General features: G+C 70.4%; 98 protein-coding genes and 1 pseudogene (1 of these 99 running past the window's edge). 45 read left to right on the forward strand and 54 right to left on the reverse strand.

What is annotated here, in order from left to right:
* From H4W80_RS47070 to H4W80_RS47080, 3 genes are all read left to right on the forward strand, one after another.
* Positions 1-165: the final stretch of a GNAT family N-acetyltransferase gene (locus H4W80_RS47070; protein ID WP_192790996.1), read on the forward strand. The gene continues 279 nt to the left of window position 1, outside the view; the window shows 165 of its 444 coding nt (coding positions 280-444); its start codon lies off the left edge, out of view; its stop codon occupies positions 163-165.
* 844 nt (positions 166-1,009) lie between these two features.
* On the forward strand, positions 1,010-1,927 hold the full coding sequence (dapA, locus tag H4W80_RS47075; protein ID WP_192790997.1) for a 4-hydroxy-tetrahydrodipicolinate synthase: 918 nt from the start codon (positions 1,010-1,012) through the stop codon (positions 1,925-1,927).
* A gap of 54 nt (positions 1,928-1,981) precedes the next feature.
* Positions 1,982-3,667 (forward strand): ribonuclease J, encoded by a 1,686-nt coding sequence (locus tag H4W80_RS47080; protein WP_192790998.1) that lies wholly within the window; start codon positions 1,982-1,984, stop codon positions 3,665-3,667.
* Between the two features lie 1,402 nt (positions 3,668-5,069).
* Here the strand turns inward: H4W80_RS47080 and H4W80_RS47085 are convergent.
* The 3 genes and pseudogenes from H4W80_RS47085 to H4W80_RS47095 all read right to left on the reverse strand — a co-directional run.
* Complete coding sequence (locus H4W80_RS47085) at positions 5,070-5,846, reverse strand: ABC transporter permease subunit (RefSeq protein WP_192790999.1); 777 nt, start codon at positions 5,844-5,846, stop codon at positions 5,070-5,072.
* 726 nt (positions 5,847-6,572) lie between these two features.
* Entirely contained in the window at positions 6,573-7,337 is a 765-nt protein-coding gene (locus tag H4W80_RS47090) for an ABC transporter permease subunit (protein ID WP_192791000.1), read from the reverse strand.
* A 62-nt stretch (positions 7,338-7,399) separates the two neighbouring features.
* Positions 7,400-8,053 (reverse strand): annotated as a pseudogene (locus H4W80_RS47095) (ABC transporter ATP-binding protein); the annotation flags it as partial.
* 113 nt (positions 8,054-8,166) lie between these two features.
* Between H4W80_RS47095 and H4W80_RS64040 the strand changes: the two are divergent.
* Positions 8,167-9,363: a sensor histidine kinase gene (locus H4W80_RS64040; protein WP_318787383.1), complete on the forward strand. Its 1,197-nt coding sequence runs from the start codon at positions 8,167-8,169 to the stop codon at positions 9,361-9,363.
* Positions 9,360-10,001: a response regulator gene (locus H4W80_RS47105; RefSeq protein WP_192791002.1), complete on the forward strand. Its 642-nt coding sequence runs from the start codon at positions 9,360-9,362 to the stop codon at positions 9,999-10,001. Before H4W80_RS64040 ends, H4W80_RS47105 begins: the two co-directional genes overlap by 4 nt.
* A gap of 125 nt (positions 10,002-10,126) precedes the next feature.
* On the opposite strand, the gene H4W80_RS47110 is transcribed toward H4W80_RS47105, so the two are convergent.
* From H4W80_RS47110 to H4W80_RS47120, 3 genes are all read right to left on the reverse strand, one after another.
* Positions 10,127-10,624: a DUF402 domain-containing protein gene (locus H4W80_RS47110; RefSeq protein WP_192791003.1), complete on the reverse strand. Its 498-nt coding sequence runs from the start codon at positions 10,622-10,624 to the stop codon at positions 10,127-10,129.
* A gap of 115 nt (positions 10,625-10,739) precedes the next feature.
* Entirely contained in the window at positions 10,740-12,098 is a 1,359-nt protein-coding gene (locus H4W80_RS47115) for a glycoside hydrolase family protein (RefSeq protein WP_192791004.1), read from the reverse strand.
* On the reverse strand, positions 12,095-13,327 hold the full coding sequence (locus tag H4W80_RS47120; RefSeq protein WP_225964050.1) for a glucarate dehydratase family protein: 1,233 nt from the start codon (positions 13,325-13,327) through the stop codon (positions 12,095-12,097). The genes H4W80_RS47115 and H4W80_RS47120 overlap by 4 nt, the downstream gene beginning before the upstream one ends.
* Before the next feature lie 128 nt (positions 13,328-13,455).
* Here H4W80_RS47120 and H4W80_RS47125 point away from each other — a divergent pair, with 128 nt between their 5' ends.
* Positions 13,456-14,925, forward strand: coding sequence for an aldehyde dehydrogenase (NADP(+)) (locus H4W80_RS47125; protein ID WP_192791006.1), 1,470 nt, complete (start codon positions 13,456-13,458; stop codon positions 14,923-14,925).
* A gap of 806 nt (positions 14,926-15,731) precedes the next feature.
* Here H4W80_RS47125 and H4W80_RS47130 read toward each other — a convergent pair.
* The 5 genes from H4W80_RS47130 to H4W80_RS47150 form a co-directional block, all read right to left on the reverse strand.
* Complete coding sequence (locus H4W80_RS47130; RefSeq protein ID WP_192791007.1) at positions 15,732-16,637, reverse strand: 5-dehydro-4-deoxyglucarate dehydratase; 906 nt, start codon at positions 16,635-16,637, stop codon at positions 15,732-15,734.
* Between the two features lie 12 nt (positions 16,638-16,649).
* The gene (locus tag H4W80_RS47135) at positions 16,650-17,411 is read right to left on the reverse strand and encodes an IclR family transcriptional regulator (protein WP_192791008.1); all 762 of its coding nucleotides are present in this window, start codon (positions 17,409-17,411) and stop codon (positions 16,650-16,652) included.
* A 66-nt stretch (positions 17,412-17,477) separates the two neighbouring features.
* Positions 17,478-18,338, reverse strand: a complete 861-nt coding sequence (locus tag H4W80_RS47140) for a carbohydrate ABC transporter permease (RefSeq protein ID WP_192791009.1) — start codon at positions 18,336-18,338, stop codon at positions 17,478-17,480.
* On the reverse strand, positions 18,335-19,264 hold the full coding sequence (locus H4W80_RS47145; protein WP_192791010.1) for a carbohydrate ABC transporter permease: 930 nt from the start codon (positions 19,262-19,264) through the stop codon (positions 18,335-18,337). The genes H4W80_RS47140 and H4W80_RS47145 overlap by 4 nt, the downstream gene beginning before the upstream one ends.
* Complete coding sequence (locus tag H4W80_RS47150) at positions 19,261-20,568, reverse strand: sugar ABC transporter substrate-binding protein (protein ID WP_192791011.1); 1,308 nt, start codon at positions 20,566-20,568, stop codon at positions 19,261-19,263. The genes H4W80_RS47145 and H4W80_RS47150 overlap by 4 nt, the downstream gene beginning before the upstream one ends.
* A 135-nt stretch (positions 20,569-20,703) precedes the next feature.
* Between H4W80_RS47150 and H4W80_RS47155 the strand changes: the two genes are divergently transcribed.
* The 3 genes from H4W80_RS47155 (at position 20,704) to H4W80_RS47165 (ending at position 23,790) form a co-directional block, all read left to right on the forward strand.
* Positions 20,704-21,498 carry an NAD-dependent epimerase/dehydratase family protein gene (locus H4W80_RS47155; protein WP_225964051.1) on the forward strand — a complete coding sequence of 265 codons (795 nt, stop codon included), beginning with the start codon at positions 20,704-20,706 and terminating at the stop codon, positions 21,496-21,498.
* A 394-nt stretch (positions 21,499-21,892) separates the two neighbouring features.
* Positions 21,893-22,855 carry a LacI family DNA-binding transcriptional regulator gene (locus H4W80_RS47160; RefSeq protein ID WP_192791012.1) on the forward strand — a complete coding sequence of 321 codons (963 nt, stop codon included), beginning with the start codon at positions 21,893-21,895 and terminating at the stop codon, positions 22,853-22,855.
* Complete coding sequence (locus H4W80_RS47165) at positions 22,852-23,790, forward strand: aldose epimerase family protein (RefSeq protein WP_192791013.1); 939 nt, start codon at positions 22,852-22,854, stop codon at positions 23,788-23,790. The genes H4W80_RS47160 and H4W80_RS47165 overlap by 4 nt, the downstream gene beginning before the upstream one ends.
* Here the strand turns inward: H4W80_RS47165 and H4W80_RS47170 are convergent.
* Together H4W80_RS47170 and H4W80_RS47175 are read right to left on the reverse strand one after the other, a co-directional pair.
* On the reverse strand, positions 23,780-26,212 hold the full coding sequence (locus tag H4W80_RS47170) for a SpoIIE family protein phosphatase (protein ID WP_192791014.1): 2,433 nt from the start codon (positions 26,210-26,212) through the stop codon (positions 23,780-23,782). The genes H4W80_RS47165 and H4W80_RS47170 overlap by 11 nt on opposite strands.
* Positions 26,213-26,320: 108 nt before the next feature.
* Positions 26,321-26,857, reverse strand: a complete 537-nt coding sequence (locus H4W80_RS47175; RefSeq protein WP_192791015.1) for a tyrosine-protein phosphatase — start codon at positions 26,855-26,857, stop codon at positions 26,321-26,323.
* 146 nt (positions 26,858-27,003) lie between these two features.
* Between H4W80_RS47175 and H4W80_RS47180 the strand changes: the two genes are divergently transcribed.
* The 6 genes from H4W80_RS47180 to H4W80_RS47205 all read left to right on the forward strand — a co-directional run bounded on the left by H4W80_RS47180 (position 27,004) and on the right by H4W80_RS47205 (position 33,519).
* Positions 27,004-29,505 carry an FtsK/SpoIIIE family DNA translocase gene (locus H4W80_RS47180; RefSeq protein ID WP_192791016.1) on the forward strand — a complete coding sequence of 834 codons (2,502 nt, stop codon included), beginning with the start codon at positions 27,004-27,006 and terminating at the stop codon, positions 29,503-29,505.
* 75 nt (positions 29,506-29,580) lie between these two features.
* A complete protein-coding gene (locus H4W80_RS47185; protein WP_192791017.1) occupies positions 29,581-30,354 on the forward strand; it encodes a helix-turn-helix domain-containing protein in 774 nt (257 codons plus the stop codon).
* Between the two features lie 60 nt (positions 30,355-30,414).
* Positions 30,415-31,824 (forward strand): 30S ribosomal protein S12 methylthiotransferase RimO, encoded by a 1,410-nt coding sequence (rimO, locus tag H4W80_RS47190; RefSeq protein ID WP_192791018.1) that lies wholly within the window; start codon positions 30,415-30,417, stop codon positions 31,822-31,824.
* Positions 31,821-32,393 carry a CDP-diacylglycerol--glycerol-3-phosphate 3-phosphatidyltransferase gene (pgsA, locus tag H4W80_RS47195; RefSeq protein WP_192791019.1) on the forward strand — a complete coding sequence of 191 codons (573 nt, stop codon included), beginning with the start codon at positions 31,821-31,823 and terminating at the stop codon, positions 32,391-32,393. The genes rimO and pgsA overlap by 4 nt, the downstream gene beginning before the upstream one ends.
* A 3-nt stretch (positions 32,394-32,396) precedes the next feature.
* The gene (locus H4W80_RS47200; protein WP_192791020.1) at positions 32,397-32,888 is read left to right on the forward strand and encodes a CinA family protein; all 492 of its coding nucleotides are present in this window, start codon (positions 32,397-32,399) and stop codon (positions 32,886-32,888) included.
* Positions 32,889-33,162: 274 nt separating this feature from the next.
* A complete protein-coding gene (locus H4W80_RS47205) occupies positions 33,163-33,519 on the forward strand; it encodes a helix-turn-helix domain-containing protein (RefSeq protein ID WP_185071833.1) in 357 nt (118 codons plus the stop codon).
* Here the strand turns inward: H4W80_RS47205 and H4W80_RS47210 are convergent.
* Together H4W80_RS47210 and H4W80_RS47215 are read right to left on the reverse strand one after the other, a co-directional pair.
* Positions 33,516-34,295 carry a DNA-formamidopyrimidine glycosylase family protein gene (locus tag H4W80_RS47210; RefSeq protein WP_192791021.1) on the reverse strand — a complete coding sequence of 260 codons (780 nt, stop codon included), beginning with the start codon at positions 34,293-34,295 and terminating at the stop codon, positions 33,516-33,518. The two genes, H4W80_RS47205 and H4W80_RS47210, sit on opposite strands and share 4 nt — an antisense overlap.
* A 9-nt stretch (positions 34,296-34,304) precedes the next feature.
* On the reverse strand, positions 34,305-34,901 hold the full coding sequence (locus tag H4W80_RS47215) for a TetR/AcrR family transcriptional regulator (RefSeq protein ID WP_192791022.1): 597 nt from the start codon (positions 34,899-34,901) through the stop codon (positions 34,305-34,307).
* 83 nt (positions 34,902-34,984) lie between these two features.
* On the opposite strand from H4W80_RS47215, the gene H4W80_RS47220 reads away from it, so the two are divergent.
* Positions 34,985-36,172 (forward strand): MFS transporter, encoded by a 1,188-nt coding sequence (locus H4W80_RS47220; RefSeq protein WP_192791023.1) that lies wholly within the window; start codon positions 34,985-34,987, stop codon positions 36,170-36,172.
* A gap of 3 nt (positions 36,173-36,175) precedes the next feature.
* On the opposite strand, the gene H4W80_RS47225 is transcribed toward H4W80_RS47220, so the two are convergent.
* Complete coding sequence (locus H4W80_RS47225) at positions 36,176-36,625, reverse strand: RrF2 family transcriptional regulator (protein ID WP_192791024.1); 450 nt, start codon at positions 36,623-36,625, stop codon at positions 36,176-36,178.
* Between the two features lie 375 nt (positions 36,626-37,000).
* On the opposite strand from H4W80_RS47225, the gene H4W80_RS47230 reads away from it, so the two are divergent.
* Positions 37,001-38,182: an ROK family transcriptional regulator gene (locus H4W80_RS47230; RefSeq protein WP_192791025.1), complete on the forward strand. Its 1,182-nt coding sequence runs from the start codon at positions 37,001-37,003 to the stop codon at positions 38,180-38,182.
* A gap of 23 nt (positions 38,183-38,205) precedes the next feature.
* Here H4W80_RS47230 and H4W80_RS47235 read toward each other — a convergent pair whose 3' ends face one another.
* From H4W80_RS47235 to H4W80_RS47250, 4 genes are all read right to left on the reverse strand, one after another.
* Positions 38,206-39,645, reverse strand: coding sequence for a glycoside hydrolase family 3 protein (locus H4W80_RS47235; RefSeq protein ID WP_192791026.1), 1,440 nt, complete (start codon positions 39,643-39,645; stop codon positions 38,206-38,208).
* 65 nt (positions 39,646-39,710) lie between these two features.
* Positions 39,711-40,565 carry a carbohydrate ABC transporter permease gene (locus tag H4W80_RS47240; RefSeq protein WP_318787384.1) on the reverse strand — a complete coding sequence of 285 codons (855 nt, stop codon included), beginning with the start codon at positions 40,563-40,565 and terminating at the stop codon, positions 39,711-39,713.
* Positions 40,562-41,569 carry a carbohydrate ABC transporter permease gene (locus H4W80_RS47245; protein ID WP_192791027.1) on the reverse strand — a complete coding sequence of 336 codons (1,008 nt, stop codon included), beginning with the start codon at positions 41,567-41,569 and terminating at the stop codon, positions 40,562-40,564. Before H4W80_RS47245 ends, H4W80_RS47240 begins: the two co-directional genes overlap by 4 nt.
* 5 nt (positions 41,570-41,574) lie before the next feature.
* Positions 41,575-42,900: an extracellular solute-binding protein gene (locus H4W80_RS47250; protein WP_192791028.1), complete on the reverse strand. Its 1,326-nt coding sequence runs from the start codon at positions 42,898-42,900 to the stop codon at positions 41,575-41,577.
* A gap of 137 nt (positions 42,901-43,037) precedes the next feature.
* On the opposite strand from H4W80_RS47250, the gene H4W80_RS47255 reads away from it, so the two are divergent.
* From H4W80_RS47255 to H4W80_RS47265, 3 genes are all read left to right on the forward strand, one after another.
* Positions 43,038-44,186 (forward strand): ROK family transcriptional regulator, encoded by a 1,149-nt coding sequence (locus tag H4W80_RS47255; protein ID WP_192791029.1) that lies wholly within the window; start codon positions 43,038-43,040, stop codon positions 44,184-44,186.
* Positions 44,187-44,198: 12 nt separating this feature from the next.
* Positions 44,199-44,849: a M15 family metallopeptidase gene (locus tag H4W80_RS47260; protein WP_192791030.1), complete on the forward strand. Its 651-nt coding sequence runs from the start codon at positions 44,199-44,201 to the stop codon at positions 44,847-44,849.
* Positions 44,850-44,936: 87 nt separating this feature from the next.
* A complete protein-coding gene (locus H4W80_RS47265; protein WP_192791031.1) occupies positions 44,937-46,022 on the forward strand; it encodes a carboxylate-amine ligase in 1,086 nt (361 codons plus the stop codon).
* 21 nt (positions 46,023-46,043) lie between these two features.
* Here H4W80_RS47265 and H4W80_RS47270 read toward each other — a convergent pair whose 3' ends face one another.
* The 10 genes from H4W80_RS47270 to H4W80_RS47315 all read right to left on the reverse strand — a co-directional run bounded on the left by H4W80_RS47270 (position 46,044) and on the right by H4W80_RS47315 (position 61,155).
* Entirely contained in the window at positions 46,044-46,784 is a 741-nt protein-coding gene (locus tag H4W80_RS47270; protein ID WP_192791032.1) for a sulfite exporter TauE/SafE family protein, read from the reverse strand.
* Complete coding sequence (locus tag H4W80_RS47275) at positions 46,781-48,535, reverse strand: gamma-glutamyltransferase family protein (protein WP_192794150.1); 1,755 nt, start codon at positions 48,533-48,535, stop codon at positions 46,781-46,783. The genes H4W80_RS47270 and H4W80_RS47275 overlap by 4 nt, the downstream gene beginning before the upstream one ends.
* A 50-nt stretch (positions 48,536-48,585) precedes the next feature.
* On the reverse strand, positions 48,586-49,554 hold the full coding sequence (locus tag H4W80_RS47280) for an ABC transporter ATP-binding protein (protein ID WP_318787386.1): 969 nt from the start codon (positions 49,552-49,554) through the stop codon (positions 48,586-48,588).
* Positions 49,551-50,516, reverse strand: coding sequence for an ABC transporter ATP-binding protein (locus H4W80_RS47285; protein WP_192791033.1), 966 nt, complete (start codon positions 50,514-50,516; stop codon positions 49,551-49,553). The genes H4W80_RS47280 and H4W80_RS47285 overlap by 4 nt, the downstream gene beginning before the upstream one ends.
* The gene (locus H4W80_RS47290; protein WP_192791034.1) at positions 50,513-51,340 is read right to left on the reverse strand and encodes an ABC transporter permease; all 828 of its coding nucleotides are present in this window, start codon (positions 51,338-51,340) and stop codon (positions 50,513-50,515) included. The genes H4W80_RS47285 and H4W80_RS47290 overlap by 4 nt, the downstream gene beginning before the upstream one ends.
* Positions 51,333-52,292 (reverse strand): ABC transporter permease, encoded by a 960-nt coding sequence (locus tag H4W80_RS47295; RefSeq protein WP_192791035.1) that lies wholly within the window; start codon positions 52,290-52,292, stop codon positions 51,333-51,335. The genes H4W80_RS47290 and H4W80_RS47295 overlap by 8 nt, the downstream gene beginning before the upstream one ends.
* Entirely contained in the window at positions 52,292-53,908 is a 1,617-nt protein-coding gene (locus H4W80_RS47300; protein WP_192791036.1) for an ABC transporter substrate-binding protein, read from the reverse strand. The genes H4W80_RS47295 and H4W80_RS47300 overlap by 1 nt, the downstream gene beginning before the upstream one ends.
* A gap of 90 nt (positions 53,909-53,998) precedes the next feature.
* Positions 53,999-54,685, reverse strand: a complete 687-nt coding sequence (locus H4W80_RS47305) for a GntR family transcriptional regulator (RefSeq protein ID WP_192791037.1) — start codon at positions 54,683-54,685, stop codon at positions 53,999-54,001.
* A 254-nt stretch (positions 54,686-54,939) separates the two neighbouring features.
* Positions 54,940-56,112: an alpha/beta hydrolase gene (locus H4W80_RS47310; protein ID WP_192791038.1), complete on the reverse strand. Its 1,173-nt coding sequence runs from the start codon at positions 56,110-56,112 to the stop codon at positions 54,940-54,942.
* A gap of 219 nt (positions 56,113-56,331) precedes the next feature.
* The gene (locus H4W80_RS47315) at positions 56,332-61,155 is read right to left on the reverse strand and encodes an ATP-dependent helicase (RefSeq protein WP_378525763.1); all 4,824 of its coding nucleotides are present in this window, start codon (positions 61,153-61,155) and stop codon (positions 56,332-56,334) included.
* Positions 61,156-61,239: 84 nt separating this feature from the next.
* Here H4W80_RS47315 and H4W80_RS47320 point away from each other — a divergent pair, with 84 nt between their 5' ends.
* Both H4W80_RS47320 and H4W80_RS47325 read left to right on the forward strand, forming a co-directional pair.
* The gene (locus H4W80_RS47320; protein WP_192791040.1) at positions 61,240-61,728 is read left to right on the forward strand and encodes a VOC family protein; all 489 of its coding nucleotides are present in this window, start codon (positions 61,240-61,242) and stop codon (positions 61,726-61,728) included.
* Positions 61,729-61,980: 252 nt separating this feature from the next.
* The gene (locus H4W80_RS47325) at positions 61,981-62,175 is read left to right on the forward strand and encodes a DUF3046 domain-containing protein (protein ID WP_185071854.1); all 195 of its coding nucleotides are present in this window, start codon (positions 61,981-61,983) and stop codon (positions 62,173-62,175) included.
* 11 nt (positions 62,176-62,186) lie between these two features.
* Here H4W80_RS47325 and H4W80_RS47330 read toward each other — a convergent pair whose 3' ends face one another.
* On the reverse strand, positions 62,187-62,459 hold the full coding sequence (locus H4W80_RS47330) for a hypothetical protein (protein WP_192791041.1): 273 nt from the start codon (positions 62,457-62,459) through the stop codon (positions 62,187-62,189).
* 333 nt (positions 62,460-62,792) lie between these two features.
* Here H4W80_RS47330 and H4W80_RS47335 point away from each other — a divergent pair, with 333 nt between their 5' ends.
* From H4W80_RS47335 to rny, 4 genes are all read left to right on the forward strand, one after another.
* On the forward strand, positions 62,793-63,293 hold the full coding sequence (locus H4W80_RS47335) for a hypothetical protein (protein WP_192791042.1): 501 nt from the start codon (positions 62,793-62,795) through the stop codon (positions 63,291-63,293).
* A 542-nt stretch (positions 63,294-63,835) separates the two neighbouring features.
* Complete coding sequence (recA, locus tag H4W80_RS47340; RefSeq protein ID WP_192791043.1) at positions 63,836-64,927, forward strand: recombinase RecA; 1,092 nt, start codon at positions 63,836-63,838, stop codon at positions 64,925-64,927.
* A gap of 573 nt (positions 64,928-65,500) precedes the next feature.
* The gene (gene recX, locus H4W80_RS47345) at positions 65,501-67,288 is read left to right on the forward strand and encodes a recombination regulator RecX (protein ID WP_192794152.1); all 1,788 of its coding nucleotides are present in this window, start codon (positions 65,501-65,503) and stop codon (positions 67,286-67,288) included.
* A gap of 790 nt (positions 67,289-68,078) precedes the next feature.
* Positions 68,079-69,695 (forward strand): ribonuclease Y, encoded by a 1,617-nt coding sequence (rny, locus tag H4W80_RS47350; protein WP_192791044.1) that lies wholly within the window; start codon positions 68,079-68,081, stop codon positions 69,693-69,695.
* 511 nt (positions 69,696-70,206) lie between these two features.
* Here rny and H4W80_RS47355 read toward each other — a convergent pair.
* From H4W80_RS47355 to H4W80_RS47405, 11 genes are all read right to left on the reverse strand, one after another.
* Positions 70,207-71,169, reverse strand: coding sequence for an ABC transporter permease (locus H4W80_RS47355; protein WP_192791045.1), 963 nt, complete (start codon positions 71,167-71,169; stop codon positions 70,207-70,209).
* A complete protein-coding gene (locus tag H4W80_RS47360) occupies positions 71,169-72,122 on the reverse strand; it encodes an ABC transporter permease (protein WP_192791046.1) in 954 nt (317 codons plus the stop codon). Before H4W80_RS47360 ends, H4W80_RS47355 begins: the two co-directional genes overlap by 1 nt.
* Positions 72,119-73,180: an ABC transporter ATP-binding protein gene (locus tag H4W80_RS47365; RefSeq protein ID WP_192791047.1), complete on the reverse strand. Its 1,062-nt coding sequence runs from the start codon at positions 73,178-73,180 to the stop codon at positions 72,119-72,121. The genes H4W80_RS47360 and H4W80_RS47365 overlap by 4 nt, the downstream gene beginning before the upstream one ends.
* The gene (locus tag H4W80_RS47370; protein WP_192791048.1) at positions 73,180-74,220 is read right to left on the reverse strand and encodes an ABC transporter ATP-binding protein; all 1,041 of its coding nucleotides are present in this window, start codon (positions 74,218-74,220) and stop codon (positions 73,180-73,182) included. Before H4W80_RS47370 ends, H4W80_RS47365 begins: the two co-directional genes overlap by 1 nt.
* Positions 74,220-76,046, reverse strand: a complete 1,827-nt coding sequence (locus H4W80_RS47375) for an ABC transporter substrate-binding protein (protein ID WP_225964052.1) — start codon at positions 76,044-76,046, stop codon at positions 74,220-74,222. Before H4W80_RS47375 ends, H4W80_RS47370 begins: the two co-directional genes overlap by 1 nt.
* A gap of 197 nt (positions 76,047-76,243) precedes the next feature.
* Positions 76,244-78,052, reverse strand: coding sequence for a S9 family peptidase (locus tag H4W80_RS47380; RefSeq protein WP_192791049.1), 1,809 nt, complete (start codon positions 78,050-78,052; stop codon positions 76,244-76,246).
* A 50-nt stretch (positions 78,053-78,102) separates the two neighbouring features.
* Positions 78,103-78,948, reverse strand: coding sequence for a glutamate ABC transporter substrate-binding protein (locus H4W80_RS47385; RefSeq protein ID WP_192791050.1), 846 nt, complete (start codon positions 78,946-78,948; stop codon positions 78,103-78,105).
* 119 nt (positions 78,949-79,067) lie between these two features.
* Entirely contained in the window at positions 79,068-79,985 is a 918-nt protein-coding gene (locus tag H4W80_RS47390; RefSeq protein WP_192791051.1) for an amino acid ABC transporter permease, read from the reverse strand.
* Positions 79,982-80,650 (reverse strand): amino acid ABC transporter permease, encoded by a 669-nt coding sequence (locus H4W80_RS47395; RefSeq protein WP_192791052.1) that lies wholly within the window; start codon positions 80,648-80,650, stop codon positions 79,982-79,984. The genes H4W80_RS47390 and H4W80_RS47395 overlap by 4 nt, the downstream gene beginning before the upstream one ends.
* A gap of 58 nt (positions 80,651-80,708) precedes the next feature.
* Positions 80,709-81,569 (reverse strand): glutamate ABC transporter substrate-binding protein, encoded by an 861-nt coding sequence (locus tag H4W80_RS47400; protein WP_192791053.1) that lies wholly within the window; start codon positions 81,567-81,569, stop codon positions 80,709-80,711.
* Positions 81,570-81,587: 18 nt separating this feature from the next.
* Positions 81,588-82,343, reverse strand: a complete 756-nt coding sequence (locus H4W80_RS47405) for an amino acid ABC transporter ATP-binding protein (protein ID WP_192791054.1) — start codon at positions 82,341-82,343, stop codon at positions 81,588-81,590.
* Between the two features lie 138 nt (positions 82,344-82,481).
* Between H4W80_RS47405 and miaB the strand changes: the two genes are divergently transcribed.
* A complete protein-coding gene (miaB, locus tag H4W80_RS47410; RefSeq protein ID WP_225964053.1) occupies positions 82,482-83,978 on the forward strand; it encodes a tRNA (N6-isopentenyl adenosine(37)-C2)-methylthiotransferase MiaB in 1,497 nt (498 codons plus the stop codon).
* 2 nt (positions 83,979-83,980) lie between these two features.
* Here miaB and H4W80_RS47415 read toward each other — a convergent pair whose 3' ends face one another.
* Positions 83,981-84,343 (reverse strand): hypothetical protein, encoded by a 363-nt coding sequence (locus H4W80_RS47415; protein ID WP_225966533.1) that lies wholly within the window; start codon positions 84,341-84,343, stop codon positions 83,981-83,983.
* Positions 84,344-84,755: 412 nt separating this feature from the next.
* Between H4W80_RS47415 and H4W80_RS47420 the strand changes: the two genes are divergently transcribed.
* The 3 genes from H4W80_RS47420 to H4W80_RS47430 all read left to right on the forward strand — a co-directional run bounded on the left by H4W80_RS47420 (position 84,756) and on the right by H4W80_RS47430 (position 86,791).
* Entirely contained in the window at positions 84,756-85,283 is a 528-nt protein-coding gene (locus tag H4W80_RS47420) for a hypothetical protein (protein ID WP_192791057.1), read from the forward strand.
* An 82-nt stretch (positions 85,284-85,365) separates the two neighbouring features.
* Entirely contained in the window at positions 85,366-86,115 is a 750-nt protein-coding gene (locus H4W80_RS47425; RefSeq protein ID WP_192791058.1) for an isocitrate lyase/PEP mutase family protein, read from the forward strand.
* A gap of 25 nt (positions 86,116-86,140) precedes the next feature.
* Positions 86,141-86,791, forward strand: coding sequence for a class III extradiol ring-cleavage dioxygenase family protein (locus H4W80_RS47430; RefSeq protein WP_192791059.1), 651 nt, complete (start codon positions 86,141-86,143; stop codon positions 86,789-86,791).
* On the opposite strand, the gene H4W80_RS47435 is transcribed toward H4W80_RS47430, so the two are convergent.
* Positions 86,767-87,681, reverse strand: coding sequence for a ribonuclease Z (locus H4W80_RS47435; RefSeq protein WP_192791060.1), 915 nt, complete (start codon positions 87,679-87,681; stop codon positions 86,767-86,769). The genes H4W80_RS47430 and H4W80_RS47435 overlap by 25 nt on opposite strands.
* Here H4W80_RS47435 and H4W80_RS47440 point away from each other — a divergent pair.
* The 6 genes from H4W80_RS47440 to H4W80_RS47465 all read left to right on the forward strand — a co-directional run bounded on the left by H4W80_RS47440 (position 87,680) and on the right by H4W80_RS47465 (position 94,030).
* Entirely contained in the window at positions 87,680-88,192 is a 513-nt protein-coding gene (locus H4W80_RS47440; RefSeq protein WP_192791061.1) for a methylated-DNA--[protein]-cysteine S-methyltransferase, read from the forward strand. The genes H4W80_RS47435 and H4W80_RS47440 overlap by 2 nt on opposite strands.
* A 13-nt stretch (positions 88,193-88,205) precedes the next feature.
* Positions 88,206-89,111, forward strand: a complete 906-nt coding sequence (gene miaA, locus H4W80_RS47445; RefSeq protein WP_192791062.1) for a tRNA (adenosine(37)-N6)-dimethylallyltransferase MiaA — start codon at positions 88,206-88,208, stop codon at positions 89,109-89,111.
* 9 nt (positions 89,112-89,120) lie between these two features.
* Positions 89,121-89,933 (forward strand): diaminopimelate epimerase, encoded by an 813-nt coding sequence (gene dapF / locus H4W80_RS47450; RefSeq protein ID WP_192791063.1) that lies wholly within the window; start codon positions 89,121-89,123, stop codon positions 89,931-89,933.
* A gap of 49 nt (positions 89,934-89,982) precedes the next feature.
* Positions 89,983-90,738 carry an SCO6745 family protein gene (locus H4W80_RS47455; RefSeq protein WP_225964054.1) on the forward strand — a complete coding sequence of 252 codons (756 nt, stop codon included), beginning with the start codon at positions 89,983-89,985 and terminating at the stop codon, positions 90,736-90,738.
* A 19-nt stretch (positions 90,739-90,757) separates the two neighbouring features.
* Positions 90,758-93,034, forward strand: a complete 2,277-nt coding sequence (locus H4W80_RS47460; protein WP_192791064.1) for a tetratricopeptide repeat protein — start codon at positions 90,758-90,760, stop codon at positions 93,032-93,034.
* A gap of 147 nt (positions 93,035-93,181) precedes the next feature.
* Positions 93,182-94,030 (forward strand): SDR family NAD(P)-dependent oxidoreductase, encoded by an 849-nt coding sequence (locus tag H4W80_RS47465; protein ID WP_225964055.1) that lies wholly within the window; start codon positions 93,182-93,184, stop codon positions 94,028-94,030.
* Positions 94,031-94,039: 9 nt separating this feature from the next.
* Here the strand turns inward: H4W80_RS47465 and H4W80_RS63095 are convergent, their stop codons facing one another.
* Entirely contained in the window at positions 94,040-94,483 is a 444-nt protein-coding gene (locus tag H4W80_RS63095; protein WP_192791065.1) for a hypothetical protein, read from the reverse strand.
* Between the two features lie 94 nt (positions 94,484-94,577).
* Here H4W80_RS63095 and H4W80_RS47475 point away from each other — a divergent pair, with 94 nt between their 5' ends.
* Genes H4W80_RS47475 through H4W80_RS47485 form a run of 3 tightly spaced genes read left to right on the forward strand, consistent with a single transcriptional unit; the run spans position 94,578 to position 96,935 of the window.
* Positions 94,578-95,258, forward strand: a complete 681-nt coding sequence (locus H4W80_RS47475; RefSeq protein ID WP_185071881.1) for a response regulator transcription factor — start codon at positions 94,578-94,580, stop codon at positions 95,256-95,258.
* Between the two features lie 40 nt (positions 95,259-95,298).
* Positions 95,299-96,537, forward strand: coding sequence for a sensor histidine kinase (locus H4W80_RS47480; RefSeq protein WP_192791066.1), 1,239 nt, complete (start codon positions 95,299-95,301; stop codon positions 96,535-96,537).
* A gap of 35 nt (positions 96,538-96,572) precedes the next feature.
* Positions 96,573-96,935 carry a PepSY domain-containing protein gene (locus tag H4W80_RS47485; RefSeq protein WP_192791067.1) on the forward strand — a complete coding sequence of 121 codons (363 nt, stop codon included), beginning with the start codon at positions 96,573-96,575 and terminating at the stop codon, positions 96,933-96,935.
* Between the two features lie 52 nt (positions 96,936-96,987).
* On the opposite strand, the gene H4W80_RS47490 is transcribed toward H4W80_RS47485, so the two are convergent.
* Complete coding sequence (locus H4W80_RS47490; protein WP_192791068.1) at positions 96,988-97,776, reverse strand: endonuclease/exonuclease/phosphatase family protein; 789 nt, start codon at positions 97,774-97,776, stop codon at positions 96,988-96,990.
* 42 nt (positions 97,777-97,818) lie between these two features.
* A complete protein-coding gene (locus H4W80_RS47495; protein WP_318787388.1) occupies positions 97,819-98,499 on the reverse strand; it encodes an HNH endonuclease family protein in 681 nt (226 codons plus the stop codon).
* 153 nt (positions 98,500-98,652) lie between these two features.
* Between H4W80_RS47495 and H4W80_RS47500 the strand changes: the two genes are divergently transcribed.
* Entirely contained in the window at positions 98,653-99,639 is a 987-nt protein-coding gene (locus H4W80_RS47500) for a helix-turn-helix transcriptional regulator (protein WP_192791069.1), read from the forward strand.
* Positions 99,640-99,643: 4 nt separating this feature from the next.
* Here the strand turns inward: H4W80_RS47500 and H4W80_RS47505 are convergent, their stop codons facing one another.
* The 7 genes from H4W80_RS47505 to aceB are packed head-to-tail and all read right to left on the reverse strand — an operon-like array spanning position 99,644 to position 108,004.
* Entirely contained in the window at positions 99,644-101,545 is a 1,902-nt protein-coding gene (locus H4W80_RS47505; protein WP_192791070.1) for a hypothetical protein, read from the reverse strand.
* 58 nt (positions 101,546-101,603) lie between these two features.
* On the reverse strand, positions 101,604-101,816 hold the full coding sequence (locus tag H4W80_RS47510; protein ID WP_192791071.1) for a DUF2277 domain-containing protein: 213 nt from the start codon (positions 101,814-101,816) through the stop codon (positions 101,604-101,606).
* A gap of 19 nt (positions 101,817-101,835) precedes the next feature.
* Positions 101,836-102,588, reverse strand: coding sequence for an IclR family transcriptional regulator (locus H4W80_RS47515; RefSeq protein WP_192791072.1), 753 nt, complete (start codon positions 102,586-102,588; stop codon positions 101,836-101,838).
* Positions 102,585-103,787 (reverse strand): (Fe-S)-binding protein, encoded by a 1,203-nt coding sequence (locus H4W80_RS47520; RefSeq protein ID WP_192791073.1) that lies wholly within the window; start codon positions 103,785-103,787, stop codon positions 102,585-102,587. The genes H4W80_RS47515 and H4W80_RS47520 overlap by 4 nt, the downstream gene beginning before the upstream one ends.
* Positions 103,788-104,963: an FAD-binding oxidoreductase gene (locus H4W80_RS47525; protein ID WP_192791074.1), complete on the reverse strand. Its 1,176-nt coding sequence runs from the start codon at positions 104,961-104,963 to the stop codon at positions 103,788-103,790.
* Positions 104,963-106,399 (reverse strand): FAD-linked oxidase C-terminal domain-containing protein, encoded by a 1,437-nt coding sequence (locus tag H4W80_RS47530; protein WP_192794157.1) that lies wholly within the window; start codon positions 106,397-106,399, stop codon positions 104,963-104,965. Before H4W80_RS47530 ends, H4W80_RS47525 begins: the two co-directional genes overlap by 1 nt.
* Positions 106,400-106,426: 27 nt before the next feature.
* Entirely contained in the window at positions 106,427-108,004 is a 1,578-nt protein-coding gene (gene aceB, locus H4W80_RS47535) for a malate synthase A (protein ID WP_192791075.1), read from the reverse strand.
* A gap of 153 nt (positions 108,005-108,157) precedes the next feature.
* On the opposite strand from aceB, the gene H4W80_RS47540 reads away from it, so the two are divergent.
* The 5 genes from H4W80_RS47540 to H4W80_RS64045 all read left to right on the forward strand — a co-directional run bounded on the left by H4W80_RS47540 (position 108,158) and on the right by H4W80_RS64045 (position 114,462).
* Positions 108,158-108,850, forward strand: a complete 693-nt coding sequence (locus tag H4W80_RS47540; RefSeq protein WP_192791076.1) for a DUF4097 family beta strand repeat-containing protein — start codon at positions 108,158-108,160, stop codon at positions 108,848-108,850.
* 84 nt (positions 108,851-108,934) lie between these two features.
* Positions 108,935-110,353 carry a GTPase HflX gene (gene hflX, locus H4W80_RS47545; RefSeq protein ID WP_192794158.1) on the forward strand — a complete coding sequence of 473 codons (1,419 nt, stop codon included), beginning with the start codon at positions 108,935-108,937 and terminating at the stop codon, positions 110,351-110,353.
* Positions 110,354-110,884: 531 nt separating this feature from the next.
* Complete coding sequence (gene hutI / locus H4W80_RS47550) at positions 110,885-112,093, forward strand: imidazolonepropionase (RefSeq protein ID WP_192791077.1); 1,209 nt, start codon at positions 110,885-110,887, stop codon at positions 112,091-112,093.
* A 14-nt stretch (positions 112,094-112,107) separates the two neighbouring features.
* Positions 112,108-112,920 carry a DegV family protein gene (locus tag H4W80_RS47555; RefSeq protein ID WP_192791078.1) on the forward strand — a complete coding sequence of 271 codons (813 nt, stop codon included), beginning with the start codon at positions 112,108-112,110 and terminating at the stop codon, positions 112,918-112,920.
* 1,128 nt (positions 112,921-114,048) lie between these two features.
* Entirely contained in the window at positions 114,049-114,462 is a 414-nt protein-coding gene (locus H4W80_RS64045) for a ComEA family DNA-binding protein (RefSeq protein ID WP_318787389.1), read from the forward strand.
* The last annotated feature ends 593 nt before the right edge of the window (positions 114,463-115,055 follow it).

Here is a 115,055-nt window from a genome sequence, read left to right on the forward strand (position 1 = left end):
GGCGTGGCTCGCGCGCTGATCGAAGCTGTGACCGCTTGGGCCCGGGAACGCGGCTGCTCCCGCGTGTACTGGAACACGCATGAGTCAAATGCGACGGCGCGGAGCTTGTACGACAAGGTGGCTGAGAATCGAGGTTTCATCAGATACCAGATCGAGCTGTCTTAGTTGGGACCTCCCGACGTGACCCGGTGCAACTATGCGCAACCAGGCTCGCCCACGGCAGCTAGGGGAGCGTAACGGCCCGCTGGGCTCCTCTGGGGCGTCTGTCAGGGCGGGGAAGTCCCTCACAACTGCCAGATGCCTCCTGCCAAGGGTCGTGGGCTGACAGTGATGATGTGGATGAGCGCTTCCCGCCAGGGTTTGACCCATGGGCTGACATGGGACACGCACCGGGATCACGGAAGCCGGCGGCCACTCGGCCGTGCTGGGCGCGGCGGCCGCAACCGCCACCCACAGCGCCCACCGCGACCTGGCGCGGCTGCGGCGGTCGTATGCGGGCGTGACAGGTGCTTTGACCGCGGTGGGGAAGGTCGGGATGCCGGTGCTGCTATCGGCTGTGGCGGTGGGGTGCGGCACGCGATCCAGTCCCACGGGCGCTTTGACCGCGGTGGGGAAGGTCGGGATGCCGGTGCTGCTATCGGCTGTGGCGGTGGGGTGCGGCACGCGATCCAGTCCCACGCTTGCTTTGACCGCGGTGGGGAAGGTCGGGATGCCGGTGCTGCTATCGGCTGTGGCGGTGGGGTGCGGCACGCGATCCAGCCCCACGGGCGCTTTGGCTGCGATGGGCATATCGGGCAGCCGTCGTCCTTTTCGCGACGCCACGCCCGGAACCAGCTGAACTCGCACACCACCCCCGGGATGCAACCCGGGTTCCGATGCCAGGTGAGATGGTTGTCGTCGTCAGGGAAGCCTCTGAGATGCCCGCGAAAGGGGACAAAAAGCGGCTCCAGGCAGGCAAAGCGGGGTGGCGGCGTCCAATGGATTTCTGAATCCAGGTAGCGTTCGCACTATGGCATCGCCAACTGGAACCACAGACGCGCCCTTCGGCCGCATGTTGACCGCCATGGTCACGCCGTTCACTCGTGACGGCGAGGTCGATTATGTGGCCCTGCGACGTCTTGCCGTCTACCTGGTGGATGAGCAGCACAACGACGGCTTGATCGTCAACGGGACGACCGGTGAGTCGCCCACCACGTCGGACGAGGAGAAGCAGCGCATCGTCAGCGCCGTCCTCGAGGCAGTGGGCGATCGTGCGACTGTGGTCGCAGGGGCGGGCACCAACGACACCCGCCACAGTGTCGAGCTCGCGAAGCAGGCGGCACGTGCGGGCGCGCACGGTCTGCTGGTGGTGACGCCTTATTACAACAAGCCCCCTCAGGAGGGGCTGTACCAGCACTTCACCGCCGTCGCTGACGCGACCGACCTTCCGGTGATGTTGTACGACATTCCGGGACGCAGCGGCGTGCCGATCAAGACCGAGACTCTGCTGAGGCTGGCGCAGCACGAACGCATCGTGGCCGTCAAGGACGCCAAGGGCGATCTGTTCGCCGCCAGTCAGGTGATGAGCGCGACCGATCTGGCCTTCTACTCCGGCGACGACCTGCTCAACCTGGCGTGGCTCTCCCTGGGGGCGGCCGGGTTCGTCAGCGTCGTGGGGCACGTGGTGGGAGCCGAGCTGGCGCGCATGATCCACCTGCACAAGAACGGCGAGGTCTCCCAGGCCCTGGCCGTACACAGCCAGGTGGCCCCCGTGGTAGACGGGATCATGCTGCGCGCCGGTGGCGCGATCATGGCAAAGGCGGCACTGAGCATGGTGGGCGTACCGGTGGGTTCGGTACGACTGCCGCTCGTGGACGCGACAGAGACGCAAATCGCCGAGCTGCGTGCTTGCCTGGTAGCCGGCGGGGTGAAGTTGACAGACGCATAGGAACGGGGAGGAACCGGGAGTTTTGAGAACACGATCTGACCGTGGGGGCCAGGCATGAGCCATCCGCATCCTGAGCTTGGTCCCCCGCCGGTGCTGCCTGACGGCGGCCTGCGCATCGTCGCGCTCGGCGGGTTGGGGGAGATCGGCAGGAACATGGCCGTCTTCGAATACGACGGCCGCCTGCTGATCGTCGACTGCGGGGTACTTTTCCCCGAGCCCGATCAGCCGGGTGTCGACCTCATCCTGCCCGACTTCGAATACATCAGGGACCGGCTCGACGACATCGAAGCCGTGGTGCTCACGCACGCCCACGAAGACCACATCGGGGCGGTGCCGTACCTGCTGCGCGAGCGGCGCGATATCCCGCTCATCGGATCGAAGCTCACGCTTGCCCTGATCGAGGCCAAGCTCACCGAGCACAGGATCCAACCGACCAAGATCGAGGTGATCGAGGGCGAACGGCACGTCTTCGGGCCGTTCGACTGCGAGTTCCTCGCGGTCAACCACTCGATCCCCGACGCACTGGCCGTCGCCATCAGGACGCCTGCGGGCATAGTCCTGCACACCGGCGACTTCCGCATGGACCAGTTGCCGAGCGACGGCCGCCTCACCGACCTCGGCGGTTTCGCCAGGCTCGGGACCGAGGGCGTCGACCTGCTGATGTCCGACTCGACCAACGCCGAAGTACCAGGGTTCGTCACCAGCGAGCGCGAGATCGGGCCGGTCATCGACGAGGTGATCCGCACCTCCGAACAGCGGGTCATCGTGGCCAGCTTCGCCTCGCACGTGCACCGCATTCAGCAGGTGATGGACGCGGCCGCCAAACACCGCCGCAAGGTGGCCCTGGTCGGACGTTCGATGGTGCGCAACATGGGCGTGGCCCGCGACCTGGGATATCTCAAGGTGCCGCCGGAGCTGATCGTCGACTCGCGCGACATCGAGGAGTGGCCGCCGCAGGACGTGGTGCTCATCTGCACCGGCTCTCAAGGCGAGCCCATGGCCGCGCTGTCCAGGATGGCCAACCGCGATCATCCGATCCGCATCGCCGAGGGCGACACCGTGCTGCTGGCCTCGTCGCTGGTCCCGGGGAACGAGACCGCGGTCAACAAGGTGATCAACGGGCTGAGCAGGTGGGGCGCCCGCGTCGTGCACAAGGGCAACGCCAAGGTGCACGTCTCCGGCCACGCGGCCGCCGGCGAGCTCCTGTACGTGCTCAACCTGACCCGCCCGTCGAACTTCATGCCCGTTCACGGCGAGTGGCGTCATTTGCGGGCGCACGCCAAGCTGGCCGCCCTCACGGGCGTGCCCGAGGACCACATCGTGATCGCCGAGGACGGCGTCGTGGTGGACCTGGTCGACGGCCGGGCGAAGATCGTCGGTGCGGTTCACGCCGGGTACGTCTACGTCGACGGCTCGTCGGTGGGCGAGATCACCGACACCTCGTTGAAGGATCGCAGGATCCTCGGCGACGAGGGATTCATCTCGGTGGTCGTCGTGGTCGACTCCAACACGGGCAAGCTCACCGCCGGCCCCGAGATCCACGCGCGTGGTTCCGGCATCGACCCCGCCCAGTTCGAGGAGTTCATCCCGCAGATCGAGCGAGCCCTCGCGGAGAAGGCCGCAGACGGGGTGGTCGACATGCAGGAGATCCGACGGGTGGTCCGCCGTACGGTGGGACGCTGGGTAAGCGACACTTATCGCCGCCGCCCCATGATCATCCCTGTGATCCTCGAGGTCTGAGCTCTCCCACGGTACGGCAGGCGCGTTCGTCTGCCGTACCTTCGGGGGAGCAGGTGCGGGACGGGCGTCTGACCACGTCGCCCGCTCGTTCGGGAGGCCGACGGAAGGCCGGGCGACTCGGTGCCTTCGCCCCTCCGGCTTAGTAGCACTACCGGCCTGGGTGATGCGGTGGTGTCGCCTCTCTGGGGCGCCGGTGGTCAGCGGGTTCCGGTGACCCTGCCCTTCGGGGTGGGTGCTGATCGTCACGGGGGCTCGATGGTCTCGCTCTCCGGGATGTGTGCCGGTCGTCGGTAGTGCTTGGTGGTCTAGCTGTCCGGGGAGTGCCGGTCGTCGGTAGTACTCGGTGGTGTCGCCCTCCGGGATGAATGCCGGTCAGTGCTTGGTGGCCTTGCCCTTCGAAGCAGCCTCTAGCGATTCGAGGGACTTGGCGCCGCCGCCCCTCTGCGCGGGCGCAGTCGGTGTTCACGGTTCGGTGCCATCGCCATTCCAGGTGGCCGCTGGTGAGCTGAGGGTTTGCTGCTCTCGCCGTCCATCGAGTGGACGCAGGTGGTTTGAGTGGTGTGGCGTCGTTCGCCGTTCTGGGTGGCTGCTGTGAGCTTGGGCATTCACTGTCCCTGGCCCTATAGTCCGTGCTCTTCCTAGCTGTCCCTGATGTTCCGGCCGTCCTTCCACTCGTGAGTGGGACCGGGGGCTTTGTGCTGGTGGGTGCCCCAAAGGGCCGGCAGGAACCGCGCCTGCGAAGGAGCGGCGGTGTTGTGAGTGACCTGATTCGTTGAGCGTTGCCGGCCGTCGGAGAGGGTTGGGCACTCTTGGCGCTTTCGTGCGGGGCAGGCCGACGGCGTGTGCTGGTCGGATCGGGATGTTGCGGACGACTGCTCCTTCTCGGTTTGCCAGGAAACCATGAGCCCACGGATCCAGCCGACGCCTCCGCGCGGTGAGCCGGCATGCTTGCTTGGCCTGTGGGCGCCGCTGCGACAGTGTCGCGGCGTACCTCTGGGAGCCCGATGATGCGGCGGATGAATTGCCAAGCGCGTCTGAGCCGGGAAGTGGCGCTCGGCCCGATGTGGTGATGGGGTGGTGGCATCGTAGGCTCCGAGGTGGACATCTCAGGCGTCTCTCCGGCCTACCAGCCACATGGCCCCTGCCAATGGAAGCGCCGCGTATGCGATCAGTACTGCGGGGGCGGCTGCGGGACGGAGCCATATACCGATGTGGTGATGGGGTGGTGGCATCGTAGGCTCCGAGGTGGACATCTCAGGCGTCTCTCCGGCCTACCAGCCACATGGCCCCTGCCAATGGAAGCGCCGCGTATGCGATCAGTACTGCGGGGGCGGCTGCGGGACGGAGCCATATACCGATGTGGTGATGGGGTGGTGGCATCGTAGGCTCCGGGGCGGGCATCTCAGGCGTCTCTCCGGCCTACCAGCCACATGGCCCCTGCCAATGGAAGCGCCGCGTACGCGACCAGTACCGCGGCGGCGGCTGCGGGAGGCAGGAGTGAGCCGTATACCGATGTGGTGATCAGGTCGCCAGTGATCTCGCGGGGAAGCGCGCCGATCATCACAGAGCCAAGACGTTCACTCCATGGCTCCGGGATGTTGCCAATGATCATGGGGATCACGTAGACGAGGCTGGCCAAGGTGGCGATCGAGGCGGCGGTTGAGCGGAAGAGCGCGCCCAAGCCCAAGCCGAGCAGCGCGAATGTGGGCACTGTGAGACTGATGGCCGCGAGGAGCGGCAGTCGGTCCATGAAAGCGTCGGTGTACGCGCCGGAGAAGCGGTCGCCTATCACCCATCGGGTGACGAAGTAGGTGCCGAAGACTGTCACCAAGCCGGTGATCAGGCCCAGCGCCGCGACAATGGCGGATTTGGCGACGAGGACGGGCCACCGGCGCGGGACGATGGTCAAGCTCGTTCTGATCAGGCCGGTCACGTATTCGGAAGTGATGGCAAGCGTGCCCAGAATGCCCATGCACAGTTGGGGCACGATCGCGATCACCTCCTCGAGGTCCGCGATCCGGGCGCCGGGTCGCTGGGCGGCAGGGGCGGTGTCATACATGTTGGCGGCCATCACGGCGAGTGAGAACCCCAAGACAACCGTGCCGAGGCTGAGGCTGAGAATCAGGTGCGTGGAGCGGAGGGAACGTACCTTCAGCCATTCCGAGGTGAGAACGCTCATGCTTCCGTCCGCTCCGAGCTGAGGATGCCGATGCGGGTACCCATTCTTCGGATGAGTGTGGTCATGTGATGGTCCGTTCGTGAGAGAAATGCTCCGTTATGCCTGTTTCTAGGGCAGGAGCGTCCGTGCGGCCTTGCGTTCCCAGGGCCATTGCCGTGGTGCGGGACCGTTCGGTTAGGTGATGGTGCGGATCCTCGTGCGGTCGTCCTTATAGCGCTTACGGAAGACGCTTGAGCGGGAACATGCTGCCGCTCCGCTGGGGACGCTCACGCAAGTGGCTCTCCCGCTGCTGGGGAATGCTCATGCAAGCGTCCCTTTGCGGGCAGGAATTGTGCTTGTTCCTGCTGTCGCGGGGCCATTCATGGTGCTTTGGTGCTTGGTGTGGGGATGCTTGAAGGGCCGTGCGGCCTGCGGGGGAGAGCGTTCGTTAACTGGCTGCTCGTGTGGCGGAAGCAGGTCTTGCTGTCCTTGCTCCTGTGGGTAGAGCGGGCTTCGCTGTCCGCACACCAGTGGTAGAGCGGGCTTCGCTGCTGCGCTTCTGTGGTGAGAGTGCGTCTGGGGCTGCTCGATCGGGGTGTGGGGGATGTTCGTTTCACCCCTGGTGCCGGATGTTTCTGCAGGTATTTCGGCTCCTGTGGGAGCGCGCCTGCGTGGACGCTCTATATGAGCTTGTTTCGTTTGTGCGGTGGCGTCTGTGGTGTTCGTCCTGGAAAGGGAAGGGCTCGCTCAGACGTCTCTTCGGTTGAGTTGGTAGTAGCCGATGGCGAGGGCGATGAGGGGGTAGGCGAGGAGGGCGGCTAGTGCGGCCCAAGGAGGCAGGAGACCGTCGCCCAGGCGCGAGGAGAGGCGCTGATCGGCTATTTGGGGGACGAGGTTCGGTAGGAGGAGCGTGGCCACACGGGTATTCCAGGGCGGGGGCAAGTAGTTGACGACACCTGGCAGCACGAACAGCAATGCCACGATCGAGACGATTGCTCCCGCTGTTGAGCGGATCGCGGTGCCGAGGCCGAGGCCTACCAATGCCAGGGCAGTCACCGACAAGCCAGAAGCGAGCAGCATTGGCAAGTCGTCGGTGATTGAGGTGTTGTTGAAGCCCAGCTCATGGCCGCTTGCTATCAAGCGGCTCGCCGAATAGGTGACCAGGAGGATCGCGTTCGCAGCTGTCAACGTGGCCAGGCCGACGATGCCGGCCTTGGCCAGAAGTAATGTGCCACGTTTCGGGACGGCGATCAGACTGGTGCTGATCGTCCCCGTGGCGTACTCGGAAGTGATCGCGAGCACGCCCAGCACCGCCAGGCTGATCTGGACGAGCGGGAGAAAGCCCTGCTCTGGGGCCGCTGCCCGCAGCTCGCCTCGCTCGTCGGCCAGGCCGCTCACGTAGAGGGTCCATGCCACGCCCAGGAGCATTGTGAGGGCCGCCGTACCCAGCGTCTGGTAGGTGGAGGTCACTGAACGCAGCTTCAGCCATTCGGAGGAGAGCACCGCCTTCATCGGGACGCTCCGTACTGCACGCTGCCGGCGGTCAGGGCCATGTAGGCGTCTTCGAGCGAGGGATAGCGCGCTGTCAGCTCCGCGACGGTGGACTCGGCGATCAGCTTGCCGCGGCCCACGATGATGATGCGCTCGGCGGTGAGGGCCATCTCGCTCATCAGATGGCTGGAGAGCAGGATCGTGCGACCTTCGGCGGCCAGAGAACGCATGAGGTCGCGGATCCAGCGCACGCCATCTGGATCCAGGCCGTTCACCGGCTCGTCGAACATCAACACGGCCGGATCGCCGAGCAGCGCCGATGCTATGCCGAGCCGCTGTTTCATGCCGAGCGAGAACCCGCCCACCCGTTTTCGGGCCACGCCTGCCAGGCCGACCTGGTCGAGCACCTCGGCCACTCGCGTCGGGCCGATGTCATTGGTGCGGGCCAGGGACAGCAGGTGGTTGTAGGCGCTGCGGCCGCCGTGGACGGCAGCCGCGTCGAGGAGGGCGCCCACCTCGTGCATCGGCCTGGCGATCGACGTGTATCGGCGCCCGTTGACCAGTGCCCGGCCCGAGGCCGGGGCGTCGAGGCCGAGGATCAGGCGCATCGTGGTGGACTTGCCCGCGCCGTTCGGGCCGAGGAAGCCGGTCACGTGACCCGGCTCGACCTTGAACGACAGGTCGTCCACGGCGAGGGTGCCACCGTAGCGCTTCGTGAGGTGCTGGAGTTCGATCACGCCGTAAAGGATGCGGGACGGTGGGCCGCCCGCGCGTCGGACCACGGTTCGAATCTCAAGGTCAGACCCTGGGTTGACGTGAGGAGGCAGCCGCAGCGGCTACCGTTCAACGCGTGGACGACACCCATCCCTTCTTCGCCAGGCGATTGAGCCGTGGCCAGCTGATCATGCTCGATCTGGCGGCGGGGATGTGCTTTGCCTTTGTTTCTTTCACGGTAGCGGTGAACGCCACCGCGCTGCCGCCCTGGATGAGGCTCGCCATCCCTTTCTGGCTGGGGCTGCCCCTGGGGCTGCGAAGACTGTGGCCCCTGCCCGTCTTCTGCTTCACGCTCGTGGTCGCCATCTTCGCCGCGCTGGTCGACGCCGTGGGGTTCGCCTACCTCGCGCCTGCGTACGCGCTTTATATAGTCGCCCTCTCCGACAGATTCGGGGCTGTGGTCCCGACGTCGGCCATTGGCGGGTTGAGCCTGGTCACGGTCCTCGGCCTGGCTCTAGCAGGTGCGCCGCGTGACACCGCTCCGGGATGGCTGTTGCATTTTGACCAGCCACTCATGGGGATCGCAGCGCTGGGCGGCGCTTGGACGGTCGGCCGGGCCGTGCAGGAGCGCAGGCTCTACGCGGCCCGCGACGCTGAGCGGTTGGCATCGCAGGCGGTGACGGAGGAGCGTTTACGGATCGCTCGCGAGCTGCACGATGTGGTCACGCACAGTGTGGGATTGATCGCCGTCAAGGCCGGCGTGGCCAATCATGTGATGGCGACCAGGCCGGATGAGGCGCATGACGCGCTGCGTGTGATCGAGACGGCCAGCCGGAGCGCACTGGTTGAGATGCGCTATTTGCTCGGTGTGCTTCGATCTTCGTCCAAGCCCGATCTTGTCCCCGCACCCGGCCTGGCAGGGATAGAAGGGCTGGTGGCGCAGGCTCGGTTGGCGGGGATCGAGGTCAGGCTCGAAGTGCGGATCGGGAACGGCGATGGAGGCGGAGAAGGAGGGCCCGACAGGCGAGGGCGGATGCCTGAGGGTGTGGGGTTGTCGGTTTATCGCATCGTGCAGGAGGCGCTGACGAATGTCATCAAACATGCCGCGCGCGCTCGCTGCCGGGTGTCCGTGGTCGCCGATGGCAGGAAAGTACGGATCGAGGTGGTGGATGACGGGACTGGCGGTCGTACGTCGTCTGGTGCCGGCACCGGGCACGGCCTGATCGGGATGCGGGAGCGGGTCATGATGTACGGCGGGACGTTTGAAGCCGGGCGCCTTTCTGGACGAGGGTTTCGTGTTTTCGCCGAATTGCCTTACGAGGAGGTTTCGTGATCCGAGTTGTTATCGCCGACGATCAGGCGTTGCTCAGGGGAAGTTTTCGAGTGCTTGTGGACTCCGAGCCGGATTTGGCTGTTGTCGGCGAGGCGGCCACCGGGGCGGAGGCTGTTACTGTTGCCTTGGAGCAGCGGCCGGATGTCGTGCTTATGGACGTTCGAATGCCTGAAATGGATGGGATCGAGGCCGCTCGGCGCCTGCGGGATGTTTCGCGAGTCCTTGTCGTGACGATGTTCGACCTCGATTCTTACGTCTATGATGCGCTGAGGGCTGGGGCTAGCGGATTCCTGCTGAAAGACACGCCGCCTGCGGATCTGCTCGCCGCTATTCGCGTGGTCGCGAGCGGGGAAGCCTTGCTGGCGCCTACGGTTACACGCAGGTTGATTGAGGAGTTCACGCGGACACCTGTTCTGCCTCGGGTGAAGGGGTTGGACGGAGTTACTGAGCGGGAGCGTGAGGTCCTGATGTTGATCGCGCGGGGCTTGTCCAATGGAGAGATCGCGGAATACCTTCAGGTGAGTTTGGCTACCGTGAAGACTCATATCACTCGGTTGCTGGCCAAGCTGGAGGCCCGGGATCGGGCACAGCTTGTTATTGCGGCGTATGAGAGCGGGCTCGTTTCCGCGGCGGGCTGAACTCGTTTGTATCGGTGCTGAGTTGCGGATTGATGTTGGATCTATCAGCGTTTTGTTGGGCGATATTGGTGGCTTTGTTGCGGTGTGGGTTCTCGTGAGTTGGTGGGGAGGGTGCTGGGGTGATGTCAGGTGGTTCTGGCGAGCCAATCGAGGTGGGCGCCGCCGAATGGGCCCTTTCTGTGGCCTACTGCGTCGAGTAGCCAGCGGGCAGTAGCTTCTGCCTGGGCGATGAGCTCGGGGGGATAGCCCAGGAGGACCTGATGTTCGGCGAACTCGTCTTCGTCGTCGAGGATGAGCCGGCCGTCTCGCATCCTGATGACGTCGAGATCGAGGTCGAGCATTGTCACCTCGCCGTCTCTCCACTCGGGGACGGTCGTGACGTCGACGTAGATCTCGCTCCGATGGGGTGGTGTGTTGAACGATGCAGTCCACCAGGCGTTTCGAGGGAAAAGCATGATCGCAGTGGTCTCCCACGTGACCGGTGGGCCCTCGCCCTTGCGGGCGACCGTTCCACCGGGGACTTCCGCCCAGACTCCGTGTTCGTCCTCGCCCAGCAGCCGGCCGGGGTGGTTCCAGTGCAGCGCTCCGCCGTACTTTCGATACACAATTCGCACATCGGTCACATGTGGAAACTTAGCTGCGGTGGGGCCTCAGCGCTCAAGGCCCCACGCATTGCGCAGGGCCCTGGTTTGTGGAGTTCGGTTCTCGGCGGGAGTTCGAGTGGCTGGGTTTGTCGCGTTAGGCGTGCTGGCGTAGGGCCTCTGTAATGGCGGCCAGGCGCTGCGGGGAGGCCAGGCCGGCGTGGTACAGGTGAAACTCGGTCGCGCCTGCCTTGGCGTACGTACGGAGTTGGTCGGCCAGGACCGTGGCATCGGCCGGACGAGGGGGGAGAGCCAGGACGTAGGCGCCAATTCGCTGGCCGGGGGTGGACAGGTCCTTGAGCTGGGCGAGGCGGGCGGCGTCCGTGGCGGGGTCGCCCCAGCAGTTGGCCACCAGCACGTCTGCTCCCGGCTCGCCTGACGGCAGTGGTGCGAAGGCGCCTGCTGCCCAGGGGTTCGGGTTGGCGTGCAGGGTGATGGGGGTGTTGGGGGCGGTCCTACGGGCGACGGCGATCAGGCGATGGCGGAGAGAGTCGGACAGGTTTATGCGAACGGCGCGTACCTCGTCGGTCAGCTCGCCGAGAGCCTGTTCGATCGTGAGTGGTTGAGTGCTGGGAGTCGCGGCGCCGACCGTGGTGGTGTCGGATGCTGCTGCGGTGTAGCTCGCCTTGACGGTTGTGGTGTTGCTGGGCGTGGTAGGGCCGGTCGTGGTGGTGCTGGAGATTGTGGTGCCAGCCGTGTCGCCGGTCGTGGTGGTGCTGGAGGTCGTGGTGCCAGCCCTGTTGCTGGGCGTGGTGGGGTCGGGCCCTGTGGTGCTGGTGGGGGCTCCGGAGATGGATTGTGTGGGGTGGGTGCGGTCTATGGCGGCGCGGACTCTGTCCCGGGTGGCTGCGGGATAGCGGTCGGCGCAGGCCGTGCAGAAGCACAGGGAGAGGAGGTCTGAGTCGGCGGACGTCCAATCCGCACCGGAGGTCTTCTCGTGGACGCTCTGGTGGCCGAAGCCCATGGGGCCGCAGGCCTCCAGGATGAGGCCGTCCGGCTCGCCTACCGTGAGGATCTCCTCGACCAGGTGCTCGCAGTACTCCAGGACGTCCTGGTGGGCGGGGCAGAGCGCGTACGGGTACGGGTCGCCGAAGGCGTTGCGTACGACCAAGTCGGGGTTCGCGGTGCCGAGGTGGGAGTTGTGAGTCAGGACGGTCCAGGCGTGTACCTGGAGGCCGACCGCCTTCAGGGCGTCTCGGGCCTGGAGGTACGCGTCCTGCGGGGTCCAGGTGGGGGCCGCGGGGACCAGGCGGGACCAGGACGACGGGCGGACCGGGAGGTAGAAGGCCGGATAGGGAACGTCGAGTACGCGGTGGGACGGGTGGTAAGGCGTGGCGGCTCTCGTCGAGTGGTAGCTCGCTGCCAGAGCTACCGCCTCCACGCCCAGGCCGGCCAGGCGGTCGGGGGCGGAGGGGTCGCCGACGATGTCCCAGGGGTAGACGTAGGCCACGTTCACCAGCGCGGTCTCCTTGCGGAAAAGGTGGGCTCGAAGCGTTGCATGTAACTCGTGTCGTCGCGGGCGGAGATCCCGCACTTCTCGTACTGCTCGTTCATGACGGCCAGCGCGTCGCGGTCGAGCTCGACGCCGAGGCCGGGGCCGGTGGGCACAGGGACGGCGCCGTTCACGAAGCGCAGGACGCCGGGCGCGACCACGTCCTGGCCGTCCTGCCAGGGGGTGTGCGTGTCGCACGCGAACGTGAGGTTCGGTGTGGCGGCGGCCAAATGGGTCATGGCGGCCAGGCTGATCCCGAGATGGGAGTTGGAGTGCATGGACAGCGCCAGGCCGAATGTGTCGCACAAGGTGGCGACATGCGCGGAACGTACGAGTCCGCCCCAGTAGTGGTGGTCCAGGAGGAGTACGCCGATCGCGCGGGATGCGATGGCGGGAGGGAGGTGTTCATGGGTGACCACGCACATGTTCGTGGCGAGCGGCATGGGGACGGCGGCGGCCACTTCCGCCATGCCGGAAATGCCGGGAGTGGGGTCCTCCAGGTATTGGAGAGTGCCCTCCAACTCCTGGCCCACGCGGATCGAGGTCTCGACCGTCCAAGCGGCGTTCGGGTCCAGGCGGAGGGGCACCCCGGGGAATGCCTCGTGAAGCGCGCGGGTTGCGGCTATTTCCTGGTCGGGAGGGAAAACGCCGCCTTTGAGCTTGATGGACTCGAAGCCGTATTCCTTGATGAGGAGGGACGCTTGTTCTACGAGACCCGATTCGTCCAAGGCTGCGCCGAACCGGTCGGGGTCCTGGCCGGGGTGGCCCGCCCACTTGTAGAAGAGGTACGCGCTGTACGGCACCGCATCCCGGACACGGCCGCCCAACAGTTCGCTCACCGGGACACCGGCCGCCTTGCCCCGGATGTCGAGGCAGGCCACCTCGAAGGGGGAGAAGACCCGGTCGATGCTCTTCTCCTTGGTGGCGACACCGGTCAGTCCGTGCAGGTCGGTCACCGTGTGGCCGACGATCGCGCTGATCCGGGCGTACATCGTGTTCGTGGCGTGCACGTCGAGGCCGATCAGGGCCTGCGCGCACTCGCGTACCTTGCCCAGGTGCCCGAGGTCCCCATAGGTCTCCCCCAACCCGGTCAGGCCCTCATCGGTGACGACCTCGACAATGGTACGGAGGGCCCACGGCTCGTGGACTCCGGCGGCGTTCAGAAGTGGCGGATCCCGGAAGGCGACAGGCATGACATGGATCTGTCTGATGATCATTTAGACCGCCGTCCAGATATGTGAACAATAGCCAGATTTGTGGACAAGTTGCCGCAACTGTAAGAATCAAGCTGAAGAAGTGTCAAGCTCGGAAGGGCCTTTCGATGATCTACGGACACGACCCCAGGACCGGCGAGACCGTTGGCGCCGCACTGCCGGAGACCGACAGTGCCGGGGTCGACTTGATCGTTTCCGCCGCGGCCGCCGCAGGCGCTGCCTGGCGGGCGACTCCGGCGGCTGAGCGGGCGCTCGCGCTCGAGGCCGTCGCCGATGCGCTCACCGCTCACGTGGACGAGCTGTGGCAGCTCGCCGACCAGGAGACCGCGCTCGGCGAGGTACGGCTGCGCGGCGAGGTCGCGCGTACGGCGGGACAGTTCCGGCTCTTCGCCCAGGTCCTCAGGGACGGCGGTTACGTCGAGGCCATCATCGATCATGCGGATGCCTCGCTCACGCCGCCCCGGCCCGACGTGCGGCGGATGAAGCACGCGCTGCCGGGCGTCGTCGCGGTGTTCGCGGCCAGCAACTTCCCGTTCGCGTTCTCGGTGGCCGGCGGTGACACGGCGTCCGCGCTCGCGGCGGGATGTCCGGTGGTCGTCAAGGCGCACCCCGGGCACCCGAACACCTCCGAGCGGGTGGCGAAGATCGTTCGGGGCGCGCTCCCGTACCCCGACCTGCTGGGCCTGGTGCAGGGCATGCAGGCGGGGATCGATCTGGTGCAGCACCCCGGGGTGGTCGCGGCCGGGTTCACCGGGTCCGTGGCCGGGGGCAAGGCGATCCAGCGCCTGATCGACGAGCGGGAGGTGCCGATCCCGTTCTACGGCGAGCTGGGCAGCGTCAACCCCGTCGTCGTGCTGCCCTCCGCGCCGGCCAAGGACGTGGCCACGGGGTTCGCCGGGTCGCTGACGCTGGGGGTCGGGCAGTTCTGCACGAACCCCGGGCTCATGTTCGTGCCCGAGGGCGACGAGCTGCGCAAGGCCCTGGCGGAGGCGGTCGAGGGGACCAGCGGTGGCCCCATGCTGGCCGAGCGGATCAGGGACGGGTACCTCGGCGGGGTCGAGCGGCTGGGCGAGCTGCAACTGCTGGCCGAGGGCAAGGCCGGGGAGGGGAGCTGGGCGGTCACGCCCAAGGTGTTCACCGCCGATCTCGACACGTTCGAGGAGAAGCTGCCGCGGATCGCCGAGGAGTGCTTCGGGCCTGCGTCGATTGTGGTGACGTATCGGGAAATTTCCGATCTGCGGCCCGTGCTTGAGCGGCTGGAAGGGTCGCTGACGGCGACCGTCCACGGCACCGATCCGGAGGAGGCCGGCGAGGTCGTCGAGGTGCTGGGGAGGAAGGCCGGCCGGCTCATCTGGAACGGGTGGCCGACCGGGGTGGCCGTGTGCTGGGCGATGCAGCACGGTGGTCCTTGGCCTGCCGCGACCACGACCTCCACCTCGGTCGGGGCGACGGCGATCGATCGGTGGCTGGCGCCCACGGCGTACCAGGACTGGCCGGAGGCGCTGCTGCCGGACGAGCTCAAGGACGACAACCCGCTGTCCGTTCCGCGGAGGGTTGACGGTCGTCTGGAGGTGTGAGCGGGTCACTCCCGAAGTGGGGTGATGGTGCTGTTCGCGGGCTGACGCCGTGATGGTGCCGGCCGTCGGGCTCGTGGCGATGGTTTCGTGCGGCTGACTGGCCAGCGGTGAGGCTGGCTGGTCGGTCGTGGGCCGAGAGGCGGCCATGGGGCGTCGCGGGGCGCTTCGGCTGGGCCCGGTTGGCTGGGCGGTGGGGGTCGAGCGTTGGCCCGGGTGTGGGCTGGCCGTCGGCGTCGGCTCCGGGGTGAGGTCGGGGTGGGGGTTTGGCGCTGGCCCTGGGTGGGGGGCTGAGTGCTGGCTTGAGGCCGGGTGGGGGTCGGTTTTGAGGCGAAGGTCAGGCGTTGAGGTGGGGTCAGGCGTCGGCTTGGCGTGCGTCAGGCGCTGGCCTTGAGGTGGGCAGGGCGCTGGCTTGTCGCGGGTGGGAGTTCGGCGCTGGTCTGGGGCGGGGGTTGGGCTTGGGCTTTGAGGTGAGTTGACCTCAGGCGTGGGCTTAGAGGGTGCCGTCGGTCTGTCGTGGCGCTTGGGGGCCTGGGATGACGGCTGGGGGTTGGCTTTGAGGTGGGTTGGCCTCGGCTCTGGGGCTGGGCGTCGGCCCAGGGTGGCGGTTGGGCGTCGGCCCAGGGTGGCGGTTGGGCGTCGGCCCAGGGTGGCGGTCGGGGGGTCGGCCCAGGGTGGCGGTCGGGGGGTCGGCCTGGGGTGGCGGTCGGGAGGTTGGCTTGGGGTGGCGGTGGGCCTGGGGCGGGCCGCCCGCACGGTGGCCGGCGGCCACCGCGGCGGCGTTGGTGGTGAGGGGTTGGCCTTGGGGGTTAGGTGCCGGCTATGGATAGGCCGCTGGTGATGATGCGTTCCAGGCAGGCCGTGTGCTCGGGGGTCGGGTCCAGCAGGGGTGGGCGTACGCCTCCGACCTCCACCCCCCGCAACCGCGCCCCCGCCTTCACCAGCGAGACCGCGTAGCCGGGTACGAGGTCGCGGAGTTCCACCAGCGGGAGGTAGAAGTCGGTCAGCAGCCGCTGCGTCAGCACCTCGTCCCCGCCCGTCACCGCCTTGTAGAAGGCCAGGGAGATCTCGGGTGCGAAGGCGAAAACCGCGCTCGAGTACAGGTTCACGCCGAGGCCGCGGTAGGCGGGGACGGTGAGTTCGGCGGTGGGGAGGCCGTTGAAGAAGGTGAAGTCCTTGTCGGTGGACCGGCGGACGGTGAGGATGATCCGTTGCAGCAGGTCGAAGTCGCCCAGGCCGTCCTTGAAGCCGACGATGTTGGGCACCTCGGCGAGTTCGGCGACGGCTGAGGGGGTGAAGCGGGTGGTGCCGCGCTGGTAGATGATGATCGGCAGGTCGACGGTCGCGGCCACCTCGCGTACGTAGCGCACCAGGCCCGCGGGCGGGCCGCTGACCAGGTAGGGAGGCATGAGCAGCAGCCCGTCGGCGCCCTGGGCGGCGGCCGCGCGGGCGGTGGCTCTGGCGGCGGGCAGCGGGCCGCCGGCGCCGGCGAAGACGGGGACGCGGCCCGCGGCGGAGGCGACGGAGACGGCCACCACCCGGGTGTACTCGTCGAGGCCGAGGGCGTTGAACTCGCCGGTGCCGCACGCGGCGAACACTCCTCCCGCTCCCGCGGCGACTCCGTCGGCGACGTGCCGGGCCAGCACGGGTTCGGCGAGGTCGCCATCGGCTTTGAAGGGGGTCACCGGGAAGAAGAGAACACCATCCAGCCGCATCGACGGTCCTTTCTAGCGGATGCCCTCCCTGCGGAGAGTGGCAGCCAGCTTGCGGGTGTGTTTGATCACTGCCTCGGTGATCCGCTCGACCTCGGCGGGCGCCAGCCTCGCGGGCATCGAGCAGCTGATCGCGTCCGTGGCCGGGATGCGGTAGTCGACCGCCACGGCCACGCAGGCCAGGCCGGGGGTGCCCTGCTCGCGTTCGTACGCCCAGCCGCGGGTGCGGACCTGGTCGAGCTCGCCGGTCAGTTTGTTCAGGTCGGTGATGGTGTGGTCGGTGAGCGAGGACAGCGGCTCGGGCAGGATGGCCATGACCTCGTCGTCGGTGAGCTGGGCGAGCAGCACCTGGCCGAGCGCCGTGACGTGGGCGGGCAGGCGCCGGCCCACCCGGGGGATGACGTGGTCGGCCTCGCGGGACTCGCGGGTGGCCAGGTAGAGCACGTGCGCGCCGTCCCGGCGGGCGAAATGGGCGGTCTGGCCGATCTCTGCCCGCAGGTCCTCCAAGGTCTCCTGCGCGAACGGCAGCGCGGGATCCTTGTCGAGGTACGCGGTGCCGGTGAGCAGCGCGTGCGGCCCGATCCCGAACGCGGACCTGGCCGAGTCGGTCTCGACCCAGTTGAGCTCGACCAGCGTCCGCATGAGGGCGTGAAGGCTGCTGCGCGGAAACCCGGTGCGCTGCTGGAGCTCCGACAGCGTCAGGCTGTCGTGCGAATCGGCCAGGGCCTCCAGGATGCGCACCGTCCGCTCCGCGGACTTGACCAGCTGAGGCTCCATACTCATCCCATCTACTGCTGCGGGTTGACATCCAGGATATGGGATAGCGTCCAGATACGTGGACACTTAACCCTTGATGGCACCGCTTGTCAGACCGCGCATGAACTGCCGCTGGAAGGCCAGGAACGCGATGATCGACGGCAGCAGCGCCAGCAGCGAGGCGGCCAACAGCACACCGATCCCCACCTCCTCGTCCGAGCGGAGCGAACGCAGCGCGATGGGCAGCGTCCACATGCTCGACTCGGGCGCGACGATCAGGGGCAGCAGGTACTGGTCCCAGATCATCGTGAAGCCGAACACCCCGATCACGCCGAGCGCGGGACGGCACAGCGGCAGGATGATGGTGGCGAAGATCCGCATTTCGCCCGCGCCGTCGATGCGCGCGGCCTCCTCCAACTCGACCGGCACCTCCTTCATGAACTCGGTCATGACCAGGATGGAGAAGCCCCAGGCGCCGACCGGAAGGATCATGCCCGCGTACGTGCCGATGAGGTTCACGTGCAGCAGCGGCATGTCGGCCAGGACCAGCGAGAGGGGGATCGCGATGATCTCCTCGGGGAGCATCATCGTGGTGAGCATGAGCAGCAGCACGAACGTCATGCCGCGAAACTTCTTGCGGGCCAGCGAGTACGCGGCGAAGACGCTCACCAGCATCTGCAGCAGCAGGCCGAAGCCGACGACGATGAAGGAGTTCAGCAGGTAGAGGTAGACGTTCTTCTCCTTGGCCTGGACGAAGTTCTCCAGCGTGAAGTCGTCCGGCCACAGGGAGAAGGAGGTGGGGTCGAGCGTCTTGCTGAAGGCGCTGACGAGCAGCCCGACCAGCGGCCCGGTGAAAACCACCACCATAAAGCCATAAATCAGGACCTTTCCGCCGACGGCCAGGGGCCCCTTGCGTGACTCCAGCCCCAGCGCGCTGTCGAACCTCATGTCGCCTGCCTCCTGCGCAGCATCTGCGCGACCAGGGTGAGCACCAGCGTGGCCAGGAACAGCACGATCCCGCCCGCCGAGGCCACACCCAGGTCGTTCTTCTGGAACCCGAGCTTGTAGATGAGCGTCATCAGCACCTCGGACGACCCGTTCGGACCGCCGTTCGTCAGGACGTACACCTCGACGAAGACCCGCAGCCCGCGGATGGCGGCCAGCGTGAACAGGATCCAGAACACCGGCCGCAGGGCGGGCAGCGTGATGTGCCGCAGCCGGTGCCAGGTGGAGGCGCCGTCCACGGCCGCGGCCTCGTAGAGCGTGCGGTCGACGCCGACCAGCCCGGCCAGGAAGATCATCATGTCGTACGGGGTGCCGCGCCAGATGCTCATCAGCATGATCGACCACAGGGAGGAGTGCTCGCTGGCCAGCCACGGCTGGGCATCGATGCCGACCCAGCCGATGATGACGTTCAGCATCCCGCTGGGGGCCGGGTGGAACATGATCCGCCACACCTCGGCCACGGCCGCCATCGTGGTGACGACGGGCAGGAAGGCCGCGGTGCGCACGAACCACAGGTAGCGTGCCGGCCCCTCGATGAGCAGCGCGAATCCCAGGCCCAGGACGAGCGAGCCGACCGTGGTGCCCAGCGCCAGCAGGACGCTGTGCCAGATGGCCGCGGCGAAGTCGGCGTCGCTGATGATCGTCTGGTAGTTCTGCAGGCCCAGCCATTCGTCACCGAGGAACGTCTGGACCTTGAAGAAGCTCTTCCACAGGCCCACGAACATCGGGATGAACTTGAAGTACAGGAACAGCAGCAGCGCGGGCGCCAGGAACAGCCAGGCGACCAGCGGCCCCCGCCACCGCACCCGCTTGGTGCGGCGGTGGGGGGTCGCCGTACGGCTGCGCGCCTCGGTCAGTGTCGAGGTCATGACGCTTTCTGGCTCTGGAGTTCCTGGGTGAGTTTGGTGTTCAGCTGGTCCATGGCCGCCTTGACGTTGGAGGAGCAGTCGGCCCAGACCGCGTTGATGGTGTCGGCCGAGTCCTGGCGGATGGGCGCCCAGTTCGGCACGGGCGGGGCGTAGACGGCGTTCGCGTACGCGTCCTGGAACACCTTCCAGCGCGGATCCTGCCGTTCGGCGGCCATGTCGACCTGCGTGTTGACGGGGAGGCGGACGATGGCGCCGTTGGCGTCCTTGTTCATGCCGATCCTCTGGCCCTCGGGGGAGATCGCGAACTCGGCGAACTTCTTCTGCGCGTCCTGCTGGTCGGAGCCGGCCATCATGTAGACGTTCTCGCCCTCGCCGAGGGTGCCGGGACCGCCGGACGGGCCCTTGGGCAGGGGCAGGACCTCGATCTTGTCGGTGCCGACGCTCTTGACGAACCTGGCCAGCACGTACGGGCCGACCAGGTAGATGCCGCCCTGGCCCTTCTCGAACACCTCGTGCGTGACGGTCGTGTCGTTGCTCACGGCGCCGGGGTTGACGGTCTTGGTCTTGCAGAACTGGTCCTGCAGGTACTGGACGGCCTCGACGGTCTTGGGGTCGTTGACCGTGGCCTGGAAGTGGCCGCCGCCGGTGCTCTTGATGAAGTCGCCGCCGTTGGCGTAGATGAGGGAGGAGGCGTACCAGGAGGCGTAGCCGCGCTTGGTGCCCGCCGGGATGACGAAGCCCGCCGTGTCGGCCTGGCCGTTGCCGTCGGGGTCCTTCTCGGTGAACGCCTGCGCCAGCTTGGCCAGGTCGTCCCAGGTCTTCGGCGGCTCCAGGCCGACCTTCTCGCGCCAGTCCTTCCGTACGATCAGCGCGAAGGCCTGGGCGGAGAACGGGGCGGCGTAGAACTTGCCGTCGCTGCCCGTGGCGGCCACCCACGCGCGCTCGGACAGCTTGTCACCGCCGGCCAGCGCGGCCTTGTCGACCTCGCGCAGCCAGCCCTGCGAGTGCATGTTGCCGAGCTGGGCGGTGTCGTTGATCACAATGTCGGGGAGCTTCTTCTGGGCGGCCTGCTGGTTCAGCTTGGTCTCGAAGTCGTCGAATAATGCGACGACTTTCGTCTTCACCCCGCTGGCCTTCGTGAATGCGTCGGCGAGTTTCACCGCCGTCTTGGCGGAGTCGGAATCGGGCGCCTGCCTGATCCAGATCTCCAGAGCGTTGTCTGAGCTTGATCCCCCGGAGCCGCAGCCTGTCAGCGTTACGGCCAGGGTCGCTGTCACCGCGACCCCGAGCAGACGACGTGACATCAGACCGCCTCCCGTTCACATACGTGGACTTGAGTCGTGGACTTGAACTCGTGGCTGTGAACGTAACTACTTGCATGGTTCACGGTCAATATTCAAGGATGTGAATTTCGGCCAGAATCGTGTACACCATGAGACATGCGCATTCTTATGACCGGAGCTGCTGGAAAAGTTGGCACGCTGCTCCGCCCACGGCTCGCCCGTGACGGCCGCACGCTGCGGCTTTCCGACCTTCACCCGATCGAGCCGGGCCCCGGCGAGGAGTGGGTGACGGCCGACCTCGCCGACCCGGCCGCGGTGGCCGAGGCGATGAAGGGCGTGGACGCGGTGATCCACCTTGGCGGCCAGAGCCGGGAACATCCCTGGGCGGACATCGTGCAGGCCAACATCAACGGCACGCAAGTGCTTTTGGAGGCGGCGCGCGAGGAGGGCGTCCAGCAGTTGGTGCTCATGGGCAGCCACCACGCGGCCGGTTACCACACCCGGCCCGCTGACGGCTCCGACCTGCCCGACTACGCCTTTCCCCGGCCTGACACCTTTTACGGAGTGAGCAAGGTCGTCATGGAGGCGCTCGGGAGCCTGTACCACGACCGCTTCGGCATGAACGTCACCGTGGTCCGGCTCGGCACCTGCAACGAGGCCCCCGGCGACACGCGCGGGCTGGCCACGTGGATCTCGCCTGATGACCTGGCCCGGCTGATCGAGGCGGCGCTGACCGCGCCCGGGTACCACGTGGTGTGGGGGGTCTCGGACAACGCGCGGCGGTGGTGGTCGCTGGAGGAGGCCAAGGCCATCGGGTACGAGTCCCGCGACTCCTCCGAACCCCACGCGGCGGCGCGCATCGCCGAGCTGGGGGAGCCGGATCTTTCTGAGCCGCTCCACAACCGTGCCGGAGGGGTGTTCACCCTCAACGAGCTGGGGGGTCGCTGGTAACCCTGGTCGATTTGCGGCCGCACCGGATCGCGCCGCATCGGTGCTCGCCAGGCGCGGGAGGGCGGACGCGCCTGGGTGACGCGTGCGCCGGAGAGACGCGCAATGGCCGCTCGATGGGCGTGCACTTCCGGATGGAAGCGTGCCACTGGCGGACACGTGGCCCCGGCGGTGATGTGCAGGTGCAGGTGGGTGTGCGCGCCGGGGTGTTGCGCGGCCAGGCGGTGGTGCTGTCCAGGCCGTGGATGCGCAGGTGCGGGTGGGCGCGTGGCAGCGGGCCGCTGGATGCGCGCGTGGTTGTCGTGGGGGTATATGGCAACCGGTTGCAAGAACCTTGACGACGGGAGGCGCGAAGGTCAAGGTTTAGTCTGGCAACCGTTTGCAAGGGAGAACGACGATGGCGGCGACGATCAAGGACGTGGCCCGCGCCTGCGGCGTGCACGTCTCCACCGTGTCCCGCACCTTCTCCGCCCCCCACCTGGTCAATCCTGCCACCAGGAGCCGCGTGCTGGCCGCCGCCGACGACCTCGGTTACCGGCCCAACCGCGCCGCCAGGGCGCTCACGACCGGCCGCACGTTCAACATGGGCCTGATCGTGGCAGACATCTCCAACCCGTTCTTCCCGCCGCTCATCAAAGCCGCCCAGGCGCAGGCCAGAGGCCGTGACTACCACGTGTTCGTGGCCGACACCGACGAGGATCCGCGCGTCGAGGAGGAGCTGATCAGGACGTTCACCAAGCAGGTGGACGGCGTCCTGCTGTGCAGCCCTCGCCTGTCGAACAAGATGATCGAACGGCTGGCCGAGGACGTGCCGTTCGTGGTGATCAACCGGCGCATCAGGGGCCTGCCCGCCGTGCTGATGAACGTCGCCCAGGGCGCCAAGCTGGCGCTGGAGCACCTGGTCGGGCTGGGGCATCGCAGGATCGCGCTCGTCTCGGGCCCGATCGGCTCGTGGACCAGCAACGAGATGCAGGGCGCGGCGGCCGAGGCGCCGGGGCTCGACCTCGTCTTCTTCGGCCCCAACCAGCCCACGGAGTCCGGCGGCCTGGCGGTGGCCGCCGACGTGGCGGCCTGCGGGGCCACGGCGGTGCTGGCGTACAACGATCTCGTCGCGCTTGGCCTCATTGAGGGGCTGTCGGAGATGGGGATAGGGGTACCAGACCAGATAAGTGTGATCGGGTTCGACGACATCCTGCCGGGCCGGCTCAACCGGCCCAAGCTCACCACGGTGGCCATGCCGGCCGTGGCGGCCGGGAGGATGGCCGTCGACCTGCTGCTCCAGTCGGGGGGCGAGGGCGCGACAGTGACCCTCGACACCGCCCTCATTGTCAGAGAGTCCACGGGAAGGGCCCAATCATGAACTTCGGAACGCTGCCGTCAGGGGAGAGCGTCGAGCTGGTGGAGCTGTCGTCGGGACGGCTGCGCGCCGAGGTGCTCACGTACGGCGCCATCGTGCGCTCGCTGGAGGTGTCCGGCCGCAACGTGGTGCTCGGCCTGGACACGCTGGAGGACTACCTGACCCGCAGCCGCTACTTCGGCGCGGTCGTCGGCAGGTACGGCAACCGCATCGCGAACGGCCGCTTCACCCTGGACGGCGTCGAGTACGAGCTGGCCGTCAACAACGGCACCGCCCACCTGCACGGCGGCATCGTGGGCTTCGACAAGAAGGTGTGGTCCATCGAGTCCAACGACGACAAGTCGGTGACGCTCAGGCTGATCAGCCCCGACGGCGACGAGGGCTACCCCGGCACGCTGACCGCCCGGGTGACGTACACGCTCGAGGACGACGCGCTCCGCATCGACTACGAGATGGAGGCCGAGGCCCCGACCGTGGTCAACCTGACCAACCACTCCTACTTCGACCTCTCGGGCGAGGGCGACGTGCGCGACCACGTCGTGCGGATCGACGCCGAGCACTACCTGCCGGTGGACGAGGCCAAGATCCCCACGGGGGAGCTCGCGCCGGTCAAGGGCACGGCGTTCGACTTCACCGAGCCGCACGCGGTGGGGGAGCGCAACGACGGCGCCTACGACCACTGCTACGTGCTCGGCGGTGGCGGCGCCACGGTGACGGCCGGCGGGCTGACCATGGAGGTCACGACGACCGAGCCGGGCGTGCAGTTCTACACCGGCCACATGCTGGACGGGGACGCGACGCCGTACGGGCCCTTCGGCGGGCTGTGCCTGGAGACGCAGCACTTCCCCGACTCGCCCAACAAGCCCCAGTTCCCCTCCACCGTGCTCCGGCCGGGCCGCCGGCGCACCTCGACGACCACGTACAAATTCATCTCCTGACGGGGTGCGGGGCGGCGGAGGCCTTGATCACCAACAGGGCCACGTCGTCCTGCGACGGCTCCTCGGCGAACGTCTCGACCGCGTGCCGCACGCGTTCGGCCACCGCGTGGGCGCTCAGCCCCGTGCAGCCGGACAGCAGCTCGGCCAGCCCGTCGCCGTCGTCGAGCAGCCGGTCGCCGTTGCGCCGCTCGGTCACCCCGTCGGTGACGCACAGCAGCAGCTCCTCCGGCGCCAGCTCGAACGTCTCGACGTAGAACCTGGCGCCGGACTCGATGCCCAGCAGCAGCTGCGGGCTCGCCATGGGCTCGACCTTGCCGTCAGGCCGCAGCAGGAGCGGGGGCGGGTGGCCCGCGGAGGCGATCGTGCAGAGCGCGCCGCCCTGCGGCAGCGGGGTCAGCTCGCCGCACAGCAGGCTGAGGAACCTGCCCTCCTCGCCCTCCTCCAGCAGCGCGTGGTTGAGCCGGTCGAAGATGTCGGCCACCGTGTAGTGCTCCTTGGCCAGCAGGCGTACGGCGTGGCGGGCGAGCCCGGTGACGGCGGCCGCCTCGGGCCCGCTGCCGCAGACGTCGCCCAGCGCGAAGCACCAGTGGTCGGCCACCGTGAACAGGTCGTAGAAGTCGCCCCCGACGTGCGCGCCCTCCTCGGCCGGCTCGTAGACGACCGCGGACTCCAGGCCGGGCATGGGCGCCACGCGCATGGGCAGCAGGCTGCGCTGCAGCACCCGTGAGGTGGTCGCCTGCCTGGCGTACAGCATGGCGGTGTGCAGGTTGAGCGCCACCAGGCGGCACAGGTCCGACAGCAGGTCGGCCAGCTCCAGCGGCAGGGTCGGCTCGGTGCGCCCGATCACCAGCGCGCCATGCGACCTGCCCTGCGTGAGCAGCGGGAACGACAGCACGGTCTCGGGACCGACCGGCCAGCTCACCTCGTGGAGGGCGGTGCGCGGGATGGCGGGCAGCGACTTGCGCAGGTCGGCGTTGTGGCGCTCCTCGCTGTGCCAGACGTGGGCGAGCCTGGTCATGCCCGCGAGGTCGGTCAGGTAGACGGCCGCCCAGGTGGCGATCTTGGGCACGACGAGCTGCGCGGCCAGCGCCGCGATCAGCTCCTCGTCGTGCACGCCCGCGAGCAGCTCGCCCGCCTCGGCCAGGAACGACAGCCGCCCCCGGTGCGCGCGGTCCTGCTCGGCCAGCCGCTCGCGCTGCACGGGCACGGCCACCTGGCCGGCGATGTGCTGGAGGCTGACCGTGAGCTCCTGGTCGAAGCGGTCCGGCTGGGCGGCCGTCACCACGATGTAGCCGGCCAGCTCGCCGCCCACCAGCAGCGGCGCGCACGCCAGCGACCTGGCCCGCAGCTGCTGGGCCAGCTCGACGTCCACGGCGAGCAGGTCCTCGATCATCGTGGGGGTCGTGCGCTCCGCCCCGAACACTCCGGTGGCCAGCACCCCCACCAGCCCCGCCGTCGCGCCCGCGCCCGCCGCCACGCCGAACCTGTTGCCGCCCTCCGCGGCGAGCAGCACGTAAGCGGCGTCGCCCCCGCTGGAGATCTGCACGATCCGGGCGATCGTGTCGAGCAGCTCGGCGAAGGGCATGTCCTGGTCGAGCAGGTCCTTGATGCGCCGGCCCGCCCCGCCCGGCTGCGGCGCCGGCGGCGGCGTCAGCACGTAGCCGTGGTCGGCGGCCACCACCATCCAGATCGAGCAGCGCTGCCGCGTGGAGCGCTGGTGGGAGACGTAGACGGGGACGAGCCGGCCGTCCTGGTGCCGCATGCGCGCCTCGCCCCGCCAGCGGCCCAGGCCGAGGGTGTCGGCCAGGGACAGCGCGTACGGCCCGTGGCCGCGCCAGGCCACTAACCGCTCGAGGGGCCGGCCCACCGCCTGGTCGGCCCGCCAGCCGAGCAGCTTCTCGGCCTCCGGGTTCCACGACCGCACGACCCCGTCGCGGTCGGCGACGATCACGCCGACGTGCAGGGTCTCGATGGGCGCCGCGCTGGGCGGCGCCGGCGCGGCCTCCTGGACGTCGCAGCCGTCCGAGATCTCCATGCGCACCCAGACGCGCTTGGCGGTCCTCGTGTACGTGACGCCCCAGGCGTCGGCCAGCATGCCCGCGAGCGCGAGGCCGCGCCCCGACGTGCGCGTCGGCTCGGGCGGGGGCCCGGCCGCCAGGACCGTCCGCGCGGGGTGGCGGTCGTCGACCTCGATCTCCAGCTTCGGGGGGCTGGCCGTCACGTCCAGGCGGCAGGTGAGCTCGACGCCGGTGCCCGCGTGCACGACGGCGTTCGTGACGAGTTCGCTGGTCAGCAGCACGGCGTCCTCCGCCAGATGGCTCAGGCGCCATTCGCCGAGCACCTGGCGGACGAACTTGCGCGCCTGAGCCGGGGCATGGGGCGTCCCGTCGAAGGCCGTGCTCGACACCCTGGTCGTGTCCACTCTGCGTCCTAGAGCATCACTCGATGTGGCAGTACGGTCACTCTCAGAGTGGCAGAGTGGTGCCGTTGATACCTCCTGTTGTGAAGAAGGTTTCCGGACAGACGTCGATCAGGGGACGAGGGCGGCCCTGAGGCGGTCCGCGTGCGCCTTGGTGAGGCCGTTGGCCAGCAGGAGTCGCTCCGCGCCGCCCAGCTCGCCCAGCGCGGCCAGGAACGTCCGCATCGCGCTCTCCGGCGCCTCCGGCAGGGCGGCGGGCGCGTCCCACGACGGCGTCATCTCCAGCATGAGCATGACGTCGGGCAGCGCCTTCGCGGTGAGCGCGTAGGCGCGGACGATGGCCTCGTGCTCCACGCCGAGCAGGTCGAGGATCAGCGCGACGACGATGCCGGTGCGGTCCTTGCCGGCGGCGCAGTGGACGAGGGCGGGCAGGCCGTCGGCGATCTCGGCGACGACGCCGGCGAACCAGGTCGTCCTGTGCCGCAGGAGGCCGACGTACAGGTCGCCGCGCAGGTCGGCGATGAGCCGCAGCCCGGCCACCAGCTTCGCGTCCTCGGCCGTGAGGGTGTGCGGCTGCGCGGAGCGGTAGAGCACACCGGGGCGCAGCGCGGTCTCCGTCGCGACGTCCCGGAGGTTGAGGAGAGGCATAGGACCATTCAGGAAGGAGCTGTCTGCGGCCACGCGGCTTACACGTGGCCATCGGGTGAACCTTCCCGGGATCTTCGTGCCCGTTCGGCGGGTTCGTCGGCGAGCCTCCGCGCGATCCACGGTGTCTCCGACGTACCTTTGGCATCATGGCCACCCGTACGCCGAAAAGCGCATCGAAGGGGCCGGCGAAGCGGTCGACCTCGTCTCGCTCGACCCCCGCCAAGCGCGGGGCCTCCTCGACGGGGCGTCCCCGGGCGGCCTCCGGTCGCAAGCCTTCGATGACCCACCAGGACCCGATCAGCTGGGTCTTCACGATGATCGGCAAGCTGATCGTCGGGCTGTGGATGCTGCTCGCCAACGGCATCGGCAGCACGGCTCGCGCGCTGGGCAAGAACGCCCGCGAGCTCGATCCCGCGCACCGGCGCGACGGGGTGGGCCTGACGGTGCTCGCGGGAGCGATCGTGCTGGCGGCCATGACGTGGCGCAACGCCGACGGGGCCGTCTCCGGCGTGGTGAACACGACCGTGCACGCCGTGTTCGGCTCGCTGGCGTGGGCGCTGCCGCTGCTGTTCGGGCTGCTGGCCTGGCGCTACCTGCGCCATCCCGACCAGAACGCCGACACCGGGCGCATGGTGATCGGGTGGGCCGCGCTGATGGTCGGCGTGCTGGGCGTCATCCACGTGGCCAACGGCACCCCCTACCCGGCCGGCGAGGGCCAGGGCATGGACAAGGTGTCGCAGGCCGGGGGCATGGTCGGGTTCATCGTGTCGGCGCCGCCGATGAGCATCCTGCCGCCGTGGATCACGATCCCGCTGCTGCTGCTCCTGTCCGGGTTCGGCGTGCTGGTGATCACCGCCACCCCCGTGCACCGGATCCCGGAGCGGCTGGCCGAGCTCAGGCACATGCTCTTCGAGCGGCATGCCGAGCCCGAGCCGCGGCAGCCGGGCAAGAAGCGGGTCAGGACCTCCAAGAAGCCCGCCGAGGAGGGGGCCGACTCGGTCAAGCCGTACGACACCCCGGTCCTGTCGGACAAGACCGACAAGCGGCCCGAGCACTCGCCCGAGATCGTGCCCGGTCTGACGGACGAGGAGGAGGCGCCCGCCGCCGAGGCCGAGAAGCGGCCGGAGCCGCCCCAGCCGACGCCCGCGCCCCGCAAGGTGGAGCAGCTCGTGCTGTCGCCGCAGGCGGGCCCGTACAGCCTGCCCGACCTGCAGTTCCTCAAGCAGGGCACGGCGCCCAAGCCGCAGACCAAGGCCAACACCACCGTGGTCAACGCGCTGACCAGCGTGCTGGAGCAGTTCGCCATCGACGCGCAGGTGATCGGGTTCACCCGGGGGCCGACGGTGACCCGCTACGAGATCGAGCTGGGGCCCGCGGTCAAGGTGGAGAAGGTCACGGCGCTCACCAAGAACATCGCGTACGCCGTCAAGTCCGCCGACGTCCGGATCCTGTCGCCCATCCCGGGCAAGTCGGCGATCGGCGTCGAGATCCCCAACGCCGACAAGGACCTGGTGGCCCTGGGCGACGTGCTGCGCGCGCAGGTGGCGCAGGCCGACCACCACCCGATGATCGTCGGCCTGGGCAAGGACGTCGAGGGCCGCACCATCGTCGCGAACCTCGCCAAGATGCCCCACCTGCTCATCGCGGGCGCCACCGGCGCCGGTAAGTCGGTCTGCGTCAACGGGCTGATCACCAGCATCCTGATGCGGGCCACGCCCGACGAGGTGCGGATGGTGCTGGTGGACCCGAAGCGGGTCGAGCTCAGCGTGTACGAGGGCATCCCCCACCTGATCACGCCGATCATCACCAACCCGAAGAAGGCCGCCGAAGCCCTCGAATGGGTCGTGGGCGAGATGGACCGGCGCTACGACGACCTGGCGGCGTCGGGGTTCCGGCACGTCGACGAGTTCAACAAGGCCGTGCGGGCCGGCAAGCTGCAGCCGCCGCCCGGGAGCGAGCGGGTCTACCAGCCGTACCCGTACCTGCTGGTGATCGTGGACGAGCTGGCCGACCTCATGATGGTGGCCCCGCGCGACGTCGAGGACTCGATCGTGCGCATCACGCAGCTCGCCCGCGCGGCCGGCATCCACCTGGTGATCGCCACCCAGCGGCCCTCCGTCGACGTCGTCACCGGCCTGATCAAGGCGAACGTGCCGTCCAGGCTGGCGTTCGCCGTGTCGAGCCTCACCGACTCGCGGGTCATCCTCGACCAGCCGGGCGCCGACAAGCTGGTCGGCCAGGGTGACGCGCTGTTCCTGCCGATGGGCGCGAGCAAGCCCATCCGCATCCAGAACGCGTTCGTCTCCGAGAAGGAGATCGCCGAGATCGTCTCGCACTGCAAGACGCAGATGCAGGTCGAGTACCGCGACGACGTCGCCGCGGCGCCGGTCAAGCGGGAGATCGACGAGGACATCGGCGACGACCTCGACCTGCTGATCCAGGCCGCTGAGCTGATCGTGACCACCCAGTTCGGGTCGACCTCGATGCTGCAGCGCAAGCTGCGGGTCGGGTTCGCCAAGGCGGGACGGCTGATGGACCTCCTGGAGAGCCGGAACGTGGTCGGCCCGAGCGAGGGCTCCAAGGCCCGCGAGGTGATGGTCAAACCGGACGATCTGCCGGGTTTGCTGGCTGACCTGCGTGGCGAATGACCCCAATGCGTGCCTGCCGGGTAGTAACTGGTTGAATATAAATCACTACCCATTGTGGTAGCAGGTGCAGGTGCCGTGGGGGAGGCGTTCGTTGTGCAGGAGCAGAGCATCGGGGCCATGCTGGCGGCAGCCAGGCAAGCGGCCGGGCTGACCGTCGAGCAGGTCAGCGCGGCCACCAGGATCCGCGAGGCGATCATCCATGGCCTGGAGCAGGATGACGGCAGCCAGTGCGGTGGCGACTTCTACACCAGGGGGCACGTCAAGGCCGTGGCCAAGGCGGTGGGGCTCGATCCGGAGGCCACCGTCCATCTCTACGACCAGCAGCACGGCGGGGCGCCCAGGCCGGTCGCGGCCTCGGCCGTGTTCCAGGCCGACAGGAAGATCAACGTGCCGGAGCGGCGCGGGCCCAACTGGACGATGGCGCTCGGGGTGGCGCTGGCCATCGTGGTCGTCTTCGGCATGATGCGGGTGCTGGGCGGCGCGAGCGACCAGGTGCGGACGGCCGACGTGCAGGTGGCCTCGGCCCGGCCCAAGGTCCCGCCGAACATGCCCGTCGAGCAGCCGAAGCCGGCAGCGGGCAAGGCGGCCAAACGCACGGTGACCGTCGAGATCAAGGCGAAGCGGTCGTCGTACGTCCAGGCTCACGACGCGATGGGGCGCAAGCTGTTCTCGGGCACGCTGAAGGCCGGAAAGTCCGACACGTGGAGTGCGGAAGACAAGGTCAGCGTGCTGCTGGCGGACGCGTCGGCCGTTACGCTGCAGGTGAACGGCAAGAAGGTGCAGCTGGACGCGGGCAGGGGGGAGATGCTGCGGCGCTCGTTCGGGCCGCCCAAAACGACCTCGCGATAGCCGTCTGGCGGGAGCCCGTGCATCGGGTGGTGGCCAACTCCCGATACCGTAGTGTTCACCATGTCATCCCGCCGAACCGCATCGCTGATCACTCTGGGCTGCGCGCGCAACGAGGTCGACTCCGAGGAGCTGGCCGCGCGACTTGAGGCTGCCGGTTGGCAGCTGGGCGACGACGACCCCGATGTCGTCGTCGTCAACACGTGTGGCTTCATCGACTCGGCCAAGAAGGACTCCATCGACACGCTGCTGGCCGCCGCCGACACCGGCGCTAAGGTGGTCGCAGCGGGCTGCATGGCCGAGCGCTACGGCAACGAGCTGGCCGAGGCGCTGCCCGAAGCCAGCGCGGTGATCTCCTTCGACGACTACACGGAGATCGGTGGCCGCCTCGACGACGTGCTCGCCGGGCGGCCGCTGAAGCCCCACACGCCACGTGACCGCCGCACCCTGCTACCCATCTCGCCGGTGGACCGTGCCAGCGCCCCCAAGGCCAACATCCCCGGTCACGGCGATCTGCCCGAGGGCCTGGCGCCCGCGAGCGGCCCGCGCGTGCTGCGCAAGCGCCTCGACGAGAGTCCGGTGGCCTCGCTCAAGCTGGCCTCCGGCTGCGACCGGCGCTGCACCTTCTGCGCCATCCCGGCCTTCCGTGGCTCCTATGTCTCGCGCCGGCCCGACGAGCTGCTGGCCGAGGCCGACTGGCTGGCCCACCGCGGCGTGCGCGAGCTCGTCCTGGTCAGCGAGAACTCCACCTCCTACGGCAAGGACCTCGGCGACCTGCGGGCGCTGGAGAAGCTGCTGCCCGAGCTGGCGGCGGTCGAGGGCGTCTCCCGGGTGCGGGTCAGCTACCTGCAGCCCGCCGAGCTGCGTCCTGGGCTCATCGACGTGCTCACGGGCACCGAGGGCGTCGCCCCCTACTTCGACCTGTCCTTCCAGCACGCCAGCGGCTCCGTGCTGCGCAGGATGCGCCGCTTCGGCGACCCGGAGCGCTTCCTGGGGCTGCTCGAGGCCATCCGCGAGCGCGCCCCCGAGGCGGGCGTGCGCTCCAACTTCATCGTGGGCTTCCCCGGCGAGACCGAGGAGGAGTTCGGCGAGCTGGTGGGCTTCCTGGAGGCGGCCAGGCTCGACGTGATCGGCGTGTTCGGCTACTCCGACGAGGACGGCACGGAGGCCGCCGGGCTGCCTGACAAGCTCGACCAGGAGGTCATCGACGAGCGCGTGCGCGTGCTCACCGAGCTGGCCGAGGAGCTGACCGCCCAGCGCGCTGAGGAGCGCATAGGCACCGAGGTCGACGTGCTGATCGACGACGACCTGGGCGACGGGGGCTACGAGGGCCGGGCCGCCCACCAGGGTCCCGAGGTCGACGGCTCCGTCACGGTGCAGGGCATCGGCCTCGTCAGGGGGCAGATCGTGCGCGCGGTCGTGGTCGACTCCGAGGGGGTCGACCTGATCGCGCGTATCAAGGCAAGTCCATGAAAAGGGACGAGCGCCGCGTCGTAAGCCCGTGGAACATCGCCAACGTCCTCACGGTTCTCCGGTTGGCGCTCGTCCCCTTCTTCGTCTTCTGCCTGTTCCTGCCGGGCACGGGCTGGCGGGTGGCCGCGCTGGCGGTCTTCGCGGTGGCCTCGATCACCGACCACCTGGACGGTGAGCTGGCCAGGCGGTACGGCCTGATCACCGACTTCGGCAAGATCGCCGACCCGATCGCCGACAAGGCGCTCACCGGCGCGGCGCTGGTGAGCCTGTCCATCCTCAACGAGCTGCCCTGGTGGGTCACGATCCCGATCCTCGCAAGGGAGATCGGCGTCACGGTCCTCAGGCTCGTGCTGCTGCGGCGCGCGGTCATCCCGGCCAGCTACGGCGGCAAGGTCAAGACGGTGCTGCAGATCGCCGCGATCGTGCTCTATCTCCTGCCGGGGGTGCCGGGGCCCCTCCGCTGGGTGGTCATGGGGGCGGCTCTGGTGGTCACGGTGGCCACCGGGGTCGACTACGTCATCAGGGCAGTGCGGCTGCGCAAGGTCGCGAAGCAGGTGCGCGGGGAGTGATCGATGGCCGAGACGGCCGAGGTTCTGAGGATGCTGGTGGGCCGGTCCGCCACGGTGGCGGTGGCCGAGTCGCTGACCGGCGGGCTCATCGGGGCCGCCATCACGTCGGTCGCGGGGTCGTCGAAGGCGTTCCGGGGCGGGGTGATCTCGTACGCCACCGACCTCAAGCAGGAGCTGCTAGGGGTGCCGGGGGAGTTGCTGCGGCGTGAGGGGGCCGTACATCCCGAGGTGGCCGCGGCCATGGCGGCGGGGGTCGCGCGGCTGTGCGGGGCCACGTACGGGCTGGCCGTGACGGGGGTGGCCGGGCCGGAGCCGCAGGACGGCAAGCCTGTCGGCACCGTCTACGCGGCCGTCTGCGGGCCGGGGGGCAGGATTTGGGGGCGTGAATTGAGACTTTGCGGGTCGCGCGAACGTATCAGGGTAGAGACGGTGGACGAGGCAGTCGATCTACTGTCAGGTGTGCTGAAGGCGAACATAGGGGAACATTCCGGGTGATTACCGTGTTACGTCCCGAGCGAACATGCGAACCACGGTCTGACGCGGTGTCGGTGGATACGGGTACGGTGGAGCTGTGAGTGAGGTCCGTGAGCCAACTGCAAGCACCGAGCGCCCGGCCGGCGGGCCTGAAGAGTCACGAGCGGCGGTCCAGGGGCGGCCACGCCCCATGATGACGGCGAGGAGTATGTACGAAGCAAAGAAGACCACAGTGCGGCACGATTCGATCGCGCGGGGCGTGGTGAAGTCATCCGCGCCGGGGAGGGAGCGACAGATGATTCTGCTGCGTCAGCTGCTCGGCGACGTGCTGAGGCGGTTGAGGGTGCGGCAGGGACGCACGCTACGCGAGGTGTCCACCCAGGCACGTGTCTCGCTCGGCTACTTGTCCGAGGTGGAGCGCGGCCAGAAGGAAGCCTCGTCGGAGCTGCTGGCGTCCATTTGCGGCGCACTCGAAGTGCCCCTTTCGCAGGTGTTGCGTGAGGTTTCCGACCAGTTCGCGCTGGCGGAGCTCCAGGCTGCCCCTGTGCTGGCCGACGTGCCCGATCGCGAACGGCTGCCCCTTACGGAGACGGTTCCCGGGTCGATTTCCGACTCCGTGTTCCCCGAAGTCAAGGACATGGTGGCTGCCTAACCCAGCTGGCAGCCAGCACACCACAGGATCAGCCGTTCCTGTGGCTGCGCCCCCATCTCCCCACGGCTGATGCGGGTGCCGCATCGGCGACAGGGCTTCCCCGCCCTGCCGTAGACCCACGTCTGGTTCGCCGGGCGGCGATCACCTGTGGTCACCGTGCCCGCATGTCCCTTGTTCGCGTCCAGCAAGCGCTGGGCCAGTGACACGAGCCCGTTGAGATCCTCGATCTCCCCGACCTTCTTCCACGGCCAGATACCCCGCAGGAACAGGGTCTCGGCGCGATAGATCGTGCCGATCCCCGCCAGGTTGCGCTGATCGAGCAGCGCCTCCCCGATGGTCCTGTCGGGCGCCCCTCGCAGTCTTCGCACGGCCTCATCCGGGTCCCAGTCCGGGCCGAGCAGATCCGGCCCCAGGTGGCCGACCAGCCGCTCCTCCTCGCCTGTCCTGACGAGATCCACCATTCCCAGCCTGACCCCCACCGCCTGCCACCGCTCGTTGGCCAGGATCAGCCTGACCTGGTCGCCCGGCGCGGTCCGGCGTCCGGCCGCCATGACCTGCCAGCTCCCGTCCATGCGCAGATGGGTGTGCACGGTCAGGTCGCCTTCGACGCGGGTGAGCAGGTGCTTGCCCCTGGAGACCGTGGTGATGACCGCCCGGCCGGTCAGGTCGGCCGTGGCGTGCCTGGGAACGCGGAAGTCCGACCTGGTGAGCACCTGGCCGTCGAGTGCGCCGCGCAGCTTGGCGGCCGTGCGGTAGACGGCGTCTCCTTCGGGCATCCCTCCAGTCTAGGAACGCCTGCCCGCCTCGTGGGCGGCCACCCAGCCGTCCACCAGCGCGCACAGCTGATCGAGCGCCTCCTCAGCGCGCTCGCGCTCGCCGGTCGTGAGAAAGTCGATCTGCAGCCCCGAGTACGCCGAGTTGACCAGGGTGGAGATCCGCAACGCGTCGGCCTCCGGGACGCCGCGATCGCGCAGCAGACCCGCCACGAACTCCGACCGGTCGGCCAGCAGCCGGGGCACGTGCCCCAGGAGCCTGCCGCCGGCCGCCAGCCCCTCGATCTCGCGGATCAGGCGGGCGACCGGCAGGTTCTCCTCCTGCGCCTGCCAGTCCCAGGTGCGGCGGATGATCGTGCCCACGCTGTCGGAGCCTGTCCAGCCCGGCAGCGAGCGCAGCCAGGCGCGGTGCCGCTCGTCCAGGCGCTCCATGGTGGCCGAGAGCAGCGCCTCCTTGTCGGAGAAGTGGTGGGTCAGCACACGGGTGGACTTGCCCAGATGCTCGGCCAGCGGGCGCATCGACAGCGTGGAGAGGCCGTGGTCGGCCAGGTAGTCGACGATCTGGTCGAGCAGTTCTTCCCGGCGGTGCGGGTCGGCGGTCCTGGCCATCGGCGAAATCCCTCTGACGTCATTGGGGTTACGACTGTTACCCTATATGGGAAACGACTGTTACCCTTATTGAGGGGATACCCATGTCCATCGACGTGCGGGCGCGTGCCCGCCTGCCCGCGTGGCTGCTCGCCCTGGTCTTCACCACGTTCACTTTCGCCACCGACGACTACGTCGTCGCGGGCGTGCTGCCCGCGCTCTCCGCCGATCTCGAGGTCAGCGAGGCGGCGGGCGGGCAGCTCGTCACCGCCTTCTCGCTGGCGTTCGCGCTGGGGGCGCCCGTGGCCTCCGTGGTGAGCGCCACGTGGTCGCGGCGCGGGCTGCTCACCTGGGCCCTGGCGCTGTTCATCGTGGCGAACGGGGCGGCGGCGCTCACGACGTCCTACGCCGTCCTCATGGGGCTGCGCGTGCTGGCGGCGCTGGCCGCGGCGGCCGTCGTGCCCGCCGCCTACGCCCTCGTCGCCTCCCTCGCCCCCGACGAGTGCCGGGGACGCTACCTGGCGCTGGTGATGGGCGGGATGACCGGGTCGCTCATGCTCGGCGTGCCCATCGGCACGTGGGTGGGAGGCGCGTTCGGCTGGCAGGCCACGTTCGTGCTCGGCGGGCTGCTGGGGCTCGCCGCGCTGGTCGCGATCAGGGCGACGCTGCCGGAGCCGCCTGCGGTGGCGGCCATGCCGGTCAGGGAGCGGCTGGCGCCGCTGGTCCGGCCTCAGGTGCTGCTCGGGCTGCTCGGCGTCGTGGGGATCGTGCTGGGCAGCATGATGCTGATGACCTATCTCGCGCCGTACCTGCGGGACCTGGCCGGGGCCGGGCCGGCGGAGCTGGGTTGGGTGTTCGCGCTGGCAGGCCTGGCCGGGCTGGCGGGCGGGCAGCTCGGGGGATGGGCCGCCGACTGGTGGGGCGCGGATCGGGCGCTGATCGCGGGCATCGCCGGGTTCGCGGCGGTGATGGGCCTGTTCGCCGCCTGCTGGGCGTTGCGGCCGGTGCCGTTGCCCGCGCTCCTGCCGCTGCTGCTGGTGTGGGCGGCCGTGTCGTGGTGGATCCCGCCGCCCGCGCAGACCCGGCTGCTCGCGCTGGCCGGTCCGGCCGGGCCGCAGGCGCTGGCGCTCAACAGCAGCGCCGTCTACGTCGGGGTCTCGGGAGGCGGCGCGGTGGGCGGGCTCGTCCTGCAGAGCCATGGAAGCGGCTGGCTGCCCCCGGCGGCGGCCGTCGTGGAGCTGGCCGCCCTCGGGCTCTTCTGGGCGGCGGGCAGGCGGCGCCCGCCGCCGTAGGGATCAGTCCCAGGCGGCCGGGTCGGCGGCGAGCTGGCGGACCCGCTCGGGCAGCGCCCCGGAGGCGACCTGGTCGAGGGTGACCTCTTCCAGGATGGAGCGCTCGGTGGCGCGCAACGCGATCCACACCTGCTGCAACGACTCGGCGGGCCCCCGGTAGCCGACATGCTCGGGCCGCTCGCCGCGTACGTTGGCCAACGGGCCGTCCACGGCCCTGATCACATCGGCCAGCGAGATCTCGGTGGCGGGCCTGGCCAGCACGTAGCCGCCCTCGGGCCCACGCTGCCCGCGCACGAGCCCGGCACGCCGCATCTGCAACAGGATGTTCTCCAGGTATTTGGGCGGCATGTCCTGTTCCTTGGCGAGCTCGCCCACGGTAGTCGGGCCTGCACCGGCTGCGGCGAGTTCGGCGGCGGCACGGAGGGCGTAGTCGACACGAGCGGAAAGGCGCATGTTCTCGATTATCCCCCCTGGTCAACACTGGTTAGGCGCAAGCTCGTCAGAACGGGCACTGACGGGAACCGGCTGTGGTGGTGCACCCAGTGCGGGTAAGGTGTGGCGTGGTCGAACACGCGAGTGATAACCAAGCTCGCGAGGGAGGCCAAGGCAGGATCTACTCACCGCCGGAAGGGCGGAGCACGCGCAGCCCAGACCGGGTGTGCGGGCTGGGGCGTGGAAACCCGCGCGAGCGGGGCCGGAAGGTGAATCGCCAAGCAACAGCGTCGCGACCATGCGCGTAGCCGCACGGTTGGGACGGCTGGAATCCCCCGGATTCATCCGTGGGGAGCGCTTCAAAACAGCGGTTCTCATGAGACGGCGGAATTCAGCGTGGAGCGACGCCCTGGTGTGCCCAGACTGCTCAGGGAGATCAACGACCGGGCCGCGCTGGACCTGTTGCTCGCCACAGGCCCCATGACCCGTGGCCAGATCGGCGATCTGACCGGCCTGTCCAAGGTCACGGCCTCGCAGACGCTGGCCAGGCTGGAGGAGCGCGGCCTGGTCGAGGTGGTCGGCACCCAGGCCGGCGGGCGGGGGCCCAACGCGGCCCTCTACTCCGTGATCCCCTCCAGCGCGTACGTGGCCGGCCTCGAGGTCGGCCCCGAGCTGATCTCCACCGCGGTGGCCGACATCCACGGCAACACGATCGCCGAGGTCACGGTCGACCCCGGCGGCCACGACGACCCCGTCTCGGTGGTCCACGGCGCGATCGTCAAGGCCTGCCGCAGCGCCAAGATCAGCCTCTCCAAGCTGCGCGGCGTCGTGATCGGCACCCCTGGCGTGGTCGATCCGCGCAGCGGCGACGTGCGCTTCTCGTTCGACCTGCCGGGCTGGCACGAGGGCATCCACGAGGCCCTGGCCGGCGACCTGCGGCGCCAGGTCACCATCGAGAACGACGTCAACCTCGCCGCCCTCGCCGAGCGGGCCGACGGGGCGGCCAAGGGGCTCGACGACTTCGTCCTGCTGTGGTCCAGCCGCGGCCTCGGCCTGGCGATCATGCTCGGCGGCAAGCTGCACCGGGGCCGCTCCGGCAGCGCGGGCGAGATCGGCTACCTGCCGGTGCCCGGCGTGCCGCTGCCCGAGGACATCCGCACCGAGCCCGGGCGGCTGCCCTCGCTGGCGGGCGGCCTGCAGTCGCTGGTCAGTGCCGAGGCGGTGGCGGAGCTGGCCCAGACGTACGGGTTCGCGGCCGACAGCGCGGGCGAGTGCGTCAAGGTCGCGATGGCGGCGGGCGCCGCGGGCGAGCCGCTGCTCGACGAGATCGCCAACCGGCTCGCCCTGGGCGTCGCCGCCGTGTGCGTGATCCTCGACCCCGGCCTGGTCGTGCTGGCCGGGGAGATCGGCCACGCCGGCGGACCCGCGCTCACCTCCCGGGTGGAGGAGGCCGTGGCCAGGATCTGCCCCGTGCGCCCCCAGGTCGTCACCACGAAGGTGACCGACGCCAACCCGGTGCTGCGCGGCGCCGTGCTGGCCGCCCTCGACCAGGCCCGCGAGGAGCTGCTGGCGCCTTAGACCGTGAGCGAGTCGCCGGCGTCTCAGGCCGTGAGGAGCTCGATCGCGGCCTGGGCGTTGGCCCGGGCGGCCCCGTACGTGGCGATGTAGGCGGCGCTGTCGGGGCGCCACACGGGCAGCCCCATCTCGATCACCGTCGCGTCCGGGCGGGCCGCCACCAGCGCGGAGACCAGTTCCTGGCTCGCCTGGTGGCGGTGCGCGTCCTTGACCACCACGACCAGGGACCGGTTCACGGCCTTGGCCAGCAGGGCAGGGACGTCGGCGGCCGCGGGCTTGACCCGGACGATCTCCGCGTCCGGCAGCCACGGGCCCACGCCCCACGGCACGTCGCCCACGGCGATCGTCGGCGGGGTGTCCACCTCGATCACCAGGGGCTCGACCAGGGGCTCCGTCTCTCCGGTCAGCCGCACGGCGCGGCGCGCGGCGTGCAGGCCGACCACGTTCTGCTCGGCGGCGACGGGCGCGGGCGCCCCGAACCAGGCCCGCAGCGCCGCCACCCGTGCCCCCGCCTCCTCCAGCCGGGAGAGCGGCAGGCGCCCCTCGCGCACCGCGGAGACGATCTCCGCGATGATGGCCTGGACGTCGTCGTAGGTCGGCAGCGGCCCGAGGCACAGCAGGTCGGCCCCGGCCGCGAGGGTCAGCACCGCGCCGCCGGCCAGGCCCACGCTCCTGGTGATCGCCCGCATGTCGAGCGCGTCGGTGATGACCACGCCGTCGTAGCCGAGCTCGCCCCTGAGGAGCCCGGTGAGCGCGGCGCTGGACAGCGTCGCGGGCGTCTCGCCCGTCACCGCCGGCACCGCGACGTGCGCGGTCATCACCGACCTGGCCCCCGCGCCGACCGCCGCCCGGAACGGGGCCAGCTCCCGCTCCCGCAGCACGTCCAGGCCCACGTCCACGACGGGGATCGCCAGGTGGGAGTCCACCCGGGTGGCGCCGTGGCCGGGGAAGTGCTTGACGCAGGCGGCCACGTTCACCGACTGCAGGCCCTCCACGGCCGCCACCGTGTGCCTGGCGACCAGTTTCGCGTCGGGCCCGAACGACCTGGTGCCGATCACCGGGTTGTCGGCCTCGGTGTTGACGTCGGCGCTGGGCGCCATGTCCAGGTTGATGCCGCAGGCGGCCAGCTCCGAGCCGATCGCGCGGTAGACCCGGCGGGTCAGCTCGACGTCGTCCACCGCGCCCAGCGCCGCGTTCCCCGGGTACGGGCTGCCGACGTGGTACGCCAGCCGCGTCACGTCGCCGCCCTCCTCGTCCAGCGAGATGACGGGCTCCCCGGCGCCCCGCAGCGCGGACGTCAGGCCGCTCACCTGGCCGGGGTCGGCCACGTTGAAGCCGAAGAGCGTGACGCCGCCCAGGCCCTGCTCCAGCTCGCGCAGCACCCATTCGGGCGCCACGGTGCCCTGGAAGGCGACGAGCAGCGTGCCGGCCGCGAGGCGGCGCAGCCCCCGATCACTCTGACTCATAGCTCCTCATCGGATTTCAGGCCCAAAGATGGGCAGGGTCGAACAAGGCGTTCGCCCTGCGGATGTCAGCCCTTCACGGCCCCGGCGACCAGGCCGGAGACCATGCGGCGTTGTACGAGAAGGAAGAAGATGACGACCGGGATGGTCATCATCGTGGAGCTGGCCATGATGGCGCCCCAGTCGGTGCCCTTCTGCCCGAAGAAGTACTGCAGGGCGACGGGCATCGTGTATTTCGTCGGGTCGTTGATCAGGTACAGCGCCATGATCAGCTCGTTCCAAGCGGTGATGAACGAGAAGATGCTGGTCGCGACCAGCCCCGGGGCCACCAGCGGGAAGAGCACCTTCCAGAAGGTGGTGAACCGGCTCGCGCCGTCGATCCAGGCCGCCTCCTCCAGCGACTTGGGCACGGCGGCCACGAACGTGCGCAGCATCCAGATCCCGAACGGCAGCGTCAGCGCGACCTGCGTGACGATCAGGCCGAGCAGTTGGTCGTACAGGCCCAGCCGCTTGACGCCGAGGAACAGCGGGATGAGCAGCGCCTCGGCCGGGATCATCTGCGCGACGAGCAGCAGGGCCAGGAACGGCGTGCGTCCCTTGAACCGGAACCGGGCCACGGCGGTGGCCGACAGCAGCGCGAAGACCGCGCCGATCAGGACCGTGCCGAGCGCGACGATGGCGCTGTTGCGCATGTAGAGCCAGATCGAGTGCCCGGCCACGCCGTCGGTGAGCACCCGCGTGACGTGCTCGAAGGTGAAGTGCGTGGGGAACGGGATGAAGTCGGTGGTGAAGATCTGGTCGTTCGCCTTGAAGCCGGTGGAGACCATCCAGTAGACGGGGAAGACGGCGACCAGGAAGACCAGCACGCCTGCCGCGTTGAGCGCGGTCTTGCCCAGGCGCCTGCGGGCCAGCGGGCTCTTCACAGCTCCTCCTGCTTGAACATCTGGCGGATGTAGGCCGCGGTGACGATGAGCAGGATCACGGTCAGCACCACCGCGATGGCCGCGCCCGATCCCATCTTCGGCGGGGCCTTGAAGGCCTCGGTCACCGCGTACATCGACAGGTTGTACGCCTCCCGGTTGGTGGTGCCGGCCAGCACGTACAGCTGGGCGAAGACCTTGAAGTCCCAGATGATCGAGAGCACGGTCAGCACCGCGAACACCGGCTTGAGCAGCGGGAAGGTGATCTTCCTGAACGTGCGCCAGGCGCCGGAGCCGTCCACCTTGGCCGCCTCGTACAGCTCGGCCGGGATGCCCTTGAGGCCGGCCAGCACCGAGACGGCGATGAACGGGAAGCCCGCCCAGACGACGCAGACCGTCAGCGCCATGTAGATGGACCAGGCGTCGTTGAGCCACGGCACGCCGGACCAGTTCGCCCTGCCGAACAGCGCGTTGGAGAGCCCGTCGGGCAGCAGGTTGAGCGCCCAGTTGACGATGCCGGCCTCGGCGTCGAACAGCGAGCGCCAGATCATGCCCTGCGCCACCGGCGGCACCGCCCAGGCGAACATGATGCCGATGATGACGAACAACGACATCTTCTTGCCGAGCCGGTGCAGCAGGACGCCGACGGCGGTGCCGAGGATCAGCGTGAGCGGCACGGCGATCGCCGCGAACACCACCGTGTTGCGCAGCGAGGACCAGAAGATGTCGTTCTCGAAGACCTTGGTGAAGTTCTCGAGCCCGACCCAGGTGGCCGGCTTCTTGCCCGAGATCTGGACGAGTCCCACCTTCTGGAAGGAGATGATCACCATCTGGATCAGCGGCCACAGCAGCAGCGCGCCGATGACCAGCAGCCCCGGGATCAGCAGGACGTAGGGGATCGACCAGGCGGGCAGCCCGCTGGCCCGCGGTGGCCGGTGTGAGCGGCGCCGTCCCGGGGTGGAGGCGCGGCCTCCACCCCGGGGGGCGAGCGTTGACGTGTTCGTCATAGGTCTCAGGAGGCGTTGAGGATGTCTTCGAGTTCCTTGTTGGCCGCGGCCAGCGCGTCATCCGCGCTCGCCTTGCCCTCGATGACCTTGCGGGCCGCGTTCTGCAGCACCGCCTTGGTCTCGTTGGCCTCCGTCCACTGCGGGTCGGCGGGGAAGGCCTTGGCCTTGGCGAAGGCGGCGGCGAACGGCGCCTGTGCCGGGTCGCTGGACAGCGCGGCGAGGGCCTCGGGGTAGACGGGGAGCAGGCCGCCGTCGGTGGCGTACTTGACGCCCCACTGCTTGTTGGAGGCCAGCTTCACGAACTCCTTGGCCGCGTCCTTCTCCTTCGCGGAGCCCCACACGGCGATGTCGTTGCCGCCGAGGAAGGACTGCGCCTCGCCGCCCGCCTTGGCCGGGAGCGGGAAGAAGGCCAGCTTGTCGCCCTTGAGCTTGCCCTTGCTGTCCTCCGCGATCCCCGGCAGGTCCCACGACGCGGTGAGGTACATGCCGACCTTGTTGTTGGCGAAGCGGGTGCGGATCTCGGTGGTGTTCTGGTTGAGGCGCGACTTGCTGGACAGGCCGCCGGTCACCAGGCCGGTGTACTGGGCGAAGCCCTCCTTGAAGCCGGGGTCGGTGAGCTTGCCGACCCACTTGTCGCCCTCCTTGACGGCGTAGTCGCCGCCGGCGGTCCAGGCGAGGGCGCCGAGCAGGTGGTTGGCGTCGGAGCCGCCGTTGAAGGCGAAGCCGTCCACGTCCTTGCCCTTCTTGGCCTGGATCTTCTTGGCGGCCGCCACGAGCTCGTCCCAGGTCTTGGGGATCTCGATCTTGAGCTCCTTGAACCAGTCGGCGCGGTAGAGCACCGCCCGGCTGCCGCCGCCCCACGGCACGGCGTACGTCTCGCCGTCGATGGTCTCCAGCCCCATGAGGTTCTTGGGGATCTGGGCCTGGTCACCGCTCGCCACGATGTCGGTGATCGGCTCCAGGGCCTCCTGGCTCTGCCACAGCGGCACCTGGTCGTTGCCGATCTCCGTCACGTCAGGGCCGGTGCCGCCGGCGGCCGCGGCCGTGAACTTGTCGTTGACCTGCGGCCAAGGGATCCACTCGACGTTCACCTTGGCGCCGGTCTCCTTCTCGAACTCGGCGACCAGCTCGTCGGTGTACTTCTGGGCGGCGGGGTTGGTGTCCCCGAGGCGCCAGAACGTCAGCGTCTTGCCGGCGTACTTGGGGCCGCTGCTGGCGGGTGCGGCGGCGCTGGGTGAGGACGAGGGGGTTTCGCTTGAGCCACAGGCGGCCAGACCCAGAGCCAGCGCGGCCGTGCTGACCGTAGCGGCTGTGATCTTCGCGATCCTCACAGGGTTCTCCCTTCCCGGGTGCCGGCCTACGGTCCGCACCAGGCTGATCGTCAAATGTCGAACAACGCTGCTAAACTAACAAGAAACTTTCTTAAAAGAAACGCCCGTTAGCCATTCGTGACGAGAGGGGTGCGGTAATGAGTCGAAGCCCGGGAGTCCCCCGGCTGCTGCGCCGGTTGAACGATCGCGCGGCACTCGAACTCCTTCTGGCGGACGGCCCGCTCACCCGGGCCGAGCTGGGGGAACGGACCGGGCTCTCCAAGGTAACCGCAGGTCAGCTGCTCGCTCGCCTGGAGGAGCGGGGGCTGGTCGAGGTCGCGGGGGAGCGTGCCGGGGGCAGGGGGCCGCACGCCGCCCTGTACACCGTCGTTCCCTCCAGCGCGTACGTCGCCGGCCTCGAGGTCCTGCCCGACAGCCTCAAGGTCGCTGTGGCGGACATCACAGGCAGGGTGGTCGTCGAGATCACGCTCAACCCGTCCGACGGCCGCGACCCGGTCAAGGCGGTCCACGAGGCGGTGCAGCGCGCCTGCGACACGGCGAACGTCAGCCTGTCGCGGTTGCGCGCGTTCGTCATCGGCACCAGGGGCGTGGTCGACCCGGTCACGGGCGACGTGCGCTGGTCGTACGACCTGCCGGACTGGCACGTCGGCGTGCTGGCCAGCCTGCGCGAGACGCTCGGCGCGTCCGTCACCATCGAGAACGACGTCAACCTGGTCGCGCTCGCCGAGCACAAGCACGGCGCGGCCGTCGGCCACGACGACTTCGTGGTGATCTGGGCCGGCGTCGGCCAGGGCCTCGGCGTCATGCTGGGCGGCCGGCTGCACCGGGGCACCAGCGGGGGAGCGGGCGAGATCGGCTGGCTGCCGGTCCCCGGCGAGCCGCTGCCGTCGGACGTCTCGGAGCCGCAGTCGGGCTCGTTCCAGCGCCTGGTGGGGCACGACGCGCTGCGCGGTCTGGCCGACCGGCACGGCGTGACCGGCAGGACGGTGCCCGACCTGGTGCGCGCCGGCGACGAGGGCTACCTGGACGAGCTGGCGGGACGGCTGGCCGTGGGCGCGGCGGCGGTGACCGTCGTGCTCGACCCCGGCCTGATCGTGCTCAGCGGCGACATCGGCCGGGCGGGCGGCGCGCGGCTGGCCGCCAAGGTGCAGGAGGCGGTGGCCCGCGTCTGCCCCAGCCGGCCGACCGTGGTGACGACCCAGGTGGCGGGCAACCCCGTGCTGCGCGGGGCGCTGGTGGCCGCTCTGGAGCAGGCCCGGGAGCAGGTCTTCTCCGACACTGTGTGAGAATTTCTGCTCATGTGGCAGTCTCCCAACGATGTCGTGCTCATCTCCGACCCCAGGGTGACCGCGCTTCCCGTGCGCGAGTGCGGCGAGCCGCTGGCCGACGTGCGCGGGCGGCTGCGCGTGGACGCGCGGCTGGCCGACGACGAGGGCGCGTACGCGCACCTGCGCTCCGGCCTGCTCGACCGGCTGGAGCGGGCCGAGCGCTCGCTGCCCGGCGGGTATCACCTGCTGATCGTGGAGGGCTACCGGCCCATCGCCACGCAGCGGCGGATCTTCGAGACGTACCGGGCAGAACTTCACACCACATTCCCCGAAATTTCCCCCGACGAGTCATATATCGCGGCGAGTCGGTACGTGTCCCCGGTCGAGGTCGCCCCCCACACCGCCGGCGCCGCCGTGGACCTGACCCTGTGCGACCCCGACGGCGTCGAGTACGACATGGGCACCCAGGTCAACGACAACCCGGAGCAGAGCGACGGCGCCTGCTATACGGCCGCCCCCAATATCTCCGCCGACGCCCGCGCCCACCGCAAGCTCCTGGCCGCCGCTCTGGAGCCCGTCGGCCTGGTCAACTACCCCACCGAGTGGTGGCACTGGTCGTACGGCGATCGTTACTGGGCCATGTCCACGGGATTTTCCCACGCCCACTACGGGCCCCTCTAAGCAACCGTTTGCTTGACGGGTTTTCCCCGGGGCGCGCGCCGGGCACAACCTTCAGTCGGAGGTTTGGTCTCCCAGCGAGGTGTGGGCATGGTTCCGTTGATCGGGATCGAAGAGGAATACCTCGTAGTCGATCCCCGCACCCGCCACGTGGCTCCCCGAGCGGCCGATGTCCTGGCCGCGGCGACGGATGTGCTCGACGTGGTGCAAGAAATCACCCGTTTCCAGGTGGAGGCACGCACGCCGCCCTCCGCCGACCTCAGCGAGCTCGGCTCGCAACTGCGTAGCGCGCGGCGGGAGGTGGCGGCCGCGGCCCGATCGTGCGGGCTGGCCGTCGTCGCGAGCGGCATCCCCGTGCTGGGGAACGTCATGCCGCCGCCGCTCGCCGACGACGATCGCTATCACCAAGGGAGGACGCTCTATCGCGCACTTCATGACGAGATCAGCATCTGCGCCCTGCACGTACACGTGGACGTGCCCGACGAGGAGCACGCCGTCTACGTCGGCAACCACCTGCGCCCCTGGCTGCCCACGCTGATCGCGCTGGCCGCCAACTCGCCGTTCTTCGTGGGCCGCGACACCGGCTACGCGTCGTGGCGGGTGATCAGCTGGGGCCGCTGGCCGGTGTCCGGCGCGCCGCCGTACTTCCCGTCGTTCGGCGACTACGAGCTGGCGGTGCGCGCGCTCACCGACTCGGGCGTGCTGCTCGACGCCAAGACGGTCTACTGGGACGCCCGGCCGTCGTCCCGGCTGCCCACGGTCGAGATCAGGGTGGCCGACGTGCCGCTCGACGTGAGCGACAGTCTCACCCTGATCGGGCTCATCCGCGCGCTGGTGGTGACCGCGCTGGCCGCGGTGGAGCGGGGTGACCGGGGGCTGCCGATCCCGGCGGAGGTGCTGCGCGCCGCCTACTGGCGCGCGGCCCGCTACGGGCTGACGGGCGACAGCATGGACGTGCGGCACGGCACCCTCGTGCCCGCGCCCGTGATGGCGGGCCGCCTCCTGGAGCATGTACGCAAGGCGCTGGCGGAGGCCGGCGACCTGACGTTCGTCCAGGAGGGGCTGGACCGCTTGCTGCGCAAGGGCTCGGGAGCCATGCGCCAGCGCCGGGTGCACGCCAGGGGCCACGACCTGGCCGACGTGGTGGACGACCTCATCGAGGCCACCGTCGCGTAGCCACGCCGACTGACGCACGGCCTAACGCAAGGCAAGCGCCACGGCCACGCCCAGGCCGAACGCGACAACGACGCCGCGCAGAACCTTGGCCGACATGAGTCTGGCCAGACGCGTGCCCAGGAACCCGCCGGCCAGGCTGGCCGGCGCTATCACCGCCACGGCCTGCCACTGCACGGGACCGAACAGGGAGAACGCCACGACCGACACCGTGCTGATCACCAGCGCGAGCGTGGCCCGCACGGCGTTCACCCGGTGCAGGTTGTCGTGCAGGAACATGCCGAGCACCGTCAGGAGCAGCACCCCCATGCCGCCGTTGAAGTAGGCGCCGTAACAGCCGCCGAGGAAGACCCCGGCGTACACCAGTTTGCTGGGCGGCCCGTCGGCCTCACCGCCGAAGAGCCTGCGCAGCCACGGCTGGGCCAGCAGCGCCAGGCTGGCGAAGGCCACCAGCCACGGCACCAGCGACTCGAACAGCCGGCCGGGCGTGAGCAGCAGCAACGCGCTGCCCACGCCCGCGCCCAGCACGGTCGTGATCGACAACGCCGCCGCCCGGCGCCGCTGGCCGCGCAGCTCGGCCCGGTAGCCGAGCACGCCGCCCAGATAGCCGGGCCACAGCGCCACCGCGTTGGTCACCGACGCGGTCAGACTCGGATAGCCCAGCGCCAGCAGCGCCGGGAACGAGATGAGCGTCCCACCGCCCGCCAGCGCGTTCACCACCCCGGCCAGCAGACCGGCGCCCAGCATGAACAGGAGATCCGTCATCGGCCGACTGCGTAGCCCTGGGCGCCGCGCGGGTTGGCGGCGGCCTTGAGGAACTCGCCGTCACGGGCGACGGCGCTGAGCCTGCCGAGCGTCCACGGGCCCTGCACCTCGACCTCGTGCCCACGCCGGCGCAGCTCCGCTGTCACGGCCGCGTCCACCCGGTCCTCGACGTGCAGCACGCCGGGCCGGGAGCCGCGCGGGAAGAACGAGCTGGGGAAGTGCTCGGAGTGGAACATGGGGGCGTCGATGGCCTCCTGGAGGTTCAGCCCGCCGTGGACGACGGCGAGGAAGAAGTTCAGGCTCCACTGGTCCTGCTGGTCGCCGCCGGGGGTGCCGAACGCCAGCCACGGCCTGCCGTCCCTGAGCGCGAACGACGGCGTCAGCGTGGTGCGCGGACGCGTGCCGGGGCGCAGCGAGGCGGGCAGCCCCTCCTGCAGCCAGAACATCTGCGCCCTGGTGCCCAGGCAGAAGCCCAGCTCGGGGATCGTGGGGGAGCTCTGCAGCCAGCCGCCGCTGGGGGTGGCGGAGACCATGTTGCCCCACCGGTCCACGACGTCGAGGTGGCAGGTGTCACCCTTCACCGTGCCGTCGCGGGCCACGGTCGGCTCGCCGACGCCCTGCGGGGAGCGCGCGCCGGAGACGCCGGGGGCGTCGCTCGCCGTGCCGGGCGCGGGGTAGTCGGGCAGCCTGGGCGCCCGGCCGCCCGGGGAGCCGGGCCGCAGCTCGAAGCTGGCCCGCGCGCCGACGAGCTTGCGCCGCTCGGCGTTGTACGCCTCGCTGAGCAGGTCGGACACGGGCACGTCGGTGTCGCCGTACCAGGCCTCGCGGTCGGCGAAGGCGAGCTTGGCCGCCTCCGTCACCGTGTGCACGTAGTCGGCGCCGAGGAACTCCATCCCGTCCAGGTCGAAGCCCTGAAGGAGGGCGAGCTGCTGCAGGAACACCGGCCCCTGCCCCCACGCCCGCGTCTTGTAGACGGTGTGGCCGCGGTAGTCGAAGGCGAGCGGCTCCTCGACCGACGCCGACCACCGGGCCAGGTCGTCGCCGGTGAGCAGCCCGCCGTGCGCCTCGCCGCTGCTGTCCCGCCAGGCCGTCTTGGCGCAGAACTCGGCGATCGCCTCGGCCACGAACCCCTCGTACCAGGCGCGGCGGGCGGCGGCGAGCTGTCCCTCGCGGGTGCTCGACGCGGCCTCGGCCTCGGCGACCACCCGCCGGTAGGTCTCCGCCAGCACCGGGTTGGCCAGCTTCGACCCGGCCGCCGGGACGCGGCCGCCGGGCAGCCAGGTGGCCGCCGACGTCGGCCAGTCGCCGGTGAACAGTCCTTCGACCGACGCGATCGTGGCCGCGATGCGCTCCAGCACCGGCACGCCGTGCTCGGCGTAGTGGATCGCGGGCGCCAGCACGTCGGCCAGCGACCAGGTGCCCCAGCGCTCCAGCATGAGCATCCAGCCGCCGAACGCCCCCGGCACGGTGGCCGCCAGCAGCCCCGTGCCGGGCACGATGTCCAGGCCCAGCCCGGTGTAGCGCTCGATGGTGGCCGCGGCCGGCGCCACGCCCTGCCCGCACACCACGGACACCTTCTGCTCGTCCTCGCTCCACAGCAGGATCGGCACCTCGCCGCCGGGGCCGTTCAGGTGCGGCTCGGCGACCTGGAGCACGAACCCGGCGGCCACCGCCGCGTCGAAGGCGTTGCCGCCGCGTTCCAGCACGCCCATGCCGGTGGCCGAGGCCAGCCAGTGCGTGCTGGCGACCATGCCGAAGTCGCCCGTCAGCTCGGGCCTGGTGGTGAACAAGATCTCTCCTTCTACAGATTGGCGGCCGCGTCGGGAATGCGGTCCACCGTAACCAGATGACACGCGGCCGGATGGCCGTTGCCGCGAGGGTCCTGAAGCAGGGGCTCCTCGCTGCGGCAGGCGTCGTACGCCAGCGGGCACCGCGTGTGGAACCGGCACCCGGACGGCGGGTCCACCGGGCTGGGCACGTCCCCGCCGAGCACGATCCTGCGCCGCTCCCGCTGCCGCACCGGATCGGGCACCGGCGCCGCCGACAGCAGGGCCTGCGTGTACGGGTGCCGCGGCGCGGCGAAGATCTCGGCCGTCGGACCGGACTCGACGATCTTGCCCAGGTACATGACGGCGATCCGGTCGGCGAGGAACTCCACCACCGACAGGTCGTGTGTGATGAACAGGCACGAGAAGCCCATGTCCCGCTGCAGGTCCGTGATCAGGTTGAGCACCGACGCCTGCACCGACACGTCCAGTGCCGACACCGGCTCGTCCGCCACGACCAGCTTGGGCTCCAGGATCAGCGCCCTGGCCAGCCCGACCCGCTGCCGCTGCCCGCCGGACAGCTCGTGCGGGAACCGGGAACGCATCTCCTGCCGCAACCCCACCTTCTCCAGCATGGCGGACACGCGTCCGGAGACCTCACGCCGGTCGGCCACCTTGTGCCTCAGCAGCGGCTCGGCGACGATCTGCCCGATCGTGAATCGCGGGTTGAGCGAGGAGTAGGGGTCCTGGAAGACCATGTGGACGTCCCTGCGCAGCGGGCGCATGGCCCGGCGCGACAGGTGGGTGATGTCGCGGCCGTCCAGCTCGATGGCCCCCGAGGTGGGCTCGGTCAGGCGCAGCACGCACTTGCCGACGGTGGACTTGCCGCTGCCCGACTCGCCGACCAGGCCGAGCACCTCGCCCTGGCCGAGCTCCAGCGACAGGCCGTCCACGGCGCGTACCTGGCCGTAGTGCTTGACCAGGTTGTCGATCCGCAGGATCACTGCTTGCCTCCCGGGTGGAAACAGGCCGCCAGATGGCCGTCCGCGTGCCGTTCGAGCGGGGGTCTGGCCGCGCGGCAGTCGTCCTGGGCGCGCGGGCAGCGGGCCTGGAACGCGCACTCCTCGGGGTCCGACAGCGGCGAGGGCACCATGCCGGGGATCTCGGCCAGGCGGCCGTCGACCGCCGCGGACGGGAGGGCGTTCATCAGACCCAGCGTGTACGGGTGCCGCGGGTTCGCGAACAACTCGGCCACCGGGGCCTGCTCGACGGCGCGGCCGGCGTACATGACCACGGCCCGGTCGGCGATGTCGGCCACCACGCCCAGGTCGTGCGTGATGAGGATGATCGCCGTGCCGAGCCGGTCGCGCAGGTCGCGGAAGACGTCCAGCACGCCCGCCTGGATCGTCACGTCGAGCGCCGTGGTGGGCTCGTCGGCGATCAGCACCCGCGGCGAGCAGGCCACCGCGATCGCGATCATCACGCGCTGGCGCATGCCGCCGGAGAGCTGGTGCGGGTACTCCTTCATGCGGCGCTGCGGCGCCGGGATGCCGACCAGCTCCAGCAGCTCGACGGCGCGGCTCCTGGCGGCCTGGCGCGAGAGGCGCTCGTGCCTGCGCAGCACCTCGGTGATCTGGTATCCGACGCTGAACGACGGGTTCAGCGAGGTCATCGGCTCCTGGAAGACGACCGAGACCTCCTTGCCGCGTACGTGCCGCAGGTCCGCCTCGGGGAGCGTGGTGAGCTCGCGCCCGTCCAGCTTGACCGAGCCGGACAACCGGGTCGTGTCGGGCGGCAGCAGCCTGGGCACCGACATCGCGGTGACCGACTTGCCGCAGCCGGACTCGCCGCACAGCGCCAGGATCTCGCCCTCGTCCAGCGTGAGCGAGATGTCCCTGACCGCCTGCACCAGGCCGTCCTCGGTGTCGAAGCCGACCCGCAGGTCGGTGATCTCCAGCAGGCTCATCGGCCGCTCCTCGGGTCCAGGACGTCCCGCAGCCCGTCGCCCAGCAGGTTGAAGCCGAGCGTGGCCAGCGCGATCATGACGCCGGGCCAGACCGCCAGCCAGGGGGCGTCGCTCAGATACTGCTGCGCGGTCGTCAGCATCACGCCCCACGAGGGCGTGGGCGGCTGCACGCCCAGCCCCAGGAACGACAGCGTGGCCTCGCCGATGATCGCCCCCGGGATCGCCACGGTGGCCTGCACGATGAGCGGGTTGAGGCAGTTCGGGAGCACGTAACGGAAGATGAGGTGCCCGTCGCCCGCGCCGTCGGCGACGGCCGCGGCCACGTAGTCCATCTCCCTGACCGCCAGCACCTCGCCACGGGTGATCCTGATGACGGCGGGCAGCTGCGAGAAGCCCAGCGCGAACACCACGCCCTTCAGCGAGGGCCCGATGATCGCCGCGAGCCCCACCGCGAAGACCAGGAACGGGAACGCCAGCGTCACGTCCACCAGCCGCATCACGACCGGGTCGAGCCAGCGCCGGTAGAACCCCGCGACCAGGCCGATCGGGATGCCCACGACCATCGCCAGCAGCGTGGAGAGCACCCCGGCCTGCAGCGACACCTGCGCGCCGTGCGCGATCCTGGCGAACGCGTCGCGGCCCAGGTCGTCGGTGCCCATCGGGTGCGCGCCCGACGGCGGCGCGAGCGTGGCCAGGTAGTCCTGCGTGGTGGGGTCGCCGGTCACCAGCGGCCCGATCAGCGCCAGCAGCACGAACGCGACCACCAGCACCAGCCCGGCCATCGGCATCGGGCGCCTCTTGAAACGCCGCCACAGCCTAGTCATTCGCGCCCCCCGACAGCCTGATCCGGGGGTTGAGGAACGCGTACACGATGTCGACCAGCAGGTTGACCAGCACGTAACCGATGACGGTGATCAGCACGACGGCCTGGATGACGGGGTAGTTCCTGGTCAGCACCGCGTCCACGGTCAGCTTGCCGAACCCGGGGATCACGAAGATCTGCTCGGTCACCACCGCGCCGCTGATCAGCGCGCCGAGTTGGAGGCCGAGCACGGTGACCACGGTCGTCAGGCTGTTGCGCAGCGCGTGCGCGCCCACGACCTTGACCTCGGACAGGCCCTTCGACCTGGCGGTCCGGACGTAGTCGGCCGAGAGCGCGCCGAGCATGGCCGAGCGGGTCTGCCGCATGAGGATGGCGGCGAAGCCGGTGCCGAGCACTAGGGCGGGCAGGATCATGCGCTGGAGGTTCTGGCCGGGGTCCTGGGTGAAGGGGACGTACCCGGAGGCGGGCAGGACCCGCCAGGTGACCGCGAACAGCAGGATGCCGAGCAGCCCGAGCCAGAAGTGCGGCACCGACAGCCCGGCCAGGCCGAACCCGGTGGCCAGGTAGTCGGCGAGCCGGCCGCGCCGGACGGCCGCGACGATGCCCGCGCCCACGCCGACGACGATCGCGACCAGCATGGCCAGGGCCGACAGCTCCAGCGTCACCGGCAGCCGCTCGGCGATGATGTCGATCACCGGGAGCTGGTCCTGCGTGGAGCGGCCGAAATTGCCGGTCAGGGTCTGGCCGACGTAGTCGAGGTACTGGGCGGGCAGCGGCTTGTCCAGGCCGAACTCGTGCCGGATGGCCTCGATCACGGCGGGCGAGGCCTCCTCGCCCGCCATGACCGTGGCCGGGTCCCCGGGCAGCGCCCTGATCCCGAGGAAGATCAGGACGCTGGCCAGGAACAGCACGATCACGGCCGATCCGCAGCGCCGGAGGATGAACCAGAGCATTACGCGGTGAACCCCGCGGTGACGAAGCGCGGCAGGCCGTCCTTGAAGTACTGGACGCCGGCCACGTTCTTGCTCATGCCCAGGTAGTACTTGTTGTGGTACAGGTACAGGACGCCGCGCACCTCGGCGGCCTTCTTCATGGCGCTCGCGTAGAGCTCGGCCCGCTTGGCCGGGTCCGACTCGGCGGCGGCCTGCTTGATCGGGTCGTCGATGCCCGGGTCGGACATGCCGCTGTAGTTGTTGCTGCCGCGGCTGGTGATGAGGTTCGTGAGGTTGCCGTCCGGGTCCACCCGGCCCGACCAGCCGTTCAGCAGGACGTCGAACTTGCCGGACTTGCCCTGCTCAAGCGTGCTGACGAACTCGGCGCTCTGCACGCTCACGTTGAAGCCCGCCTCCTTGGTCATCTGCTGGATGACCTGCGCCAGGCGCACGTTGGTGGCGTCGTTCGGGCTGGTGAGCGTGACCGGGACCGGCGTCTGCGCGCCGGACGCCTGCACCAGCTGCTTGGCCTTGGCCAGGTCGCGCTTCGGGCACTGCAGGTCCTTGGCGCGGTAGGGGCTGTCCACCGGCACGGGGAAGCAGTCCACCTCGTGCAGGCCGTTGTAGACCGTCTTGTTGATCACGTCGCGGTCGAGGGCCAGCTCGAACGCCTCGCGCAGCTGCGGGCTCTTGGCCAGCGCCGTGTTCACCGTGCCGGGCTTCTCGGTGGAGCCACTGGCGTTGCCGGTGTTGATCGTGATGCCGTAGTAGCCGAGGCCGCCGCCGGACACGACCTTGAGGTTGGGGTCGCCCTGCACGCCCTTGACCGTGGTGGTGGCGAGGTTGTCGCCCACCTGGACGTCGCCGGACTTCAGGTTCGCGGCCCGTACGTTCGGGTCCACGATGATTTTGTATACGAGCTTGTCGAGCTTGACCTTGGCAGCGTCGTAGTAGTCGGGCGCCTTCTCCAGCACGATCTGGCTGCCGGACGTACGGCTCGCGAACTTGAACGGCCCGACGCACACCGGGCTCGCCCCGAAGTTGTCGCTGCCCGCGTCCAGGGCCTTGGGCGACATGATCATGCCGGCGCGGTCGGCGAGCTGCGCGGTCAGCGGCGTGAACGCCTGCGTCAGCGTGAGCTTGACCGTCGTGGGGTCGGCCACGGTGACCTTGGACACCGCCGCCAGGTCGGCCTGGCGCGCGGACTTCTCCCAGGTGCGGTGCCGGTCCAGCGACTTCTTGACCGCCTCGGCGTCGAACGCCGTGCCGTCGTTGAACTTCACGCCCTCGCGCAGCTTGATCGTCACCTCCTTGCCGTCGCCGGAGACCTCGGGCAGGGCGCTGGCCAGCTGCGGGACCAGGCTCGACTGCGCGTCGATGTCGAAGAGCTTCTCGCACATGTTCGCGAACACCTCGCGCCCCACCAGCGTGGTCGAGATGCTCGGGTCGAGCGCGTCGGGGTCGGCGCTGAGCGCCACGTTGAGCGTGCCGCCCGCCTTGACCGGCCGGTTGTCGGCCGAGGCGTCGGCTATGGAGGGAGGGGCCGCGGGGGTGCCGCTCGATCCGCCTCCGCCGCAAGCTGCCAGCGCAAGGGGGAGAACGGCGAGCGCCGCGACGAGCCTGGGGGACGGTCTCATGGGGCCTCCGTTGAAAGGTTTAGGAGACTGTATACAAGACCTCACATTTCACTGGTGTTTCATGACCCTGTGTTGTTATCTGAGTGTTTTCTAATCGTTCGGGGGATTTGGCGCGGAGGCCGCCGTGCGGATCGCCGTGAGGAACGACCGCCTGGCCGCCGCCACGTGCGCGATCGCCCTGGCCTGCGCCTCGTCCTCGTCGCCCGCCGCGATGGCCTCGCACAGGCTCAGGTGCTCGCTCCAGGAGTGCGGCCCGCGCGCGGCGGCCGTCTGGCTGAAGACCCACTGCGCCCGCAGGAGCATGGGCTTCATCATCAGGCTCAGGTACGAGTTGCCCGCCGCCTCACCGACGGCCAGGTGGAAGGCCGTGTTGAGATCGGCCACCTCCTCCAGCCGCCCGTTCTCCACGGCCTCCTTGGCCTGCTCAAGCACCCGCCGCAGCCGCGCGGCGGACTCGGGCGTCCGCTTGCGCGCCGCCAGCCGCGCCGCCAGGCCCTCGACCGCCATGCGCACGTCGAAGAGCTCCTCACCCTCCGCCGCCGACAGCCGCGCGACGGTGGCGCCGAGCCGGGGCACGACCTCGACGAACCCCTCCGTGGCCAGCACCCGGATGGACTCGCGTACGGGGTTGCGGGACACGCCGAGCAGCGCGGCCAGCCGATCCTCGACCAGCCGCTCACCCTGGGCGAGCTCGCCGGAGAGTATGCGTCGCCGCAGCTCCTTGGTGACCTCGTCGCGCAAGGTCGAATGGGCCGCGCCCAGCGTTAAATCAGTCATGAGGCGACAATCGTATACAGCACGACCCACCCCTCCACCCGCCCACCACCCCCTGCACCTCCACCCCAACCCCACCCCACCCGCCCGCACCCCTTGGCTCCGACCCTCGACCTCCGCACCTCGGGCTGGGCCCCCACGGTTCGCTGATCGCGGCACCGATCCCCTCGTCGCTGATCTCGACCGGCGGATCGGTCGCGGCCGACCAGGGTGGCCTGGACCACCACGACGCGCCCGACCAGCATTCGGACGCCCCGCTAGCCAGCTACGGCTCTTCTTTCCCGTGATCTCACCCAGGCGGTGAAGCCCTCGATCGCGTCGACGACCGCCTCGAAGCGGACCGAGTGGTAAAGGTCGAAGGCGTGGTTCCCGCCGTGCAGCTCGGCGTAGACGACGGGGTTGGCCGAGGTCTGGCGTAGCCGGTCGGCGAAGTGCCGGGCATCGGCCGAGGGCACCAGCGGATCCAGATCGCCGTGAGCCACGAGGAACGGTGGTGCGTCCGGTGCGATGTGGGCCAGTGGCGAGGACTCGGGGCCTTGGCCGAAGTAGGTGCCGTACCAGCCGTTCAAGTAGATGGCGCCGGTCACGGAGGTGTCGGCGTCCTCGAAGCCCGGCTGGAAGGCGGGGTCGTTCTGGGTGAGCGCGGCCAGCGCCGCCATGTGCCCGCCCGCCGAACTGCCCGCGACGAACAGCGTCGACGGGTCGGCGCCGTACTCGTGGGCGTGCTCGCGCACCCATGCGATGATCTTCTTGAGGTCGATCAGGTGGTCCGGATGCTGGACCTCGGGCCGCAGCCGGTAGTTGGCGCTGATGCACACCCATCCCCGGCTGGCGAGGTGGTAGAGCAGGGGAAGCGACTGGCTGTTCTTGTGGCCGCCGGAGTAGCCGCCGCCGTGCAGGTGGATCATCACGGGGGCGCCGGACGGGCGCGAGCGGTGGTGGTAGAGGTCGAGCAGGTTGCGGCGGCCCGCGCCGCCGTAGGCGAGGTCGGCCACGCGCCGGACGTCCAGGCGGCGCCGGAAGATGGGCAGAACCAGGATGCGGGCCAGCGGGGGACGGCGCCGCAGTCCGACGCCGAGGTCGGCGTCGATGGCGGCCCGCCATCCCGCGCCCAGCCCCAAGTCCATCGCCCGCTCGATCCTGACCCTCTCGCCCATCGCGCGGTAGGCGATGACCGCGAGCCCGATCGCGGTCACGGCGGCCAGGGCGACGACCGCCCAGCCGCCCGCCGAGTCGATGTCACCGTCGGCGAACGCCAGCGCCGTCGGGAGCAGCAGCATCCAGAAGAAGGCCGCGAACGGCAGCTCATTGGCGGCCAGGCCGAAGTAGTAGCTCATACGGCCCAGCGGGCGTGAGAACGGCACCGGCCGCAGCGCGAACAGCGTGCCGATCGCGACGAGCGTCACAGTGAACACATACCCGAAGGGCACGGAACCTCCAAAGGTTGAATCCTCGCGGATGAGCCTAGGAAGGACCGCTATATGCTGTCCAAGATCAGTATTCTCATATGTTCATAGCTTCAGAGGCATAATGGCTCTGCTGTCACCGCGCTACTTCAAGGCCGTCGCACGCAGGGCGGGCGACGGCCTCCGCGTCGCCCAGCCGGAGGCCGACCGAGGGAGATCGGCTTGGCCTCGTGCCGCACGGGCTCAGGCGCGCAGGCGCAGCCCCCGGGGTGTGGGGTGGAAACCGGCAGCCTCCAGGGCCGCCGCCAATGGCGACTCGACGATGGACGTGCCGTCGGCCCGTTCCACGGTCAGCTTCCCGAGCGCCCCGTCCCGCACGGCCAGCGCGAGGGCATCGACGGCGGGCTGCAGCCGGTCGTCGTCGGCGAACGACAGCAGCGTCTTGCCGCCCCGTTCGACATAGAGCACCAGGTGCCCGTCCACGAGCACGACCAGCGAACCGGCCTTCCGGCCGGGCTTGTGCCCGAGCTCGCCGGGATGCTGCGGCCAGGGGAGCGCGGCACCGTACGGGCTGGCCGGATCGGCCGCGGCCAGCACCACGGCCCGCCGCCCACCCCCTGAGCCGGGCCCAGTACCTCCACCCCCTGAGCCGGGTCCAGTACCTCCGCCCCCTGAGCCGGGTCCAGTACCTCCGCCCCCTGAGCGGGGCCCCAAACCCTCGGTCCTGGAGCCGGGTCCCATACCCCTGGCCCCCGAGTCAGACCCCGGACCCCCAGCCCATGAGTCAGACCCCGGACCCCCAGCCCATGAGTCAGACCCCGGACCCCCAACCCATGAGCCGGGCCCCGGACCGCTGGTCGGGGCGACGCCGGGCGCCATGGCGCGCATCCGGTCGACCGCTCCCGGCAGGGCGAACTGCGCGCCCCCGAGGCCCTCGACGAAGTAGCCCCGGCGGCAGCGCCCGCTCTCCTCGTACGCCCGCAGAACCTGATATATGGGCGTAAATCCCCCAGGAAGTCGTTCCGAGGTCACCGCCCCCCGGGTCACCACGCCGTGCCGTTCCAGCAGCACCTCGGCCTGCGCGTGCGCCCGCTGGGTGCTGTCGGCGGCGGGCGCGGGCAGCAGCCACCACCGGCCGCCCACCGTGGGCGGCCCGCTCCTGCTCGGCAGCACGGCCCGGCGCCGCCGCGTGGTGGCGGGCCGGTGCGCGGGACGGCCGGTGCCGAGCGTGGCCCGCAGCGGCGCCAGCGTGTCGCCGGAGACCCGCCCCGCCCACACCAGATCCCACAGCGCCGCCGCCAGGGCCGCGTCGTCCAGGGACTGGAGCTGGTCGGACAGGCCGCGGAAGAACAGCGCGCCGCCCCCGCCCAGCAGCTCCAGCACGCGCTCGTGCAGAGGGGTCATCGTGATCTCGGCGGGCTCGGGCATCAGCAGCGGCGCGGTGTCGGCGTAGTAGAGCGAGACCCACCCGTCGCCGCCGGGCAGCGAGCCCTGCCCCGCCCACATCACCTCGCCCGACGAGGTCAGCTCGTCGAGCAGCGCCGGATGGTAGCCGGGCACCCGCGCGGGCAGCACCAGCGTCTCCAGCGCGGACGCGGGCACGGCGGCCCCTTGGAGCTGTTCGATCGAGCGGACCAGCGCGTCCATGGCCCGGGCCGCCTCGCTCGCGCCCCGGCCGCCGACCGCCCCCGCGGCGCCCGAGCCGGTGATGCCGTGCCAGGCGGGCAGGAAGCGGGCCAGCGTCTCCGGCGCGACCGGCTCGACCTCCTTGCGCAGCCGGGCCAGCGACCTGCGGCGCAGCATCCGCAGCACCCCGGCGTCGCACCACTCCTCGCCCCGCCCGCCGGGCCGGAACTCCCCGTTCACGACCCGCCCGGACGCGGCCAGCCGGCGCAACGCGTCGGTCACCACGGCCACGCCCAGCCCGAACCGGGCCGCGGCCGGGCCCGCGTGGAACGGCCCCCGGGTGCGGGCGTGCCGCGCCACCAGGTCGGCCAGCGGATCGGCGACCGGCTCCAGGAACGCGTGGGGCAGCCCGACCGGCAGCGGCACGCCCAGCGCGTCACGCATGCGGGCCGCGTCCTCGATGGCCGCCCAATGCTCCTCGCCGGCGATGCGTACGCGGATCGCGCGACGCGAGCGTTCGAGCTCCTCCAGCCAGGCCGGGTCGCCGCCGCGCACGCTCACGTCGGGCGCGAGCAGCGGCCCGTGGGAGCGCAGCAGGTCGGCGAGGTCCTCCAGGTCGCGCAGCGGCCGGTCGAGCCTGGCCAGCTCCCGCTCGGTGTCGGAGATCACGTCGGGGTCGAGCAGCTCGCGCAGGTCGGCCTGGCCCAGCAGCTCGGCCAGCAGCGTGGTGTCCAGCGCCAGCGCCTGGGCGCGCCGCTCGGCCAGGGGCGCGTCGCCCTCGTACATGAACGCGCCCACGTAATGGAACAGCAGCGACGCCGCGAACGGCGAGGCCTGCGAGGTCTCCACCTCCACCAGCCGCACCCGCCGCGCGGCGATGTCGCGCATGAGCTGGACGAGCCCCGGCACGTCGAAGACGTCCTGCAGGCACTCGCGCATGGTCTCCAGCACGATCGGGAACGAGGCGTACTGCGAGGCCACGCCCAGCAGGTGGGCGGCGCGCTGGCGCTGCTGCCACAGGGGGCTGCGCTTGCCCGGCGTGCGGCGCGGCAGCAGCAGCGCCCGCCCCGCGCACTCCCTGAACCGGGAGGCGAACATGGCCGACCCGCCCAGCTCCTCCGTGACGATCTGCTCGATCTCCTCGGCGTCGAACGCGGCCACGTCGGTCGGCGGCTCGGCCAGCGTGTCGGGGATGCGCAGCACGATGCCGTCGTCGGAGTGGACCGCCTGCACGTCGATGCCGTAACGCTCGCGCAGGCGCCGGTTGATCGCCAGCGCCCACGGGGCGTGCACCCGCGCGCCGTAGGGGGAGTGGATGACCACGCGCCAGTCGCCGAGCTCGTCGTGGAAACGCTCGACGAGGAGCGTGCGGTCGTCGGGGACGTAGCCGGTGGCCTCGCGTTGTTCGTGGAGGTAGGCCAGCAGGTTTCCGGAGGCGAACTCGTCGAGCCCCGCCTCCCGCATGCGCTCGGTCGAGCCGTTCTTGGCCTGCTCGCGAAGGAACTGCCCGATCGCCTTGCCCAGCTCGGCCGGGCGTCCGGGCGCGTCGCCGTGCCAGAACGGCAGCTTGCCCGGCTGGCCCGGCGCGGGCGAGACGAGCACCCGGTCGGCCGTGATGTCCTCGATCCGCCAGGACGTCGCGCCCAGCACGAACACGTCGCCCACGCGCGACTCGTAGACCATCTCCTCGTCGAGCTCGCCCACCCGGGAGGCCTTCTCGCCCACCAGGAAGACGCCGAACAGGCCGCGGTCGGGGATCGTGCCGCCGTTGGTGACCGCCAGCCGCTGCGCGCCCGGACGGCCCTGCAGGGTGCCGGTGACCCGGTCCCACACGATGCGCGGCCGCAGCTCGGCGAACTCCTCGCTCGGATAGCGCCCGGCCAGCATGTCGAGCGTGGCCTCCAGGGCGGTCCTGGGCAGCGTGGCGTAGGGGGCGGCCCGCTTGACCACGGACTCCAGCTCGTCGACCGTCCACTCGTCGAGCGCGGTCATCGCCACGATCTGCTGCGCCAGCACGTCGAGCGGATTACGCGGATAGCGCAGCTCCTCGATCTGGCCGCTCTTCATCCGCTCGGCCACCACGGCCGTCTGCACCAGGTCGCCCCGGTACTTCGGGAAGATCACACCCTTGGACACCGCGCCGACCTGGTGGCCGGCCCGGCCGATGCGCTGCAGCCCGCTGGCCACGCTCGGCGGCGCCTCCACGCACGCGACCAGGTCGACCGCGCCCATGTCGATGCCCAGCTCCAGGCTGGAGGTGGCGACCACGGCGGGCAGCCGGCCCGACTTGAGCGCCTCCTCGATCTGCGCCCGCTCCTCCTTGGAGACCGAGCCGTGGTGCGCCCGCACGATCTCGGTCACGACCCCCTTGCTCGCCCCGGCCTGCGCCATCATGTCGGCGGGCATCCGCTGCGGCTTCTGCGGCGATGGGGGCGTCTCCCAGATGGACAGGTCGATGGCCTCGACCCCGCCGCCCTCCCGTTCGTACGCGAGCTCGTTGAGGCGGGTGCACAGCCGCTCGGCCAGCCGCCGCGAGTTGGCGAAGACGATCGTCGAGCTGTGCGCCCCGATCAGGTCGAACAGCCGATCCTCCACATGAGGCCAGATCGACCGGCTGCCCGGCTCGGGGGCGAACTCCTCCCCGCCCTCCGGCCGCGGCCGGCCCTCCATCTCCGTCATGTCCTCGACCGGGACGACGACCTCGACCTCGATCCGCTTCTCCGACGGCGGCTGCACGACCGTGGCCGGCCGCGCGCCGCCCAGGAACGCCGCCACCTCGCTCACCGGCCGCACCGTCGCCGACAGCCCGATCCGCTGCGCCGGCTTGTCGAGCAGCGCGTCGAGCCGCTCCAGGCTGAGCGCCAGATGAGCGCCGCGCTTGGTGGCCGCGACCGCGTGGACCTCGTCCACGATCACCGTCTCCACGCCCCGCAACGCCTCGCGCGCCTGGCTGGTGAGCAGCAGGAACAGCGACTCCGGCGTCGTGATCAGGATGTCGGACGGCTTGGCGGCGTAGCGCCTGCGGTCCTGCGAGGGGGTGTCGCCCGAGCGGATCGCCACCGAGATCTCCGGCACCGGCAGCCCGAGCCGGCGCGCCGTCTGCTTGAGCCCGGCCAGCGGCGCGCGCAGGTTGCGCTCGACGTCCACGGCCAGGGCCTTGAGCGGCGACACGTACAGCACCCGCGTCCCCTTCGGAACGCCTTCGCGCCCGGCGGCGGGCGCCTGCGGGGCGGGCCCGGTCTTCTCGAACGCCAGCCTGTCGAGCGACCACAGGAAGGCCGCCAGCGTCTTGCCCGAGCCGGTGGGAGCGACGACCAGGGTGTTGTCGCCGCGCGAGATCGACTCCCACGCGCCCTCCTGGGCGGCCGTGGGAGCTTGGAAGGCTCCGGTGAACCATTGCCTGGTCACCTGGCTGAACTGGTCTAGCGAGCTCACCTGCACATATTGCCTCGCGCCACCGACAGAAAACGCATTTGGCGCCCGGGCGGGCGGTTGAGCGGGGGCCCTGGCGGACATAGAGCGACCGTGACCATTGACTATGCGGCCATCGAAGCCCGCCGAGCGGAGATGAGACGGCGCTACGTCTTAGCGCACCGGCCATCCAGCAGCGCCCGGGGCCTGCACCACATGGCCCTGCTCTCGTCGGACGTGGAGCGCACCATCAAGTTCTACCAGGAGCTCCTGGAGTTCCCGCTCACAGAGATCATCGAGAACCGCGACTACAAGGGCTCCAACCACTTCTTCTTCGACATCGGCAACGGCAACCTGCTCGCGTTCTTCGACTTCCCCGGCCTCGACCTCGGGCCGTACCAGGAGGTGCTGGGCGGGCTGCACCACGTCGCGATCTCCGTCGACCCCGCCACGTGGGAGCGGCTGCGCGGGAAGCTGGAGATGGCCGGCGTGCCGCACCAGATAGAGAGCGGCGCCTCCATTTACTTCAAGGACCCCGATGGCGCCCGGCTGGAGCTGCTCGCCGACCATCTCGGTGAGATGTACGGCTCGAGTGTGCTGTGACCGCGGGTCCGCCCTAGCGCCGCGACGCCCTGCGCGTACGCGGCCGGCCCGCACGGGGCTCCTGCCTGACGCCCGCGTGCCTTTCTGATCGCTCAGACTTCTCCTTCTGTACGGCGAGGCGCAGCGTGTGCAGTAATCGGCGGCGTCTGGCCCTGTGGGCCTTGGTCTCGGCTGTCTTCGGCGGCGAAGACTTGGGGGTCTTTGGCATGGGGATGTCCTACCCACACCCCAGGCGATTCCATACTTGAGTCCATGCGCCTGACGGAGTTCTGGAGACGGATGAACGCTCACTTCGGCGACACGTACGCCGAGTCGTGGGCCCGCGACTACGTGCTCGCGCCGCTGGGCGGACGGACCGTCATGCAGGCACTGGCCGACGGGGAGAGCGCCAAGACCGTCTGGCGCGCGGTCTGCCAGGTGGAGGACGTCTCGCCCAAGCTCCGCTAGCCGCGGCGGCCTCAGGGCTGCGACGTGTCCAGGGCCTGCCGCAACGCGCCGGCCGTGACCTCCAGCTCCTCCACGCTGCCCTGCCCGCCGGGCGACCACAGGAACGTCCATCCGCGGTGCGACGGGGTGGCGAAAATGATCGTCTGACGGCCGGTGCGCGGGTGCCAGACCCACAGCACCGGATCGTCGTTGCCTACCATGCGGCTGACCAGACCATGCTGGGGGAGCACCTCGGCGAGCGCCTCGAGATGGGTGCGCCGTTCACTGGTGTAGCCGCTCGCCACTCGCCGCCTCCAACCCTCGGCCCCTGCAGTGAGTCTCCCCAGCTCACCGCCCAGGCAACACCTTGGAGGCCAACATCGGCGGGGCTTGTTCACAGGGATGCGCATGCGTCTGGAGTCGAACGTGAACGCATACGGCTCAATGAACTCCTGCGCGCCCGGACCCCCGATACGGAAGCCGAAACCATGCTCGAACCACACGCCTAGGGCCACCACCGTCCACGGCCGCCAGGGACGCCGAGGGCTACCAGGTCCATGGCCGCCAGGGACGCCGAGGGCTACCAGGTCCACGGCCGCCAGGGACGCCGAGAGGCACCGCGTCCACGGCCGCCGAGGGTGACCAGGTCCACGGCCGCTGCAGGCGCCGAGAGCCGCGCCGTCACGTCCACGGCCGCTGCAGGCACCGAGAGCCGCCACGTCCGCGACGCCGAGGGCCTCACCGTGTCCACGGCCGTTGCGGGCGCCGAGAGCCGCGCCGTCACGTCCACGGCCGCTGCAGGCACCGAGAGCCGCCACGTCCGCGACGCCGAGGGCCTCACCGTGTCCACGGCCGTTGCGGGCGCCGAGAGCCGCGCCGTCACGTCCACGGCTGCCGCAGGCACCGAGAGCCGCCACGTCCGCGACGCCGAGGGCCTCACCGTGTCCACGGCCGTTGCGGGCGCCGAGGGCCACGCCGACTTCGGTGGCCCGCCGCATGAGCGCCTCGGCGGCGGCCAGCCAGTCGCGGGCACCCGCGCGGCAGGCGCCGATCGCGTAGACCACCCCGTCCACGGCCGCCGGTTGAGAGCCGTCGCCCGGGGACCGGGATCCCGGCGACCGTCGAAGACGGAGCGGTGAAGCCGACGCCGTCGCGCCCGAGGTCGAAAAGGACACCGTCACGGTGCGCTGGGACAACAGTAAGCAGTGGTCGCCCGGGTACCGCGTCGGCACGCCAAGCCCCGGCCGTTCCCGCGCAGGTCCAAACTTTCCCTGCCCTGCCCCGTCCTGCCCTGCCCCGTCCTGCCCTGCCCCGTCCTGCCCTGCCCCGTCCTGCCCTGCCCCGTCCTGCCCTGCCCCGTCCTGCCCCGTCCTGCCCTGCCCCGTCCTGCCCTGCCCCGTCCTGCCCTGCCCCGTCCTGCCCTGCCCCGTCCTGCCCCGCCGGACAGCCGATCGTGGACGGGAAACGCGACCGAACACTGGCGCCTGCTTGACCCCCGCCCCCGCCACCGAAGGCGGGTATTGACGGCGACCTGCGTGTTCCTGCTGTGATCGAACAGCCGTTCGGCTACGATGGGTTTCGCCCGAGCCACGTCTTCCCCGGCAGTCGCATGAAAAATGTCGGTGGCAGGCCGTAGCTTTCACTCGACTGATCGGACCACGACCCTCCAGGGGGAGTTCCCATGGCTATCAACGACCGCGAGAAGGCCCTCGAGACCGCGCTCGCTCAGATCGAGCGACAGTTCGGCAAGGGCTCCGTCATGCGCCTGGGCGATGACGCCCGAGCCCCCATCGAGGTGATCCCCACCGGGTCGATCTCCCTTGACGTGGCCCTCGGCATCGGCGGCCTGCCGCGCGGCCGCATCGTCGAGATCTACGGCCCGGAGTCCTCCGGTAAGACCACGATCGCCCTGCACGCGGTGGCCAACGCCCAGCGCGCCGGCGGCATCGCGGCCTTCATCGACGCCGAGCACGCCCTCGACCCCGAATACGCCAAGAAGCTGGGGGTCGACACCGACGCCCTGCTGGTCTCCCAGCCCGACACGGGTGAGCAGGCGCTGGAGATCGCCGACATGCTGATCAGGTCCGGCGCCGTCGACATCATCGTCATCGACTCGGTGGCCGCGCTGGTGCCCAAGGCTGAGATCGAGGGCGAGATGGGCGACAGCCACGTCGGCCTCCAGGCCCGCCTCATGTCTCAGGCCCTGCGCAAGGTCGCCGGCGCGCTCAACAGCACGGGCACCACCGCCATCTTCATCAACCAGCTCCGCGAGAAGATCGGCGTCATGTTCGGCAGCCCCGAGACCACGACGGGTGGTAAGGCGCTCAAGTTCTACGCCTCGGTCCGGATGGACATCCGCCGCATCGAGACCCTCAAGGACGGCACGGAGGCGGTCGGCAACCGCACCAGGATCAAGGTCGTGAAGAACAAGATGGCTCCGCCCTTCCGCGTGGCCGACTTCGACATCCTCTACGGCGTGGGCATCTCCCGCGAGGGCGGTCTCATCGACATGGGCGTGGAGCACGGCTTCGTCCGCAAGTCCGGCGCCTGGTACACGTACGAGGGCGACCAGCTCGGCCAGGGCAAGGAGAACGCCCGCAACTTCCTGAAGAACCACCCCGACATGGCCAACGAGATCGAGAAGAAGATCAAGGACAAGCTGGGCGTTGGCCCCCGCCTCGACGCCCCGGCCGAAGCCGCCGCGGCCCCTGCCCCGGCCGCCGCTCCTTCCGGCCGTGGCTCGAAGTCCACCCCGAAGCCGGGTGACGTCTGATCGTCCACCCCATGAGCGATCGTGCCCCCTCCCATGAGTGACCCGAACCGGCCACCGGCGCCCCAATCCGGGGGCGCCCGGCCCGTCCCTCCCCCCTCCCGGGGCCGCGACCTGGCCCGCTCGGCCGCGGACGGCTGGCCATCGGTTGACGAGTGGCGCGAGCACCGCACCCGCCAACGCGCCTCGGCCGAGACCGAGATCGCAGCCGACAAGGAAGGACACCCCGACAACCCCACCGCCAAGGGCGAACAGCCCGACGAGCACACCGCCACAAACGGACAGCTCGACAACTCCACCGCCACAGGCGGACAGCTCGGCGAGCAGCGTGCCATAACCGACGGGCCCGGCGCCGTGCATATCGCCACGGGCGAGCCGGACGATGTCCGTGCCGCCCCAGGCGAGCACCCCGACAACCTCATCACCGCAGACAGGCAGCACGATGGGCGTGCCGCCACAGATGGGCAGCCAGACGGGCGTGCCACCACAGACGGGCCCGGCGCTGTGCATGCCGCCACGGGCGAGCTGGACAATGCCCAGGCCGCCACGGGCGAGCCGGACGATGTCCGTGCCGCCATGGGTGGACAGGACGGCGTCCACACCGACGACCAGGTGACCACCGGCATCCGGAAGGCCACAGGCAACCTTTACCGGGAACGCACCGGCAGGCACCCCTTCTTCGGGGACGACACCGACGATCAGGACGGCCCCCGCATCACCACCGAGGCCCGAGCCCGACCAGACGACCAGTACGACTCCAGCGCAACCGCTGATACCCGAGCCCGACCAGACGACCAATACGACTCCAGCGCAACCGCCGACACCCAAATCGGGGCGAATGATCAGCGTGCATCCTGGCTCACTGCCGAGCGCCAGACCGTCGCAGACGATCAGTACGAATCGCGCGCCGACAACCAGGCCAGCCCAGACGCTGAGGCCGCCGGGCACCTCGACGACGGTGGCTCCCCTGACGCTGACCCGAGTCCTGCCGGCGCCGACCGGGGGAACCCGGACGGCGGATGGGCCACCGCCAAAAGGTGGCGCGCCACCGAGGAGGCCGCGCCTGCCGAGCCTGCCAACCGCGGAGACGGCGGGTGGCACTCCGAAGTGCTCGCGGGGAGCAGTTGGTTCGCGGCCGAACCGTCGGACGACGGTGAGACCGGTAGGAAACGATCGACCAGAGGGCGGCGATCCGGCCGCTCCAACGGACGGGCCGGGCGAAATGCCCGCGGGCGCGGTTGGCCATCCGAGGAATCGGATGCCGAAACCCGACAAGACAACGGGCCCTTCGCCGAAGCTGCCCAGCATGGCCACGACTTCGCCGGAGCGCCAAACGACGGCGGCGGTTTCGCCGGGTCCCGGTGGGATGACGGGAGCCCCGCCGGAGCGGCACGCGATGCCGCCGACGTCGCCGGACTCGAGCGTGAAAGCGAGGAGCGCGCCGGAGGCTCGCAGGACGGCAACAGCTTTGCTGGACCTAGGCAAGGTGGCGGAGGCTTTGCTGGATCTGGGCGAGGTGGTGGCGGCTTCGCCGGGGCTGCGCATGACGGTGACGACCCCGCCGGGGCTGCGCATGACGGTGACGACCCCGCCGGGCCCGCGCACAATGGTGGCGGCTTCGCTGGAAGTGCGCGAGGCCGTGACGGTTTTGCTGGGGCCTGGCCTGATGACGAGAGTCTTGGCGGAGCTGGTCGGAGGGGCGAGAGATCAGGCGGAGCTGGGCGGGATAGTGAGAGCTTTGACGGAGCTGGTCGGAGAGGTGGGAGCGGATCCCGGCGTAGGGGCGAGAGATCAGGCGGATCCGGGCGTAGAGCTGGGAGGTCTCGCGGATCCGGGCTGAGTGGTGAGGGCTTCGGCGGGGGCGGGCAGGACGCTGATCCGGAGTCGGTGGCGCGGGCTATTTGTCTTCGTTTGCTCACCATGGCGCCCAAGACGCGGGCCCAGCTTGCCGAGGCGCTCCGGAAACGTGACGTGCCCGACGAAGCCGCTGAAGCGGTCCTCAGCCGTTTCTCCGAGCTGGGGCTGATCAACGACGAGGCGTTCGCCGAGGCTTGGGTCGACTCCCGGCACCATGGCCGAGGGCTGGCCAAGCGTGCCTTGGCCGCTGAGCTACGTCATCGCGGTGTGGACACCGACACGGTCAAGGAGGCAGTCGAGCGGCTGGATCCCGACCAGGAGGCGGAGACGGCGCGGCGGCTGGTTGAGCGCAAGCTCGCCTCCACGCGGTCGCTCGACCCGCAGACCCGCACGCGGCGGCTGGCGGGCATGCTGGCACGCAAGGGATACTCCTCGGGGCTGGCTTACCGCGTCATCCGCGAGGCGCTTGATCAGGAGGGGATCGAGATGGACGAGGACTTCCCGTAGCATCTTCTGCTCCATGGCTCGCCCGGCTCCATGGCTTGCGTCTAGAGGCGAACAACGTTCTGGTGCGGGCGACGGGGCCCCTCCTTCCGCAAGGTACTTGGGCTCTTGCGCGCCCCGCGTTCTGGGGCTCGTTCGTTGTGCAGGCCCTGCTCGCTCCACGGCTGGCCCGTTTTGGGGCTCTCTCCCTTCCCTCTGCGGCTTGCCTCGGAGCTCCGCGGCACCGCAGCTCTTCCCACGCTTCCGTGGCTTGCCGCGTTCTGCGGCTTGCCCCGTTGTGTGGCTTGCCCGTGGGATGGCTTGGCGAGTTCTGGGGCTTGTCTTGTTTTGGGGGGCTCTGGGGTGGCGGCTTTTGGCCGATTGCTCGGGCTGTAGGTGCTCTTGCATCTGCATTTGCGAGTGCTACAGGGATTGCGGGTGCGCGTGCTCTTGCACTCGCGCATGCTCCCTTGTCCATGCGCGTCCCCTGTCTTGCCTGTAGGTGTCGGTGGAGATGCAGGCCCGTAAGACACGCTTGATGACGCGTTTGCTTGCTCGTGACCTGTTCGACGCATAACCTCGACGGCAGTGAGGAGTTACTCCGCGCAGCGCGGATTGCCATACCGGTGAACGACGGACGAACGAGGCTGGTTGATCTAGGCGGGCGAGGTGTCGGCTTTGCGAGTCGACGCCCGGTCAGCCTTGGCTGTATATCGATCCAGACGCCGACCGGGCTATTCGTGGCGCGCTTGTGACCCCTCCCGTTTGTGGCCGCGTTATGAGGTGTTGACGACGCGAGGAGGGCGGGGCGCACATGGGGCCGCTTGTCGTGGTGCTGATGGTGGCGGTGCTCGTGCTCGCGTTCGGGATGATCGTCGCGCTTCTCGTCGTCATAAGGCGCACCTCGAGCAGTCTGCCACGCGTGTCCAAGGCCAGTCCCGAGCAGCAGAAAGTCGTACACGAAGAGCTTGAGCAGGCGCGGGAGGAGGCGCAGGAGATCCGGCACAAGGCCGAGACCGACGCCCAGGAGATTCTGCGCAGGTCGGAGGCCGCGGCCGAGAGCGCCGCGCAGATGCGGCGGGAGGTCGAGGAGGAGAGCCGGATACTCAAGTCCGAGCTCAAGGAGCTGCGCGCCGACCTGGAGCGCCGGGAGTCCCGGCTGGCCGAGCGGGAGCAGCGGCTGGACGAGGAGGCCAGGCGGCAGTCCGAGCGCGACAGGAAGCTGGCCGAGACCGAGGTCGAGCTGGCCGACCGGCGCGAGGAGCTGCTCCAGGTCGAGGACGAGCGGCGGGCCATCCTCGAACGGGTCTCCGGGCTGACTGGCGACCAGGCCAAGGCCGAGCTGGTCAAGGAGATCGAGAACCAGGCCAAGCGCGAGGCCGCGCTGATCGTCCGGGAGATCGAGAGGGATGCCCGCAAGGAGGGCGAGAAGCGGGCCACCAAGATCGTGACGCTGGCCGTGCAGCGGGTGGCGGCGGAGCAGACGGCGGAGTCGGTCGTCAGCGTGCTGCATCTGCCCGGAGACGAGATGAAGGGCCGGATCATCGGGCGCGAAGGGCGGAACATCCGGGCCTTCGAGTCCACAACCGGCGTGAATCTCATCATCGACGACACTCCTGAGGCCGTGCTGCTGTCGTGTTTCGATCCCGTGCGCCGGGAGACGGCCCGGCTGACGCTGGAGAAGCTCGTGCTGGACGGCCGCATCCACCCCCAGCGCATCGAGGAGGCGCACGAGCGCAGCCGCCAGGAGGTGCAGGATCTGTGCGCGCGGGCCGGTGAGGACGCCCTGGTGGAGCTGGGGATCACCGACATGCATCCCGAGCTGACGCTGCTGCTCGGGCAGCTCAGGTATCGGACGTCGTACGGGCAGAACGTGCTCAAGCACCTGATCGAGTCCGCGCACATCGCCGGGATCATGGCCGCCGAGCTGAGGATGAACCAGGCGCTGATGAAGCGCTGTGCGCTCCTCCACGACATCGGCAAGGCGCTCACGCACGAGGTCGAGGGCAGCCACGCGCTGATCGGGGCGGAGATCGCCCGCAGGTACGGCGAGGAGGAGGACGTGGTGCACGCCATCGAGGCGCACCACAACGAGGTCGAGGTGCGCACCGTCGAAGCGGTTCTCACGCAGGCCGCCGACGCGATCAGCGGCAGCCGTCCCGGCGCCCGCCGCGAGTCCCTGGAGGCGTACGTCAAGCGGCTGGAGCGGCTGGAGGAGATCGCGCAGTCGTACGAGGGCGTGGAGAAGGTCTTCGCCATGCAGGCCGGGCGGGAGATCCGGGTCATGGTCAAGCCGGATGCGATCGATGACATCCAGGCCCAGGTGATCGCCCGTGATGTGGCCAAGCAGGTGGAGGAGGAGCTGACGTATCCGGGGCAGATCCGCATCACCGTGGTGAGGGAGTCCAGGGCCACGGAGTTTGCCAGGTAGGTCGCGTCGCCGGTCTGGATCTGGAACACCGCGGTGGGTGTCGTGATTGACCGTCGTTCGCGGAGAGGCGATGGATGTGGCGATGCTCGGAAGTCCCATAGGGCTGGCGGGTGTGGTGGTGTTCGGCCGTCCCGTAGGGCTGGCGGGTGTGATGGTGTTCCGCCGTCCTGATAGGGCTGCGGGCGTGGTGGTGCTTGATCGTCCGATGGCGTCGCCGGGTGTGGTGGTGTTCGGGGGAGGGGACGCGCTGGTCGGCTGTTGGTCGGGGAGGGCCGGCGGGCGTGGCGGTGCCTGAGGGAGGCTGAGGCGCCGGGGCGCGCCCGCCGGAGTCCCTGTATCCCGGAGGATCGCCGGGGTACGGCCGCCACGGGCCGGTATCCCGGGCGGCCGCCGGGGCACGCCCGCCGGAGTCCCTGTATCTCGGGCGATCGCCGGGGTACGGCCGCCACGGGCCGGTATCCCGGACGACCGCCGGGACACGCCCGGCGGAGTCCGGTGTCCCGGGTGAGCGTCAGGCAAGGCGGATACGGGGGTCGAGGAGTCCGTACGCCACGTCCACCAGCAAGTTCGCCACCACCACCGCGGTCGTCGCCAGCGTGACCACGCCCATGATCACGGGCAGGTCCCCGCTGACGAACGCCTGCACGACCGCCTGCCCCACGCCGCCCAGGCCGAAGACCGACTCCGTCACCACCACCCCGCCGATCAGCGTGCCCACGTCCACCCCGAGCTGCGTCACCACCGGCGTGAGCGCCGCCCGCAGGCCGTGCCGGTAGATCACGCGCCGCTCGGGCACCCCCTTGGCCCGGGCCGTGCGGATGTAGTCCTCGCCGAGCACGTCCAGCATGGAGCCGCGGGTGAGCCGGGCGTACGACGCCGCCTGGACCGTGGCCAGCGTGATCCACGGCAGGATCAGGTGGCGGGCCCATTCGGCGGGGTTCTGCGAGAACGGCACGTACGAGTCGGGCGGCAGGATGGGCACCCCCGCCATGGTCAGCTGGAAGAACAGGAAGTACAGCAGCAGCAGGCCCACCACGAAGGTCGGCATGGAGACCCCGGCCAGCGCCAGCAGCGTCAGGCCGCGATCCACCAGCGATCGGGCCCGGGTGGCGCTGAGCACCCCCGCGCCGACGCCGAGCGTGAACCACAGCACCGCGCCCCCCAGCACCAGCGAGAACGTCGGCGGGAAGTCGGCGGCCAGCAGTTTGCCGACCGATTCGCCGGAGAAGTACGACTGGCCGAGGTCGCCGTGGAGCAGCCGGCCCAGGTAGTCCAGATACTGGACGAGGGTGGGCCGGTCGAGGCCGAGGTTGTGGCGGATCAGCTCCACCTGCTCGGGAGTGGCCTGCCGCCCGGCCAGCGTCCTGGCGGGATCGCTCGGCGCGACGAAGAACAGCAGGAACGTCCCGAGGGTGACCAGCCAGAGCACGAGCAGGCCGAGCAGGGCCCGGCGCAGCAGGAACGCGCGCAGCATCACGCCCCCTTACGAGTACGGCGGCGGCTGAACAGGCGCTCCATCCGCGGATCGATGGCGTCCCTGATCCCGTCGCCCACCAGGTTGAACGCGAGCGTGGTGACCAGCAGCGTGGCGGCCGGGAACCCCAGATACCAGTACGCCACCCGGTAGAACCCCTGCGCCTCGCTCAGCAGGTTCCCCCACGACGGGGTGGGCGGGACGATCCCCAGCCCCAGGTACGACAGCGTCGACTCGAACACGATGGCCGCCGGCACCAGCAGCGTGGTCAGCACGATGACGGGCGCGAGCAGGTTCGGCAGGATGTCCACGAACATGATCCTGAAGTCGCCCGCCCCCATGGACCGGGCCGCCTCGACGTACTCGCGCTCCTTGACCGACAGCGTCTGCCCGCGCACCACGCGGGCGATGGCCGCCCACGAGTAGAACGCGATCACCCCGATCGTGGCCGACAGCGAGGGTCCGGCGATGGACACCACCGCGATCGCGAAGATCAGGTAGGGGAACGACAGCACCACGTCCATGAGCCGCGACAGCACGGTGTCCACGACGCCGCCGTAATATCCGGCCAGCAGCCCGACGACCACCCCGACCAATGCCGCCAGGCCGGTGGCGACCACGCCGACGAGCAGCGAGACCCGGGCCCCGTACAGGACCCTGATGAACAGGTCGCGCCCGAGCCGGTCGGTGCCGAACCAGAACTCCCCGTTCGGTGGCACGGGCAGCCCCTGGGCCGTGATGCCGGTGTCGCGTAACTGGTCGTCGGGGCCGTGGCCGTTCCAGGCGGCGATGAGCGGCGCGGCCAGCGCCAGCGCGCACAGCAGGATGACGACGAGGCCGGACACCATGGCGACCCGGTCGGTCCTGATTCGGCGCCAGGCGAGCTGCCAGGGCCCGCGCCCGGCTATCCCCTGGGAGGCGACGGCGCCGGGTCTGATCTCGGTCAGCGTCATACGACCACCTCGATCGGGAAATGGCAGGCAGCCGCCCTCTCAAGCGCCGGGGCCTTCTCAAGCGCCGTCGCCCCATCAAGCGCCGCCGACCCGTCGAGCGTCGCCCCATCACGCGCGGTCCTTTCAGGCGGCCCGTCGAGCTGGGGTTCCAGGGACGAGCAGAGCTCCTGGGCACGCGGGCACCGCGGATGGAAGCGGCATCCGGACGGCGGATCGATCGGCGAGGGCACGTCCCCGGTCAGCACGATCCGCTGCCGCCGCTCCGCCTCGTCCGGGTCGGCCACCGCCGTGGCCGACAGCAGCGCGTCCGTGTACGGATGCCGCGGCCGGTCGTACACCAACTCCGCGTCCCCCAGCTCGACCACCTTGCCCAGGTACATGACCGCGATCCGGTCGCTGATGTGCCGCACCACGGACAGGTCGTGCGCGATGAACAGGTACGTCAGCCCGAACTCGGCCTGCAGGTCCTTCAGCAGGTTGAGGATCTGCGCCTGGATGGACACGTCGAGCGCCGACACCGGCTCGTCGCAGATGATCAGCCGGGGCCGCAGCGCGAGCGCCCTGGCCACCCCGATCCGCTGCCGCTGCCCGCCGGAGAACTCCGCGGGGAACCGGTTGTAGTGCTCCGGATTGAGCCCGACCCGCTCCATCAGCTCCTGCACGGCCCGGCGGAGCCGCTCGCCGCTCATGACCCGGTGGATCACGAGCGGGTCGGCGATGATCGACCCGACCCGCCGGCGCGGGTTCAGCGAGCCGTACGGGTCCTGGAAGATGACCTGGATGTCGCGGCGGTAGGGCCGCATGCGCTTCCTGGGCAGGTTCGTGATGTCCGCGCCGTCGAACCGCACGCTGCCGGAGGTGACCGGATGCAGCCCCGCGATGCAGCGCGCGAGCGTGGACTTGCCGCAGCCGGTCTCGCCGACCAGGCCCAGCGTCTCGCCGGGGGCGAGCGCGAAGCTGACCCCGTCGACCGCCTTGACCTGCCCGACCACGTGCCTGACCAGCGCGCCGGTGGTGATGGGGTAGTGCTTGACCAGGTTCGAGACTTCGAGCAGCATCACGACTCCTTCGCCTTGAGCCGCAGCGCGTCGGCGGCCGCGCCCAGCCCGACCGCCTCGTGCGGCAGCCAGCAGGCCGAGGCGTGGCCACCCGTGCCCGTGCCCACACCGGTGCCGGTGACCGTGGCCAGGGGCGGGCGTTCGGCCGAGCAGACCGGCATCGCGTACGGGCAGCGCGGGTGGAACGCGCACCCGGACGGCAGCGCGATCAGGCTCGGCGGCGAGCCGGGGATGGGCCGCAGCCGCCCGCCCCGGTCCCCGCTGCTGCCGGGGATCGACTCCAGCAGGCCCTTGGTGTACGGGTGGTGCGGCCGGTAGTAGAGCGTGCGCCGGTCGGCCCGCTCCACGGCGAGCCCGGCGTACATGACCAGCACCTCGTCGGCCATGCCCGCCACCACGCCGAGGTCGTGCGTGATGAGGATGAGCGCGACCCCGAACTCCGCCTGCACCCGCGTGATGAGCTCCAGGATCTGCGCCTGCACGGTCGCGTCGAGCGCCGTGGTCGGCTCGTCGGCCACGATCAGCTTCGGGTTGAGCGCGAGCGACATCGCGATCATCGCCCGCTGCCGCATGCCGCCGGAGAACTGGTGGGGGTAGTCGTCCACCCGGCGATCCGGCCGGGGGATGCCGACCAGGCCGAGCAGCTCGACCGCCCGCCTCCTGGCCTCGGCGCGGGAGGTGTCCGGCCGGTGCACCCGGATCAACTCCTCGATCTGCCAGCCCACCTTGTAGAGCGGGTGCAGGCTGGTCAGCGGGTCCTGGAAGATCACGCTGATCTCGGCGCCCCGGATGTGGCGCAGCCGCTCGCGGTCGAGGTCGAGCAGGTTGACGCCGTCGAACACGGCGCTGCCCGAGATGTCGGCCCCGGGGGTGAGCCCCAGGATGGCCTGGGTGCTCACCGTCTTGCCGCTGCCGGACTCGCCGACGATCGCCAGCGTGCGGCCGCGTTCGATGCGGAACGACAGCCCCCGCACGGCCTGCACCACGCCGTCGGACGTGGGGAAGGCCACGCGGAGGTCCGTCACCTCGAGCAGGCTCATCACGGGTTGTTGGGGTCGAGCCAGAGGTTGGTGTAGTCGTAGAGCTGGAACGCCGGCAGGTACAGGGCGTTCTGCACGCGCTTGCTCTTGTAGGCCGGCGTGTTCTGGTTGTTGAGCGGCACGATCACCGCGTCGCCCATCACCGTCGTGTCGACCTCGTGCCACAGCGCGGCCGCCTTGGTCTGGTCCTGCTGGGCCAGCGCCTGCTTGATCAGCGAGTCCACCTTGGGGTTGCTGTAGCAGCCGTAGTTGCTGGTGCCGGGGTTGCAGTTGGTCTCGAACAGCGGCTGGACGACCGCGCGGCCGTTGTTGCCGTACCAGTCGGGGACCCAGCCGGGCGCCGAGATGTCCCACTTGCCGGCCTTGGCGATGGACGGGTTCTGCAGGAAGGCGCCGTAGTAGTCGCCCTGCCGGACCGGCAGCCCCTTCACCGTGATCCCGCACTTCTGCAGGTCCGCCGAGTACGACTGGAAGTTGGCCGGGTGGTTGCCCGCGTTGCGGAAGGCGCCGATGAGGGTCAGCCCGTTCGGGTAGCCGGCCTCGGTGAGCAGCTGCTTGCACTTGGCCGGGTCGCCCGCGTCACCCGGGCTCGGGTACGGGTTGTACTCCTGGTAGCCGATGTTGCCCGGCGGGATGGCGGTGTGCAGCGGCGTGGCCACGTCGGCGCCGCCGTAGACCTTGGCGATGGCGACCTTGCTGACCGCGTACTCGATGGCCTGGCGGACCTTGAGCTTGCCCATGGCGCCGCCGGCGTTCTTGCTCTGCAGGTTGAAGACGATGTACGGGTTGCTCACCGCGCCCGGGAAGATCGTGAAGTTGGGGTCGCCGGAGCTCTTGAGCCGCGGGATCTGCGCGGTCGGCACCGGCAGGTCCCACGACAGGTCGGCGCTGCCGGCCTCGAGCTGCTGCTGCACCGCGTCCGGCTCGTTGACGCCCATCTTGACCTCGATGGCGTTCACGTACTGGTGCCTGATCGGGTCGGACTCCTGCTTCCAGGCCGGGTTCCGCTCCAGCCTGATCGACTTGGTGGCCACGTACTGGGTGATCCGGTACGGGCCGTCGGAGATCGTGTGCTGGCGGAACGTGGCGTCGTCCGGCACGTACTGGTCGTACTCCTTGGGCGCGGCCACGGAGAAGTTCAGCGACAGGATGTTGAGGAAGTCGCTGGCGGGCTGGGTCAGCGTGAACACCAGCGTCTTGTCGCCCCTGGCCTGGACGCCCGCGATCTCGTGGGAGTTCTGGAAGTCGGCCAGCGCCGCCGCGGTGGGCTTGGCCTTGGTGAACGCCTTGGCGTAGGCGTCGCAGTACGCCTGCATGCCCTTGATCGTGCTCGTGTAGTAGCCGGGCGCGCCGGAGCCCGCCACGGGGTTGCAGATCCGCTTGAAGCCGCGGACGAAGTCGCCCGCCGTCACCTCGCGCGGCGGCTGCGTGTCCCACTGCACGCCGTCACGGAGCTTGATCGTGTACGTGAGCCCGTCGGCGCTCAGGCCGCCGTTGCCCGTCGTGGGCAGCTCGGAGGCGACGTCGGGGACGAGCGTGAAGCCCTTGGTGGTGTCGGCCCCCTTCGCCACCCCGTTGAGCCCGAAGAGCCCGCGCGCGTACGTGCGCAGGATCCCGTTGGTGACCGTGTAGTACGAGCTCGTGGGGTCGAGGTGATCGACGTCCCCGCCGCCCACGAGCCTGAGCGTGCCCCCGGAAACCGGCTGGCCCGGGGCGGAGGAGGTGGGCGGCGCGGAATTCCTGGCTCCGGTGTCTGTCTGGCAGGCGGTGGCGAACAAAGTTGCGAAGACCGCCACGGCAATGCTGAAATGGCGCATGCTGGCCATCTGGCCTCCCTCGTGCCGAGATGCGGGGCGTGCATGGCTGGCCGTGTGGGGCGTGCGCCGTGGCCGCGGAGCACGTCCCACCTTGCATGGTCACGCGCGAGGGAGCGCAATTGAAAAGGCCGGTTATGTAACCGATGACGATTAGCGACTGGCAAGTAATATCGATTTGGTGCGAATTCTGTTAAAGAATTACGACATTAGCTAAAAAGCTGCTGGTAGAAGGCCAACTCAGCGGCCAGCGCGGTCATCCGCGTCTCCGTGCGGCGGAAGCCGTGCGACTCGCCCTCGAACGCCAGATACGTGCACGGCACGCCCCGCTCCGACAGCGCGTCCGCGAACGCCGCCGACTGCTCGGGCGGCACCACGGGATCGTCGAGCCCCTGCAGGAGCAGCATGGGGCAGCTCACGCCGTTCACGAGGGCGAGCGGCTCGCGGGAGGCGTACACCTGCGGGTCCTCCGGCCCCACCAGCCACTCCACGTAGCGTGACTCGAAGTCGTGGGTGTGCGCCGCGAGGGGCGCGAGCGCGCTGACGCCGAAGTACGACACCCCGCCCGCGAACACGTCGGACCGGCAGCAGGCCGCCATCACGGTCCACCCGCCGGCGCTGCCGCCGCGCACCGCGATCCTGCGCGGGTCGGCCAGCCCCTCGGCGGCCAGCCACCGGGCTGCGGCGATCGTGTCGGCCACGTCCACCAGCCCCCACTGCCCCTTCAGCCGCTCGCGGTAGGCCCGGCCGTAGCCGGTCGAGCCGCCGTAGTTGACGTCGAGCACGCCGATGCCGCGCGAGGTCAGGAACGCCTTCTCCAGGTCGAGCGCGGTGTCGGCGTGCGCGGTCGGCCCTCCGTGCACGAAGATCACGTAGGGTGGCGTGCCCTCGGTCGCCGGACCGTACGGCGGGTAGAGGAAGGCAGGCGCGGGCGACTCGACAGCGCGTGGAACGGGCAGGAGGGCCTGGTCGGGCAGCCGCGAGAGGTCGCTCTTGAGCGCGCCGGCCGCGCCGGAGGCGACGTCCACGCTGACGACCGACCGGGGGAACGTGGGGGCGTACCCGATGCCGACCACGGACGTGCCCTCGGCGGCCAGCGCCGCGTCCCACCCGTCGTAGGGCACCTCGAGGTCGGCCAGCGTGCCCGAGCGGGGGTCCAGCACGCCCAGCCGCAGGTCGCCACGGCCGTGCAGGACCGCCAGGCGGCCGTCGCCGAGCACGGTGTAAGGGTGCCCGCCCAGCCGCCACGGCGGCAGCGTGAACTCCTCCTCGGCGGCGTGGAGCGCCCGGAGCCCGTCGCCGCGCAGGCCGACCTCGTAGAGGTTCCACCAGCCGGAGCAGTCGGAGACCAGGTAGAGGCTGGAGTCGTCCTTCCAGGCCGGGGCCAGTACGGACTCGGCCGGGCCGCCCTTCACCGTCCAGGCCTCGCCGCCCGACAGGCGGGTGACGCGCAGCTCGGTGCCGTCCCAGGGCATGCGCGGGTGGTCCCAGCAGACGTAGGCCAGGTGCCGCCCGTCGGGGGAGAGGGCGGGAGAGGCGTAGAAGTCGCAGCCGGTGGCCCACTCGTGGATCTCGCCGCCGTCCAGCGAGATCGACACGATCGCCCGGGTGACCTTGCCCTCCTCGGCGTGGCGCTCGCGCACGCACCAGACCTGGCCGTCGCGCACCAGCGGATCCGCGTAGCGGCATCCCTCGTCCGTGATGGGTTTCGGGTCGCCGTAATCGCCCAGAATGTACAGGCGCTGGTCTTTGAAGTTGGCGAAGACCACTTCGCCCCCGGTTGTGATGGCGTACGGCCTGCCGCCGTACTCGTGGACCCTGGTGCGCGCGCTCCATGGGGCCCGCAGCAGGTCACGCTGGGTGCCGTCGGCGTCGCGGCACACGATCGTGGTGCGCCCGCCCTCGTCCGGACGGTCCTCGGTCCACCAGATCCGGCCGTCCTGGGCCGTGGGCCAGCCGGGGCGCACGCCGGAGGCGGCCACGTCTCTGGTCGAGATGGGGGAGGGCCAGAAAGGCATACCCGCATCCTGCCGGAAGATCGGCAACGGCGTGGGGCGGTCCCCACAGTTCAGGGGCACCCCACGGGTGACGGCAGGGACGACGGCAGCTTGAGCCCCGTCTTGCCGAACCATCTGCGCAGCAGCCGCGTGGCCGTGCCGTCGTGCCACATCGAGGCGACCGCCTGGTCGACGGCCTCGCAGGTGGCGGTGTCGCCCTTCTTGATGCCGACTCCCCAGTGCTCCTCGCTGACGGGGTCGTTCAGCAGCCGGAAGCGGCCCGGCTCCTGCTCGGCGAAGCCCGCCAGGACCAGGTTCTCGGTGCTGACCGCGTCGAGCTTGCCGTCGTCGAGCTTGCGTACGCAGTCGGAGTAGTTGGCCGCCGGCACCAGCCGCATGGGCAGGCTCAGCTTGCCGTTGGGCGGGGGATCGACGATCCGCCGGTACGAGTTCGAGCCCTCCGCCAGGCAGAGCCGCTTGCCCCGCAGGTCGCTCACCTTTTTGATGCTGGTGTCGCCCGCGCGGACCATCGTGTCCTGCGTGGTGACGATGTAGGGCCCGCCGAAGGTCACCTTGGGCCGGCGCGACGGGGTGACGCTGTAGGTGGCGACGATGAGGTCCACGCTGCCGTTCTGGAGCAGCGCCTCACGGGTGGACGAGGGTGACTCGCGCCAGGTGATCTGCATGTGCCGGCCGCGGGCGAGATAGTTGACGATGTACCTGGCCACGTCCACGTCGAAGCCCTCGGGAGGGCCGTCCCCGGTCTTCAGGCCCAGGCTCGGCTGGTCCCACTTGGTGCCGACGACGACCCGGCCGGCGTTCCTGATCTTGTCCACGACGGTGGTGTAGGAGCCCGCGCCGCCGCACGCGGCGGCCAATGCCACCACGGCCGCCCCCGCGAGCGCCACGCCACGCATGGAGACAGTCTGGGGGCTGGGCAAACCGTTCGGACCGGTCTTGGGGCGGTTTCAACGGAGAAATGGGATCCTCTTGGAGATTTGCGGACGTACGGGCGCAAACACGCCCGTACGTCCGGTCACTCCACGGGACGGTCGGGGGCCAGCCCGGCGTCCTCGGTGCCCTCACCCGCGCCCACGCTGACCTCGGCCGAGCCGGGCGCCGCGATCGGGGCGGCGGCCGTCTTACGGCTGCGCCTGCTACGCCGCTCCAGCCGCGTGGCCAGGAAGCTCAGCGCCATGTTGAGCGCCACGTAGATGATCCCGATGACGATCGCCGCGGGGATCAGCGAGCCGAAGAACCGGGCCGGCAGGATCTTGAAGCCGGTGTTGAGCAGGTCGACGTAGGCGATGATGTAGCCGAGCGCGGTGTCCTTCAGCAGCACCACGAGCTGGCTGACGATCGCCGGCATCATCGCCGTGACGGCCTGCGGCAGCAGCACCAGGCGCATGACCTGGTTCTTGCGCATGCCCACCGCGAACGCCGCCTCCGACTGGCCGCGCGGCACCGCGTGCACGCCCGCCCTGACGACCTCGGCCAGCACCGAGCCGTTGTAGAGCATCAGGCCGATGACGACCGCCATGAACGTGTAGTCGCCGCCGCCCGCCACCGCCGGGGCGAGGTAGAAGATGAAGAAGATCAGCAGCAGCAGCGGGATGGCCCTGAAGACCTCGACCACCACGCCCGCCGGGACGCGGATCCAGGCGTGGTCGGAGAGCCTGGCCAGGCCGAAGACCGCCCCGAACACCAGCGCGAGCACCGCGGCCACCACGGCGGCCTGCAGCGTGCCGAGCAGGCCGGGGAAGATGTAGACCTCCCACGTCTCCCACTGCAGGAACGGCTGCCAGATCTTGCCTTCCCACTGGCCCTTGGCGTCGAAGCCGCGGTAGATGCCGTACAGGACGGCGGCCACGGCCACGACGCTGACCACCGTGAGGAGGTTGTTGCGCACCCGCGCGCGCGGCCCGGGGGCGTCGAACAGGACTGTGGTGCTCATCGCGCCACCGCCAGTCGCCTGGCCAGCCGGCCGGTGAAGTAGCCGATGGGCAGCGTCACGACCATGAAGGCGACCACGATGCCGAGGAAGATCGGGATCGACGCGCCGACCTGGTCGAAGGCTTCCTTCATCTTGCTCGCGGAGTCCAGGGCGAACCCGCCGGCGGTCGCCACGGTCGTGTTCTTGACCATGGCGATCATCACGCTGCCGAGCGGGGCGATGACCGCGCGGAACGCCTGCGGGAGGATGATCATCCGCAGCGACTGCATGAACGTCAGCCCGATCGCCCTGGCCGCCTCGGCCTGCCCGAGCGGCACCGTGTTGATGCCCGAGCGCAGCGCCTCGCAGACGAAGGCCGCGGTGTAGGCCGACAGGCCCATCGAGACGATCCAGAACGAGTTGGTGCTGGGCACGTCGGAGAAGACGAGCCCGAGCTGGTCGCTGAGGCCGAGCGCGGAGAAGGCCAGCACCAGCGTGAGGGGGGTGTTGCGCACTATGTTGACGTAGATCGTGCCGGCCGCGCGCAGCACCGGCGTGGGGGAAACTCGCATCGCCACCAGGACGGTGCCGAGAATGAGCGAGGTGATCGCGGCCACGATGGAGATTTTGATGTTCTCCAGGAACCCCAGTGCGAGGTCGGGCGCGTACCTAATCAGATCTTCCATCGTGCTCCACCGCATAGGGGAGCGGCGGCCGGGTCACCGGCCGCCGCCTCTGGCATGATCAGCTGCAGCCCTCGGCGGGCGGCGCCTCCTCCGACAACTTCAGGCCCTGAATGCCGCCGAACCACTTCTCCAGCAGCTGCTTCATGGTGCCGTCGTCCCAGAGCGCCTTCACCGCGGTGTTGACGGCCTCACAGGTCTTGGTGTCGCCCTTCTTCAGGCCGACGCCGTACTTCTCGTCCGTGAAGCCCTGGCCGAGCACCTTGAAGTTGCCGCCGGCCTGCTTGGCGAAGCCCGCCAGGATCAGGTCGTCGGTGGTGACGGCGTCGAGGTTGCTGCCGGTCAGCTTCTGCACGCACTCGGAGTAGTTGGCCGCGTCGACGGTGGTGGCGTCGATGTCGAGCTTGCCGTCCGGCGGCGGGTCGGTGATCCGCTTGTAGGAGTTGGAGCCGGAGGCCTTGCAGATCTTCTTGCCCTTGAGGTCCTGCGGCGTGTTGATCGCGGTGTCGTCCTTGCGGACCATCACGTCCTGGTGGGCGACGACGTAGGGGCCGCCGAAGGTGACCTTGCCCTTGCGCTCCTCGGTGATGGAGTAGGTGGCGAAGATGATGTCGACCGTGCCGTTCTGGAGGAACGGCTCGCGGTTGGAGGAGGCCGACTCCTTCCACTCGACCTGCGGGTCCTTGCCGCCGTTCATCTGCTTCAGCACGGCCTTGGCCACGTCGACGTCGAAGCCCTCGGGCCCGTTGGGCCCCTTCAGGCCCAGGCTCGGCTGGTCCCACTTGGTGCCGACGACGATCGTGCCGCCGTCTTTGACCTTGTCCACCACGCTGGCGTAAGTCTTACTGCCGCCGCCGCAAGCGGTCAGACCGGCGGCGAGTGCCGCTATCGAGAGCACCGCTCCCGTTCGACGCATGTGCATGTATACCTGCCTCAATGATCAGTGCGTGAGGATCTTGGAGAGAAAGTCACGCGCCCGGTCTGTCTGCGCGTTGGTGAAGAACTCGTCGGGGGTGTTCTCCTCCACGATCTGGCCGTCGGCCATGAAAACCACCCTATTGGCGGCTCTCCGGGCGAAGCCCATCTCGTGGGTGACGACCATCATGGTCATCCCGTCGCGAGCCAGCCCGATCATGACATCGAGCACCTCCTGCACCATCTCGGGGTCCAGAGCGGAGGTCGGCTCGTCGAACAGGATCATCTTCGGCTCCATCGCCAGCGCCCTGGCGATGGCGACGCGCTGCTGCTGGCCGCCGGAGAGCTGGGCCGGATATTTGTCCGCCTGCGCGGCGATGCCCACGCGTTCGAGCAGCTCCATGGCCCGCTTGTTGGCCGCGTCCTTCGAGACGCCGCGCACCTTCAGGGGGCCGAGCGTGACGTTGTCGCGGATGGTCTTGTGCGCGAACAGGTTGAACGACTGGAAGACCATGCCGACTTCGGAACGCAGCTTCGCCAGGCCCTTGCCCTCCTGGGGGAGCACCTGACCGTCAAAGATGATCTGGCCCTCGCTGATCGTCTCCAGACGGTTGATCGTGCGGCAGAGCGTGGACTTGCCTCCGCCCGAGGGACCGATAACGACGAGCACCTCGCCGCGGGAGACGGTCAGGTTTATGTCCTTCAGGACGTGCAGCGCCCCGAAGTGTTTGTTGACGTTCTCCAACCGTACGAGTGGAGCGTCGTTACCGTTCTCCGTCATGCGTCAAACCGTAGACGCTGTTAAGAGTGCTGGTCACTAACCAAGCAATACCGATCCGATCACATCATGCCATCAAGCTGGCCTTTTAGCGCAGCCGGGACCGTCCGGAGCCGGACAGCGACTACCCTTGAACATGCCATGACTGTGACCCAGGAGGGCGCCCGCACATACGAAGTGCGCACATACGGGTGCCAGATGAACGTGCACGACTCCGAGCGGCTGTCCGGTCTGCTGGAGGACGCCGGCTACGTGCCCGCCCCCGACGGCGAGACCGCCGACGTGGTCGTGTTCAACACGTGCGCCGTGCGGGAAAACGCCGACAACCGCCTCTACGGAAACCTCGGCCACCTGCGCCCCGCCAAGGTGAGCAACCCGCGCATGCAGATCGCCGTGGGCGGCTGCCTGGCGCAGAAGGACCAGGGCGAGATCGTCCGCAAGGCGCCGTGGGTCGACGTGGTCTTCGGCACCCACAACATCGGCTCGCTGCCGGTGCTGCTGGAGCGGGCCCGCATCGAGGGCGAGGCGCAGGTCGAGCTGAAGGAGTCGCTGGAGGTCTTCCCCTCCACGCTGCCCACCAAGCGCGAGTCCGCCTACGCCGCCTGGGTGTCCATCTCGGTCGGCTGCAACAACACGTGCACCTTCTGCATCGTGCCGTCGCTGCGCGGCAAGGAGAAGGACCGCCGCCCCGGCGACATCCTCGCCGAGGTCCAGACGCTGGTCGACCAGGGTGTGCTCGAGGTCACCCTGCTGGGCCAGAACGTCAACACCTACGGCGTCGAGTTCGGCGACCGCCTGGCCTTCGGCAAGCTCCTGCGCTCGTGCGGCACGATCGACGGCCTGGAGCGCGTGCGCTTCACCTCGCCCCACCCGGCGGCCTTCACCGACGACGTCATCGCCGCCATGGCCGAGACGCCCAACGTCATGCACCAGCTCCACATGCCCCTGCAGTCGGGCTCCTCGCGCCTCCTGCGCGCGATGCGCCGCTCCTACCGGGCGGAGCGCTACCTCGGCATCATCGAGCGGGTGCGCGCGGCCATGCCCGACGCGGCCATCTCGACCGACATCATCGTCGGCTTCCCGGGGGAGACCGAAGAGGACTTCCAGGCCACGCTCGACGTGGTCCGCGAGAGCCGCTTCGCCAACGCCTTCACCTTCCAATACTCCATCCGCCCCGGCACCCCGGCGGCCACCATGCCCGACCAGGTGCCCAAGGAGGTCGTGCAGGAGCGCTACGAGCGGCTCGTGGCCCTGCAGGAGGAGATCTCCTGGGAGGAGAACAAGAAGCAGGTGGGGCGCACGCTGGAGGTGCTGGTCGCCGAGGGCGAGGGCCGCAAGGACGACGCCACCCGCCGCCTGTCGGGCCGCGCCGCCGACAACCGCCTGGTCCACTTCGCGGTCGGCGCCGAGACGCCGCGCCCCGGTGACATGGTCACGGTCGAGGTCACGTACGCGGCCCCGCACCACCTGGTGGCCGACGGCCCGGCGGCGACGGTCCGGCGCACGAGGGCCGGCGACGCCTGGGAGTCCCGCCAGGGCGGGGCGAAGCCCGCGCCGGGGGTCCTGCTGGGCATGCCCACCATCGGCCGCCCTGCCCCGGCCCCCGCCGCCCCTTCCGGAGCCTGCTCGGCCCACTGAGGTCAGTGGGTGAGGCGGTTGAGGTAGGCGTAGCAGGGCTCGCGGCGGAAGTCGTGGAAGGTGGCGCAGGGATCGGCCCCTCCCGAGATCGCCGGGGGCGGGTCCGCGCGCCGGTCCGGCTCCGGGGCGGAGCGTGCCTGGGGCGGCGCCTGGGGAGTGGGTGAGCTCGCCGGCGGAGGTACGGCCACCTCGTTCCGGGGTGGCGCCGGACGCTTCGGGGCCGTTCTCGCGGGCGGCGGCGTGGCGACGGAGGCCGGGTGCCGGGTCGTGGGGGCGGGCCGGTGCGGGGTGGGCGCCGGAGGGAGCGGCGGATGGCCGTGGACCGAGGCCGGCGGGCCCGGGTCGAGGGACGGTACGGCCTCCACCGAGGCCAGGGGATCCGCCGGGACCGGCACTCCGGGTGAGGGAACGACCTGGGTCCACGAGAGATCTTGGAACGATCCATCCGATTGATCCGGGACCGGAGTCGCCGAAGGAGAATGCGATCTTGGGGTAAGCGGGCTTTTCTGATCGAATTCGGGCGGGCTTTGCGCGGGCGGTTCGGCGGAGTTGGTAAATGCCAGGAATATGCCCGCGATCGCGGTCGCGAGCACCCCGGCGACTCCGGTGACCGGCGCGAGGTGGGCGCGGCGACCTGGGTAAACGGATCCACGAGGGGACATGTCGTGATTCCTTTGTGATTGGTGTGCGAGCATTCATCCGTTGCGGCTAGTGTGGTCCATCACCCGCGGAAGCCGGTTAGCTTTCGCCGATACGACCGCAGGGAGCTGCACCACCATGCGAGATCCGATAGAGCCGGATCGTCACGAGATCCTGTCCGGGCCGGGGGACACCCGCCTGGCGGACAAATCCCCGAAGAGCACGAAGAAGACCATCGCCATCGCCGCTTCGGCGCTCGTCGCCGTGCTCGCGGCGGGCGGCGTCGGCTACCTGCTGGCCGCGAACCCCGCCGGCACCGTCCCGCCGGGCGGCGCCCGTCCCGCGGCCACCCAGAGCACCGCGGGGAACGAGGACCTCGGCGGCGACGACGCCACCATGGGCGACGTCACCACCGACGCCCCCGAGGGCGACCCGGCGGCCGGCGCCCCCGACGACGGCAGCATGGGCGACGCCGCCCCCGACCTGGGCACGGGCGACGAGCCCACGGGCAGCGACCGCGGCACCGGCCCCGCCACCACGGCCCCCGCCAAGCCGGCCCCCACCAAGTCGGCCCCCACCAAGCCGGCGCAGCCGGCGGACGGCGACAACCCCGCCGACGGTCCGGCGGGCGAGCTCAGCGGGCAGTGCGCCAAGAGCGGCTGCTGATCCCACCTCGGTCAAGTGGCTCGGCGTTTATTGGCGGCACTGGACCTACGGCGCGAGCCGCCTCCGTCCGTAGAGTCGCACCATGACGACTGACAGAGCCTCTGTTGACAGGGCCTCCGTCCTGCGCGCGCTGCACGTGCCGGGAGACCCCGTGATCCTGCCGAACGTCTGGGACGCCGCCTCCGCCCTGGCCGTGCGCGAGGCCGGGTTCCCCGCCGTGGCCACCAGCAGCGCCGCCGTCGCCCGGGTCCTGGGATACGAGGACGGCGAACGGACGCCGGTCGGCGAGATGATGGCGGCCGTCGCCCGCATCGCCAGGGTCGTGGACGCGCCGGTCACCGCCGACATCGAGCGCGGCTACGGGCTCAAGCCCGCCGAGCTGGTCGAACGCCTGCTCGCCACCGGAGCCGTGGGCTGCAACCTGGAGGACTCCGGCGCCGGCGGGCTGATCGATCCCGGCGAGCAGGCGGACTTCCTGGCCGAGGTCCGGGCCGCGGCGGGTCAGGCGCTCGTGATCAACGCGCGGGTCGACACCTACCTGTCCGGCCCGAGGACGCGCGAGGCGGCGCTGGAGCGCGCGCGGCGGTATCTGGCGGCGGGGGCCGACTGCGTCTACCCGATCGGGCTGGCCGACGAGGACGAGATCCGGGCCCTGGTGAGCGAGCTGGGCGCGCCGGTGAACGTCTACGTCCGGCCCGGCGCCCCGGAGCCGGCGCGGCTGGCCGAGCTCGGCGTGGCCCGGATCAGCTTCGGCAGCGGGCTGCACCAGGCCGTCCAGGTCTACGCCCAGGGCCTGATCGCGAAGGTCAGGGCAGGTCGCAGTCCCTTCTGAGCGGGCCGCCGCGTACGCTTGCCCCGTGCTTGTCGCCGCGGCCGTCTGCCCGCCCACCCCGCTGATCACGCTCCAGCTCGACGACCTCCGCTCGGCCTGTCACACGGCGATCGCCGCACTCCACGAGGCCCGTCCCGACGCGCTGATCGTGGTGGGCGGCGCGCAGACCGCGGCGGCGTATGGAGGCCAGGCGGCGGGCACCCTCCGCCCGTGGGGGATCGACGTCACGGCCGGGCACGCGGACCCGGCGCTCCCGCTGTCCCTGACCGTGGGGCGCTGGCTGCTGGGCGAGCAGGCCCCGGACGCCTTCCAGTCCGTCGCGCTCGACGCGCCGAGCGCGGAATGCCTCCTGCTGGGCGAAAAGCTAGGAAAAATCGCGCAAAAGGTGGCGTTGCTGGTCATGGCTGACGGCTCCGCCTGCCTCAGCCCGAGGGCCCCCGGCAAGTACGACGAGGCCGCGGGACCGTACAACCACCTGATCGCCAACGCCGTCGCCCAGGCCGACCCCGCCACCCTCGCCGCCCTCGACCCCGCGCTGGCCGACCGGCTGTGGGCCGGCGGGCGGGCCGCCCTCCAGGTGCTGGCCGGCGCGGCCGGCACGCGGAGGTACGACGGCCGCCTGCTCATGGAGACGGCCCCCTACGGCGTGGGCTACTTCGCCGGCCTGTGGACCTGACGCTTCGGCACCGGGATCTTCATCAGGTCGCGGGCGAGCACGACCTCCCCGTCGAAGTGCCGGCGCACCTCGGCCACGAAGGCCGGCTCGTCGGTGAACCCGTAGCGCTCGGAGAAGTGCGTCAGCACCAGCCTGCGCACCCCCGCGTCCGCCGCCACCAGCCCCGCCTCGAACGCCGTCAGATGCCCGTACTCCTTGGCCAGCGCGCTCTCCGGCGACAGGAACGTGCACTCGATCACCAGCAGGTCCGCGCCCCAGGCCAGCTCGAAGACGGTGTCGCAGAGCCGCGTGTCCATGACGAACGCCGCGCTCTGCCCCGGCCTGGGCACGCTGCACTGGTCGAGCGTGACCCCGCGCACGGAGCCGGTGCGCTGGAGCTCGCCGACCTCCGGGCCGCGGATGCCGTACGCGGCCAGCCGGTCGGGCAGCATCGTGCGGCCGTCCGGCTCCTGGACGCGGTAGCCGTACGACTCGACGGGGTGGGACAGGCGGCGCGCGGTCAGCGAGCCGACGGAGGCCAGGTCGCCGGAGAGCGGGTGCTCGGAGATCACCGAGGTGTCGGCGAAGGCGGCGGCGTGGCGGAGCCTGCGCCAGTATTCGGTGCCGGAGCCGGGGAAGACCGCGCGCACCGGGTGCCTGACCTTGTCACGCGCGATGCGTTGCACGACCCCGGGCACGCCCAGGCAGTGGTCGCCGTGGAAGTGCGTGACGCAGATCCAGTGCACGTCGTTGGCGCTTACCCCGGCGTGCAGCATCTGCCGCTGCGTGCCCTCGCCGGGGTCGAAAAGGAAGCCTTGTCCATCCCAGCGCAGAAGGTAACCGTTGTGGTTACGGTGTCGGGTAGGAACCGCGCTGGAAGTGCCCAGCACCACCAACTCACGTGAGGACATGATGACCACAGTCACGTTCGCCGAGGTGCCGACGCCGGTAGGGCCGTTCGTGCTGGCCGTCACCGAGGTCGGGATCGTCGCGTCGGGCTGGAGGTCCCGGCCGCGGCTGGACGAGCGGCTCGGCCTGGCTGAAGTCCATGATTCGGATCGTACGGCCTTCGCGGTCGCCGAGCTGAACGCTTATTTCGCCGGCGAGCTGAAGGCCTTCGAGACGCCGGTGGACTGGCGGCTGATGTCCGGCTCGCGGCTGCGGGTGCTCCAGACGCTGCACAGGGTCCCGTACGGCACCGCCGTCACCTACGGCGAACTGGCCACGCGCAGCGGCTCCGGCGTGCCCGCGCGCGGCATCGGCTCGATCATGGGCTCCAACCCCATCCCCATCATCGTGCCCTGCCACCGCGTGATCGCGGGCAACGGCCTGGGCGGGTTCAGCGGGGGCGAGGGCGTGGAGACCAAGCGCTGGCTGCTCACCCACGAGGGGTACCTGCAGCCGACACTCCTCGACCTCTAGCAGACTTGTCCCTGTGCGCCAGCAGCCAGTGATCGCCGTCGTGGGCCCCACGGCGGCCGGGAAGTCCGACCTCGCCGTGGACATCGCGCTCCGCCTCGGGGGCGAGTGCGTCAACGCCGACTCCATGCAGCTCTACCGCGGCATGGACATCGGCACGGCCAAGCTCACCCCCGCCGAGCAGCGCGGCGTCCCCCACCACCTGCTGGACGTCTGGGACGTCACGGTCACGGCCAGCGTGGCCGAATACCAGAAGCTGGCCAGGCAGGTCATCGACTCCGTCGAGGTGCCCGTGCTGGTCGGCGGCAGCGGCCTGTACGTGCGGGCGGCCATCGACGAGCTGGAGTTCCCCGGCACCGACCCGGAGATCCGGGCCAGGCTGGAGGGCGAGCTGGCCGAGCGCGGCCCCGCCCCGCTCTACGAGCGCCTGCGCGAGCTCGACCCGGTGGCCGCGGCGGCGATCCTGCCGAGCAACGGCCGCCGCATCGTCCGCGCGCTGGAGGTGATCGAGCACTCCGGGCGCCCGTTCTCGGCCACCATGCCCGGCTACGACGCCGTCTACCCGAGCGTGCAGATCGGCCTCGACGTGCCCAGGCCGGAGCTGGACGAGCGGATCGCGCTCAGGGTCGAGCGCATGTGGCGGGCGGGTCTGGTCGAGGAGGTGCGGGGGCTGCTCGGGCAGGGCCTGGCCGAGGGCCGCACGGCGAGCCGCGCCCTCGGATACGCCCAGGTCATCCGCTTCCTGGAGGGGGAGTGGAGCGAGGAGCAGGCGATCGAGGAGACCGTCAGGACCACCAGGCGCTTCGCCCGCCGCCAGGAGTCGTGGTTCCGCCGCGATCCCAGGGTGCGCTGGGTGCCGTACGACGCCCCGGATCTGCTTGAGCGGTCCCTCGCGCTGATCTCCGCAAACCCGTTCGCATAAGCTTGTAAAATGCGGTTTCTTAAGGGGCACGGCACCGAGAACGACTTCGTCATCCTTCCCGACCCTGGCGGAGAGGCGGGCGTGACCGCCTCGCTCGTCGCCAAGATCTGCGACAGGAGAGCCGGCATAGGGGCTGACGGCGTGCTGGTGGTGACGCGCACCAAGGAGAGCCCTGAGGTGGCCGAGCACGCCGCCGTGGCCGAGTGGTTCATGGACTATCGCAACGCCGACGGCAGCGTGGCCGAGATGTGCGGCAACGGCGTGCGGGTGTTCGCCCGTTACCTGCTCGACGAGGGGCTGGAGAAGCCCGGCGAGTTCATGCTGGCCACCAGGGGCGGCGTGCGCAGGGTCCGCGTCGAGCCCAACGGCGACATCACCGTCGACATGGGCAAGCCCGTCGTCCGCGGCGAGAGCGTGGCGACCGTCGGCGGCCAGGAATACACGGGGATCCACGTCGACATGGGCAACCCCCACCTGGCCTGCGCCATCGGCGACCCCGTCGTCCAGCTCGACCTCCACTACCAGCCGGGCTTCGACCCCGGTGTCTTCCCCGCCGGGGTCAACATCGAGCTGTTCAACCCCGTCGGCACCCGCCGCGCGGTCATGCGCGTCCACGAGCGCGGCTGCGGGGAGACCCGCTCCTGCGGCACCGGCACGGTGGCCACGGCCGTCGCCGCCGCGGCCCTGACGGGCGAGACCACCGGCACCTGGACGATCGAGGTGCCGGGCGGCACGCTGACCGTCGTCCTGGAGGAGGAGACGAGCTACCTTTCCGGCCCCGCGGTCATCGTGGCCAGGGGCGAGCTGATGCTTGCAGAATAATGTTCTCTTGAGGGATGCTGGGTCCACTTCCCGAACTGAGAGGTGGACCATGGCTGACCCACGCACCACCGCGACACAGGTCAAGGCGGCGATCGGCCAGTACGGCGGCGGGTTCATGATCTCCAGAGAGGCCAAGGCCGTCTGTGAGGAATACGGCCTCGGCGCCCGCGAGCTCTACTTCCGGGGCCGCTGCGGCGTGCTCGGCGAATGCGACGCCGACGTCGTCAATTCGGTCGTCGTCTTCTTCCCGCCCGACCACGTCGAGCAGAGCTGGAACGGCGGCCGCAAGCTCCCCGTCGAACAGGCCGTCGAGCTGTACGCCGAGATCTGCAGGGCCTGGGGCCGGCGCAAGCTGGGCGGCTACGACGGCTGCGCGAGGCTCGCGGAGCTGCTCCAGCCGGTCGTCGAAGCCGCCCCGTGCGCGGGCGTCCCGCTGTTCGCGGGCTGGCGGGCCGTGCCGCTGCCCGACGACCCGCCGGCGCGGGCCGTGCAGCTCATGCACGTCGTACGCGAGCTGCGCGGCGGACTGCACGCCAACGCCGTGATCGCGGCCGGCCTGCACCCGCTGGAGGCCACGCTCGCGAGCGGCCACGACGCGACCCCGTTCGGGGCCACCACGGGAGAGATGATCGCCAAGTTCTTCCAGTGGCCGGAGCCGTACGCCACGCCGGGTCCGGAGGTCGTGGCGCGCCGCGCCGCGGTGGAGGAGACGACGGACGACCTGATGGCATCGGTGTTTTCGGTCCTTGACAGCAGCGAAACGGACGAGCTGATCGGCCTTCTGCGTTTTGGGGACGCTCGTTGACCTGGCAGACTGGCTGCCCATGGACGTGGACATCTGGGCCTGGGTCGGCGAAACCCAGCAGCAGCTTTCCGAGGCGGGCAACGTTGGCCTCGCCATGGCGCTGGGAGACCTCCCCGCACAGGCCTACGAGGGCCGATATCCGCAGCTCGACGTCATGGCCCCGGCCATCGCGCAGCAGGCCGAGGCCCTTGAGCTGCCCTGGCTCGAGTTCTACGCCCGCTACTGGCACCTGATCGGCCGCATCGGCGACCGGGCGCAGGGCGCGGTCGCCGTCGACGACGCGCAGCAGCTGCTGGCGTTCGCCCAGCGCGAAGACGTCCGCGAGTGCCCGGCCGCCCCGGCGGCGGTCGAGGCCCTCGCCGTCGCCTGGGCCAACACCGACGGCCCCGGCTACGCGAGCGAGCGCCTGGAGGCGCTCGGGGCGCACCTCGAGGGCATGAGCCCGGAGAAGTCCGCCTTCACGGGCCTGGTCACCCAGTACGTCGCCGCGCTCATCGACGCCGGCAAGCCTGGCGAGGCCGTGACCTACGCCGAGTCCGCCGTCGAGCGGCTGCGGGTCGCGGGCCGCGAGGCGAGCTGGGAGCTCGGCGCCGAGAGCGCCCGCGCGCTGCTCGCCGCGGGCCGCGCCGACGACGCCCTCACCGCGCTGCAGGCCGCGGCCGAGTTCCAGGCCGACGACCCGGTGGCCAAGGAGCACCGCGACGGCGTGCGCCGGGCCCTGATCCTCGCCACGCTCGGCCGCACCGCCGAGGCCGTGGACGCGCTGCCCGACCTCGACGTGGTCGGCGAGCACCCGCGCGTGTTCGTGGAGTGGTCGCAGGCGGTCAGCAAGCTGGCCGGCTCGTCCCAGATCACCAACACCTGGCAGCTCGGCCGCGTGCTGCGCCAGTGGATCGACTACTTCGGCATGATGGGCGGCTACCGCGCCCGCGTCGAGCTCGCGCTGGTCGCCGGCGACCTGGCCATCGCCAGGCAGGGCGTGTGGCAGGCCAGGCTGCTGGCCGACCTGACCGAGTCCGCCGCCGCCGAGCTGCGCGAGAGCGAGGGCGTCGCCGACCGCGTCGCCGCCCTGCGGGCCGCCGCCGACGCCACCTCCGAGCCCGAGGCCCCGGGCCCGCTCGACGAGCGCGTCGGCCTCTTCGACGCCGCCGACGGCTTCAACGCCGACCCGGAGCGGTGGGTCGGCTGGCTGGCGCCGCTGTCCGGGGAGGACCTGGAGGCCACCCGCCGCCACACCACCACGCTCGGCTTCCTCGGCTACCCGGCCACCGGCGCCGACATCTACTGGAAGATGCTGGTCGACACCGGCGACATCGCCACCGCCGACTCCGACGACGTGGCCTACCTGACCACGCTGCTCGTCGAGGCCCGCCAGGACGAGCGGCTCGAGCAGATGGCCGCGATGCTGCCGCACGCCGCCCAGCACCTCACGCTGGCCCGGCTGCACAGCGCGCGCGAGCGCTGGGAGGAGACGGTCGAGGCCGCCGAGCACGCCGTCGCGGCCGGCGCCGGGCTCGACGCCCGCCGCCTGCTGTCCGGCGCCGCCCAGCAGCTCGACGCCAACTCCAGGGCCGCGGAGGTGCTGCTGGAGGTGATCGACGAGCTCGCCGACGAGGACGTCTGGCGCATGATCGTCATGGCCACCTCGGCGGAGGACTGGGACACCGTACGCAAGGGCGCGGCCAAGATCGGCATGCCGATCAAGTCCAAGGAGGGCCCGATCGAGGAGGAGATGGGCCTCATCAGGCTCATCCTCCCCGCGCCCGACGGCGGCCAGCGCCAGGTGCTGTCCATCCGCACCGGCCCCGCCACGGCCCGCCTCGCCCTGCCGCAGCCGCGCGGCATGGACTACAACGCCGGCGACCTGGTCGTCTTCGACCCGCAGCTGCTGGAGCCGGTGCCCGACGACCCGCAGGAGCAGCAGAACTTCGTGCCGCCGTTCGCCGCGGTGCGCATCCTGCGGCCCGGCGGCTACACCAGCTACTTCTTCGACGGCGCGGCGCCGAGCGAGGAGGACTGGGCGGAGTTCACCGAGGTCATGGCCGAGCGCGGCTGGCCCATGTGGGTCTACAGCGACGAGAACTACACCATCACCCACCCGAGCACGGGCGAGTCGCTGCCCGGGGTCTTCGGCTGGGTCGCGGTCCCGCCGAACGTGTCGCCCTCCGAGGTCGACGCGCTGCTCGACGACGCCACGGAGCGGTGGGTGCACCCGCTGGCCTGGCTCGACCTGGCCCGCGAGATCGACGTCGAGGTCGAGCGGCACGAGCGGATCGTCAAGGAATACGGCCTCTGACGGCACCGTCCCGGGGGAAGGGCGTCGCCCACGTGCGGCGCCCGCCCCCCGGGTCGTGCTCACCGCCCCCTGAACAAGGGCCAACCGATGCGGGCCACGGCACGTTGCGCTCGTGACCCGTGCGCGGCATTCTGGAGCGCCGGGTCGATGGGCGCGGCAGGGATGGGCGCCGCTGCGCGGTGCTCGGTCCTGCGCGGTCGCGTCGCCGTGTGGGTGAGCGGGAAGGCGGGATGTGACGTGCTGGAGCGGTTCGCGCTCGACGGCAAGGTGGCCATCGTCACCGGCGCGTCCTCGGGGCTGGGCGTCGCGTTCGCCCGTGGTCTCGCGGAGGCCGGCGCCGACGTCGTGATCGGGGCCCGGCGCGCCGACCGCCTGGAGGAGACGCGCAGGCTGGTCGAGGAGACCGGCCGGCGGTGCCTGGCCGTGCAGACCGACGTGGCCCGTCCGGAGGACTGCGACGCGCTGGTGGCCGCCGCCGTCGACGCCATGGGCGCCGTGGACGTCCTGATCAACAACGCCGGCATCGGCACCGCCGTGCCCGCGCTGCGGGAGACGCCCGAGGAGTTCCGGCAGGTCATCGACGTCAACCTGCTCGGCACGTACTGGATGGCTCAGGCGTGCGCGCGGGTGATGCGGCCCGGCTCCTCGATCGTGAACATCGGCAGCATCCTCGGCGAGACCACGGCCGGGCTGCCCCAGGCCGCCTACAGCGCCTCGAAGGCGGCGATCATCGGCCTCACCAGGGACCTCGCGCAGCAGTGGACCGGCCGGCGCGGCATCCGGGTCAACTGCCTGGAGCCGGGGTTCTTCCACTCGGAGATGACCGAGCAGTTCAAGCCCGGCTACGTGGAGGCGGTCGTCGAGTCCAGGGTGGTGATGAGGCGGCCGGGCGATCCGGCGGAGCTGGTGGCCGCGGCGGTCTTCCTGGCGAGCGACGCGGCCTCGTACATCACCGGGGTGACGCTTCCGGTGGACGGCGGAGTCCTGCTCACCTGACGCGGGCGGCTACGAGCCGAAGCTGGTCACCGGGCGGCCGCCCGAGCACTCGATCTCGAGCTCGACATCCACGCCCTCCTCCGGCTCGAACTCCACCTTGGCCCTGCGCGCGGGCCCCGGCTCGACGTGGTCCACCGAGTAGTTCTGGGCCGGGCTCCACGAGCGCAGCGTGACCAGATCGCCCTCGCACGAGGCGATCACGGTGCCGCCCGGGGTGCGGAGCAGCTTGTCCTGGACCGCCTGCGTCGGCGTCCCCGGCGTCGGGGTGGCATCGTCGGACGGGGTGCCGGTGGCGCGGTGGGTGGCGGTGTTGAGGGCGGCGCGGACCTCGGCGGGGCTGAGCACGTGTCCGGAGTCGCCGGTGAGGCCGGTGCCGAGCAGGGCGAGCACCGCCACGGCCGCGCCGGTCGCGGCGACGGCGGTGGCGGCCCAGGCCAGCACGAGTCTCTTCATGGTCGACAACCATCCCCCATGTACGGCTAACACCAGGTTAAGGCGGCGCTAAGGCTGCTCAAGGCATCGTCATCGACCGTCTACGTTCTTGTATATGGCTGACATCCTGCTCATCGAGGACGACGTGGCGATCCGCACGGCGCTCAGCCGCGGCCTGCGCGAGCTCGGTCACGCCGTCTCCTCGTCCCCGACGGCGCTGGACGGGCTGCGGCTGGCCGTGCAGGACCGTCCCGACCTGATCGTGCTCGACCTGGGCCTGCCGGATCTGGACGGGGTGGAGCTGCTGCGGATGTTGCGGGCGGTCAGCCGGGTGCCGGTCATCGTGGCGACCGCGCGCGACGGGGACGCCGAGATGGTGCCGGTGCTGGACGCGGGGGCCGACGACTACGTGGTCAAGCCGTACAGCGCGGCCCAGCTCGACGCGCGGGTGCGGGCCGTCCTGCGGCGGGCCGGGGGGTCGGCGCCGGAGCCGGCGCTGGCGGTGGGGGCGTTGCGGGTGGACCCGCGGGCGCGCACGGCCACGCTCGACGGGGCGGCGCTGGATCTGACGCCGCGCGAGTTCGACGTGCTGCACTATCTGGCCGCGCGGCCCGGCGAGGTGGTGACCAAGCGGGAGCTGCTGACGGAGGTGTGGCAGCTGCCGTACGGGGGTGCCGACAAGACCGTGGACGTGCACCTGTCGTGGCTGCGCAGGAAGCTGGGCGAGACGGCCGCGGAGCCCCGATACCTGCACACGGTGCGCGGGGTCGGCGTCAAGCTGGTCGAGCCGTCATGACGCGCCTGACGACGGCTGCCGGGATCCGGAGGGGGCGGGCGTGAGGCGGTGGCTGGCGTTGCTGGTGGCGGCCACGACGTCCCTCGTGCTGATCGCGCTGCTGGTGCCGATGGCGCTGCTCATCCGGGCCGTGGCCGAGAACGGCGCGATGGGCAGGGCGACCGCCGCCGCCGAGTCCGTTGCGGTCGCGGTGGGCACGCCCGACCTGGAGCTGGCGATGGCGCAGGTGTCGCGTCCGGTGACGGTGTTCCTGCCGGACGGGCGTACGGCGGGGGCGGCGGCGGCCCGTACCGACGCGGTGCGCCTGGCCGCGACCGGGCGCAGCGTCACTGCCGTGGCCTCCGGTGGCAGGGAGGTGCTGGTCTCCGCGCAGTCGTCCGGGGGGACGGCGGTGATCAGGGTGTTCGTGCCGGACGCGGAGCTGACGAAGGGCGTGCGCGAGGCGTGGCTGGGGCTGCTCGTGCTGGGGATCGTCCTGGTGGTGCTGGGGATCGTGCTGGCGGACCGGCTGGCGCTGGCCGTCACGCGGCCGGTGGACGGGCTGGCCCGGGTCTCGCACCGGCTGGCCGGCGGCGACCTGACGGCCCGGGCGGAGCCGGGCGGGCCGCCGGAGGTGCGTTCGGTGGCGCTGGCGCTCAACCATCTGGCGGGGCGGATCGATGAGCTGCTGGTGGCGGAGCGGGAGTCGGTGGCCGACCTGTCGCACCGGCTGCGTACCCCTTTGACCGGCCTCAGGCTGGACGCCGAGTCGCTGCGGGACCCGGAGGAGGCGGCACGGGTGCAGGCCCGCGTGGACGCGCTGGAGCGGGCGGTGAGCGCCGTCATCACCGAGGCGCGGCGCCGCTCGGCCGGGCGCGCGTCGTGCGACGCGGCGGCGGTGGTGGGGGAGCGGGTGCGGTTCTGGTCGGTGCTGGCGGAGGACCAGTGCCGCGAGCTGTCGATCTCGCTGCCCGACGGGCCGCTGCCCGTCGCGGTGAGCGCCCAGGAGCTCGCGGCCTGCGTGGATGCCCTGCTCGGCAACGTCTTCGCGCACACGCCGGAAGGGGCCTCCATGGCGGTACGGCTCACGCCGCACCCGTCGGGGGCCGTGCTGGCGGTCGAGGACTCGGGGCCCGGCTTCGACCCGGAGCTGCTGGAACGGGGCAACAGCGGGGGCGGTTCGACCGGCCTCGGGCTCGACATCGCCCGCCGTACCGCCGAGTCCTCGGGCGGCCACCTGGCCGTCTCCACGCCCGAAGGGGGCGGCGCACGGGTGGAGGTGGTCTTTACCACCGCTTAGCGCGCGATTATCGGAGATCGCGATTTCGTGGGGTCATGCAGATCACGAAGAAGTTCATCGTCGTCGGTGCCGGGATCGTCACGCTGGTCGCGGGCGGGGGCGTCGCCTTCGCCGCCACCACGTCCCCGGCCGCCACGCCCAACGTCACGGCCGCCGCGCCCAAGGTCACGGCCGAGCAGGCCATGCAGATCGCGCACAAGGAGGTGGCCGGGGCCTGGGTCAGCGAGGTCGACTACCAGCGCAGGGGCACGCGGCCCGACGTGTGGGAGGTCGAGCTGACCAAGGGCACGCAGCGCCACGAACTGGACGTGGACGCGGCCACCGGCAAGGTCACCAAGCACGAGACGGACAAGAACGACGACCACGGCCGTGACGACCACGGCCACGACGACGACTGACCGCATCCCTACGGTCACCGGCCCACCGCGCGCGGCGGTGGGCCTTCGGCCGTCAGCGGGTCATCTTCATGACGATCGGACGGTGGTCGGACAGGGTGCTCGACAGGACGGAGCCGCTCGTGGTGGTGACGCCCTTGGTGTAGATGTAGTCGATGCGGGCGTCCCCGTGGGTCGGCTGGTTGGCATACCTGGCGCCGGTGTCCACCCAGCCCGCGCTCACGAACTTCTTCGACAGCGCGTCCGTGGGCGGCGCGTTGAAGTCGCCGGTGAGGATCAGCGGGGACCGGTTGGCGAGGTAATTGCGCACCTTGTCCGCCTGGGCCTCGCGGCGGGCCACCGAGGTGGCCGACAGGCCGGGGGACAGGTGGGTGGTGAACACCGTGATCGTCGAGCCGCCGCCGAGGTCGAGCTTGGCCCCGGCCATGGAGCGGTTGACCGGGCAGGTCTCGAAGTCGCTGATCGGGATCGTCACGCGTTCGAGGATCTTGAACGCGGACAGGATCGCGTTGCCCGCCTTGCCCGGCTGCGGATCGTCACAGGGGCCGGGGTTGTCGCCCGCGCCGAAGTGGGCGTTGGCCGTGATGTCCCAGCCGAGCTCGTCCGCTAACTGCTTGACCTGGTCGGCTTCCGGCTTGCGATGGATCTCCTGCACGGTCACGATGTTGGCGCCGCTGCCGCGGATCACCCCGGCGATGGCCTTCATGTCGGCGGTGTCGCCCGCGACGTTCCAGTTGAGGACCACCAGGTTCGTCGTGGCGTGCGCCGGGGCGGGCAGGGCGGTGGAGGCGAGCACCGTGACCGCGGCGGCAATCATCACTTTGATCCGTTTTGTCGCATGCATGCCGTTGGATCTTACGGACCGCGTGACAGTTCGTATAGATCTTCAGCAGCTCGACAGGATGCTCTCCATGGCGTCCTTCTCCGCCGACGTCACCCAGACGCCGTACTTCGTCTTCACGTCGATCTGGCGGGCGATGTAGGTGCACCGGTACGCCTTGCGCGGCGGCAGCCAGGTGGCGGCGTCGGAGTCGCTCTTCTGGCCGTTGAGCGGGCCGTCGACGGCCATGAGGTTCAGCGGGTCGTTGGCGAACTCCTTGCGCTTGTCCGCCGCCCACTGCTGCGCGCCCTTCTGCCAGGCGTCCGACAGCGGGATCACATGGTCGATCTGGACGGCGGTGCTGGTGTCCTGACCGCGCTTGAAGTTGATCGTCTTGCCGCTGTACGGGTCGTGCAGCGTGCCGCTCAGCACGATGCAGTCGTGGGTCCCGGCCTTGAACTTCTCGTCCACCAGGTCCCGCTTGAGAATGTCGTTACGGGTGTCGCAGCCGTTGTGGTCGACGTCCGCCCACGCCGGGCCGAACTTGTCCCGGTCGAACCCGGTCTTCGGCGCGCGGCCCTTGACGGTTAACTTGTCGAGCTTCTTGCGGGCGTCCGACACGGACACCGAGTCGGACTTGCCCCCCTTATCGGTGCCGGCCGAGGACTGCCCCTGCAGCCCGCCGCAGCCCGCCAGCACCGCCACCGTGGCCGTACCGGCCATGAACGCCCGAACCCGCCGCCCCACGCCCACTCCCCAGACTTCGCCGAACCTTCGTAAAGTCTAGGTCAAGTGCCCATAAAAGGCCTTATCACGCGTCCAAGCTGCTCACTTCAACGTTTGCCGTGGCAAGGCTGCCTTAACCTGAACGTAGATCACTGCATGCCGGAAAGAGGGGACATGGCGCAGCGGCGCTTGCTGGAGGGACTCGGCGTCACCGTCGCCGAGGAGACCGCCTACCGCGCGCTGCTCAGGCACGGACCTGCGACGCTGAGCCAGCTCGCCGCCGAGACCGGCTCCTCCGCCGCGGCCATCCGCCGCATGCTGCCCAGGCTGGAGGACCTCGGCCTCATCTCCCGGGTGGCCGGCCGGCCGCTGCGGCTGATCGCCACCCCGCCGAACGTCGCCATCGACATCCTCGTCGCGCGCCGCCAGGAGGAGATCGCGCACAGCAGGGCCGCCGCCGCGCTGCTGGCCACCGAGGTCGCCGACCGCAACGGGCCGAACCCGGAGGAGGTGCTGGAGGTGGTGAGCGGGCGCGACGCCGTGGCCCGCCGCTATCTCCAGCTGGAGCGCAACGCCACGCGGGAGATGCTCGTGCTGGTGCATCCGCCGTACGCGGTGGACGTCAGCGACGACCTGGAGAACCGCAGGCGGGCGGCCCGCCAGGGGGCGCCCACCCGCGGCATTTACGGTCCGCAGGCGTTCGAGCACCCCGGCATGCTGGCCCACACGCGGCGGGCCGTCGCCGACGGCGAGCAGGCCAGGCTCGGGCAGGTGCCGGTCAAGCTGGCCATCGCCGACGCCCGCACCGCCATCCTGCCCCTGGTCTCCGACGAGGACCAGGCCGTGGAGAGCGCGCTCGTGGTGCACCCGTCCGCGCTGCTGGACGCCCTGGTGGGGCTGTTCGAGACGCTGTGGCGGGCCGCCGTGCCGCTCCGCCTGACCGCCGCGGAGGGCCTGGAGCCCGAGGTGTGGCCGCGCACGCCCGACACCGAGGTGCTGGCGCTGCTGGCGGCCGGGATGAAGGACGACGCCATCGCCAGGCAGCTGGGGCTCAGCCCGCGTACGGTGCAGCGCCGGGTGCAGATGCTGTGCGAGCGCCTGGACGCCAGGACCCGCTTCCACGCGGGGTTCCTCGCCGCCCAGCACCGCCTGCTCGAATGAGCTGCTAAGCCTCGGCGCTCAGGGCCGTCTTCGTCAGCTCCGCCTGGCGCTGGATCTGACCCAGGACGATGGGGTTCACCCCCTTGGCCTGGAACGTGGCGACCATCTGGTCCATCACCGCGTTCGCCCGGTCGAGGTCCCCCTGCCGCGCCTCGGCCCTGGCCAGGCGGCGCATCACCAGGTTCAGGGTGATGTTGTCGATGCTCGCGTCGCGGGCGACCCGGCTGAGGTGCTCGATGCCCTGCTCGGGATCCGGCGGCCGGACACGCAGCCGCTTGCCCGCCGTCACCGCCTTGAACCCGCGCTCGGCGTTCAGCCCCTTGACCAGGCGGGCGTAGACGGCCAGCGGGTGGGCGCCGTACCGGTCGATGACCTCGTCCAGGGCCTCGTTCCCCGAGCGCAGCGCGGGCGAGTCGGAGCCGAGCAGCGAGAACAGCTGCCCCTGCTCCTCGCCCAGCATCAGCTCGGCCACCTGGTGGTCGTCGCGGCCGACCGGGAAGCGCACCCTGACCAGGCACGCGGGGGAGACGATGCGGGAGCCGTCCGCGGCGATGTACTGGGCGCGCACGTGATACTCGCCGGGCTGCTGGAAGTAGTGCCCGTCGCGGCCGTGCCCGATGTACGCGCTGCGGTACATGGCCGGGTTGCCCTCGTCGAGCCGGATCTCCGGCGAGGTGTCCACGCAGTGCCGCATCATCGGCCGGTACAGCACGGTCCTGCCGCCCGGCTGCGTGATCGACACCTGGGTGAACTCGGTGTCGGGGTGCAGGTGGCCGTGCGTGACGCGGGGCTCGCCGGCGCAGGACAGCTTGAACTCGACCACGACGGGCTCGCCCAGCTCGAACGACTCCTTGGCGCGCAGCTCCAGCCGCAGCCCGGAGCGGTCCTCGACGGGCTGCTCGAACGGCGCGATCTCGGCGGCGCCGGTGCCGAACGCGTTCGCGCCCATGGCCACGTCACGGTAGAAGCCGTGGCGCAGGTGGACCAGCTCCGGGTCCGTGAAGTGGAACGGGAACGCCGCCCAGTAACCCGGCTCGCCGCCTGGGCGATAGTTCTGCACGTAGTTCATCCACGACAGGTCGCCGAAGCCCCCGTCGGGGCCCAGCGGCTGGGGCGGGGTGCCGAGGTTCTTCTGCCAGGAGTGCAGCAGGTTGAAGGCGTGCCCGAGCTCGTGCACGTACGTACGCAGCTGCGCCCGCTGCGCCTGCGGCGTGGTCCCCTTGATCACGTCGTAGAACACCGCGGACCCCTGCCGCTGGTGCGCGTCGTTGTAGTCGAACATGATCCCCCGGTAGCCGCCCACGTGCTTGCTGGCCACCAGCAGCCACACGCGCCAGGCCGGCGCGTCGCCGAACGCGCTGAACTGCTGCGTCATCGCGTGATGCAGCTCGGCGTCGTCCCACGCCAGGTCCGCGCCCGACCCGTCCACCGGGATCACCCCCGGCTCGGCGAGGGTCAGCTCGATGCCCGCCTCCGCGTACGCCGCCCGCACGCTCAGCTCCCTGGCCGGCGAGCCGTCCGGCCCCGGCAGCGTGCCGGTCCGGTACGACACGAACGGCACGGTCCCGACCACGGAGTCCTGCTCCAGCAGCACGCTGCGGAAGTAAGGAGAGGCGAAGGCCACCTGGTACGTGCGCCCCGCGACCTCCGCCGTGCCCGAGCCGCCGTCGATCGTGACGCTCACGTCCTTCACCGGAGTGTCGAACGTGAAGACCCCGCGCCCCTGGATCCGGGCCCCCTCGACGGTGGGGGAGTCGACCACGAACGAGCCTGCGTAGGAGGTCGTCGCGCCCGCCACGGTGAACAGATCACCGCTCACCCGCCCGGTCGGCCTGGCCCCGTCGACGTCGACCCGGAGCGCCAGCTGCGAGTCGCCGTCCTGTCCCTGGTACAGCCCGCTGATCATGGGCGCTCCCTCGCTCGGGGCCTACACGAGGGAACACTTCACCGGCCGAGGGTGCCTGTCAACGCGATCCGCGAACTTGGAGAGCCCCGAGCAGCTCCTCCGACGCCCTGGTGATCGTCTCCACCGCCCGGTCGAACGCCTCGGCGTTGTGCGCGGCGGGCGCGCGGAAGCCGGAGATCTTCCTGACGTACTGCAACGCCGCCGCCCGCACGTCCTCCTCGGTCACGCTCTCGGTGAACGGGGGGCGCAGGGTCTTGATGCTTCTACACATGCCTTTACCGTAACTTCGTTCAGCGCCCGTCAGTCGCCGGACCGAGCTCGTTGCCGAAGTCGAGGGCGATCTTGCGCATGCCCTCGGCCAGGTCCTCGCGGTCGATCGCGTCGATCCGCTCGGCGGGCCCGGAGACCGACATCGCGGCCACCACCCGGTCGCCGTCCCACACGGGCACGGCCAGGCAGTGCACGCCGAGCTCCTCCTCGCCCAGGTCCATGGCGTGGCCCTGCGCTTTGACGAGCTCGAGTTCGGCCAGCATGGCCGTCAGGTCGGTGATCGTGTTGGGGGTGCGGCGGGGCATGCCGGTGCGCTCGAAGACGGCCACCGCCTCGGCCGCGGGCCGCCCGGCCAGCAGCACCTTGCCCACGGCCGTGCTGTGCGGCAGCACCCGCCGGCCCACCTCGGCGAACATCCGCAGCCTGCGCGGCGAGGGCACCTGCGCCACGTAGACGACGAAGTCGCCTTCGAGCACGGCCAGGTTGGCGGTCTCGCCGGACAGCTCGACCATCTTGGTCAGGTACGGCTGCGCCCACCCGCCCACCATGCTCCCGGCGATGCCGCCCAGCCGCACGAGGCCGCCGCCCAGGGCGTACCTCTTGTCGGATTCCTGGCGCACGTAGCCGCGGACGAGCAGGGTGCGCAGCAGCCGGTGGATGGTCCCGTACGGCAGGCCGGTCCTGGCGGCGATCTCCGACAGGCCCGCCTCGCCCCCGTGCTCGGCCAGCGCCTCCAGCACGTCCAGCGCCCGATCCACCGACTGGACGCTCATAGGGAAACCCCGCGCAGCGAGGCGTCGAGCACTTCGGCCGTGTGGGCCACCCTGATGTCCGAGCCGGCGCGCCGCATGGCCGCCGCGATCTGCATCGTGCAGCCGGGGTTGGCCGAGACCAGCAGCTCGGCGCCGGTCGTGGCGACCGAGGCGGCCTTCCTGTCGCCGAGGTCGCGGGCGGCCTGCGGCTGGAAGATGTTGTACGTGCCCGCCGACCCGCAGCAGATGGCCGACTCGGGGATCTCGCGGACCACCAGGTCGGGGATGCCGCTCAGCAGCTCGCGCGGCTGGGCGCGCACGCCCTGGGCGTGGGCCAGGTGGCAGGCGTCGTGGTAGGCGACGGTGAGCGGCAGCGAGTGCCGCTTGGCCACGGGCCCCAGCTCGGCGAGGTATTCCGACAGATCGACCACCCTGAACCCCGGTTCGCGCCCGAGCAGCTCGCCGTACTCCTTCATCGACGAGCCGCAGCCGGCCGCGTTCACCACGACGGTGTCGACCCCGGCCTTCTCGAACGTCCTGACCGTGCGGCGCGCCAGCCGCCTGGCCTGGTCGTCGCGCCCGGAGTGCACGCTGAGCGCTCCGCAGCAGCCCTGGCCGCGCGGGATGACCACGTCGCAGCCCTCCAGGGAGAGCACCCGCGCGGTGGCCGCGTTCACCTGGGGGAAGAACTCGCCCTGCACGCATCCGGTGAGCATGCCCACCACGGCCCGCCGCTCGCCCCTGGCCCTGACCACGCGCGGCATCCGCTGCCGGCGCTCGACGCGCGGCGCGAGCGCGGCCATGGCCCCGAGGCTCGGATGGACCCTGGCGAGGAACGGCGCCAGCCGCTCGGCCAGCCACATCCCCGGCCGCAGCAGCCGCAGCCGGCGCGGATAAGGGAACAGGCCGAACACGATCCCGCGCACGGCCCGCTCCTGCGGATCCCGCACGTGCTCGCGCTCCACCTCGGCCCTGGTCTGCTCGATCAGCCGGTCGTAGCGGACGCCGGACGGGCAGGCCGTGACGCACGCCATGCACCCCAGGCAGGCGTCGAAGTGCCCGGCCATCTCGGGCGTGACCGGGGTGCCCTCGACGTGCTGCTTCATCAGGTGGATGCGGCCGCGCGGGGAGTCCATCTCCTCGCCCCACAGCACGTACGTCGGGCACGTGGGAAGACAGAACCCGCAGTGCACACAGTCGTTGATCAGTTCGGGGTCCACTCAGATCCCTCCCAGGAACCGGCCGGGAGACATCCTGCGCCCGGGATCGAACCGTTCCTTGACCCGCCGCATCAACGGCAGCCCGCTCACCTGCCCCCACCTGTCGACGCCCTCGTACGGCGTGGCCAGCACGTTCAGCCGCCCGCCCAGCGCCTCGATCCGCCCGCGCAGCCGGGTGACGGCCGCCGCCAGCTCCTCCTCCGCGACCTCGCCCCAGAGCTCCAGGTACGCCCGCCCCGCCGCGGCCGACCCGCGGAAGGCGAACCCGGCCTCCCCGGCGGCGGCCAGAGCGTCGGCCGCGCGCGCGGGCGGGAACCGGGTCTCCAGCAGCACGTCGTCCCTGAGGATCAGCCCCCACCACTCCGGCGCCTCGGCCGTGATCGTGCCCTCGCCCAGCACCTCGCGCAGCCCCAGCGCGCGCTGCTCGGCCGCCGCGCCCTCCACCAGCACCGCGACCGTCGCCTCCTTGCCGTCGGGGCAGTCGATCTCCACGGCGGACGGCTCGGCCTGGGAGGCGGCCAGGCGGAGCAGCACGTCCCCGGCCGGTGCGGTGGTCGCCACGAGCCAGCGCCGCTCCGCGGGCAGCGGGTGCAGCCGGAACGTGGCCTCCGCGATCACGCCGAGCGTGCCCTGGGAGCCGGTGAAGAGCTTGCCGAGGTCGTAGCCGGCGACGTTCTTGACCACCCGGCCGCCGGACCTGGCGACGGTCCCGTCGGGCAGCACGACCGTGATGCCGATGAGCAGGTCGCGGGGGGTGCCGTACCGGAAGGCGCGCGGGCCCGCGGTCGCGGTGGCGAGCGTGCCGCCGACCGTGGTGTGCTCCTTGAACGGCGGGTCGAGCGCCAGCTCCTGCCCCTGCTCGGCGAGCGCGGCGGCCAGCGCGTCCATGGTCAGCCCGGCCTGCGCGCGCACCACGAGGTCGCCGGCGGCGTGTTCGATGAGGGAGTTCATGCAGCACAGGTCGATGAGCACGTCGCAGCGCTCGGGCGGGGCGCCCCAGTGCAGCTTCGTGCCGCCGCCCGCGGGCACCGCCGCCAGGTCCTGCTCGGCGCAGGCCCGCAGCACGGCCGAGATCTCCTCGACCGTCTCGGGCAGGGCGACCCAGCGGGGCCGCACGCCGTTGACGGCGTCGTCGGCGTCCGCCTGCCTGATGGTCACCCCCGTGTCGGCCAGCATCAGAACTGCTCCGCCTTTCCCGACTCCACCAGCGGGTGCACGCCCTTGCGCACTCCCGGCACCTCGCCGCACAGGCGCGGGGTGGGGAAGACCTTGCCCGGGTTCGACAGGCCACGGGGGTCGAACGCGCACCGGACGAGTTGCATGGTGTCCAGGTCGTCCGCGCTGAACATCTTCGGCATATAGCGGGATTTATCCACCCCGACTCCGTGCTCGCCCGTGATCGAGCCGCCGTGCTCGATGCACAGGTCCAGGATCGCCCCGGACACCACCTCGGCCCGCTCGCCGGCCCCCGGCTCCGCGTCGTCGAACAGCACGAGCGGGTGCAGGTTGCCGTCTCCCGCGTGGAAGACGTTGGCCACCCTGATGCCGTGCTCGTGCGAGAGCCGGTCGATGGCCGCCAGCACACCGGGCAGGGACGTGCGCGGCACCACGCCGTCCTGCACGATGTAGGCCGGGCTGATGCGCCCGACGGCGGCGAACGCCGACTTGCGGCCCTTCCAGATCGCCGCCCGCTCGGCCGCGCCGGCGGCCACCCGCAGCTCGAAGGCGCCCGAGCAGATCTCCGTGAGCCGGGCGAACTGCTCGTCCACCTCCGCCCGCGGGCCGTCCAGCTCCACGATCAGCACGGCGCCCGCGCCCTCGGGGTAGCGGCAGGCCACCGCCGCCTCGGCCGCCTCGATGGCCAGCGCGTCCATCATCTCGATCGCGGCGGGCACGATGCCCGCGCCGATGATCGCCGAGACGGCCTGGCCTCCCTGCTCGATGCTCTCGAACGCGGCCAGCACCGTGGTCACGGCCTCCGGCGCGCGGCTGAGGCGTACCGTGATCTTGGTGGCGATGCCCAGCGTGCCCTCGGAGCCGATGAACGCGCCCAGCAGGTCGTAGCCGGGGTCCATGCGGTCGAGCGTGACCAGGTCGCCGTCGGGGGTGACGATCTCGCAGGCCTCGACGTGGTTGACCGTGAAGCCGTACTTGAGGCAGTGGGCGCCGCCGGAGTTCTCGGCGACGTTGCCGCCGATGGAGCAGACCTGCTGGCTGGAGGGATCGGGCGCGTAGTAGTAGCCCCGGTCGCGCACGGCCTCGGTGATGGCCAGGTTGGTCACGCCGGGCTCGACGACCGCCCGGCGGTTGTCCAGGTCGATCTCCAGGATCCTGCGCATCTTGGAGGTGACGATGAGCACGCCGTCCTCGCGGGGGAGCGCGCCCCCCGACAGGCCGGTGCCCGAGCCCCTGGCCACGAAGGGCACGCCGAAGTCGTTGCACACGCGGACCACGCGGGCGACCTGCTCGGCCGTGTCGGGCAGCACGACCACGCCGGGGGTCGCCCGGTGGTAGGTGAGGCCGTCGCACTCGTACGTGCGCAGGCGCACCGGATCGGTGATCACCGAGTCATGGGGCAGCAGCGAGCGCAGGGCCGCTGTCAGCGTTTCCAGCACCCGATCCCCCTCTTTTTCCTAGTTCTACGGCATTTGAGCATAGGCGGGAAGCGTCAGGAACTCGGCGAAGTCGTCGTCCAGCGCCACCTGCTTGAACAGCGCGGTCGCCTGACCGTACAGCTTCTCGTCGTGGCCGGGCTCTTCGGCGATCTTGTCGAGCTCCTCCGCGATGATCTGCTCGACCAGTTCCTTCGTCACCTGGGCGCCCGTGTCGGCGAGCGTGATGTCGTTGTGGATCCACTGCCAGATCTGCGAGCGCGAGATCTCGGCGGTGGCGGCGTCCTCCATGAGGTTGTGGATCGCCACCGCGCCCAGGCCGCCCATCCAGGCGGCGAGGTAGCGCAGCGCCACGTCCACGTTGTTGCGCAGCCCGGTCTCGGTGATCTCGCCCGGCGTCTCGGAGACGGACAGCAGCTCGGCCGCGGTCACGTTGACGTCCTCGCGCAGCCGGTCGAGCTGGTTGGGCCGCGACCCCAGCACGCCGTCGAACACCTCGCGGCAAACCGGCACCAGGTCGGGGTGCGCCACCCACGAGCCGTCGAAGCCGTCGCCCGACTCGCGCGTCTTGTCCGCCCGCACCTTCTCCAGCGCCACGGCGTTCACCTCGGGGTCGCGCCGGGAGGGGATGAAGGCCGCCATCCCGCCGATGGCGTGCGCGCCGCGCTTGTGGCAGGTGCGCACCAGTAGCTCGGTGTACGCGCGCATGAACGGGGCCGTCATCGTGACCGCGTTCCGCTCGGGCAGCAGGAACTCGCGGCCCCGGGTCCGGAACTTCTTGATCACGCTGAACAGGTAGTCCCAGCGGCCCGCGTTGAGCCCCGCCGAGTGGTCGCGGAGCTCGTACAGGATCTCCTCCATCTCGAACGCGGCCGGGTAGGTCTCGATGAGGACGGTCGCCCTGATCGTGCCGTGCGGGATGCCGAGGAGCTCCTGAGCCCTGGTGAACACGTCGTTCCAGAGCCGCGCCTCCAGGTGGGACTCCATCTTGGGGAGGTAGAAGTACGGGCCCTTGCCCTTGTCGATCTGCCGCTGGGCGCAGTGGAAGAAGTAGAGCCCGAAGTCGAACAGCGAGGCCGAGACCGGCTGCCCGTCCACCCGGGCGTGCTTCTCGTCCAGGTGCCAGCCGCGCGGGCGCACGACGACCGTGGCCAGCTCGTCGTCGGGCCTGAGCGCGTACGACTTGCCGCCGGTCTCGAAGTCGATCGTGCGGTCGAGCGCGTCGCGCAGGTTGAGGTGGCCGCTCACGCAGTTCTCCCAGAGCGGCGAGTTGGCGTCCTCGAAGTCGGCCAGCCAGACCTTGGCGCCGGAATTGAGCGCGTTGATGGTCATCTTCTTGTCGACCGGGCCGGTGATCTCCACCCGGCGGTCCTCCAGGCCGGGCGCGGGCGGGGCGACCTGCCAGTCGGCCTCCCTGACCTGCTTCGTCTCCGGCAGGAAGTCGAGCAGGCCGCCCGCCGACAGCTCCGCCTGCCGCGCCTGGCGGGCCTCCAGCAGCTCCAGCCGCCTGGCGCCGAACTCCCGCTGGAGAGTCGCCACGAAATCGAGCGCCTCAGGCGTGAGGATCTCGTCGAACCGGTCGAGCATCGGGCCGGTGATCTCCATGGGGTGCCTTTCCGCTTCGTGGAAAATGACTTCTGGATTGTGGAAGTGAAGTTACTCCCCTGGTAGTCCCGGGTCAAAGGTTGGGGTTCCTTCGGGGAGTCGTCGGGGGCATCCCCGATGTCGTCAGGGGCGTGCCCGGACAAGATTGACGGCATGAAGACCATCGCGATCGCGGGCGGGCTGCTGGCCTCCGCGCTGATGCTGACGGGATGCGGGCTGGCGAGCATCACCGGACCGGCCAGCGAGGAAACCTCGTCCTACGAGGTGACGGACAAGGTCGCCCGGCTGCAGGTCAAGAACGGCGCGGGCCAGACCGTGGTGACCGGGACCGATGGCGGCACCGTACGCGTCACCGAGACGCTGCGCTGGCGCGGCGACGCCAAGCCGAAGGCGGAGCACGGCGTCGAGGGCGACGGGCTGGTCCTGTCCTACGACTGCCCGTCGAACCTGGGCACCTGCAGCGTCGACTACAAGATCGAGATCCCCAAGGGGCTGGCCGTCGACCTGGAGAGCGGCTCCGGCGACGCCACGCTCAGGGGCCTGGCCGGAGAGCTGAACGTACACGTCGGCTCCGGCGACCTGGACGCCGCCGACCTGGCGGGCAAGAAGATCGTCGCGGAGGCGGGGTCCGGAAGCGTCGAGCTCAAGTACACCGCCGTGCCCGACAGCGCCGAGCTGCAGGCCGGCTCCGGGGACATCGTGCTCCGCGTGCCCGACGGTGCCTACGACGTGAAGACGCAGGTGGGGTCGGGTGACGCGAACGTCTCGGTCAAGAAGGACAGCTCCTCGCCGCACAAGATCTCGCTCAAGACCGGATCCGGCGACGTCACGGTGTCCGCCGGATAAGGGGGTGATTGTGGCGAGGGTGTCGTGCCACCATCGTGGGAAGACACCGAGGTGTCCAGACGTTCCCTAATAGAGATGACACGAATGCACGAATACACCGCGCTCGACCTCGACGAGTTCGAGACCGGCGACATGGACCTCGAGGAGCGCCAGGCGCTGCGCCGCGTGGCGGGCCTCTCCACCGAACTCCAGGATGTCTCCGAGGTCGAGTACCGGCAGCTGCGGCTGGAGCGGGTCGTCCTCGTCGGCGTCTGGACGTCAGGCACAGTGGAGGACGCGGAAAACTCCCTGCTGGAGCTCAAGCTCCTGGCCGAGACGGCTGGGTCGCAGGTGCTCGACGGCCTCGTCCAGCGCCGCCAGAAGCCCGATCCGGCCACCTACATCGGCTCGGGCAAGGCGCTCGAGCTCCGCGACGTGGTCGAGTCGACCGGCGCCGACACCGTGATCTGCGACGGTGAGCTGACCCCCGGCCAGCTCCGCCAGCTCGAGGAGACGGTCAAGGTGAAGGTCATCGACCGCACCGCCCTGATCCTCGACATCTTCGCCCAGCACGCCAAGAGCCGCGAGGGCAAGGCCCAGGTCGAGCTGGCGCAGCTCCAATACCTGCTGCCCCGCCTGCGCGGCTGGGGTGGCAACCTGTCCAGGCAGGTCGGCGGTCGCGCCGCGGGCGGCGTCGGCATCGGCGGCCGCGGCCCCGGTGAGACCAAGATCGAGCTGGACCGGCGCCGCATCCGCGAGCGGATGGCCAAGCTGCGCCGCCAGATCAGCGGCATGTCCACCTCACGCGACACCATGCGCTACCAGCGCCAGCGGCGCGAGGTCCCCGCCGTGGCCATCGCCGGCTACACCAACGCGGGCAAGTCCTCGCTGCTCAACCGCATCACGGGAGCCGGGGTGCTGGTGGAGGACGCGCTGTTCGCCACCCTCGACCCGACCGTGCGCCGGGCGCGCACGGCCGAAGGCCGGCTCTTCACGATCGCCGACACCGTGGGCTTCGTGCGGCACCTGCCGCACCAGCTCGTCGAGGCGTTCCGCTCGACGCTGGAGGAGGTCGCCGAGGCCGACCTGATCCTGCACGTGGTGGACGGCTCGCACCCCGACCCCGAGGGCCAGCTGGCCGCCGTGCGCGAGGTGCTCGGCGACATCGAGGGCGCCTCGGAGATCCGCGAGATCGTCGTGATCAACAAGGCCGACGCGGCCGAGCAGGACGTGATCGACCGGATCATGCGGCGCGAGCGCGACTGCGTCGTGGTGTCGGCGCGGACCGGCCGCGGCATTCCCGAGCTGATGGAGGTCATCGAGCGGGAGCTGCCCCGGCTGGACCACGAGATCCAGCTGCTGGTGCCGTACAACAGGGGAGACCTGATCTCCCGGGCCCACAAGGAGGGCGAGGTGCTCTCCGTGGACCACGTGGAGGACGGGACGATCCTGCACGCCCGGGTGCTGCCCAGCCTGTGGCAGGAGCTCGAGCGGGTGGGCAAGCCCGTGGAGCGGGTCTTCTAACCCTCCGGTCACCCCCCGGTTTCGTCGTTGCGGCCGGGCGACTCCCACACAAGCGGTACGGTGGGGTCGCCCGGCCGTGGCGCTGGTGGGGTGGCCCTCGCCGCAAAGCGCGCATGGCTACCCAAAAGCGGCAGTGGTCCCCGAACCCTGGGGTTGCTAGAATCGGCCAGACCCTTTACGCGGTCGGGTTTCTAGGTTTCGGTTCTGGGTTTCGGATGATGACTCTGGTGATTGAGGTCGTCAACGGGAGCCTTGGGGACGAGGTGGGGCTGGGTGACGGTTGGGATCAGTGGTCTTTCTTCCGAATAACCCTGTACAGCAAGCCCAGCTGTGAAATAACGTAACTGAACTGAAATCGCCGGATCATGACTCTGGCGATACGGTCACCGCACAACAAGATGCGGATGAGAGCAGGAGACCCCCCATGTCGTCCGGACCCGGAGCGGACTCAGTGGGCGCGGCACAGCCCCTGAGCTGTGCGCTGCGCCCATGCCGGTGCGCGGGCGGGGGATCACGCAGGGCGGTGATGCGGTGACCGTTCGACTGCTGACCAACATCGGCCGCCTGTGGACCGGCAACGAGGTCCTCAGCAACGCCGCCATCCTCGTGCACAACGACCGCATCGCGTGGGTCGGGCGCGCACCCGACCTCCCGCAGAGCGTCCCCGGGGTCGTCGACGACATCGTCGACGTCGACCACGTCGAAAACCTCGGCGGCGCGCTCGTCACGCCCGGTCTCATCGACGCGCATACCCACCCCGTCTACGCCGGCAACCGCTACGCCGAGCTGGCCATCCGCACCGGCGGCTCCAGCGCCGCCTCGATCACCGCGGCGGGCGGCGGCGTGGGCTCCACGGTCACCGTGACCCGCGGCACCGACCCGTGGACCCTGTGCAACGGCGTGCGCGAGCGGCTGCGGAGCTGGCTGCTCAGCGGCACCACCACGGTCGAGGCCAAGACCGGCTACCACCTCACCCGCGACGGCGAGCTGGCCGACGTGCGGCTCCTGCGCGAGCTGGAGAAGGAGCCGATGATGCCGCGGGTGCACGTCACCTTCCTGGCGGCGCACACCGTGCCGCCCGAGTACTTCGGGCGGCAGCGCGAATACGTCGAGGCCGTGGGTGCCTGGTGCGCCGACGCCGCCGCGGCGGGCGCCGACAGCGTCGACGTCTACTGCGACGAGGGCCACTTCACCACCGAGGAGTCCCGCTGGGTGCTGGCCTCGGGGCGCAACGTCGGGCTGCTGCCGCGCATCCACGCCGGCCTCTACAGCCGCCGCGGCGCCGTCCAGCTGGCCGCCGAGCTCGGCTGCGCCTCCGCCGACGGGCTGCACCACATGTCGGACGAGGACATCGCGATCATGTCCCGCTACGGCGTGCCCGCCGTCGTCTGCCCGGCCACGGCCCTGCAGCGCGGCCACCTCCCGCCGGTCCGCCAGATGATCAAGCATGGCGTCCAGATCGCCCTCGGCAGCGACCACAACCCCGGCTTCTGCGGCATCACCTCGATGTCGCTGGTCATCGCCATGGCGGTGTCGGCGTTCGGGATGAGCGTCAACGACGCCCTGCGCGCGGCCACCCTCGGCGGCGCCACCGTCCTGGGCGCTCCCGACCGCGGCGTCCTGGCGCCGGGCCGGCTGGCCGACATCGTGCAGTGGGACGCCGACCACGAGGGCGCCTTCGCCTGGTCCTTCGGTCTCAAGCCGCGCCGCGTGTGGCGGGGTGGGACGCCGGTCCAGTAGTTACTCTCGGGGTTATGCCGCCCTCGGTCGCCGTGGTCACCGACTCGACCGCCTACCTGCCCGCCGTACCAGGTGTCACGGTCGTCCCCGTCCAGGTGATCGCCGGCGGGGTCTCGTACGACGAGCCGCTGTTCACCGGCGACCTCACCGCCGCCACCACCTCCCGACCCGCCCCGGAGAGCTTCGCCTCCTGCTACGCCTCCCTGGCGGCCGCCGGTGCGACAGCGATCGTCTCGATCCACGTTTCCCGCGACATGTCCGGCATCACCGATTCCGCACTGACCGCCGCGGCCGACGCGCCCGTGCCCGTGGACGTCATCGACAGCCGCTCGATCGCCATGGGCCTCGGCTACCCGGTCCTGGCCGCCGCCCGCGCCGCTACGAGCGGCGCCGCCCTTCCGGCGGTGACGGCGGCGGCCCGCCGCTGCATGGAGACCACCCGGACGTTCTTCTACGTGGACACCCTCGACGCCTTACGACGCAGCGGCCGCATCGGCACCGCCGCCTCCCTCGTCGGCTCGGCCCTCATGATCAAGCCCCTGCTCCACATCGCCGACGGCCGCATCTCGCTCCTGGAGAAGGTCCGCACGTCCTCCCGCGCCATCGCCCGCCTGGAGGACCTCGCCGTCCACGCGGCGGGCGAGGGGGCCGTGGAGGCGGCCGTACAGCATCTGGGGGCGAGCGAGCGCGCCGAGGCCCTGGCGGAACGCCTGCCGAAGCGGTTGGGCGGTCTGGTGGAGCTGCGGGTGGTGGAGGTGGGGGCGGTGATCGGCGTCCACGTAGGGCCCGGCATGCTGGGCCTCACGGTCACATCCCACACCCCCTGACCTTTGGCGAAGCCAAACGCACGCCACCTCGCCTGAGGGACCCCAGCCCCCAAATCGCCCGGCAGGCCCTTACCCTCCGAGGCCCAGCATGGCGTCTTCGGCCCGGACACCCGGCAGGCCCCTTGCCCTCCGAGGCGCAGCATGGCGTCTTGGGCCCGGACACCCGGCAGGCCCTTAGCTTTCCGACGCCCAGCAGGGACCTCAGCCCCACATCTTCCAGCCCTGTGATGCCCGGCGGAGCCGTCCAACCCTGGGCACCCAACGCGCCCCTCCAGCCTGGCGACACCCAGCACAACAGCCCGGCCCGGCGACACCCATCCATGACCCTTCAGGCTCCTGCGCAGTCCTTGAGCGCGTTTGCACGCTCACCTTGATCGCGCCGACCTTGTTGTCCACACCCCCTGCGCTCATCTCCCACCCCATCCCCAGAACGCGGTTCGGAACCTCCACGAGCACCGCCGAGGATCTACCTTCTCAGCCGTGCGAACCCCCGACCCCACGGCAGAGCGGACCATAGCCGAGTCCCGGCTACGGTCGATCACCGCGCCTTCCCGCCGCTCCCGCCGTTCTCTCGGCCGGCTCACCGGCGCCATGCCCGAGCCGGCGGCCGGGGATCAGGCACGGAGCCACACCTCAGCACACCAAGCCGGGCAGCCCTCAACCGAGTCCCATGAGAGCGAAGCCTGGGACGAGGCCGCCCTCACCACCCTGCGCCAGGGAAGCCGCTGGGAGCACCCTGCACCCGCAGCATCAGGTGGTGGGAAAAGCCGCTGGGACGACGCTCCCTCAACACTCTCAGAGCGACATGACCATGACGATGCCGTCACCTCACCCGCACCCGGCCAAATCCCCAACCAGCAACCAAAAGCATCGCCATCACCCGACCCAAGGTGCGGACCCGCCCCCGTACCACCCACCTTCCAAGCATTCCGCGCAGCCCTCACCTCCCAAGCCCCAGCCCTCGACCCAGGCAAGCCCGGCCTCCGAGTCCTGCTGGCCTTGGGAGCCCTCGCGGCAGCCGTAGCAGTGTTCTTCCTCTGGCGCTCCCAGCCCGCACCGGAGCCCTTGCCTCCTCCCGCCCCGATCTCACAGCCACCAAAATCGCCGTCCCCGACCGCCGTCGCCAAGGTGACCGTCCACGTCACCGGCAAGATCCGCAAACCGGGCGTCTACCTCCTCCCCGCAGGCGCCCGAGTCACGGACGCGGTGGCAGCAGCCGGCGGCGTGTCCCGCGGCGCCTCCCCAGGGGCACTCAACCTCGCCAGACGCCTGATCGACGGCGAGCAGATAGTCGTGGGCGCCCCCGCCGGCCAGGCAACTCAGGCCTCAACCAGCACAGACCCGGCCACCACCGTGCTCGACCTCAACTCCGCCACAACCGACCAACTCGAACAACTCCCAGGAGTGGGCGAGGTCCTGGCGGCCCGCATCGCCGAGTTCCGAGACGCCCACGGCGGCTTCACCACCGTCGAACAACTACGCGAGGTAACCGGCATAGGCCCACGAAAGTACGACGAAATCAAACCAAAGGTCCGCGTCTGACATGGCCACCCCGCGTACCGACAACGCCCACCCAACATCTCCAAGGCAACACAACGCCAACCCCCGACCCGACGGCACCCGGCCCGCCGACGGAGCCGGCACGAGCACCGGAGCCCCTCACCCCGATCCCGACACTGCCCAGCGTGAACACACCTGGCCCCTCATCCTCCCCGCACTCGCCGCCTGGGCAAGTGCCCTGGTCCTACTCGGCTGCTCCGCCCACACAGCCCTGATCGTCGCCCTATCCACATCCCTGGCCGCCGCAGCCGTAGCCTGGCCCGCCCGATCCACACTGCGCCGCACCCGCTTCCCATCCCGGCAAGCACCCAACACCCGGACCACCCAACACGGAGACCCGGCCACCCAGCACGAGGGCTCGACCGCCCGGTATGGGGACTGGGCCGCCGGGTGCGGGACCATGATCGACCAGCGCCTCGCCAGCCGCGCCTGGCCCTGGCCCACCCACCTCCCGATCTTGCTGGCCAGGCTCACTCATCGGTCTCCGCGGCCTTCGATGTCCATGGATGGACGTTCACAGTCACCCACCGACACCGCCCACCCTGCATGGGCCCCACCCCGCCAGACGTGGCGAG

It is taken from the genome of Nonomuraea angiospora (assembly GCF_014873145.1).
GTDB classification, from domain to species: domain Bacteria; phylum Actinomycetota; class Actinomycetes; order Streptosporangiales; family Streptosporangiaceae; genus Nonomuraea; species Nonomuraea angiospora.

Bases quoted from the DNA above. Each gene is read 5' to 3' on its own strand.
- H4W80_RS47285 (WP_192791033.1), bottom strand. From the start codon at position 50,516: ATGAGCCTGCTGGAGATCACCGACCTGCGGGTCGGCTTCGACACCGAG.
- H4W80_RS47360 (WP_192791046.1), bottom strand. From the start codon at position 72,122: ATGACGCTGACCGAGATCAGACCCGGCGCCGTCGCCTCCCAGGGGATA.
- H4W80_RS47275 (WP_192794150.1), bottom strand. From the start codon at position 48,535: ATGGTCGCCAGCACGCACTGGCTGGCCTCGGCCACCGGCATGGGCGTG.
- H4W80_RS47135 (WP_192791008.1), bottom strand. From the start codon at position 17,411: ATGGAGCCTCAGCTGGTCAAGTCCGCGGAGCGGACGGTGCGCATCCTG.
- H4W80_RS47485 (WP_192791067.1), top strand. From the start codon at position 96,573: ATGCAGATCACGAAGAAGTTCATCGTCGTCGGTGCCGGGATCGTCACG.
- recA (WP_192791043.1), top strand. From the start codon at position 63,836: ATGGCTATCAACGACCGCGAGAAGGCCCTCGAGACCGCGCTCGCTCAG.
- H4W80_RS47515 (WP_192791072.1), bottom strand. From the start codon at position 102,588: ATGAGCGTCCAGTCGGTGGATCGGGCGCTGGACGTGCTGGAGGCGCTG.
- H4W80_RS47090 (WP_192791000.1), bottom strand. From the start codon at position 7,337: ATGAAGGCGGTGCTCTCCTCCGAATGGCTGAAGCTGCGTTCAGTGACC.
- H4W80_RS47175 (WP_192791015.1), bottom strand. From the start codon at position 26,857: ATGCCTCTCCTCAACCTCCGGGACGTCGCGACGGAGACCGCGCTGCGC.
- H4W80_RS47475 (WP_185071881.1), top strand. From the start codon at position 94,578: ATGGCTGACATCCTGCTCATCGAGGACGACGTGGCGATCCGCACGGCG.
- H4W80_RS47525 (WP_192791074.1), bottom strand. From the start codon at position 104,963: ATGCTGGCCGACACGGGGGTGACCATCAGGCAGGCGGACGCCGACGAC.
- H4W80_RS47540 (WP_192791076.1), top strand. From the start codon at position 108,158: ATGAAGACCATCGCGATCGCGGGCGGGCTGCTGGCCTCCGCGCTGATG.
- H4W80_RS47145 (WP_192791010.1), bottom strand. From the start codon at position 19,264: ATGACCTCGACACTGACCGAGGCGCGCAGCCGTACGGCGACCCCCCAC.
- H4W80_RS47555 (WP_192791078.1), top strand. From the start codon at position 112,108: ATGCCGCCCTCGGTCGCCGTGGTCACCGACTCGACCGCCTACCTGCCC.
- H4W80_RS47405 (WP_192791054.1), bottom strand. From the start codon at position 82,343: ATGACGGAGAACGGTAACGACGCTCCACTCGTACGGTTGGAGAACGTC.
- H4W80_RS47080 (WP_192790998.1), top strand. From the start codon at position 1,982: ATGAGCCATCCGCATCCTGAGCTTGGTCCCCCGCCGGTGCTGCCTGAC.
- H4W80_RS47505 (WP_192791070.1), bottom strand. From the start codon at position 101,545: ATGATCAGCGGGCTGTACCAGGGACAGGACGGCGACTCGCAGCTGGCG.
- H4W80_RS47200 (WP_192791020.1), top strand. From the start codon at position 32,397: ATGGCCGAGACGGCCGAGGTTCTGAGGATGCTGGTGGGCCGGTCCGCC.
- H4W80_RS47425 (WP_192791058.1), top strand. From the start codon at position 85,366: ATGACGACTGACAGAGCCTCTGTTGACAGGGCCTCCGTCCTGCGCGCG.
- H4W80_RS47235 (WP_192791026.1), bottom strand. From the start codon at position 39,645: ATGAGTCAGAGTGATCGGGGGCTGCGCCGCCTCGCGGCCGGCACGCTG.
- H4W80_RS47355 (WP_192791045.1), bottom strand. From the start codon at position 71,169: ATGCTGCGCGCGTTCCTGCTGCGCCGGGCCCTGCTCGGCCTGCTCGTG.
- H4W80_RS47400 (WP_192791053.1), bottom strand. From the start codon at position 81,569: ATGCACATGCGTCGAACGGGAGCGGTGCTCTCGATAGCGGCACTCGCC.
- H4W80_RS47180 (WP_192791016.1), top strand. From the start codon at position 27,004: ATGGCCACCCGTACGCCGAAAAGCGCATCGAAGGGGCCGGCGAAGCGG.
- H4W80_RS47370 (WP_192791048.1), bottom strand. From the start codon at position 74,220: ATGAGCCTGCTCGAGGTGACGGACCTCCGCGTGGCCTTCCCCACGTCC.
- H4W80_RS47290 (WP_192791034.1), bottom strand. From the start codon at position 51,340: ATGACTAGGCTGTGGCGGCGTTTCAAGAGGCGCCCGATGCCGATGGCC.
- H4W80_RS47220 (WP_192791023.1), top strand. From the start codon at position 34,985: ATGTCCATCGACGTGCGGGCGCGTGCCCGCCTGCCCGCGTGGCTGCTC.
- hflX (WP_192794158.1), top strand. From the start codon at position 108,935: ATGCACGAATACACCGCGCTCGACCTCGACGAGTTCGAGACCGGCGAC.
- H4W80_RS47150 (WP_192791011.1), bottom strand. From the start codon at position 20,568: ATGTCACGTCGTCTGCTCGGGGTCGCGGTGACAGCGACCCTGGCCGTA.
- H4W80_RS47295 (WP_192791035.1), bottom strand. From the start codon at position 52,292: ATGCTCTGGTTCATCCTCCGGCGCTGCGGATCGGCCGTGATCGTGCTG.
- H4W80_RS47365 (WP_192791047.1), bottom strand. From the start codon at position 73,180: ATGCTGCTCGAAGTCTCGAACCTGGTCAAGCACTACCCCATCACCACC.
- H4W80_RS47270 (WP_192791032.1), bottom strand. From the start codon at position 46,784: ATGACGGATCTCCTGTTCATGCTGGGCGCCGGTCTGCTGGCCGGGGTG.
- H4W80_RS47455 (WP_225964054.1), top strand. From the start codon at position 89,983: ATGGCTGACCCACGCACCACCGCGACACAGGTCAAGGCGGCGATCGGC.
- H4W80_RS47260 (WP_192791030.1), top strand. From the start codon at position 44,199: ATGTGGCAGTCTCCCAACGATGTCGTGCTCATCTCCGACCCCAGGGTG.
- H4W80_RS47225 (WP_192791024.1), bottom strand. From the start codon at position 36,625: ATGCGCCTTTCCGCTCGTGTCGACTACGCCCTCCGTGCCGCCGCCGAA.
- dapA (WP_192790997.1), top strand. From the start codon at position 1,010: ATGGCATCGCCAACTGGAACCACAGACGCGCCCTTCGGCCGCATGTTG.
- H4W80_RS47120 (WP_225964050.1), bottom strand. From the start codon at position 13,327: ATGCCTGTCGCCTTCCGGGATCCGCCACTTCTGAACGCCGCCGGAGTC.
- H4W80_RS47380 (WP_192791049.1), bottom strand. From the start codon at position 78,052: ATGCCTTTCTGGCCCTCCCCCATCTCGACCAGAGACGTGGCCGCCTCC.
- H4W80_RS47130 (WP_192791007.1), bottom strand. From the start codon at position 16,637: ATGCGGCTGGATGGTGTTCTCTTCTTCCCGGTGACCCCCTTCAAAGCC.
- aceB (WP_192791075.1), bottom strand. From the start codon at position 108,004: ATGGAGATCACCGGCCCGATGCTCGACCGGTTCGACGAGATCCTCACG.
- dapF (WP_192791063.1), top strand. From the start codon at position 89,121: ATGCGGTTTCTTAAGGGGCACGGCACCGAGAACGACTTCGTCATCCTT.
- H4W80_RS47440 (WP_192791061.1), top strand. From the start codon at position 87,680: ATGATGACCACAGTCACGTTCGCCGAGGTGCCGACGCCGGTAGGGCCG.
- H4W80_RS47085 (WP_192790999.1), bottom strand. From the start codon at position 5,846: ATGAGCGTTCTCACCTCGGAATGGCTGAAGGTACGTTCCCTCCGCTCC.
- H4W80_RS63095 (WP_192791065.1), bottom strand. From the start codon at position 94,483: ATGAAGAGACTCGTGCTGGCCTGGGCCGCCACCGCCGTCGCCGCGACC.
- H4W80_RS47160 (WP_192791012.1), top strand. From the start codon at position 21,893: ATGGCGGCGACGATCAAGGACGTGGCCCGCGCCTGCGGCGTGCACGTC.
- H4W80_RS47305 (WP_192791037.1), bottom strand. From the start codon at position 54,685: ATGACTGATTTAACGCTGGGCGCGGCCCATTCGACCTTGCGCGACGAG.
- H4W80_RS47300 (WP_192791036.1), bottom strand. From the start codon at position 53,908: ATGAGACCGTCCCCCAGGCTCGTCGCGGCGCTCGCCGTTCTCCCCCTT.
- rimO (WP_192791018.1), top strand. From the start codon at position 30,415: ATGTCATCCCGCCGAACCGCATCGCTGATCACTCTGGGCTGCGCGCGC.
- H4W80_RS47395 (WP_192791052.1), bottom strand. From the start codon at position 80,650: ATGGAAGATCTGATTAGGTACGCGCCCGACCTCGCACTGGGGTTCCTG.
- miaB (WP_225964053.1), top strand. From the start codon at position 82,482: ATGACTGTGACCCAGGAGGGCGCCCGCACATACGAAGTGCGCACATAC.
- H4W80_RS47205 (WP_185071833.1), top strand. From the start codon at position 33,163: ATGATTCTGCTGCGTCAGCTGCTCGGCGACGTGCTGAGGCGGTTGAGG.
- H4W80_RS47390 (WP_192791051.1), bottom strand. From the start codon at position 79,985: ATGAGCACCACAGTCCTGTTCGACGCCCCCGGGCCGCGCGCGCGGGTG.
- H4W80_RS47420 (WP_192791057.1), top strand. From the start codon at position 84,756: ATGCGAGATCCGATAGAGCCGGATCGTCACGAGATCCTGTCCGGGCCG.
- H4W80_RS47255 (WP_192791029.1), top strand. From the start codon at position 43,038: ATGAGTCGAAGCCCGGGAGTCCCCCGGCTGCTGCGCCGGTTGAACGAT.
- H4W80_RS47510 (WP_192791071.1), bottom strand. From the start codon at position 101,816: ATGTGTAGAAGCATCAAGACCCTGCGCCCCCCGTTCACCGAGAGCGTG.
- H4W80_RS47245 (WP_192791027.1), bottom strand. From the start codon at position 41,569: ATGACGAACACGTCAACGCTCGCCCCCCGGGGTGGAGGCCGCGCCTCC.
- H4W80_RS47460 (WP_192791064.1), top strand. From the start codon at position 90,758: ATGGACGTGGACATCTGGGCCTGGGTCGGCGAAACCCAGCAGCAGCTT.
- H4W80_RS47500 (WP_192791069.1), top strand. From the start codon at position 98,653: ATGGCGCAGCGGCGCTTGCTGGAGGGACTCGGCGTCACCGTCGCCGAG.
- H4W80_RS47140 (WP_192791009.1), bottom strand. From the start codon at position 18,338: ATGAGGTTCGACAGCGCGCTGGGGCTGGAGTCACGCAAGGGGCCCCTG.
- H4W80_RS47325 (WP_185071854.1), top strand. From the start codon at position 61,981: ATGCGCCTGACGGAGTTCTGGAGACGGATGAACGCTCACTTCGGCGAC.
- H4W80_RS47375 (WP_225964052.1), bottom strand. From the start codon at position 76,046: ATGGCCAGCATGCGCCATTTCAGCATTGCCGTGGCGGTCTTCGCAACT.
- H4W80_RS47210 (WP_192791021.1), bottom strand. From the start codon at position 34,295: ATGCCCGAAGGAGACGCCGTCTACCGCACGGCCGCCAAGCTGCGCGGC.
- H4W80_RS47165 (WP_192791013.1), top strand. From the start codon at position 22,852: ATGAACTTCGGAACGCTGCCGTCAGGGGAGAGCGTCGAGCTGGTGGAG.
- H4W80_RS47435 (WP_192791060.1), bottom strand. From the start codon at position 87,681: ATGTCCTCACGTGAGTTGGTGGTGCTGGGCACTTCCAGCGCGGTTCCT.
- H4W80_RS47385 (WP_192791050.1), bottom strand. From the start codon at position 78,948: ATGCGTGGCGTGGCGCTCGCGGGGGCGGCCGTGGTGGCATTGGCCGCC.
- H4W80_RS47265 (WP_192791031.1), top strand. From the start codon at position 44,937: ATGGTTCCGTTGATCGGGATCGAAGAGGAATACCTCGTAGTCGATCCC.
- H4W80_RS47465 (WP_225964055.1), top strand. From the start codon at position 93,182: ATGGGCGCGGCAGGGATGGGCGCCGCTGCGCGGTGCTCGGTCCTGCGC.
- recX (WP_192794152.1), top strand. From the start codon at position 65,501: ATGGGTGGACAGGACGGCGTCCACACCGACGACCAGGTGACCACCGGC.
- H4W80_RS47490 (WP_192791068.1), bottom strand. From the start codon at position 97,776: ATGCATGCGACAAAACGGATCAAAGTGATGATTGCCGCCGCGGTCACG.
- pgsA (WP_192791019.1), top strand. From the start codon at position 31,821: ATGAAAAGGGACGAGCGCCGCGTCGTAAGCCCGTGGAACATCGCCAAC.
- H4W80_RS47215 (WP_192791022.1), bottom strand. From the start codon at position 34,901: ATGGCCAGGACCGCCGACCCGCACCGCCGGGAAGAACTGCTCGACCAG.
- H4W80_RS47155 (WP_225964051.1), top strand. From the start codon at position 20,704: ATGCGCATTCTTATGACCGGAGCTGCTGGAAAAGTTGGCACGCTGCTC.
- rny (WP_192791044.1), top strand. From the start codon at position 68,079: ATGGGGCCGCTTGTCGTGGTGCTGATGGTGGCGGTGCTCGTGCTCGCG.
- H4W80_RS47125 (WP_192791006.1), top strand. From the start codon at position 13,456: ATGATCTACGGACACGACCCCAGGACCGGCGAGACCGTTGGCGCCGCA.